Raw genomic sequence first — 111919 nt, 5'->3', positions numbered from 1 at the left:
CGCAAGCTCGATCATCACCGATCAGCTCACGCCAATCGAGCACGTTCATTGGCCCGACTTCCGATTCCAGCCATCGCGCGTCTGGGAAGAATGCTCATGGGTGGCCTTCCGCTCGTACATGACGAAGGAAGAGTTTGCTGAACGCTTTGGCGAAGAGGAAGCAGAGTACCTGTTCTCCGCTGACAAGACTACTGCGGACATCAATGCAGTAGGCAAGGCTGTTGGCGACAAGCAGTACGGGGAGCAAGGTCCACAGAACAAGATTCAAGCGACCGTTCAGGTCTGGGAAATCTGGGACAAGGACACCAAGAAGGTGTTCTTCATTTGCACAGACTGCCAAAAAGCTCTCGACATCCAAGACGATCCTTACGGGCTGCCTCACTTCTTCCCATGTCCAAAGCCACTGTTGGGAACGAATGACACGTCAAACATGGTCCCTGTGCCTGACTACGTCATTGTGCAAGACCAGTATGAAGAGCTGAACATTCTCAACGCTCGTATTGCGAACCTCACGCGCACAGTTAAGGTCTCTGGCCTCTACGACAAGACCAATGCAGGAGTCAAGAATCTCCTCTCTGATGGCGATGAGAACATCCTCATCCCTGTTGACCGTTGGGACGCGTTTGCAGAAAAGGGTGGCATCAAGGGCTCCATGGATTTCATGGAGATCGGCACTATCGCTGCAGTCATCGCGCAACTACAGGCTGCTCGTGAAATCACCAAGCAGCAAATCTATGAGCTGACTGGCATCTCCGACATCATCCGCGGTCAGTCAAACCAGTACGAGACTGCGGCAGCGCAAGGCATCAAGGCACAGTACGCATCTCTTCGCCTGCAATCCCTGCAGCATGAGTTTGCTGAGTTCATGAGTGACTTGATGAAGATCAAGGGTCACTTGATGGTCAAGTTCTACGAGTGGGACCGTCTTGTGGAGAAGGCGGGTCCTATGACTCCAGCGGACGCCGCTTACCTTCCACAAGCACGCGCACTGCTTGAGAACGAACTGCTTGCGCACACCAACATTGAGGTCAGCGTAGATTCGTTGCAGCTTGCCAACTGGAGCCAAGACAAGTCTGAGCGTGCTGAGCTAATCACCGCACTCAGCTCAATGATGCAACAGGCAGTGCCAGCAGCGCAGCAAGTGCCAGAGCTAGGACCACTGTTCTTGAACATGATCAAGTTCGGCATTAGCTCGTTCCGTGGTGCTGCACAGATGGAAGGCTTCATCGACCAAGAGCTGCAGAAGCTTCTTGCAATGCAACAGCAGCAAGAGCAGGGCGGCAACAAGAAGCCGTCCAAGGAAGAGATGGCCGCTCAAGCTAAGCAAGCTGAGATTCAACAACAAGCAGCGTTGAAGCAACAAGAGCTTCAACAAGAGGCGCAGATCGAGACGACGAAGGCCAGCGCTCAACTGGAGATGAAGCGCATGGAGACCGAGCAGAAGGCAACACAAGCCGCAATCGATGCAAAGATTGAACTACAAAAACTTCAACTTGAAGCGAAGAAGCTTCGTCTTGAAGAGCTGAGGTTCCAGGTAGATACCGGCATCGACACGACTGGCGAGCTTGACCTACCTCCAGGGGACGGCTTTGCTTCACAGCGCGTCTCACCAGACCAGTTCTACCAAGGACTGCAAGCAATGAAGGCGGAGCTTGACAGCGTGAAGGCCGAATCAGCCGCATTCCGTCAAAGCGTCCAAGACTTCATCACACGACCACAGCCACCAGTACGCGCAACGATCATCAGAGATGCCAACGGCAAGATGATTGGCGCAGAAATGGCGTAAATAAAAACAACAACAAGGGAGGCCACCAGTGGCACTAGGATTCTCAACAACTCTAAGAAATGCTCGCCTTGACGCGATCACGACGGCTGCAGGAAGCGGCGCAAAGATTGCCATCTATAACGGCACTCGCCCAGCAACTGGCGGCACCGCAACCACGAAGCTAGCCGAGTTCACCATGTCTGCTGGCCTTGCGCCAGCAGCATCGGCCGGCGTGTTGACTTGCAACTTGCCGCCTAACACAACTGGCATCACTGCTGGTACTGCTACATGGTATCGCATCACCACGTCTGGTGGCACGTTCGTCATGGATGGTAGTGCAGGTACCTCCGGCACCGACATGATCTTGAACACTGCTTCAATCAGCTCTGGCGTCACCTGCTCGATTACGGCACACACGATTACTGCTGGCAACGCTTAAGCGCTAATAGCGAGGGCTTGAGCGCATGACAACCAATGTACTGCTGCATGCTGATGGCGCCAACGGGTCAACAACGATCACGAACGCCAACGGCAGCGGACCGACGTTCACCGCATCTGGTGCTGCAGCATTAACGACCGCAGAGAAGAAGTTCGGCACTGCCGCGCTCAACTTCACATCGCCTGGGGTCATCCAAAGCGGATCGACGGTCACTTTGTCTGGCCCGTTCTGTATCACCTTTCAGTACAAGAGAACGGGCTTTACTGGTAAGCCGTGGTGTATCGGTCAAGAAGAGACCGCCAATAGCCTGATGATGGAAACGTACGTTGGTGACGTCAACGTGCAAGTCTCGAATGCGGGATCAGGAAACACGAACATCATCTCCGTCAGCGGAGATCCAATGGGCAACTCAAGCGGTCCATGGGTGCATGTGGTTGTTAACCGAGATAGTAGTAACGTAATCCGATTCATTGTTGACGGTGTCGTGCTTGGCAGCGCAACCAATTCACAGACCTTCACCGGTATTGTGACGTTTGGCGATAAGGTGGTTAACACCGGTTTGCCTGAAGGTGGAGCTGCTAACTGCTACATGGATGAAATCCTCATCAGCACTGATGACCCTGTCTACACCTCATTCCCGTTCACGCCACCAACCGCTGCATACCCCGATCCAAGTCCAGGCGTCTCTAGCACAATTTCTGCTACGGAGGCTAATGACACTGCCTCCGTCACTGCTTCGCTGTCCGCAACAGCCACCATTGCAGCCACTGAGTCCAACGACACCGCCTCAGTAGCAGGCAACGTCATTCTTGCCGCTTCGATCAATTCGATAGAAGCCGATGACACTGCATCTGTCAGCACGAGCGTAAGCGCTTCTGCGAATATCGCTTCGACGGAAGCCGACGACACCGCATCTATCGGTATGAGTGTGAGCGCTTCTGCGCTTATCGCTGCGACGGAGGACGATGACGCGGCTAGCGTGCTTGTAGATGTCGTGACTCAGGCTACTGCTGTCATCGCCGCAACCGAGGGCAACGACACAGCCTCAATAGCTGCGGTGGTAGGTAATGGATCGCGTGTCGATACGGATGGCGACTACAGCCACATCCCATACGTCATCCCGAATCAGCCAAAGCCAGAGAAGAAGACAGCCAAGAAGAAGACCGCTCCAAAGAAGCTCAAGCCACTCCCAAAAGACTTGTCCAGGGAGCAGCTTCAGGCGCTCAAGGATGCGCTCTCGCAGTCAGACACTCTCTACGCTGAACGCCTCGCACAGATCGATTCGCTGCTCGCGCTCCTCCTTGCTGAAGAAGCTCAACTTGCACAGCAAGCCCAAGAGGAAGAGGAATTCTTGATGCTGATCGAGCTGATGATGGAGTACAGAGAAGCGCAAAGACTTCCTCTGGCCTAAATATCTTCTTTCACAGGCCAACATGTCCATCATCACCGCAAATCGCTTTAATGGCTCAGGTGCCGGTCTATACGACATCCCAGGCAGTGGTGTTATTGGCATCAGCCCCGAGACACTAGCTGCCCTTGCTTTGAAGGCACCAATCAACAGCCCAACTTTTACGGGCACAGTTGGTGGCATCACAAAGGCAATGGTAGGTTTGGGCAACGCTGACAACACGTCAGACGTGAACAAGCCCGTCAGCACGGCCACTCAAACTGCACTTGACGCAAAGGCCCCAATCCTCAATGCGAACCTTGACGGTGTTACCTCGTTCACTGGCACCACTGGATTCAAGGTAAGCCGTGGAGGCGGCTTTCGCTTCTTGAACTTCAGCACGGATTGGTACTTTCGCTTCGCTGAGTCAACTGGTGACCTTAACTGGGTCTCGACCTCTGGCAGTGCAGCAACACTTACTGGTGTTGGCGATCTTTACCTAACGCGCGCCATTCGCCCAAATCCGGCCTATGGGAGCATCACGAATGGTTCTCTTGCAGACGGGTCGAACTACTACGCGCAAATGGTCCAGTCCAATCCAAACTGGGAGACCGTCGCATTCCACGGATACCACGTGCCCGGTGTTTGGGCTGGTGCTCGCCTCGTATGCGGCTCAACTAGTCCGGCGGTGTTCGAGTTCCGCAACAACGGGAACATCTACGCCAATGGCGTACTGCTGACATCGGACAAGCGACGCAAGACCGACATTGTTCGCATTGAGGGTGCGCTTGACAAGATCGAAGAGCTTGTTGGCTGCACGTTCCGACGCACCGACATTAACGATGAGTTTGGCGACCCTAACCGTCGCTACATGGGTCTCATCGCTCAAGACGTTCAGCGTGTTGCACCTGAAGTAGTCATGGATAAGGGCGACGAGGACCACACGCTTACTGTCGATTACGGCCCACTTGGGGCGCTGTTCGCAGAGGGCATTAAGGAACTGCGTGGTGAGGTTCGACAGATTAAGGATGTGCTGGGGATCGCATGAACTACTACGGTATTGAACTCACAGACCCAGCCCTCATTGCGCAGGCGTTAACCGCTGAGGTTCAGCGTGCCATGGACGATGCCGCTCGCTCATTGGGCTATGACGACATCAAGACTGCGATTACCTATCGTGGCGACCCTAATCCAAAGTTTGCTGCCGAAGCTGAAGGCTTCTTCCAGTGGAGGTCTGCAATTTGGACCACCGCCTACGAGATGCTTGCGGATTCTCAAACCAACAACACGCCTCTTCCGACCATGGAAGAAGCTCTTGCGGCGTTTCCCACATTGAACATCGAGTATCCATAGAAAGGCATCTGGGTGGATAAATAAAAACATGCTTTATCACGCCAAATGCCAGTCTTGCGACTTCGAGAATACTTTCATTGCGTCTGTCGCTAACCGTGACAACGTGGAATGTTTGCCTGTGTGTCCACACTGCGACGAAAAGATGCCACGCCAATTCACGGCTCCGATGGTTGCTGCAATGGGACTTACAAGTGGCTCTCTTCAAATGCGTTCACCAATCGACGGCGCCATGATTCATGGGGCTACCGAGTACAAGGCGCACATGAAGAAGCATGGTGTTCTTCCCGAGTCTGAACTTAAAGGTGAGGCCGCTTACCAGAAGAAAGAACGAGACAAGGCGTACAAGAAAAAGCAGAAGGAAACAGTCGCCCGCGTAGTAACGCAGATGACTTCTTAAAACCAACAAGGGAATTAAACCAAGTGACCGACATCAACAATGCCACGGAAAATCTTGAGTCTCCAGTACAAGACTTAGATCCACAAGCCACGACCGAACTTCATGATGAGGTTGTAGAAACAACCAACGATGCGCCAGAAGTGGAGGTTGAAGCCAAGCCAAAGACCACCAGAGAGGCGATTGAGGAATCAATCAAGAAGCTTGAGGAAGAGCAAAAGCCAGAACCGAAGGTTGATGTCAAGCCTGAGGACAAGCCATCCACGATAAGCGAACTGCCACGGACACCGAAGCCGCCAAAGGAATTCGACGCTGCAGCCGCAATGCCAGTTGATGTGCGCGAGCAGTTCAAAAATCTCCCACCCCAATTCAGCGCTCTTCGTGAGCACATCAACAAGCGTGAGCATGAAATTCAGCGCACGCTAACCGTGGTCGCGGATGAGCGAAAGATCGCCAGCGGCTTCATGCAGGCGGCAGCTCCATACGAGGCCCACTTCCGTTCGATGGGCGTCCATCCAATTGCCGCAGCACAAGACCTGTTCAATGCGGGCTACGTTCTCCACACTGGTACGCCGGAGCAAAAGGCCAAGCTACTTGCTCAATACATCACCACGTTCAAGCCTGACATCGACACACTGAACGGAATCCTTGAAGGCGCAGCGCCGAAGGAGTCTCCACAGGAGTCGGCCGCACTGCGTGAAATCAGAGAGCTGCGTGCTCAACTGCAGGGTCAGCAACAAGCCGGTCAAGCTCATCGTCAGCAAGAGATTGAGAGCCAAATCGACGCGTTCATGAACAACCCGAAGAATGAGTTCATTCACGACGTTGCACCTCAAGTGATCGCACTGCTGAATTCTGGGGTTGATAACCTTCAGGAAGCTTACGAGCAGGCAATCTACGCTAACCCGCACGTTCGCAAGGTAATTGAGCAGCGCAATCAAGCTGCAGCAGCTCGCAATCGTGCTGCACAGGGAAGCATTTCAAACAAGGGACCAAGAGCGCCAATGTCGACGAACCCAACACAGTTCAAGGGTAAGTCAACACGCGAAATTCTTGAATCGCTTATTCCTGAAGATGGGCAGAGACTGTAATGGCCCTCATCAATCGCGTAATCATTCCTGGCGTGCAATTTCCTACGAAGGGTCTCACTGCCGCTGAGGCGAGAGAAAAAGCGTTGGAGCGGCTTGCGAAGAAGCGTGAGTTAGAGCGAAAGCAAGCAGAGCAGAAATCGGAATCTGATACCGAATCCTGAGACGCAATATATAGATGATGAGGTGGATGGGACTCGTTAAACCCCATCCAATCAATTGCTTTTTGTCCGGCATACCCAGTTGAAAGACAGTATGCGAAACGACAAGCCGCAGTTCAAAGCAAACCAAGGAAGCCAGACTCGTTTCACTTCCCTTGCGTAAGTAGAACAGCAAACAACTTCGCGATCTTCTGCATGGTGTAGGAGGCGCATTGAACATTTGCCAACTTATTCAAGGAGAACAAGAACATGGCATTCCCAAACGTAAGTGACATCATCGCAACGACCATCGAGGCTCGCAACGGTGAATTCGCAGACAACGTCACCAACAACAACGCACTTCTGACTGTCATCAAGCAGTACGGTGGTGTTAAGTCTGTCGGTGGTGGTTCTTCCATCATGGAAGAAATCTCGTTCGCAGCTAACGGCAACGCTGGCTGGTACTCTGGTTACGACGCACTTCCAGGCGCAACGCAAGACGTTCTGTCTAGCGCTACCTTCTCCCTCAAGCAGGCTGCTGTTGCAGTCCCAATGAGCGGTCTCGAAGAGCTGCAGAACACTGGCCGTGAAGCATTCATCGACCTTCTTGACAGCCGTCTTGAAGTTGCTGATTCTTCGCTTGTCAACCTCATCAACCAAGGTGTTCTCTCCGACGGTACTGCTGCTTCTGGCAAGCAGATCGACGGTCTCAAGAAGGCTGTTGCTATCGCTCCTACGACTGGTACGTACGGTGGTATTGACCGTGCAACTTGGACCTTCTGGCGTAACAAGAAGATGAAGGGTGCTGGTGCTGAATTCGCAGGCGCTCTGACTACCGCAAACGTTGGTGAAATCTTCACCGACATGTGGACTCGCCTGATCCGTGGTAAGGACAAGCCAAACCTCATCCTCACCGATGAAGGCTACTTCAAGATCTACGTCGGCTCCCTGCAGCCACAACAGCGCTTCACTGATCCTACGCTGGCAAATCTGGGCTTCGACAACGTCAAGTTCATGTCTGCTCCAGTCGTGATGGAATCTGTTGCTTCCGGTATCTCTGCGAACACCGCGTACTTCCTGAACACCAAGTTCCTGAAGTTCCGTCCGCACAAGGACCGCAACATGGTCTCGCTGGGCAAGAACCGTCTCATCCCAACGCAAGACGCATCTATCCAGTACCTCGCATGGGCTGGTAACTTGACCTCCACTGGACCACAGTTCCAGGGCGTCATCCAAGACTAATCACGCAACGTGATTACCAATTAAGGAAGCTTCGGCTTCCTTTTTTGTTTCAGCTCTACGCACTAAATACATGGCGAGCACGGCATGTCGTCGTGCGCTTATCAATCTATCAAGGACACCTTTCATGGCCAGTCAATACAACAACTTCGATTTTTCCGGCGAAGGAGATTTTTCCACCGCACAAAACCGCCTTCCAAACGGCAGACTTCCAGAGGACGCTAGCTTGCTTATCAAGTTCCGCATGGTCCCAACTGGCTTCCAGATCAAATCACAAGAAGCCGGACGACACATCTACGAAGACGTAGAGCACATCCAAATTGGTGTGCCGGGCGCATTGGACATTCTTGATGTGCCAGTAGATGACTCATATCGTGAGCGTTTTCCAAATGAATACAAGGCGTTCAAGGAAGGCATCGACGCACCATCCAGCGGTACTCCGTTGAGCCAATGGCCGATGGTATCTGGATCGCAGGTGAGCGAATTCAAGCACTTCAATATTCGCACCGTGGAACAGCTCGCAGCAATGAGTGACACGAATGCACAGAAGTTCATGGGTGCAAGTGCATTGCGTGAGAAGGCTAAACAATGGCTGGCAGCAGCTAAGGATGGCGAAGCGTTGGCAAAGATGGATGCTGAGCTTGCAAAGCGTGACGCAGAACTTGCAGAGCTTCGCGCCATGATCGAAAGTCAAAACAAGAAGAAGGAAGTCGTAAAGGCTTAATTCGGAGAAGGGAGAAAAATGGGAAGACCCCTACTTGAACTAATTAAACAAGCAGCAGCAGAGCTTCAACTGGGGTTTTCTCCAACCGAAATCCTGTCCAGCCAAAACACGTCCATCATCCAAGCTAAGGCTCTTTTGGTGGCAGCGTGTGATGAGCTGACTGAAACCTTCAATTGGCAATATCTGCTGAAAGAAGCAACGATCACTACGGTTCCAGGCCAAAGCCTCTACGACCTACCAAGTGATTGCGCTCGGATTGTTTCGGACACCGCATGGGATCGAAGCGCAATGCTTCCACTCACTGGGGATGTTGCTCCAGCGCAGTTCCAAGAATTGCAATCTGGCTACTACAGCGTTGGTCCGTACTCACGCATTCGAGTCATTGGAAACAAGATTCAAGTGCTGCCAACACCCGGCGCAGAGACAACGTTGGTCTACAACTACATCACCGGGAATTACGTCATCGATGCCAACTTAGGCACCCTTGTTTCTGAGTTCACACATGATGCAGATAAGGTCGTATTTCCTGACCGTCTTGTTATCAACTTCCTCAAGTTGAAGTTGCTGCAGGTGTCGTCGATGGACACCACTACGGCAGTGCAAGACTTCAACTCGTCGTTGGTTGCCGCTCAAGCCTCGGACGTTCCAGCTCCAACGCTGCGCCTTGCACCATACAACAGCGATTACCTGTTGTCAGAACTGAACTTCGGACGCTCCGTCACGGGAGGTGTCTGATGTTCTTGAAGGCAAGTAAGCAGGCTGGTCCTCCACGTGTCCAGTCGTACACCACGCCAGCTCCGACGAGTGGCCTTAACGCCAGAGACCCATATTCGTTAATGGGTGAGGCCTTCGCACTGACCCTAACAAACTTCATGGTGAAGCCGCAAGGTATTGCGGCTCGCGAAGGCTACTCAGAGTGGGCTACTGGTCTGCCCGATGAAGTGCTTACGCTCATGCCATACAGCGGTACCGGCGCTGGAACAGATCGACTGTTCGCTGCCAGCGGTACAGGCTTCTACAACGTGACATCTCCTGGCGCTGTAGGTGCGGCAGTGCAGACGGGCCTTACGTCTGCCTTGTGGCAGCACACCAACTTCACCGGCGCTATCGGTCACTACCTCATCTGCTGCAACGGAGTCGATGCCGTGCGTCACTATGACGGCACAAGCTGGGTCACATGGACACAGGTGTTCGTTACCCCAACCACTCCAGGCCAAATTCAAGGCATCGATCCAACGATGCTCAAGAACGTTTGTGTTCATCAAAGCCGCCTGTGGTTCGTACAGCCAGGCACAACTAGCGCATGGTATCTACCAGTCAACAGCGTTGGCGGTGAAGCAGAGGAATTCCGCTTCAACTTCCCACGTGGCGGCAGGCTTGAACAACTCGCATCATGGTCAACGAACAATGGTGCAGGTATGTCCAACATGCTTGTTGCCATCTCGTCAGAAGGCGATGTGCAAGTTTGGGAAGGTACTGACCCATCGGATAGCAAGACTTGGTTCCGCTCAGCAACGTGGATGCTAGGTGCTCCGGTTCCTGGCTGCGCCCCAATGCAGTTCGGTGGCGACACGCTCATGCTGACGCTGGATGGGCTCATGCCTCTGTCGAAGTACATGCAGAGCACCACTACGGCGGTTGCACTCACAGACACGATTCAGAACGCCATCGCATTGGAAACGGAATCAAAGTTTGAGCTGAGCGGTTGGCAAATCCATTTTGTCCCGCATCGCAACTGCATCATTCTCAACGCACCACAGATCAACCCTGACAACAACGTCCAGTACGTCATGAACACTGACACTGGCGGTTGGAGTGTGTTCACTGGTTGGCCTGCTCGTTGCTTTGCCACGCTGAACCGTCAAACGTACTTCGGCGCAGATGGAAAGGTCTTCCTCGCATTCCGTGGCTACAAGGATGGTGCAGCAAGCAATGGCAGTGGTGGCAATCCGTACATCGCAGTAGCACAGCAAGCATTCAACTACTTCCAGAACCAGTCCACAAAGAAAAGGTTCATCAAGGCTCGTATCAACTTGCTCACGGGTTCAGGCAGCGCGCTTGTCCAGTTGAGCTGCAAAACGGACTTCGATGTCACGTCTCCATTCGGAACAGGCTCTTCCTCTGGTAGTGGTGGTGCGGCGGTATGGGGCACCAGTCACTGGAACGTTGATTCTTGGACAGGTGGCCTCATCAACTACAGCAGTTGGCAAACCGTGGGTGGCATCGGCTACTGCGCATCAATCTCAGTTGCTTTGACCGTTGAGTCTGAAACGTACTGGATGTCAACGGACTGGTTGTTTGAAGGTGGGGCTCCAGGTCCGGGATGATCGTTCACAACAGCAATCATCCCGCTCTACTTCAATGGTGTGCTGAGCACGCAAATCTACCACTCACCGCATTTGACCCGGCCACCACACGCTGCAGTGCGATGGTCGATGACAACTTCACGCCAATCGTTGTCGTGGCGTTCGATGGTTGGTCAAACGGTAGATGCGAAGCAACGATTGCTACGGACCTAACGAAGCGCTGGGCGTCACGAGAGTTCATCACGGGCACCTATCGAACCGTGTTTGAGAAGTGGGGCATGAACCGTATGTCCATGGTTACGGAGGAATCCAACACCCCTGCGCTAAATATGCACATGGCGTTGGGCCACAAACAAGAAGGCATTCACGAACATTGGTTCGGTGAAGGACGAACGGGCATCTCGTTCGGCTACACAAAGCGTCAGTGGGAAACAGGGAAGTGGAACAAGACGCGCATGGAGAAGAATAAGAATGGGTAAAAGCGCAGGATCACCGCCACCAGCACCAGACTATGCAGGTGCGGCACAGGCAACAGCGCAGGGCAATCAAGATGCTTTGTCGCTGCAAACTGAACTTAACAGAGTCAACCAAACCGGCCCTTGGGGCTCGACTACGTACTCACAGCCTGGAGCAAAGTTTGACGAAGCGGGCTACACCGCTGCATATGAACGCTATAGGCAGCAAGAGGCAGAACTTGATGCAAACCCGAACGGCTCACAGTTGCGCCAGTATCTTGCTGCGATTGGACAGACGCCGAAGGCACCAAGCCGCAGCGACTTCACGTCGGGCTCGCAGCAGTGGGAACAAACGACCACTCTTGACCCTCGTCTCCAGCAGGCGCTAGACAGTCAGTTTGCCCTTCAAAATGGTCGCAGTGAGATTGCGAACAGTATGCTGGACCGCCTGAAGGAATCCTACGCAAAGCCGTTTGAAGCTCCAGACCGTGCAAGCTACATGAATGGCATGCCGGGTGTCAACTATGGCAGCAATGACCGTGCAGGCACCTTCAGTAGCAATGCCTCGATCAACACTGACATCAATGGCGCTCTAAGTGGTGTCAATGCGGTGAACCAGAACGTAGCTCAGTACGACCCATCGAAGAGCGACTTGTATGCTCAAAAGGCGTACGAGGCGCAGATGGCGCTTCTTCGTCCAGACATGGACAAGCAAGACACTGCACTTCGCAATGGTCTCGCACTACAAGGCTTCACACCAGACAGCGAGGCATCACGCAAGTCCACGTCGAGCTACGAGCTTGCAAAGGCTGCTCAGCTCAACTCGTTGGCGGCAAACAGCTACCTCACTGGTAACCAAGTTGCGCAGAACGAATACAACACCTACCTTGGTGGTGTGAAGGCTGGCAACGATGCTCAAGGTCAAGCTTATGGTCAAGGTATCAACACCTTCACGACCGGCAACAACGCACAAGCTGCAAAGTTCTTGCAAGACCAGAGCACGTATGGCACGAACCTACAAGGTCTCACAACCAATGCGCAGCTCAATGCAGCTCAGAACCAAGCACAGCAGCAAGACTATGCACAGCGCCTGTCGAACTACGCGACCGACTGGCAGCAAGCACAGGCACTGCGCAATATGCCGCTCAATGAGGTTAACGCTCTGTTGAACGGCCAGCAAGTTCAGAACCCATCGTTCCCGAACGTCAATGGTTCCGCTGGTGCAACGACTGGTGCTGACTACTTGTCTGCGTTGCAGAACCAATCTCAGTACAACCAAGGTCTTTACAACTCGCAGGCAGCTCAAGCTGCTCAGGGTAATGCATCCGCAGTTGGTGCTGGTTCGGCTCTCGCTTCAGCAGCAATCATTGCTATGTCCGATGAACGCTTGAAGAAGAACATCGAGAAGGTTGGTGAGACTCCAGGCGGACGCAACGTTTACTCGTGGGACTGGAACAAGAAGGCCGGTGGCTACCTTGGTCCAACAGTCGGTGTGCTAGCTCAAGAGAACCCAGACGCTGCACGTCCAACGAAGAGCGGCTACCTCGCGGTGGACTACTCGAAGATCAACTAACGGATACCAGAACAAGGAAGACACACCATGACTAACGAAGAACTCCAAGCATCCTTTGAAGAAGCTGCACTTCCACTAATCAAATGGTTGGCAGCGAATGTCCACCCACATCACACGGTAGTCGTTACCTCCACCAGCGCAGAACTGCTGCAGGGTGAAATGTGCGTGGGCGTGAACACACTCGTTAAGCACGGCCTTTGGGACGAGGATATTTGACATGGACTTTCCAACAATCAATCCATCGTCGCTGCCGCAGAACAGCCAAGACTCGATGAAGCAACAGCTCTTGGCTGCGATGCTCAAGAAGAATGCACCACAAGGTGATGGTCGAAATTCAACAAATGCGTCCAATGCCTATGACGCCATCAACGCGATTGCTTCTGCGTACGCAATGCAACAGCTCAGACAGAAGCAGGCAATGGCACGTTCGGCAGCTCCTGGGGCTCAAGCTACGCCAGTGCAGGGATGGGGCAACGTGAATGCACAGAACTTGCCGATGCAAGGTGCGGCGCAGCCAATGCCGCAAGTACAAGCACCGGTTGTAGGTCCGCAAAGCACCTACATGCCGTAAGGAGAGAAGATGGCAGACAACTACGATTACATCAAACAGCAACAAGAACTTCTATACAGACAGCAGCTCGCTAAGCAAATGGCTGGTGCGAAGATGCCTGAAGGCAATATGGTGTCTGGTTGGTATGTTCAACCAAGCAAGGGAGCCTACATTGCGTCAGCACTTGAAAGAGTGATGGGCGCGTACCTTGGCAAGAAGCTTAGTGACGAACAGGGCACCCTCGATGCAGAAGATCGTCGCCGTGAAGATGCAGCCTACGACAAGATTCTCAATCCGCTTTCGGCTGACCGTCAGAAGCAGATCAGAGAGGCAAATCCGATTCCTCAAGACGGCTTCACCTACAAGAACCCTAACGATGTTGGTCCTCGTGATCCAGATGCAGCACAGAGCTTCCCTGTTGCTCAATCGACCATTCCAACGCAGAACATTCCGCCACAGCAGTTTGCTCAAGCTTTGCAACAGCGGTTGATGCCACAGCAGGCAGCACAGCCAGTCACGCCAACACCACAGCAGATCGAACGTGCGGTTGCTCCGAACACGGACACTGCTCCAGTAGGTGCGATGCTGAAGCCAATCGTGAAGCCTCAGGCACCTCTGTCGCCTGCTGTGACAAATCCAATCATCAGAACGCCAGTAGGTGCGCAGGCTCAGCCAGCTCCACAGCAGCCACCGATGATGCCGCCAGCAAGCCCAATGCCTGCTGCACCTGTTGCTGAAGCTCCTCAACAAGCACCGGCTGATCCGTATGCTGACTTCAACGTCACGCCTGCTGACCCTGCGGCAGTGCAAGCTGCTGACCTTGCCTATCGCAGAGAAATTGCCGCCGCTCGTGAAGCTCAAAGGGCTGAGGGTATGCGTGAGCTTGGAAGCACAAAGAATGGACGTGACATCGCTCGCACCATCCGTGTGACGCAGCTCACCAACGCGCTAGATGCTGGAAAGCCAAGCTATCAGACGGTCAAGCCGGGCGAGTCGCTTGTTGCGATTCGTGGTGGTACGCCGCAAGTCATCTATGACGGTGGTGGCAGAAAGAAGATCGACAAGACGGTTGATACGCCACAGGGCACGTTTGCTGTCTATGAAGACGGATCACAAGGCTACATCACTGACGCGAGCGGCAAGCCAATCGTGTCTGCATCTGCGGCTAGCGAGGCTGGCAACAGCGTTCGCAACAACGATAAGATGGCCTTCGATGCAATTGACAAGATCAACGATGCACAGTCGAACCTCAACAGCACGTTGTCCGCACAAGGCAAGGCACGTCGAGCAATCGACCTACTGACGAGCTACGCACCAACTGGTGGTCTGCTCTCCTCGGCTACTGCATCGATCGGTCGCGCCCTTGGTGTTGACAGCGCCAACGAGCTGGACATGGCTTTGAAGGATCTTGCATTCGCTGATCTGAAGTCCTCATTCGGTGGCAACCCAACTGAAGGTGAACGTAAGGCACAGCTCGAAGTCAAGGCAAGCATTGAGAAGGGTCTTGCTCCATCGGTCAACAGCTTGAACGTGATGCTCAGCGGTCTGGCACGTACCAGAAAGGCGCAGGAGGACACGCTCAATCAGTATCAAGGAATCTATAAGCAGTACCGCTCACAAGGTGACAGAGCCTCATCTGGCCCCTCGTTGGTGCCTCCAGAGCAGCAGGGACTTTACAACTCCTTGTTCAAGAGATAAGGAGGTTCGATGGCGTTTAACGACCAGATAGCACGCGTACTTGCAGCAGAGGGTGGATATTCAAACGATCCCGTTGATCGTGGCGGCGTGACGAACTTCGGAATTAGCAAGCGTGCCAATCCAGACGTTGACGTAGCGAACCTCACAAGGGAGCAGGCGACAGGCCTCTACAAGTCACGCTACTGGGACACGATTCCAGGAATTGACAACTTGCCAGCCAGCGCACAAGCCGTCGTGTTCGATGCGTCCGTGAACCATGGCCCAGGCTACGCACGTAATCTCGTTCAGCAGTACGGTACAGACGCAAACGCAATGATTGGTGCTCGTCGTGCCAAGTACGCAGACATCATCAAGAACGATCCTACGCAAGCCAAGTTTGCCAAGGGATGGGAGAACAGAATGAAGGGACTTGAAGGGCAGGGCGGGCAAGCTCAAGTTGACGACCTCGCACAGTTCGGCGGTCAGTATGACGCCATCATTGCTCAAGCACGCAGAGACGGTTTCAGCGATGCAGAGATTGCAAGTCGCTTGAAGGGCGCGCCATCGCTGCAGAAGGCTGCTCCAGACTTCAGCGTGCTTCCAGGCATGGTCACGCAAATGGTTCAGCAGAAGCTGCCAAGCGAGTACATCGTGTCAAAACTAGAGGATGGTCCATTCGGTGCGATCATCAAACAGGCAAAGGCTGACAACTTCAGCGCTGACGAAATCGTTGAGCGTCTTGGTGGAGCCAGCACGGCCACGATCAAGGACGCACGGGCTCAAGCTGCTCAGCATGGCACAGTTGACAACATCATCCACGGTGTTGGTGATGCGGTCGAAGGTGGTGTGCTTGGTGCAAAGCGCCTAGCGGCTCAAGTCACTGGCGATAAGGCGCAGCAAGAAGCTCTGGCTGCAGAGGCGGCAGCTCGTCGCAATGACCCGTACCGTCAAGCACGCATGGACACTACTGGTGCAAAGGTCGGTGCTGCTCTGCCTAACGTCGCAGCTCAAACCGGTGTTGCGCTCGCTACTGGTGGAACATCGCTTCCAGTTCAGATTGCAAGCATGGCGGCAGTTGAAGGTGCGTCGGGCTTGATTGACCCTGATGTAGAGAATGCTGATCGCCTTGAGAGTGCTGCAAAGCGTGGTGCTATTGGCGGTGTTGCTGGCGGCGCTGGCGGCTTGATTGGTCGTGCAGCTCCGACTATTGTTGACGCTGGCAAGCGTGGTGTTGCAAAGGTGCTTGTTGGTGATGTTGATGCGGCCGCAGCCAGAGCAGCAGAACAGCAGGCGATGGGCTTGCCAGCTTCGTTGAGCACTGTGTCTCCACGAGCAGCGTCCATCAAGAGTGGCATTGAACGTGTTCCAGGCTCAGGCTTGGGAGGTGCGGACAAGAGCGGTGCCTTTGATGAGGCGGTTGGTCGTATCGTCAACTCACGTGCTGGAGCTACAGGTTCCACCATTGACGTTGCTGCAGTTCGTGAAGCTCAACAGAACATCAGCACGCTCTACGATGATGCCTTGAATGGTGTTGCCGTCGATGTGCGCAACAGCTTTGGACAGCCTCTTGATGACCTTGTCACGGCCTACGAGAAGAGCACGCTGCCAAGCATGCGCAGCAACACGCCGAAGAACATCATCGAGGACTTGAGAAGCCTTGCTGCCCAAGGTCCGGTTGATGCACGTCAACTGCAGTCGATCCGCAGCACGATTGGTGCAGAGATGGCAAGCCCAAGCGCTGAAGCTTCGACCAAGCAGGCACTAGGCGGCATCTACAGACAGATCAATGAGGCGTTGGAGAACAACCTTCCAGCACAGAACCTTGCAAAGTTCCAGCAAGCCAACCAGCAGTACAAGAATCTGCAGGCCATGGAGAACATGGTTCGCAGCTCCAACGGTACTGGCAACGTCACGAATCGACAGATCATCGTTGGTGGTAAGCAGGGCAACAAGGCCGCGTTCGAGCGGGGTGATGCTCCATACCAAGATGTTGGTGATGCGCTGCTTCAACAGCGTGCAACTGGTGGTCCGCTTGAACGTGTGCTTGAGACATCCGCCGGCGTCGGCACGGTCTTCCATCCGCTCGCTGCTGCTAAGGCCGCAGTACCAGTAGGTCTTGGCGCAAACCTCGCTATGCGGTTGCTTACGGACCCGAAGTATTTGAGCCTTCTGCAGTCAATGACACCAGTTCAGCGCGCAGCTATCCAGCGTGCTGCGACCGGTGTCGCGGAGCCTGTAGCCGCACAAGCCATGCAGCCACCATCTATTGAGGCGTCAAAAGCGGACAGAGAAAAGATCGCAGATGCGTTGCGTAGAAAGATGAGACCGCAGCAAGTAACGACATAAGTAAAGAAGAGCGGCAGCGCCGCGAGGGAGTACAAAAAGATGCCGCGTAACGGTACAGGAATCTATCAACTACCTTCAGACGTCAATCCAGTCGTCGAAGGAACAGTAATCGACGTCGATTGGGCAAACCCAACGATGAACGATATTGCGTCGGCGCTGACTGGTTCGCTGCCACGCGACGGACAAGCCCCGATGACTGGAGTGCTGAAGCTCATTGACGGTACGTCATCTGCACCAAGCATTACCTTCAATGCGGACTCGGCAACGGGGCCATATCGACCAGTCTCCAACTCTTACGCGTTCTCGGTAGGTGGCGTCGAACGTGGTCGCTTCATTGGTCCAAACTTCCTCATTGGAACGACCAGCGACAACGGGGAAATGCTCAACGTCAACGGCACTTCACGTTTGCAAGGCAAGGTGCTTGTCACGACTGGTGGGATGGAGGTCAATGGCACAACGACATTCAACAGCCCGGTTGTTGGTATCGACAAGAGCGAAGTCGGACTTGGCAACGTGGACAACACGTCCGATGCGGCTAAGCCACTTAGCACCGCAGCTCAAGCTGCTATTGACGCAATCATCACTGCACGTCGTGGAACCATTAGTGGTGTCGCATACAACGCCGTTCCTACTGGTGCTTTGCTTTGTAATGGTCAAGCTGTTAGCAGAACGACTTACGCTGCGCTGTTCGCCTTGATCGGCGGTACCTATGGCTCTGGCGATGGCAGCACGACCTTCAACGTCCCTGATTATCGAGGCGTGTTCCTCCGTGGTTTGGACTCAGGTCGCGGTTTGGACTCAGGTCGTGCGTTCGGTACGTACCAAGATTCAGACATCAAGTCGCACGGACACGGTGTGAATGACCCAGCCCACGCACACGGTGTTGGCGATCCAGGCCACGCGCACTCTGTCTATGATCCAGGCCACGCGCACAGCGGATCAACAGACGTTCAAGGTGACCACGCACACAGCTACACCAACACATATGGCGCTGGTGGTGCTGACATCGGATTCTTGACGTTGCTTGGCCAAACCGGTGGCACTACGAGCACCAATGGCGCTCACGCCCACAACTTGAGCATCAATGGTGCTGGTACAAACATCTCCATCTACGCTGCCGGAACAGGCATCTACATTGGAGCTTCAGGAACAGGCATCAGCATTCAAGCAAATGGTGGCGCTGAATCACGTCCTCGCAACTACGCGTTGAACTACGTCATCTGGTACTAATACAGGGAGAACAATAATGGCTTACACAGCAATCCAAGACCTTATCAAGCGCAACGCCACCGTGAAGACGGATGCTCCGTTCCGCAACGCGGCAATCGTCACTACAAGCGATGAGACCGACCTAGCTCCGTATCCACGCGCCATCTACATTGGCGGTGCTGGCAACATCAGTGTGATTCCTGTTGATGCCGCAACTGACACGCCTGTTCTTATTTCCGGTCTGACGGTTGGCACGACGCTGCCCCTGCAAGTTCGTCGAGTGATGGCTACGAACACGACTGCTACTCTCATCGTGGCGCTGTGGTAATGGCTGAATTTGTTCTATCTTCAATGGTGAGCAAATTGGCTGCAGGCGTACTTGGGGCAATGGTGTCAATGAGCTTCATCAAAGGCACTTGGCAGCAGAAGCTTGTAATGGCAATCGGCGGCGTGATCCTGTCTTACTACGGGACGCCGTTCATCGTGTCGTTCTTCACCTTAACGTCAGCGGAAGGCTTGGTTGGATTTCTGTTGGGCTCGTTCGGGATGTCGCTTATGCAAAAGGCATTCGAGACGATCCAGGCTGTTAGAGGCAGTGAAATCGTTTCAGCCGTTGGTGGCTGGATCAAGAAGAAGCTTGGCGGGTGAAGTGACTTCGAGGCTACCGTAACGGATCGTTACCTATCAAGCTTTTAACCAATCTTGATGGCGTTGAATTCGATGTGGCAGATCGAATGGATCAGCGCCGCCCGGCCCTCGGGCGTGAAGGGCGAGCGCTTCTCCACCGCGGTGGCGGCCACGCGTAGCGGCCGTTCCGGGCGGCCGGGCACGCCGGCCTCGTCGCTTTCCGTGCGCACGGCCGTGGCGGGCGCCGGATGCGCCCGCATCCGCGCTGCCGCGGCATGCGTCGCGGCCACCTTCTGCTCGGGGTCGGTGAGGCGCAGCGCGGCCAGGGCATCGAGGCGAGGGTGCTGCATCCCTACAATTCTAGTTTTGCACCCCAGGAGACTCCGAGATGGCCCTCTACGAACTCGACGGCGTGGCACCGCAACTCGGGCAGGGCGCCTATGTCGCCGACAGTGCGACGGCCATCGGCCGCGTGATCATGGGCGACAACGCCAGCCTCTGGTTCGGCGTGGTGGCGCGCGCCGACAGCGACACCCTGACCATCGGCCGCAACAGCAACGTCCAGGACCTCTCGATGCTGCATGCCGACGCCGGCGTGCCGCTGACCATCGGCGAGAACGTGACGGTGGGCCATCACGTCGTGCTGCACGGCTGCACCGTGGGCGACAACTCGCTGATCGGCATCGGCGCGGTGGTCTTGAATAACGCGAAGATCGGCCGCAATTGCATCGTCGGCGCCGGCAGCGTCGTGACCGAGGGCAAGGAGTTTCCCGACAACTCGCTGATCATCGGGGCGCCGGCCAAGGTGGTGCGCACGCTCGACGATGCCGCCGCCGAGCGGCTTCGGAAGAACGCCGATCACTATGTTGAAAACGCCCGCCGCTTCGCGAAGGGCCTGAAGAAGATCGGCTGAGATCCGATCGGAAAGACTGCCTTGAGCGAGTTGCACAAGTTCCTGTTCGACGGCCTGCCGGTGCGCGGCATGATCGTGCGCCTGACCGATGCCTGGCACGAGATCCTGGCGCGGCGCGCCTCGAACACCGCCACCGGCCCGTACCCCGCGCCCGTGGCCGAGCTGCTCGGCGAGATGACGGCAGCCGCCACGTTGATGCAGGCCAACATCAAGTTCAACGGCGCGCTGATCCTGCAGATCTTCGGCGACGGACCGGTCAAGGTCGCGGTGGCCGAAGTCAAGCCCGACCTCAGCCTGCGCGCCACCGCCAAGGTGCTGGGCGAGCTCGATCCCGCTGCGCATCTTTCCGAGATGGTCAACGCGAACGGCAAGGGCCGCTGCGCGATCACGCTCGATCCCAAGGACAAGCTCCCCGGGCAGCAGCCCTACCAGGGCGTGGTGCCGCTGGTCGATGGCGACGGCCGCAAGCTCGAGCGGCTCAGCGAGGTGCTGCAGCACTACATGCTGCAAAGCGAGCAGCTCGACACCACGCTGGTGCTCGCCGCCGACGACAAGGTGGCGGCCGGCCTGCTGATCCAACGCCTGCCCGTCAAGGGCGCGGCCAACCTCGAGGGCAGCGGCCGCGGTGCCAACGACCCGATCGGCGTGGACCAGATCGGCCACAACGAGGACTACAACCGCATCGCCATCCTTGCCTCGAGCCTGACGCGCGACGAACTGCTCACGCTCGACGTCGAGACCATCCTGCGCCGCCTGTTCTGGGAAGAGAAGCTGCTGCGTTTCGAGCCGCAGAGCGGCATGCTGGGCCCGCACTTCGCCTGCACCTGCGGGCGCGAGCGCGTGGCGCAGATGATCCGCGGGCTCGGCCAGGAAGAGGCCGAATCCATCCTCGTGGAGCGCGGCGACATCGAGGTGGGCTGCGATTTCTGCGGCAAGCAGTACCGCTTCGACGCGGTCGACGCGGCGCAGATCTTCACCGCGCCGAGCGACCAGTTGCCGGCGAGCCCGGTGATGCAGTAGAGCGCTGCTTCAGCGCGCGCTCGTCGCGAAGCCGCCGAAGCGGATGTCCGGCGCGCTGGTGTTGTGGCGCGAGGGAATGCTCCGGCCGAAGCGAACATCGGCTGCCTGCAGCGTCTTGATCTCGGGCAACGGCTTGCGCTCCTCGGCGGCGTTCGGCGTGGCCCGCCATGCCACTTCGCTCATGTCGGCGTTGTCCGGTGCGACGTACATCGAGCGCAGCACCGCGAAGCGCGCGCCTTGCCCGCGGCCCGGTTTCATGGCCACGTCGAGCGTGGTGCGCGCCTCGCTGATCTCGCGCACGTCGACCTTCGCCTCGCCGCCGTTCACGAAGCGGAGCTTGAAGGCCAGCGGCTTGGTGTCGATTGCGATCGATGCGATGCGCGCCATCGGCCGGCCGGCCTGCTCGACCGGGCCCATCACGAAGGAGGAGCCGTACACGCCGTCGCCGAATCGCGGCGCGGGCAGGGGCTTGATGCGCCAGTAGCCGTCGGACGGGTACATGACGATCGCCTCCAGCGGCTTGGCGCCGGTCTTGGCAAAGACCTGGATCATGTGGAAGCCGCGCTCTTGCCGGCCGTCGACGCGGACCGGCACCCGTTCGGGCCGCCAGAAGGAGGGAAGGGTGATGCCCACGACCTGCCATCGCGGGCCGTCGTGCAGCACCGCGCGCCGCTCCTTGAAGCTGTAGCGCGGATCGGTCGGGTGCGCGCTGCCGTCGAAGTTGCAGCCCGAGAAATCGGGCGCCGTGCGGTCCTGCTCGATGCTCGCCAGGTAGGCGGGCGGCAGCGCCTCCACGCGGAAGCGGCGGATGCGGGCGCCGTCGAGGTTGAGGGACACGTTGTCCTCCTCGGCGCAGGCGGTCGTGTGGGTGTCGTTGCTCACGGTGGCCTGGGTTGGCGCTGCCGAAGCCGTTGCGGAAGACAGCAGGGCCCACAGCAGGGCGACCGCATGGAGTCTGAGATGCTGCATTACCTTCGGTTCCCTTGTGCTATGACGAGCGCCCGGCGACAAGATCGCTGAACAATCGGTGTTCGCAGGCCGGGTCGGAGCACTTCTCGCAGGTCCACGACCACGCGGTGGCGCCCTCCGGTGCAACAGTGCGGCCGGCATCGTCATCCGCTGCGACGTTGATTGCATTCCACGCGTTGGCCAGCTGTTCCGCGCCTTCGCCGTGCACCACCGCAAAGCTCAGCTTCGCGTCCATCAGCGCCTTGCGGAGCATGTCGTCGACCGGCGTCGGCGAGGCGGGTGCGACGAGCAGGATGAGGGCACCACGGTGCGCCTCGAGCGTGCCTGCATCGAACGAGCCTTCCAGCACGGGCTCGACCACCAGGCTGGCCGCGATGCCGCGCTGCGCCAGCCGTTGCGCGAGCGCCTCGGCGAGCCGGGCTTTGCCGCTGTCATCTGCGCCGATCAGCACGATCACGCTGCCGGCCGGCAGGGCGGGGGTCATGGAAGCCTTCAGCGCGTGATCTGCACGAACACTTCGTTGGGCTTGACCATGCCGAGCTCCTGACGTGCGCGCTCCTCCACCATCTCCAGCCCCTGCTTGAGGTCGTTGACCTCGGAGTTGAGCCTGTCGTTGGCGAGCGCCGCTTTCGCGTTGGCGTCCTTCTGCTCGGCCAGCTTGTCCTTCAGCTGCGCCACGTCGCGCACGCTGCCGCGCCCGGTCCACAGCTGCCACTGGAGGATCAGCAGCAGCAGGACCAGGATGATCGGAACGATGCGCGAACGCATGGTGCTCCGTCCCGCGGGTCAGCGCAGGTTGTAGAAGGCCGCGCGTCCGGGGTAGCTGGCGACGTCGCCGAGGTCTTCCTCGATGCGCAGCAGCTGGTTGTACTTGGCGATGCGGTCCGAGCGCGACAGCGAGCCGGTCTTGATCTGGCCGGCGTTGGTGCCCACCGCGATGTCGGCGATGGTGGAGTCCTCGGTCTCGCCCGAGCGGTGGCTGATCACGGCGGTGTAGCCGGCGCGCTTGGCCATCTCGATGGCGGCGAAGGTCTCGGTCAGCGTGCCGATCTGGTTGATCTTGATCAGGATCGAGTTGGCGATGCCCTTGTCGATGCCTTCCTGCAGGATCTTGGTGTTGGTGACGAACAGGTCGTCGCCCACCAGCTGCACGCGCTTGCCGAGGCGCTCGGTGAGCAGCTTCCAGCCGTCCCAGTCGCCTTCGTGCATGCCGTCCTCGATGCTGATGATCGGGTACTTGTCGACCCAGGTCGCCAGCATGTCGGCCCAGTTGCCTGCCGAAAGCGTGAGGTTCTCGCCGGCCAGCACGTACTGCCCGTCCTTGTAGAACTCGCTGGCGGCGCAGTCCAGGCCCAGGGCGATCTGGGTGCCGGCGGCATAGCCGGCCTTGTCGATGGCTTCCAGGATGAGCTGGATCGCGGCTTCGTGGTTCTCGACGCTGGGGGCGAAGCCGCCCTCGTCGCCCACGGCCGTGCTGATGCCGCGGTCGTGCAGGATCTTCTTGAGCGCATGGAAGACCTCGGCGCCGTAGCGCACGGCCTCGCGCAGGCTGGGCGCGCCCACCGGGATGATCATGAACTCCTGCAGGTCCAGGCTGTTGTTGGCGTGCGCGCCGCCGTTGATGACGTTCATCATCGGCACCGGCAGCTGCATGCCGCCCATCCCGCCGAAGTAGCGGTACAGCGGCAGGCCCGATTCCTCGGCCGCTGCGCGGGCCACGGCCATCGAGACGGCCAGGGTCGCGTTGGCGCCCAGGCGGCCCTTGTTGTCGGTGCCGTCGAGGTCGTTCAGCGTGCGGTCCAGGAAGGCCTGCTCGCTGGCGTCCAGGCCCAGCACGGCCTCGGAGATCTCGGTGTTGATGTTCTCGACGGCCTTGAGCACGCCCTTGCCCAGGTAGCGGTCCTTGTCGCCGTCGCGCAGCTCGATCGCCTCGCGCGAGCCGGTGGACGCGCCGGAGGGGACCGCGGCGCGGCCCATGGTGCCCGATTCGAGCAGCACGTCGCATTCGACGGTGGGGTTGCCGCGGCTGTCGAGGATCTCGCGCCCGACGATGTCAACGATTGCACTCATTCTTGCTTTGCTCCAGATATCAAAACTTGCTTGGCCTTCGTCGCGGCGGCGCTCACACGCCCTCCACGACGATCATTCGCATGATCGCAGCTCCCGCACGCGCTTCGCGTGCCTTGCCGTATTCCGGCGAGGCATAGAACTTATTCGCCGCCTCCACATTCGGGAACTTCAGCACCACCAGGCGCTGCGGATTCCAGTCGCCCTCGAGCACCTCGACCTTGCCTCCGCGCACGCAGACCTCGGCGCCATGCGCCTTCATGGCCTCGGAGGACCACTTCTTGTAGTCCTCGTACTGCGCGGGGTTGGTGACTTCGACGTTCGCGATGATGTAGGCACTGGTCATGCTTGAAAAGTGTCCTCGAGGAATGCGTTCTTCTTGGTGACGCGGTCGAGCGCGAGCAGCGTTTCGAGCAGCGCCTTCATGTGCTTGAGCGGCACGGCGTTCGGGCCGTCGCTCAGGGCGTTGGCCGGGTCGGGGTGCGTCTCCATGAAGAGGCCCGCCACGCCCACCGCCACCGCGGCGCGCGAGAGCACCGGCACCATCTCGCGCTGGCCGCCCGAGCTGGTGCCCTGGCCGCCGGGCAGTTGCACCGAGTGCGTGGCATCGAACACCACCGGCGAGCCGGTCTCGCGCATGATTGCCAGCGAGCGCATGTCCGACACCAGGTTGTTGTAGCCGAAGCTGGCGCCGCGCTCGCAGGCCATGAAGCTGTCTTCGGGCAGGCCCTTTTCCTTGGCGGCCGCGCGCGCCTTGTCGATCACGTTCTTCATGTCGTGCGGCGCGAGGAACTGGCCCTTCTTGATGTTGACCGGCTTGCCCGACTGCGCCGCGGCGCGGATGAAGTCGGTCTGCCGGCACAGGAAGGCCGGCGTCTGCAGCACGTCGACCACCAGCGCGGCGGCCGTGATGTCGTCTTCGGTGTGCACGTCGGTCAGCACCGGCAGGCCCAGCTCGCGCTTGACCTTGGCCAGGATCTCCAGGCCCTTGTCGCGGCCCGGGCCGCGGAAGCTGGTGCCCGAGGAGCGGTTGGCCTTGTCGAAGCTGCTCTTGAAGATGAAGGGGATGCCGAGCGAGGACGTGATTTCCTTCAGCGTGCCGGCGGTGTCCATCTGCAGTTGCTCGGACTCGACCACGCACGGTCCCGCGATCAGGAAGAAGGGCTTGTCCAGCCCGATGTCGAATCCGCAGAGTTTCATGCGACGACTTTCAGTGCCTGCTTGTCCGCGCCTTGATGTTCAAGCGCTGCCTTGATGAACGCGTTGAACAGCGGGTGGCCGCTCCACGGCGTGGACTTGAACTCGGGGTGGAACTGCACGCCGATGAACCAGGGGTGCACGTCCTGCGGCAGCTCGACGATCTCGGTCAGGTGCTCGCGCTGCGTCAGCGCCGAGATCACCAGGCCGGCACGGCGCAGCTCGTCGAGGTAGTTGACGTTGGCTTCGTAGCGATGGCGGTGCCGCTCGGTCACCACGTCGCCGTAGATGCTGTGAGCCAGCGTGCCGGGCGCCACGTCGGAGCTCTGCGCGCCCAGGCGCATGGTGCCGCCGAGGTCGGACTTCTCGTCGCGCAGCTTGATGGTGCCGTCGCGGTCCTTCCACTCGGTGATCAGGGCGATCACCGGGCAGCTGGTGTCGGGATCGAACTCGGTGCTGTTGGCGTTCTTGAGGCCCGCCACGTTGCGCGCGTACTCGATGGTCGCGACCTGCATGCCCAGGCAGATGCCGAGGTAGGGCACCTTGCTCTCGCGGGCAAAGCGCGCCGCCGCGATCTTGCCTTCCACGCCGCGCTGGCCGAAGCCGCCGGGCACCAGGATGGCGTCGTACTTGCCGAGCCGGGCCACGTCCTGCGGCGAGATGGTCTCGGAGTCGATGTACTCGATCTTCACCCGCGCATGGTTCTTCATGCCGGCATGGCGCAGCGCCTCGTTGAGCGACTTGTAGCTGTCGGACAGGTCGACGTACTTGCCGACCATCGCGATGGTCACTTCCTTCTGCGGATGCTCGACCTCGTAGACCAGGTCGTCCCAGCGCTTGAGCTTGGCCGGCGGGGTGTTGATGCGCAGCTTGTCGCAGATCAGGCCGTCCAGGCCCTGCTCGTGCAGCATGCGCGGGACCTTGTAGATGGTGTCCACGTCCCACATCGAGATCACGCCCCATTCGGGCACGTTGGAGAAGAGCGAGATCTTCGCGCGCTCGTCGTCGGGGATGGGCCGGTCGGCGCGGCACAGGAGGGCGTCGGCCTGGATGCCGATGGCGCGCAGCTCCTTGGCGGTGTGCTGGGTGGGCTTGGTCTTGAGCTCGCCGGCCGCCGCGATCCAGGGGACGTAGCTCAGGTGCACGAAGGCCGAGTTGTTGGGGCCCATGCGCAGGCTCATCTGGCGCACGGCCTCGAGGAAGGGCAGGGACTCGATGTCGCCCACGGTGCCGCCGATCTCGACGATGGCCACATCGACCTCGTGCGGCGTGGCGATGCCGGCGCCGCGCTTGACGTATTCCTGGATCTCGTTGGTGATGTGCGGGATGACCTGCACCGTCTTGCCGAGGTAGTCGCCGCGGCGCTCCTTCTCGAGGACGGACTTGTAGATCTGGCCGGTGGTGAAGTTGTTGGCCTTGCGCATGCGCGTCGTGATGAAGCGCTCGTAGTGGCCGAGATCGAGGTCGGTTTCGGCGCCGTCGTCGGTGACGAAGACTTCGCCGTGCTGGAAGGGCGACATCGTGCCGGGGTCGACGTTGATGTAGGGGTCCAGCTTGATGAGGGTGACTTTGAGGCCGCGGGACTCGAGGAGTGCGGCGAGCGAGGCGGAGGCGATTCCCTTGCCCAGGGAAGACACCACACCACCGGTGACGAAGACGAATTTGGTCATGCCAGTTCCGAACGTAGGTCCGGGCAGTGGGAAATGCAGATTATAGGTGCGGCCTCATGGCCTCGAAGACCCAGGGACACCCGGCGAACGCGTGCGTAGCCGGGCTGCTACATTGCCGGCTTATATGCAAGACCTCGCCGGCAAACACATCGTCCTGGGCCTCACAGGCGGCATCGCCTGCTACAAGTCGGCGGAGCTGTGCCGGCTGCTGGTCAAGGCCGGCGCCACCGTGCAGGTGGTGATGACGGAGGCCGCGACCCAGTTCATGACGCCCGTCACGATGCAGGCGCTGTCGGGGCGGCCGGTCTACACCTCGCAGTGGGACGTGCGCGAGCCCAACAACATGCCGCACATCAACCTGAGCCGGGAGGCCGACGCGATCGTGCTGGCGCCCGCCAGCGCGGACTTCATCGCGCGGCTGGTCGAGGGGCGTTCCGACGAACTGCTGAGCCTGCTGTGCCTCGCGCGGCCCGTCGAGCGCGTGCCCTTGCTGATCGCACCGGCCATGAACCGCGAGATGTGGGTTCATCCTGCGACCCAGCGCAACCTGCGCCAGGTCGACGCCGACGGCGCCCGCGTGCTGGGCGTGGGCAACGGCTGGCAGGCCTGCGGCGAGACCGGCGACGGCCGCATGCTCGAGCCCCAGCAGCTGTTCGAGGAGATCGTGGCCCAGTTCCAGCCCAAGGTGCTGGCCGGGCAGCAGGTGGTGGTCACGGCGGGGCCGACCTTCGAGGCACTCGATCCGATCCGCGGCATCACCAACCACTCCTCGGGCAAGATGGGCTTCGCGATCGCGCGCGCCGCGCGCGAGGCGGGCGCCGAGGTCACGCTGGTGGCAGGCCCGGTGCATCTGCCCACGCCGCGCGGCGTCGCGCGCATCGACGTGCAGTCGGCCCGGGAGATGCTCGAGGCCAGCCAGCAGGCCGCACAGAGCGCGTCGGTGTTCATCGCCACCGCCGCGGTGGCCGACTGGCGGCCGGCCTCGCAGAGCGAGCAGAAGATCAAGAAGGACGGCAGCGGCCAGGCGCCGGTGCTTCATTTCGTGGAGAACCCCGACATCCTGCAGAGCATCGCGCAGGGCGAGCGCGCGAGGGCCGGCAAGCTCTTCTGCGTGGGCTTCGCCGCCGAGAGCGAGAACCTGGCCGCGCACGCCAAGGCCAAGCGCGAGCGCAAGGGGATTCCGCTCCTGGTGGGCAACATCGGCCCGCTGACTTTCGGACAGGATCACAACAGCCTGCTGCTCGTCGACGCGAATGGCGTGCGCGAGCTGCCGCGCGCCCCCAAGCTGGCGCTGGCGCGCGACCTGGTGGCCGAGATCGCGGCACGGCTGCCGCCCCGGAGTCCGGGATGAATCCGCAATGGAACACGCCGCCCGACGGCGATTTCGCGCGCTACGTCGAGCGCCTCACGGCGCAGGCCGCGCAGCCGCGCGGCCCGGTACAAGAGGGCGAGCACGGGCTCGATGTCGGCATGACGCATCAGCACCAGGTGCAGCCGGCCCAACAGCCGCAGCCGGAGGCACGCCAGGCGGCCATCGGCGCCGGCCTGGGCCGCAACCTGCTCAAGGGGCTGGGCATCGCCTGGATGCTGGCCTTGCTGGTGCTGCTGGCGGCCGATGCTTCCCTGGTCCTCGTCGTCGCCCTGTTCGCGGGCGGCCTGTGGCTGGCCTACAAGCTCAAGCACCTGGTGTTCCCACCGGGCGTGGAGAACTGGAAGCAATGGCTGGAAGAAGCCGCGAAACGACAACAGCAACGACAACAGCAACTGCAACAGCAACGAAAGCGCAACTCGAAGTGAACGTCGACGTCCGAATCCTCGATCCCCGCATGCAGGACCAACTGCCTGCCTACGCCACCCCCGGCAGCGCCGGGCTGGACCTGCGCGCCTGCCTGGATGCGCCCATCACGCTGGCGCCCAACGCCTGGCAGCTGGTGGGCACCGGCATCGCGATCCACCTGGCCGACCCGGGTTATGCGGCGCTGATCCTGCCGCGCTCGGGCCTGGGCCACAAGCACGGCATCGTGTTGGGCAACCTGGTGGGCCTGATCGACAGCGACTACCAGGGCGAACTCAAGATCAGCGCCTGGAACCGCAGCGATACGGCCTTCGTGCTGCAGCCGATGGAGCGGTTGGCACAGCTGGTGATCGTGCCCGTGGTGCAGGCGCAGTTCCGGGTAGTCGCGGAGTTTCCGCCCAGCGAGCGCGGCGAAGGCGGCTACGGCTCGACCGGAAAGCATTGACCGGGGCCGTGTAGGCGCAGGCTTGCGGGGTCTGGGCTGTGTTGCTCACAGGTAAAGAACGGAACCGGCGATATGGCCCTGGCATCGAAGGTTTCAACATGTGTTCACGGTCATCGCGCAGCGGTGCGATCCGTTAGAGCCCATGGAGAGCGCATTGCGCCGACCTGTTTCGAGGAGTACACAGCATGAAAAACCCAACTCGTTTTGTTTCCGTTGCCGCCTCCGTGCTCGCGCTTGCTGCGCTGACCGCGTGCGTGGCCCCGCAGCCGGTCTACCAGACCTCGCGCTACCCCTATCAGCCAAGCTACCCGGCGGCCCAATCGGCTTACGTCGAGTACGGCCGCGTTGCCAACATCGAGGTGATCCGCAGCCAGACCTCCGGCGCCGGCACCAGCGGCGGCGGTGCCGTGGCGGGTGGCGTCCTCGGCGGCGTGGTGGGCAACCAGTTCGGCCATGGCAGCGGGCGCGCCGCGGCTACCGCACTGGGCGTTGTCGGTGGCGCCCTGCTGGGCAACAGCATCGAAGCCAATGCGAACGCGCCACGTGTCTACGAGAGCTACCGCGTCTCGATCCAGACCGACCATGGCGGCTATCGCTCCTTCGACGTGCCGAGCCCGGGCGACCTGCGCATCGGCGACCGCGTGCGCATCGATGGCGGGCAGATCTCCCGCTTCTGAGCGCGCAGCCAAAAAAAGCCGGGCAGCAACGCCCGGCATTTTTTTCGCCTGTTGATCCGGCTTTGTTGCCCGCTTAATGCAGCGTGCCGTTGCCCGGCGACATGGGCGACACCTTGAAGAAGCCGGTACCGGCCGTCCCGCGCCCGATCTCCTCCTCGGTCGCCTCGCGCACCGAACGCACCGTGAGATCCAGCCGCAGCGCGATCCCCGCCAGCGGATGATTGCCGTCCAGCACCAGGTGCTCGGGATAGATCTCGCTCACGGTGTAGATCGTGTCCTTGGGCAAGTCGGGATTCACGCCGGCCGGCAGCGCGGCGCCGTCGAAGGTCATGCCTTCCTCGATGCCTTCGGGAAAGAGCGATCGCGGCTCGAGGAAAAGCAGCTGGTCGTTGAAGTCGCCGAAGGCCTGCTCGGGCTCGAGCTGCAGTTGCACGCGGGCACCGGGCTCATGGCCGAGCAGCGCGGCCTCGATCGCGTCGAAGAGATCGTCGCCGCCGACGAGGAACTCCACCGGTTCCTCGAGCACGTCCAGCACGTCGCCGAGGGTGTCCTTCAGCGTCCAGGTCAGTCCGACCACGCATTGTTCAGAGATTTCCATACGAGAATTCTCCCATGGAGATTCAACGACCCCTGGCCCTGCTCGGCGGCCTGAGCGCCTCGCAATTCATGCGGCGCCACTGGCAGAAAAAGCCCTTGCTGGTGCGCCAGGCCATTCCCGGCATGGTGCCATCCATCGGACGCGAGGAGCTGTTCTCGCTGGCCGGCCGCGAGGAGGTGGAGTCGCGGCTGATCCGCCACGGCAAGAGCGGCTGGGCGCTCAAGCACGGCCCCTTCGCGCGCCGGGCGCTGCCTTCGCCGAAGCAACCCGCCTGGACGCTGCTGGTGCAGGGCGTGGACCTGCACCACCAGGGCGTGCATGCGCTGCTGCAGCAGTTTCGCTTCGTGCCCGATGCGCGGCTGGACGACCTGATGATCAGCTATGCGAGCGACACCGGCGGCGTCGGCGCGCACTTCGACAGCTACGACGTGTTCCTGCTGCAGGCGCACGGGCGGCGGCGCTGGTCCATCGGCAAGCAGCGCGATCTGCGGCTCGTGCCCGATGTGCCGCTCAAGATCCTCGCGCGCTTCGAGCCCGAGCAGAGTTTCGTGCTCGAGCCCGGCGACATGCTCTACCTGCCGCCGCGTTATGCGCACGATGGCGTGGCCGAGGGCGGCGATTGCATGACCTATTCCATCGGCCTGCGCGCGCCTGCCGCCGCGCCGCTGGGCGCCGACCTGTTGGCCCGCATCGCCGAGGCGCATGCCGAGCTTCTGCAGGACGCGCCAGCCGGATCTGCAGTGCACTACAAGGACCCTGCGCAGCCCGCCGTGCCCGCGCCGGCCGAGATGCCGTCCGCATTGCAGGAGTTCGCGCGCAAGGCCGTGCTGGCGGCGCTGCGCGACCCCGATGCGATCGACCGCGCGCTGGGCGAATCGATGACCGAGCCCAAGCCCACCGTGTGGTTCGAGCAGGGCGAGCCGCCGGACGCGTGGAGCGGCGTGTCGCTCGACCGCCGCACGCGCATGCTCTACGACGCGCGCCACCTCTACATCAACGGCGAAAGCTTCCGCGCCTCGGGCCGCGATGCCCGGCTCATGCGCCGCCTGGCGGACCAACGCACGCTGGGGCCGCGCGATCTCGCGACGGCGAGCGAGGACGCACGCGCATTGCTGGAAGACTGGTGCGAAGCGGGGTGGCTGCATGCCGAATGAAGCTTCCACCGGCAACCTGCTGCCCGAAGGTGCCTTCGATGGCCGCCACGCCTTCGAGGCGCATGTGCATGCCGCCCTGGCCGCCGCTGCGCGCGAGAACTGGCGCGAGATCGTGTTCGCGGATCCGGCCTTCATCGACTGGCCGCTGGGCGAACGCGCCATGGCCGAGGCCCTGCAGGCCTGGTCCGCGGCCGGCCGCAGCTTCGTGATGCTGGCGCAGCGCTTCGACGTGTTCGAGCGCGAGCACGCGCGCTTCGTGACGTGGCGGCGCATGTGGAGCCACATCGTCGATTGCCGCGCCTGCGACGGGCCGGGCCTGCCGCAGGTGCCCAGCGGCATCTGGACGCCGGGCTGGTGCCTCGCACGCATCGACGTAGAGCGCGTGCGCGGTGTCTGCAGTCGCGATCCCGAGCGCCGGCGGGCGCTGCGCGAGCGCGTCGACGAGTGCTTGCGCCATGCGAAGGCCGCATTTCCGGCGACGACACTGGGTTTGTAAGCCAATGCCGCGAATCTCGGCGCAATGGGCTTCCTGGTCAGGGGAGAGGTCTAGAATTTTTTCTTCGAGACCTTCATCCAAAGGAGCCCTGTAATGAGAAAGTCCGTCCTGTTCGCCTCGTTGGTCGCTGCGGTCGCTCTTGCCGCCTGCGGCAAGAAGGAGGAGTCCGCGCCGGCCGTCGTGACCCCGCCGCCTGCCGCCGTCACGCCGGCACCCGCTCCAGCTCCTGCACCAGCGCCTGCACCCGACACCTCGGCCACGACGACGCCGGCACCTTCGCCCGGCGCGTCTTCGGCGCTAGATGCAGCGAATGCCGCTACCGAAGCGGCCAAGAAGAAGGAAGAAGCACCCAAGCAATGACGCGCCACGGCGCCGAAGGCCGCCCGAGGGCGGCCTTTTTCATGCCTGGAGCTCGAGCCAGGCCGAGCCTTCCGCAGCGTTGGCCGTCAGCATCTCGTGCTCGCTCGCCCCGAGCGCCTCGGCCATCGCGCGGCGCACGAGCTCGGGCCGGTTGTTCTGCTCGCTGAGGTGCGCGCCCAGCACGTGATGCAGGCCGCCGTGGTGCAGCGCCCGTGCGATCGCGGCGGCAGCGGCGTTGGACAGGTGGCCGTAGTTGCCGCCCACGCGCTGCTTGAGGAAGGGCGGGTAGGCCGAGCGGGCCAGCAACTCGCTGTCGTGGTTGAACTCGAGCAGCAGGGCATCGAGTCCCGACAGCCGCGACAGCACATGCGGCGTCGCGTGCCCGAGGTCGGTCAGGATGCCGAGGTGGCGTGCGCCGTCGCTGCACCGCAGTTGCAGCGGCTCGCGCGCATCGTGCGGCACGGTGAAGGGCTGGACCAGGATGTCGCCGACCGCGATGTCGATGCCGTCCCGTGCGAGCCGCAGGCGCCCTTCGAAGTCGTGCCCGCCGGCGGCGAGCCAGGTGCCCTCGCTCATCCAGACGGGAATGCGCTCGCGCCTGGACAGCGCACGGGCGCAACCGATGTGGTCGCCGTGCTCGTGGGTGATGAAGACCGCGTCGATGTCGCTGGCCGCGACGCCGGCGCGCGCCAGGCGCGCATCGAGGTGCTTGAGCCCGAAGCCGCAGTCGATCAGCAGTCTCGAGCGGCGCCCGTCGCTGGTCGCCTCGACCAGCGTGGCATTGCCGGTGCTGCCGCTGCCCAGGCTGCGGAAGCGCAGCATGCGGGGCCCGGCTTACTTGAGATCGTCCGCGATGACCTGGACGATGCGCTGGGCATTGGCCGACGTTTCGGCCGCGCCGCTGTCGTTCTGCACCGACACCGTGCTCGTTTCGCCCGTGCCCTTGACCAGGATGCGGAACTTGAGCGGCGCCTCGGCCTTGCTCGAGCTGAACATCTTGGCGAAGAAGCCCGGCTCCTTCTTGTCCGGGTTCGGCGGCACGTAGCGCACGAAGTACACGCCGGCGGCGCGGTCGCGGTCCTCGACGGTGAAGCCGGTGCGGTCCAGCGCCAGGCCGACGCGGCGCCAGGCGCGGTCGAAGCTCTCGTTGATCTGCACCACGGGCTGGCCGCCGACATTGGAAACGCTCGCCGTCTTGGCCGGTGCGCTGGTCTGCGCGATGAGCTTCGACTGTTCCTGCGAGACGCCCAGCTTCACCATCAGGCGGCGCAGGAATTCGGTCTCGAGCTCGGGGTCGCTGGGGCGCGGTTGCCAGACGGTCTGGTCCTGGCGCGTGTTGGTGTAGACCTCCTGCATGCCGCGATGGCTCACGAAGATCTCGGTGGAGCCGTTGACGCCGCGCTCGATGCGGGTGCGGAAGCGGTCGAGCTCGCCGGTGGAGTAGATCGCGTCGACCAGCTTGCCCAGCGTGCCGCGGATCACGTCCTGCGGCAGCTTGGCGCGGTTCTCGGCCCAGTCGGTTTCCATGATGCCGAGGTTGCGCTGCTCGGTGGTCAGCAAGAAGCCGCTCTCCTGCCAGAAGTCCTTGATCGGATCCCAGAGCTGCTCGGGCGAGCGATTGACCACGATCCAGCGCTGCGTGCCCGTGCGCTCCATGCGCACGTCGCCGAGATTGGCAACCGCCGTCGGAATGCCGGGCGCGTTTGCCACGCCGGCCTGGTAGGCATTGGCCGAGACCGCGTTGCCCGGCACCGCGTAGCGGTTCTCGCGCGACAGCTGCGTGAGGTCGGGCGGCACCTCCAGCGTCGGGGCCTTGCCGGCGCTCTTGTAGTCGATCTTGTCGCTCTCGAGGACCGAGCAGGCGGCGAGGCTGGCGATCAGGGCCAGCAGTGCGAATCGCGAAAGGGTTTTCACTCGTCTTCTTCCTAGTGTGGAATGTTTAGCGCTGTGTGAGAGCGCCGGCCCCGCAAAAAGGTTGCCGGGCTTCGTGTACGGCAGGTAAAGATGGAATCAGTTCTTGAGAAGGCCGCTGGCGTGCAGCGCGGATTCGACCACCGGCCGGCTGGCTTCGCCGAGCTCGGTGAGCGGCAGCCGGAGCGCGCCGCCGCACAGGCCGAGCCGTGCCATCGCCCACTTGACGGGAATGGGATTCGGCTCGACGAACAGATGGCGGTGCAGCGGCATGAGCTCGAACTGGATCTGCATGGCGCGCCGGGCGTCGCCGGCGATGGCTGCCACGCACAGCTCGTGCATCTTGCGCGGCGCCACGTTGGCCGTGACGCTGATGTTGCCCTGGCCGCCGCACAGCATCAGCGCGACGGCGGTCGGGTCGTCGCCCGAGTACACGGCGAAGTGCTTGGGGACTTCCTTGATCAGCCACTGGGCGCGCTCGATGTTGCCCGTAGCTTCCTTGATGCCGACGATGCCCGGCACCTGCGCCAGGCGCAGCACGGTGTCGTGCGCCATATCGGCGACCGTGCGGCCGGGCACGTTGTAGAGCACGATGGGCAGGTCGCCCACGGCCTCGGCGATGGCCTTGAAGTGCCGGTACTGGCCTTCCTGCGTCGGCTTGTTGTAGTAGGGCACCACCTGCAGCTGCGAGTCGGCGCCCACGCCCTTGGCGAATTTCGCGAGCTCGATCGCCTCTTGCGTCGAATTGGCGCCGCAGCCGGCCATCACGGGCACGCGGCCCCGGGCCTGCTCGACCGAGACCCGGATGATCTCGCAATGCTCCTCGACGTTCACCGTCGGCGACTCGCCGGTGGTGCCGACCACGCCCAGGCAATCGGTGCCTTCGTCGATGTGCCAGTCGATCAGCCGGCGCAAGGCGGGATAGTCGACGCTGCCGTCGTCATGCATCGGCGTGACGAGCGCGACGATGCTGCCTGTCAATTGCTCCAAGGGGGTCTCTTTGTCGGTTGCGGAAAGGCAGCCATTCTACTGACTGGCCCGGAAGGCCCCTCAGAGGGGGTAGCGCATTGGTTTTCCGGCCGAGAGGTTGCGTGGCTCCCGGACGGCTGCGATCCGCTGCACGAAGCGCTCCGGCTCAGCCAGGAATCCGTCCTCGTAGGCCACCACCCGAAGCCCGGCGCAGGCGGCCAGCAGCTCGCCCGGCTGCAGCAGGAAGTCGGGGCGCGAGGGCTTGCCGATGGTCTCGTTGCCGGCGGCGAAGGTTTCGTAGAGCAGCACGCCGCCCGGCGCGACGGCCGCCACGATGTCGGGCAGGCGCGCGCGCCACAGGTAGTTGGTCACCACCACCGCGCCGAAGACCTGGCCGGCGAAGGGCCATGGGCCGTCCTCGATGTCGGCCAACAAGGCCCGGCCGAAGCGCGCCGATGAGGCGATCGCCTCGGGCGCGCGGTCCACCCCTGTCACCGGGTGCCCGCGCTGCGCGAACCAGCCCATGTGCCGGCCTGCGCCGCAGGCCACGTCCAGCACAGTGGCGCCGGGAGCGAGCAGGTGCGACCAGCGCACGACCCAGGGGGAGGGCGAGAGATCGTGGCTCAGAAGCAGGCCCAGATCTGGTCGACCAGCGCCACCAGGAACGCGGGGCGCGTGTAGAGGCCGAACACGCCCAGCAGCACCAGCCCCGCTGCGGCCAGCCAGCCGGCGTGGACGAGGCGATGGCGGATGCCCGGGCGCATGGCGGTTCAGGCCGGCTGAGGGGCCGGCTGGCGCACGATCGCGCCTTCCTTGACCGGCAGGTTGACCAGCGCCGCGAACACGCCCAGCGCGATCGCGAGGTACCAGACGATGCTGTAGCTGCCGGTGCTGTCGTAGAGATAGCCGCCGAGCCAGACGCCGAGGAAGGAGCCGACCTGGTGGCTCAGGAACACGAAGCCGCCCAGCATCGAGAGATGCGCCACGCCGAAGATCTGGGCCACGATGCCGCTGGTGAGCGGCACGGTCGACAGCCACAGGAAGCCCATCACGCTCGCGAAGACGTACACCGACAGCGGCGTGATCGGCGCCGCCAGGAAGATCGCGATGGTTGCCGCGCGGCTGAAGTAGATCGCGGCCAGCAGCTTGCGCTTGGCCAGCCGTGCCCCGAGCGAGCCCGCGACATAGGTGCCGAACACATTGAACAGGCCGACCAGCGCCAGCGCATAGCTCGCCACTTCGGGCGAGAGCCCCTTGTCGCGCAGGTAGCTCGGCATGTGCACGCCGATGAAGGCCAACTGGAAGCCGCAGACGAAATAGCCCGCCATCAACAGCACGAAGCTGGGGTACTTGAAGGCCTCGCCCACGGCCTGAAGGATGGTCTGGTCGCGGTGGGCGACGGCGGCGTGGCCGACACGGGGCTCGCGCAGGCCGAAGGCGAGCGGCACGATCAGCAGCACCATGAGCGCCAGCAGCAGCAGGGCCGTATGCCAGCCGAAGCCCGCGATCAGGTGGCCCTCCACCGGCACCATCAGGAACTGCCCGAAGGAGCCGGCCGCGGCGGCCACGCCCATGGCCCACGATCGCCGCTCCACCGGGATCTGCCGCCCGATCACGCCGTAGATCACCGCGTAGGTGGTGCCAGCCTGGGCCGCGCCGATCAGCACGCCGGCCGTCAGCGCGAACATGAGCGGGGTGGGCGACAGCGCCATGCCTGCCAGGCCGATCGCGTAGAGCACGGCGCCCGCCACCAGAACGCGGAAGGCGCCCAGCTTGTCGGCCAGCATGCCGGCGAAGACGCCGATCACGCCCCAGGAGAGGTTCTGGATGGCGATTGCCAGCGAGAAGCTCTGGCGCGACCAGCCCTGTTCCTGCGTGATGGGCTGCAGCCACAGCCCGAAGCCGTGGCGGATCCCCATCGAGAGGGTGACGATCATCGCGCCGCAGAACAGGACCTGCTTGAGCGACAGCGGCTGGGATTGAGCGTGCATCCGGCGACTGTAGCCAAAAGCGAAAGGCCGCACGCGCCACGGCCGCGACACGCATTGTTGATATTTTCAAGCGGCGTTGATGCGGGCTGCGCATCAGCGCCGCTCTGTATGTCCATCCAGTTTTTCGGCAGGCCCACGCATACAATCCGCCCCCATGGCGACCCTCAGCAAGACTCCCCCGGCCTATTCGGAAGGCTCGATCCGCGTCCTCAAGGGCCTGGAGCCCGTCAAGCAGCGTCCGGGCATGTACACCCGCACCGACAACCCGCTGCACATCATCCAGGAAGTGCTGGACAACGCCGCCGACGAGGCGCTGGCCGGCTACGGCAAGAAGATCAAGGTCACGCTTCACACCGACGCCTCGGTCAGCGTCGAGGACGATGGCCGCGGCATTCCCTTCGGCCTGCATCCCGAGGAGAAGGCCCCGGTGGTCGAGCTGGTCTTCACCCGCCTGCACGCGGGCGGCAAGTTCGACAAGGGCTCGGGCGGCGCTTACAGCTTCTCGGGCGGCCTGCACGGCGTGGGCGTGTCGGTGACCAATGCGCTGTCGAAGCGGCTCGAGGTCCAGTCCTTCCGCGACGGTTCGGCCGCGTGCATCGCGTTCGCGGGCGGCGATGTGGCCGAGCCGCTCCGGGTCCGTTCGATCGAGAGCGGCGAGCGCCGGCAGGGCACCACGGTGCGCGCCTGGCCCGACCCCAAGTACTTCGAGTCCGGCGTGCTGCCGGTCAACGAGCTGACGCACCTGCTGCGCAGCAAGGCGGTGCTGATGCCCGGCGTGACCGTCACGCTGGTGGTCGAGAAGACCAAGGAGACCCAGCAGTGGCTCTACAAGGGCGGCCTGCGCGACTACCTCATGCAGACGCTCAACGCCGACCCGGTGATCCCGCTGTTCGAAGGCGCCGGCCATGCCGACAAGAACGCCGACAACTTCGCCGAAGGCGAGGGCGCCGAGTGGTGCGTGGCCTTCACCGAAGAGGGCCAGCCGGTGCGCGAGAGCTACGTCAACCTGATTCCCACCAGCGCCGGCGGCACGCATGAAAGTGGCCTGCGCGACGGCTTGTTCAACGCGGTCAAGAGCTTCGTCGAGCTGCATTCGCTCTTGCCCAAGGGCGTGAAGCTCTTGCCCGAGGACGTGTTCGCGCGCGCCTCCTACGTGCTCTCGGCCAAGGTGCTGGACCCGCAGTTCCAGGGCCAGATCAAGGAGCGCCTCAATTCGCGCGACGCGGTGCGGCTGGTCTCCAGCTTCGTGCGCCCGGCGCTGGAGCTGTGGCTCAACCAGCACGTGGACTATGGCCGCAAGCTGGCCGAGCTGGCCATCAAGGCCGCGCAGACGCGCCAGCGCGCCGGCCAGAAGGTCGAGAAGCGCAAGGGCTCCGGCGTGGCCGTGCTGCCCGGCAAGCTGACCGACTGCGAGAGCAAGGACACGGCCCACAACGAGGTCTTCCTGGTCGAGGGCGATTCGGCCGGCGGCAGCGCCAAGATGGGCCGCGACAAGGAAAGCCAGGCCATCCTGCCGCTGCGCGGCAAGGTGCTCAACACCTGGGAGGTGGAGCGCGACCGGCTGTTCGCCAACAACGAGATCCACGACATCTCGGTCGCCATCGGCGTCGACCCGCACGGGCCGGAGGACACGCCCGACCTCTCGGGCCTGCGCTACGGCAAGATCTGCATCCTGTCGGATGCCGACGTGGACGGCTCGCACATCCAGGTGCTGCTGCTCACGCTCTTCTTCCGCCACTTCCCCAAGCTCATCGATGCGGGCAACGTGTACGTGGCCAAGCCGCCGCTGTTTCGCGTCGATGCGCCGGCGCGCGGCAAGAAGCCGGCTTCCAAGGTGTATGCGCTCGACGAGGGCGAGCTCACCGCCATCCTCGACAAGCTGCGCAAGGACGGCGTGCGCGAGGGCGCCTGGACCATCAGCCGCTTCAAGGGGCTGGGCGAGATGAGCGCCGAGCAGCTGTGGGAGACCACGCTCAACCCCGATACGCGCCGCCTGCTGCAGGTGCGCCTGGGCCGCTTCGACCTTCAGGGCACGCAGGGCGAGATCACCAAGCTGATGGGCAAGGGCGAGGCCGCCGCGCGGCGCGAGCTGATGGAGCTGCGCGCGGACGACGTCGAAGTCGACGTCTGAGAACGCGCCGGGTTCCTCAGGACACGAAGGCCCCGGGCACTGGGGCCTCCCCGAGCGCCTGGCGCAGCACCGCCCAGTGCATCGCCTCGTCGCCGAGGATGCTGGCCGCAGCCTTGGACAGCGCGCGGTCGTCGAACAGCGGCACCGCGCCCAGGTAGGCGCTGACCGCGCCTTGCTCCAGCTTGGCGGCAAAGTGCAGAACATCCGCTTGCGACTTCAGCTGCGCCGTGGGGAAGTCGTACTTGCTCTTGGCGCTCACGGCCTTGCCGCCGACCTTTCCAGGGCGTCCTGGCCCGCCAGCAGCGCGATCGCCGTGCCCGAGAGCAGGAGGCCCGAACGGCCGAGGAAGAGGCGTCGCGCGGCGACGGGCGTGGGCATCCGAAGGAAGGACATGGAAGTCTCCTTGACAAGGGTGGGTGGGTGGAAAGGATCAGACGGGCCGGCCCGGCGGCGCCCCGTCGATGACGGCCATCACGCGCGCGACGATGCGGTCGCAGCGTGCGCCGGCGAAGGAGAAGGCATCGCCGATCGCGACATCGATCTCGCGCGACAGGGCTTCGCGCAGCAGGCCGCGCGCGCGGAAGAAGCGGGTGCGCACGGTGGTCTCGGGAATGTCCAGCGCGGCAGCCACTTCCTCGATGCTCATGTCCTCGACCGCGCGAAGCACGAAGACCGTGCGAAACACCTCGGGCAGCGCGTCGATGCCGGCCTCGATCAGCTTGCGCGTCTCGCCGCGCATCGCATGGCCCTCCGGTTGCTCTGCAGGCTCCGTGTGCATCGACGTTCCCTCCTGGGCACTGACCGTTTCGGCAGCCATATCGAAAGCGATGACCTGCGCGCTTGCACGCCGCCGCAGCCGCCCCAGGGCTTCGTTGGCCACGATGCGCACCAGCCAGGTCGACAGCCGCGCCTCGGCACGAAAGGTGGCGAGCGAGCGCCAGGCTCGCAGATAGGCCTCCTGCAAGGCGTCCTGCGCCTCGTCATCGTCCTTCAGGATGCTGCGCCCGGTGCGGAACAGCAGCCGGTTGTGGCGCCGCATGATCTGCTGGAACGCGAGGGCGTTGCCTTGCGCTGCCCGCGCCGCGAGTTCGGTGTCGCTCAACTGCGTGAGTCCGTCCGTCCCGTGGAGTTCTTCGAGCGTCTGCATGGTTCGTCCTGTTGCCCATTGGATGGATGGGGCTGTCATCCTGTTCCCGCATGGAAATCGGCGGGCATCGACGACAATGCGCCCGGCGATGAATTCCCGACACGCTTGCGGCCGCTGGTGGCGGCTCCCGCTCCTGCTGCTGGCCCTGTGCGCATGGCTGCCGCTTGCGCACGCCTCCGACATCTTTGGTTACGTCGACGACAAGGGCGTAGCCCACTTCGCCTCCGAGAAGATCGACGAACGCTACCAGCTCTTCTTCCGCGGCGGCCAGGCCTTCGATACCGCCCAGGGCGTCGGCCCGCTGGCCCGCGGTCGCGCGGGCCGCATCGATGGCCAGGTGCCCCGCGCATCGCAGTCGTTGCTCGCACTGTTCGAGGCATCCCCCAGCTACAGGCCCGCGCAGAAGGCGCTGCGCGAAGCAGCCCTGCGCCACGACATCGACTACGAACTGCTGCAGGCCCTGGTCGCGACCGAGTCGGGCTTCGATGCGCAGGCCGTCTCGCCCAAGGGCGCGATGGGCCTGATGCAACTGATGCCTGCGACCGCGCAGCGCTACGGCGTCGGGGCCGACAAGCGCGGCTCGATCGAGAAGAAGCTCTTCGACCCGCACATCAACATCGCCGCCGGCGCGCGCTACCTGCGCGACCTGATCGCGATGTTCCCCGGCGACATCGAGCTCGCGCTCGCGGCCTACAACGCGGGCGAGGGCGCGGTACAGCGCGCGGGCAACAAGATCCCGAACTACCGCGAGACGCAGAACTACGTGAAGACCGTGCTGCAGCTCTATGCCTACCTCAAGCCCTCGGTGGCCGCGGGCCGGGGCAACGCGCCGGGCCGTGTGCGCATGGAGCTGGCGGCACCGCGCGGCGGCGCGCTGGGGCGTGGGAACATGCCTTCGCCATCGGGTGCGATGCCCGTGTTGCCGGAGTCGGCCGAGGCACCGCAGGTGGCCGAAGCGGATGCGAACACTGCGCCGCTGAAGCTGTCGGATCGAATCTCGAAAAAGCCATAGGGCACCCGCCATGCAGCGCCGACGACTGATCCTCGCGAGCGCGGCCTTCACGCTGGCTTGAGACGCTGGCCTGAACGAGGCCCTCAGGCACCGCCTGAGGCCGGGTTTGCGACTTCCGCATTTCCCGCGGCCGTGTCTTTGGTGAGACTGGGCGCATGCCCAAGTCCTCTTTTTCCCCTGTCAGATTCTTGCGTTGCTGCCGGAGGCACGCATGAGCGCGCTGTCCCCGGAAAGCGCCGCCATCTGGGCGGCCATCGCTGCCGTCTTCATCCTCGCCGGCATGGTCAAGGGCGTCATCGGGCTCGGCCTCCCCACGCTGTCGATGGCGCTGCTGGCCGTGTGGATGTCGCCGGCCGCGGCCGCGGCACTGCTGATCGTTCCCTCGCTGGTGACCAATGTGTGGCAGCTGCAGCCCTGGCGCGGCCTGGGCCGCCTGGCCCGCCGCCTCGGCGGCATGCAGTTGGGCATCGTCGCCGGCACCCTGCTCGGCGCCTGGCTCTTCGGCGCGCCGGACGGCGCAGGGGCGAGGGTGGCGCTCGGCATCGCGCTGGTCGCGTATGCCGCGTGGCTGCTGCTGGCGCCCCCACTCGCGCTCGATGCGCGGCACGAGCCGTGGCTGGGCCCGCTGGTGGGCGCGGTCACTGGCGGCATCACGGCGATGACCGGCGTGTTCGTGATCCCTGCCGTCGTCTACCTGCAGGCCTTGTCGCTGCCGCGTGACGCGCTGATCCAGGCGATGGGGCTCTCGTTCACGACCTCGACCCTCGCGCTCGCCCTGGCGCTGGCCGGGCGCGGCAGCTATTCCACGCCGCTGCTCGGCGCCTCGCTGGCGATGCTGCTGCCGGCGTTGGCGGGCGTGGCCTTCGGCCAGTGGATGCGCGTGCGCATGCCGCTGCCGGTGTTCAGGCGGTGCTTCCTGGCAGGGCTGGCGCTGCTGGGCGTGTACATGGTCGCGCGGGAGCTGATGCGTTGAGAGGGCGGGCGGCACGGCCACTACACTTGCCGCTCTCACAAAGTCTCTCCCCATGGATTCCCAACCGACCCTCGATTTCCAGAACCCCGAAGAGGACGGGGCCCTCACGCTGGCCGATTACGCACAGACCGCCTACCTCGAATACGCGCTTTCGGTCGTCAAGGGCCGTGCGCTGCCGGATGTCAGCGACGGCCAGAAGCCGGTGCAGCGGCGCATCCTCTATTCGATGTCGCGCATGGGCCTGGGCTTCGGCGGCGCCAACGGCACCGTGGGCGCCAAGCCCGTCAAGAGCGCGCGGGTGGTCGGCGACGTGCTGGGCCGCTTCCATCCGCATGGCGACCAGGCGGCCTACGACGCGCTGGTACGCATGGCGCAGGACTTCTCGCAGCGCTACCCGCTGGTCGATGGCCAGGGCAACTTCGGCAGCCGCGACGGCGACGGCGCCGCGGCCATGCGCTACACGGAGGCGCGGCTGTCGCGCATCACCAGCCTCTTGCTCGACGAGATCGACGAGGGCACCGTCGACTTCATTCCCAACTACGACGGCTCCACCGAAGAGCCGCGCCTCTTGCCCGCGCGGCTGCCCTTCACGCTGCTCAACGGCGCCAGCGGCATCGCGGTCGGCCTGGCCACCGAGATCCCCAGCCACAACCTGCGCGAGGTGGCCGACGCCTGCGTGGCGCTGATCAAGTCCAACGGCAAGCTCTCCGACGAGGAGCTGTTCGCGCTGGTGCCCGGCCCCGACTACCCCGGCGGCGCGCAGATCATCAGCGGGCCGGCCGATATCGCCGAGGCCTACCGCACCGGCCGCGGCTCGCTGAAGGTGCGCGCGCGCTGGAAGATCGAAGACCTCGCGCGCGGCCAGTGGCAGCTGGTGGTCAACGAGCTGCCCCCGGGCGTCAGCACGCAGAAGGTGCTGGAGGAGATCGAGGAGCTCACCAACCCCAAGGTCCGCGCCGGCAAGAAGGCGCTGACGGCCGAGCAGACCCAGCTCAAGGCGGCCGTGCTCGCGGTGCTCGACGTGGTGCGCGACGAGTCCAGCAAGGACGCGCCGGTGCGCCTGGTGTTCGAGCCCAAGACCTCGCGCATCAGCCAGGAGGAGTTCATCACCACGCTGCTGGCGCAGACCTCGCTCGAAAGCTCCGCGCCCATCAACCTCACGATGGTGGGCATCGACGGCAAGCCGACGCAGAAGTCGCTGCGGCAGATGCTCAGCGAGTGGATCGCCTTCCGCGAGATCACCGTCGAGCGGCGCTCGCGCCACCGGCTCGGCAAGGTGCAGGACCGCATCCACATCCTCGAGGGCCGGCAGCTGGTGCTGCTCAACATCGACGAGGTGATTGCGATCATCCGCGCCGCCGAGGACCCGAAGGCCGCGCTGATCGCGCGCTTCAACCTCAGCGATCGCCAGGCCGAGGACATCCTCGAGATCCGGCTGCGCCAGCTGGCACGGCTGGAGGCCATCAAGATCGAGCAGGAGCTCAAGAACCTGCGGGAGGAACAGAAGAAGCTCGAAGACATCCTGGCGACCCCGGCCGCGCTGCGCCGCCTGCTGGTCAAGGAGATCGAGGCCGACGCCAAGAGCTTCGAGGACCCGCGCCGCACGCTGATCCAGGCCGAGAAGCGCGCCGTGGCCGAGGTGCGCGTGGTCGACGAGCCGGTGACGGTGATCGTCTCGCAGAAGGGCTGGGTGCGCACGCAGAAGGGCTGGGCCAGCGAGCGCGCCGCCGGCGCCGCCGCAGCCGAGTACAGCTTCAAGTCCGGCGACGCGCTCTATGGCGCCTTCGAGTGCCGCTCGGTCGACACGCTGCTGGTCTTCGGCACCGCCAAGGACAAGAGCGTGCGGGTCTACAGCGTGGCCGTGGCCTCGCTGCCGGGCGGCCGTGGCGACGGCCAGCCGATCACCACGCTGATCGACCTGGAGAGCGGCACGCATCCTGCGCACTACTTCGCAGGCCCGAGCGGGGCCGCGCTGCTGCTGGCCAACACGGGCGGCTACGGCTTCATCGCCTCGGTCGAGAACATGGTGTCGCGGCAGCGCGGCGGCAAGGCTTTCGTCGACGTGGGCGAGGGCGAGCAGCTGTGCCGGCCCTCGCTGGTCGGCGGCGCGAGCGGCGCCGAGCCGATGCCGCCTGCCACCCACGTGGCCTGCGCCTCGGCGGGCGGACGCATCCTGACCTTCGAGATCCTCGAGATGAAGGCGCTGCCCAAGGGTGGCCGCGGGCTCACGCTGATCGACCTCGATGCCAAGGACACCCTGGCCGGCGCCGCTGCCTACACGCGCAGCGTGCGGATCGAGGGCATCGGCCGCGGCGGCAAGGAACGCGAGGAGACGCTGGAGATCCGCACGCTCAACAACGCGCGCGGCAGCCGTGCGCGCAAGGGCAAGGCGGCCGACCTGGGCTTCAAGCCGAGCAGCGTCGTGCGCGTGCTCTGAGGACGCCTTCGCATGATGGATTTCGGGCCGATCGGCATCTTCGTCCTGATCGTGACCAGCGCCGCGAGCTTCCTGCTCGCGCGCTGGCTGTCCAAGCGTGTGCGCGACAAGCGCCGCGAGCGGGAGCGGCGGGCCGCGGAGGCCTCGCAGAGCCGGCAGGTGCGGCGGGCGCGCGAGCGCAGGAAGTGAATCGGCATTGATGATTGAGCCCATGAGAGCGGGGTCCTCGGGCTCGCCGCTGCAACCCCATATCGAGAGCCGCATCTTGGCGCTGCGCGAGCAGCGCGTGATGCTCGATGCCGATCTGGCCGTGCTCTACGACGTACAGACCAAGGTGTTGGTGCAGGCGGTCAAGCGCAATGCCGAACGCTTTCCAGTCGATTTCATGTTCCAGCTCTCTCCAGAGGAGTGGACGGCTTTGAGGTCACAAACTGTGACCTCAAACACCGGTCGCGGCGGCCGGCGTACCGCGCCCTATGTGTTCACCGAGCAGGGTGTGGCCATGCTGTCCTCGGTGTTGAACAGTGCACGCGCCATCGCGGTCAACATCGAGATCATGCGGACTTTCGTGCGGGTGCGGGCGCTGGCCAGCACGCACCAGGACCTGGCCAAGCGCCTGAGCGAGTTGGAGGAGAAGACCGAGCTGCTGGACATGCGGCATGACTCTTTCAGCCGCAACATGCGCAACCAGCTGCGCCAGGTGTTCGATGCGATCAAGGCACTGACGACACCGCCCGACTCGCCCAAGCGACCCATTGGGTTCGTGACGCACGAGGAGAAGAAGAACAAGGCTCCGGGCGGGACGTAGCCTGGGGCCAGCGCCCCTTGTTTCAGAGCCTGTGAGACGCCCGATGGTCTGAGACCACCGCAGGCTCGAAGGGCAATCCACCGCATCCTCTCCCGCCGCTGCGCTGCTCGGCGGCGCCTCAACGGCCGGCCCAGGGCATGCCGCACGCCTCCTTGAATAGGCCTGGTGCCGTGGATAGGCTCGGTGTCCCCACCCCAACCCTCCCCCGAAGGGGCCGCCGCAGTGGGGTCGACTGGCCCGCACCGCTTGCCGGGCGTGCATCCAACGACGGTCTTCGTGCTTCTCGGGCTATTCCTGCAATTCCAGCGCCTTACTTCAGGCCTTCCCACCACAGCGCATTGCTCCTCGGCCGCCCGATCGTCAGCACCTCCCCGATCACCGGCGTCGCCAGCTCGATCTTCTTCGCCTGCGCCAGCTTCGCGATGCGCTCCAGCGGGTCGTGCCAGGTGTGGAAAGCGAGGTCGAAGGTGCTGTTGTGCACCACGTACAGCACCTTGCCGCGCAGGTCCTCGAAGGCGCGCACGCTCTCCTCGGGCGTCATGTGCACCGAGGGCCAGTAGGCGTCGTAGGCGCCGTTCTCGATCAGTGCCAGGTCGAAGCTGCCGAATCGCTCGCCGATCTGCCGGAAGCCGGCGAAATAGCCCGAGTCGCCGCTGTAGAAGATGCGCTCGCGCCCGCTCTCGACGATCCAGGAGGCCCACAACGTCTTGTTGCGGTCGTTCAGCGTGCGGCCCGAGAAATGCTGCGCCGGCGCGGCTGTGAGCCGCACGTCGTCGTGCTCGGCGGCCTGCCACCAGTCGAACTCGGCCACGCGCTCGGCCGGCACGCCCATCTCCACCAGGCGGGCGCGCACGCCCAGCGGCACGAAGTAGCGCTTCACGCGCTGCCCCAGGTACTCGATGGTCGGCACGTCGAGGTGGTCGTAGTGATCGTGCGAAAGGATCAGCCCCTCGATGGGCGGCAGCTGCTCCAGCGCGATCGGCGGCTTGTGGAAGCGCTTCGGCCCGATGAACGAGAAAGGCGAGGCGCGCTCGCCGAACACCGGGTCGATCAGCCAGTATTTGCCGCGCAGCTTGAGCAGGTGCGACGAATGGCCGAGGCGGATCACGTGGTTGGCGTCGCGGTCCAGCGCCTCGAGCTGCGCCCCGTCCAGCGTGCGCACGGGAATCGGGTCGACCGGCACCGTGTCGGTCTTGCTGCCCACGATGAAGCGCGACCAGATCTTCCACGGGCTGGCGGAGGGCAGTGCCTGCGGATTGGGCGGGTTCTCGAACAGGCAGTTCTTGAACTGCGGCGAGCCCGCGTAGGGCGTTTCGCAGGCGCTGCTGGCGGTGGCAGCGCACCCGGCCACGAGGGCGCAGAGCAGGGCCAGCACCATGCTGCGGCCCAGCAGGCGCGCGCAGAAGGAGGCGCAAGGATCGACGTGCGGCGTGTCGGAGTGCATGGCGTGGTTTCCCGAAGCGGGCCGGAGGGGCCCGGGTCGGCGCGAGCTTAACCGCTGGGCCCAGCGTTCCGGCATAGACCGTTCGCGGCATTGCCGCCCCTCGCGAGGCATGAAATATTCCACGCCGAACAGCGTCCACTGAACCAGGAGCCGCATGGACGAGACCATCCAGAAGCTGGTGACCGCACGGCGCCAGGCGCTCGCGGGCGTCGACGATGGCCACAGGCCCTGGGGCCTGGCATTGTCGGGCGGGGGCATCCGCAGCGCGACCTTCTGCCTCGGCCTGCTCAAGTCGCTGGCCGCGCGCCGGCAACTGCTCAGGTTCGACCTTATCTCCACCGTCTCGGGCGGCGGCTACGTCGGCGCCACCCTGGGACGCCTGTGCACCAACGCCAAGTCGGCCGAGGAGGTGCGCGAGATCGAGCGCGCCTTCGGCGACGTCGACCGCGCGCGCTTCGGCTGGTGGCTGCGCGGCAACGGCCGCTACCTGATCCCCGGCGGCCTGCGCGATACGCTGTTCGCCGGCGCGCTCTACCTGCGCAACCTGCTGGGCACGCACATCGAGATCGCGATCGCCGCCAGCCTGATCGGCATGGTGCTGGCCGCCGTCAACCTGCTGCTGTGGGACTCGGTGTTCCGCGCGGTCGACCTCAACAGCGTGCCGCCCGATTCGGTGGTCGGCGTGAGCGACCTGGCCAGCGTGCATTCGCTGCGCCTGCTGGTGCAGTGGGCCACCCAATGGCCCACGCTGTGGTTCACGCTGGTGGGGCCCTTCATCGCCTCGGTGGTGCTGGCCTGCGGCTACTGGTCGGTGCGCGACAGGAAATCCACGGCCTCCATGCTGCTGCAGGTGGCGATGTGGTGCGTGCTCGCTGCCGCCGCCTGCTGGGTCGGCCCGCAGCTGGTGCGCCACTACAGCGGGCCGCTGTGGCTCGCGCCGGCCTTCGTCGGCTTCGCGATGTGCTGGGTGGTGGCGCTGCTGTGGGTGCTGTGGCGCAGCCGGAAGCGCTCGCCCGCCCAGCTGCGCAACGACCTGACCGACGGCCTCGCCTCGGTGATCAACACCGCGCTGCTGATCGCGATGCTGGGCCTGCTCGATCGCGCCGCCTGGTGGATCGCGGCCGAGAGCCAGGACCTGCGCGCCTTCTACGGCGCCACCTTGCTCGTGGTGGCGGCGGCGCTGCGCGGCGTGCTGCCGATGCTGCTGTCGCAGAAGCAGCAGGCGCCCGGCATCGGCAAGACGATGGTGCTCAGCCTGGCGAGCCTGCTGGGGCTGCTGCTGGCCTTCTGCCTCGCAGCCTGGTGGGTGGGGGTGGTGTACGCGGCGACGCTGCTGCCGGTCTTCACGCAGGGCGGGCTGGACTTCTCGCGCGGCTGGGTCTGGCTGGGCACCATCTTCGTCATCGTCTTCACCTATGCGCTGGTGACGGGGCGCAACTTCGGCTTCCTCAACGTCTCCTCGCTGCACATGTTCTACAAGGCGCGCATCGTGCGCGGCTACCTCGGCGCGGCCAATGCGCGGCGCCTGGGCGCGAGCCCGACCGACCAGGTGTCGGGGCTGGAGCCGCCGCAGGTGCCGGTGGGCGAGGTCGACGCGCATGACGACATCTCCCAGCTGCACTACGCGCCACACCTGCACGGCGGGCCGGTCCACCTGGCCAACGTCTGCATCAACCAGACGCACGACACCAAGCAGAAGCTCTTCAACCGCGACCGCCGCAGCCTGCCGCTCACCATCGGTCCGCAGGGCTGGATGCAGGCCGGCGGTGCCGGCTGGGCGCAGGCGCATGGCGACGGGGCGCTCTCGCTGGGCGCGTGGACCGCGATCTCGGGCGCCGCCTTCGCGCCCGGCCTGGGCCGCCTGACCAAGCGCGGCATCGCGGCGCTGTCGGTGTTCGCGGGCCTGCGCCTGGGCTACTGGTGGAACAGCGCGGAGGCCGGCATCGTGCAGACCGGCGCTGCGGTGCATGGCAGCCCGCTGTTGATGAAGACGCGCTTCATGCTGCTCGAATGCTTCGGCGTCTTTCCCGGCAGCAGCTCTGCCAACTGGTACCTGAGCGATGGCGGCCACTTCGAGAACACCGGCGCCTATGCGCTGCTGCGCCAGCAGGCTGCGCTGATCGTGATCGCCGATTGCGGCGCCGACCCGGACTACCGCTTCTGCGACCTCGAAATCCTGATCCGCCGCGCGCGCATCGACCTCAACGCCGAAATCACCTTCATGAAGCCGCGGCCCGGCGCCGACTGGGCGCACCTGGGCGCCTTCGGCTCGCTCAACGACCTGGCCTCTTCCAACAGCCAGGCCTGCCTGGCGCTGGCGCAGGTGCGCTATGCGAGCGGCGCGACCGGGCAGATCGTGCTGGTCAAGCCCAATGTCTCGGCCGCGCTGCCGGTGGACCTGGTGAACTTCAAGGCCGCCAATCCGCTGTTCCCGCAGCAGCCCACCACCGACCAGTTCTTCGACGAGGCGCAGTGGGAGAGCTACTTCCGCCTCGGCGCCGAGATCGGCGCGCGCCTGGAAGGCGAGATGCTGGAGCAGGTGGCGCAGGGTGCGCCCGGCATGTTCGTGCCCGACGACGGCCAGCCGCAGGCGGTCGTGAAGGCAGGCGCCGCGCAGGAGGGCGGCGAGGCGCAGGACAAGGACAGCGCCACCGCCGCCGCCGTGGGCTCGATGAGCCGGCTGCAGGCGCGCGTGATGCGCGCCGGCGCGGTCACCGCCTCGGTGGGCATCGGCACTGCCGCCACCTTCGGCGTCGCGGCCTGGCAGGGCATCGACAGCTGGCGCGCGCAGCGCGCCGAGACGGAGAAGGCCGAAAACAGCTCCTTCAAGGAGCTGACCGAGCGCTGGGCCCGGCTGCAGGCGAGCGCCCCGAGCGGCGATGCGTCCGCGCAGCTCGCGGCCGAGCTGCTGCGCACCGGCGACCTGCTGTGCCGCGACGGCCGCGACAACTTCATGGCCAAGTTCCGGCTCTCGGTGCGCATCGTGGACGATGCCAAGCAAGCCTGCGCCAAGGAGCCGCCGGAGGCGCGCGCGCCGGCCTGCGCGCGCCTGCTCGATGCCGGCAATGGCATCGACTGCCTGCAGCCGGCGCAGGCGCCGCCCTGCGCGCCGCGCTACTGGGCGCGCGACTACACCGGCCAGGTGGGCTCCAAGCAGAACTGCAGCGGCATCCTGCCCACGCCGTTTCCGGCGGTGGTGTGGCTGCATGATCGCTTCCTCGACCTGATGCCGGCCCGGCCGCAGGTCGCGTCGGTGGAGGTGCCCATGACGAGGCCTGTGCCGCGTCCCTACCCGGTGCCGGCGCCGGGGCCGGGCGTCGAGCCGTCGAACGGCGTCGAGGCGCCGCCACCACCACCACCGCCCGCGTCCGATGTCTGCGAGGGCACAGTGGTCTACATCCAGATCTACGGCCCCGCGCTGCGCGACCGGGTGCGCAGCTGGCGCGGGCCCTGGCGCTCGCTGGGCGCCTCGGTGCCGCCCATCGAGGACGTGCTGAGCACTTCGCGCCGGGCCGGACGCTCGCCGCCGGTGGGCCATCCGGAGCCCACCGTGATCATCCGTGACGAGAAGACGCGCCCCTGCGCCCAGGCCCTGATCCAGACCGCCGCCTCGCCCACCGGGCAGCCCTGGGCCATCAAGCTGCGTCCGCAGGGCGGCGCAGAGACGAAGAGCAACATCGAGGTGTGGCTGCCGCGCACCGGCGGGCCGCTGGCGAACTGAAGGCATCGCACAAGGAGCAAAACCATGGCAACCAACGGCAGGCCCGTCGTGATCGTGCGGCCGGAGCAGCTCGGCTTCGGCAACAACAGCGTGAGCCCCTCGGACTTCGGCCGGCACATGCTGGCAGAGGGCGACTCGTGGTTCTCCTTCGGCTCGCTCTTGGGCAACAACCTGCTCAACCGGCTGGTCCTCACGCGCAGCACGCTGGTGACCAGCACCGCGCGCCCCAGCGACACGCTGGCCCACATGGTCGACTGGTGGCGCGACCCGGCCTTCGCGACGCTGCTCGCGGACGGCCCGCGCAGCTGGCACTTCGATGCCATCCTGCTGAGCGGCGGCGGCAACGACCTGATCGATGCGGTCAGCGATCGCCTGGTCGGCCAGCAGCTGCTGCGCCTGCTGCCGCCGGGCAGCGACCCGGCTTCACCCCAGGACTGCATCCGTCCCGAGGCCTGGACGGCGTTCGAGACTTATCTGCGCGCCAACTTCGCGATGGTGTCGCAGCTGGCCGCCGGCAGTCCGCACAACGCCGCCACGCCGATCTTCGTCCACACCTACGACTACCCAACGCCCAACGATCTGCCCGCGGCGCCGGGCCGCGGGCCCTGGCTGCTGCCGGCCCTGAAGGCACACGGAATTCCCGAGCCCATGCACCAGCCCCTGACCGATCACCTGATCGAGCGGCTGGCCGGCGTGGTGCGCACGCTGGGCCTTGCGAACGTCCACGTGATCGACACCCTCGGCACCTTGACCCGCGCGGTCTCCGGCGCCACCGGCGACAGCAACGACTGGCTCAACGAGATCCACCCCAATCCGCAGGGCTACGGCAAGCTGGCCTTGGTGTGGCGCGCCGCGATCGAGGCAGTGGTCGCGCCCTGAACCCCCGCGCGGACCAGGCGCAGCGCGTGGCGCGCGATCACGGCCTCCTCGTCGGTCGCGATCACCCAGGCGCTGGCCGGCGAGCCGGGGGCCGAGATCACGCGGTCGCCGCGTCCCTCGGGCTGCGCATCGGGGTCGAACTCGATGCCGAGCCAGTCCAGCCCGCTCAGCACCGCGGCGCGCACCCGCGCCGAGTTTTCGCCGATGCCGCCGGTGAAGACCAGGGCATCGATGCCGCCGAGCGATGCCGCGAGCGCACCGGCTTCGCGCCGGATGCAGGCGCAGAAATACGCGATCGCCTCGCTCGCGTGCGGGTCCTCCGAGGCCTCCAGCTCGCGCATGTCGTGCGAGATGCCCGACAGGCCCTTGAGGCCCGACTCCTTGTAGAGCAGGTCGGACAGGCGCGCCGCGTCGTAGCCGTGCGTTTCCAGCAGGTGCAGCAGCACGCCGGGGTCGATGGCCCCGCAGCGCGTGCCCATCGGCAGGCCGTCGAGCGCGCTGAAGCCCATCGTCGTGTCGATCGAGCGCCCGCCGCGCAGCGCACACATCGAGGCGCCGTTGCCGAGGTGGGCGACGATCACCCGTCCTGCGGCCTCGCGCGGCGCGAGCTCGGCCAGGCGCCCGGCGACGTACTCGTAGGACAGGCCGTGGAAGCCGTAGCGCCGGATGCCGGCCTCGAAGTAGTCGCGCGGCAGCGCGTAGGCCTCGCTCAGGAAGCCGCCGCCGCGGTGGAAGGCGGTGTCGAAACAGGCGACCTGCGGCACGCCGGGGAAAGCGCGGCGGGTGGCCTCGATGCCGACGATGTTGTTCGGCAGGTGCAGCGGCGCCAGGGGCACCAGGGTGCGCAGCGACGCCAGCACCGCATCGTCAATCACCGTCGAGGCGCTGAGGCGCGCGGCGCCATGCACGACGCGGTGGCCGATGGCGGCGAAGCGCAGCTGCGGGAACTCGGCCTGCATCAGCGCGAGGATTGCGGCCAGTGCGTCGCCATGGCCGACCCGATCGCCCTCGGGCAGCTCCGCGTCGTGCAGCACGCGGCCGTCTGCGGCCTTCGCCTCGAGATGCGCGCCGGCACCCAGCCCATCGACCTGGCCTGCGGCCGCGCGACGCAAGAGGCCGTCGGCATCGATCGAGAACAGCGCGAACTTGATCGAGGACGAGCCGGCGTTGAAGGTGATGATGTGTTCGGACATGAGGCTTGCCTGGTCGATCGGCCCTCGCGGTTTCAGTCCGACCCGGGCCGCCACACCTGCGCCAGCACCGCGAGCCGGCTCTTGAAGCTGTGGCGCTCGTCCGACAGCGCGTCGATGAAGTCCGAGAGCCGCTTGGACTTGATCATGGTGTAGAAGGTCAGCCAGGTGGTGAGGGCGCCCACCACGCCGAACCACAGCAGCTTCTGCCACAGCGGCGAATCGGCTTCGGCCAGCAGGTTCATGCCGAGGAAGCCGGTGGTGACGGTGCCGATCAGGCCGAAGAGCGTGACCACCGTGAGCCGCACCACCGTGTTGGCCTGGCGGCGCAGGCTGTCGGCGTCGAGATAGGTGTTCATGTCGGCGATGCGCTCCTTGACCTCCTCGTAGAGCGGGTCCGTGTCCAGGTGCGTGGCGCACAGGTGCCACAGCGCGCGCACCTGCGCCTGCTCCGAGATCTCGTGGAACCAATAGCGGTGCGTGAAGCGCAGGAAGCCCTCGAAGCTCGAGCGGATCGCGCGCTTGAAGTTCTTGACGCTCACGACATCGTGCACGTCGAGCCGGCGCAGCGCCTCGACCAGACGGTCGGAGAACATCAAGAGCGCCGCCTTCTGGAAGTGCGCGATCAGGAACAGCAGGAAGTGCTGGTGCCGGAACTGCGCCAGCACGCCGCGGTCGCGGCAGCAGAAGAACTCGGAGTCCGCGGTGCCGATCACGACCAGCGAGCGGCCGCTGCACAAATAGCGCGTGTTCGGCGCGCTGCCGGCGTCGACCCAGAAGCGGTCGTAGCAATAGCGCTGCTCGAAGTCCGCCAGGTGCTCCTTCGCGAAGGGCAGGGGGCCGCTGCCGCCGACCGCGGGTTCGGCGGCGCCGGTGACGAGGGCCAGCCGGATGAAGTCGTTGCGCGAGAGCCGGCGCGGATCGTCCAGCGCGAGGTAGGCCATCAGCGGCATGCGGTAGTACTCGAGCTGGCGAAAGCGCAGCGCGCCCGGCTCCCCCGAATGGTCGCTCACCAGGGGCAGCATCAGCCAGGCCCAGTGCGCGGCGATGCGCGGTGCGCGGTGCTCCGCCACATGCTCGAGGAAGAGGTCGCGCTGCTGCGCATCGGAGCTCGCGAGCACGCGCCCTTCGGCGTCCAGCCACTCGACGCTGGCCATGCAATGCAGCGCCGCGCCCTGGGCGTCCCAGCCGCCGGGGTAGGCGCGGCCGAAGCGGTAGAGGATCTCCTGCGCCTGCGGCAGGCTCAGGTCGTCGACGCCGACTTCCATGTTGAGCATCACCACGTCGACGTCGAAGAAGAAGTAGAGATCGGTGTGCACCACCTGCAGCGTGACGGGCGTGTCGCCCAGGCGCGCCACCACGCGGACGGCGGCGATGTCGCGCCGGCGGAACACACGCATCGGCGACTCGCCGCCCGTGCCTCCGGCCTCGCGGCCGCGGCGGCCGCGGCGGCCTTCGCCGTAGAGGAAGCGCTGGACATAGGGCAGGAAGCTGACGAACTCGTTGTAGTGACGCTCGTGGAAGCCTTCGCTGCTGCCCGTGTATTCGTCGACCTCCTCGCGCCAGGGCGAGGCATCGCCCATCTCCTTCAGCACTTGCCATGGACTGCGCCTGTGCCCCTGCGTCGGCATCAGGCGCAGCGGCCACAGCAGGGTCGCGCGCAGGTGGCGCACGGCGGGCGCCGTGCCCGCGTTCGCCGGCTGCGCCGCAGCTTCTAAGGTTGGAGTGATCTGCTGCATGCCGCGAGTGTAGGCATGCGCATGCCGACGGGAAACGGACAGGGGTGTCTAGGGAAATCCCTGATTGGTGCTGAAACCGGTTTCAGTACACTGACTCGACGCCTCGGAAGGCCCTTTTTCGGTGCCATCGCAACCGCGCATGCACCAGTCCCGAACCCTTCATCCCCCCGTGAACTACCAATTCCAGTTCGACGCCGTCCTTGCCGCCTGGCCGCTGCTGCTGAAGGGCACCTGGATCACCATCCAGCTCTCGCTCGTCGCCACGCTGCTCGGCCTGGTGGTGGCCATCTTCTGCGCCTGGGGCAAGACCTCGGGGCCGGGCTGGCTGCGCTTCATCGTCAACGCCTACATCGAGGTGATCCGCAACACGCCGTTCCTGGTGCAGCTGTTCTTCTTTTTCTTCGCGCTGCCGGCCATCGGGCTGCGCTGGTCGCCCTACACCGCGGCGCTCACCGCGATGGTGGTGAATCTCGGCGCGTATGCCACCGAGATCATCCGCGCCGGCATCGAATCCATTCCCAAGGGCCAGATCGAGGCGGGCAGGGCGCTCAACCTCAAGCCCTGGGAGATCTTCCGCTTCGTGATCATCAAGCCGGCGCTGAAGGCCATCTACCCCGCGCTCACCAGCCAGTTCATCCTGCTGATGCTGAGCTCTGCGGTGGTGTCGGTGATCTCGGCCGACGACCTGACCTCGGTCGCGGCCAACCTGCAGTCGCAGACCTTCCGCAGTTTCGAGATCTACATCGTCGTGGCCGGCATCTACCTGGCGCTGGCGCTGGCGTTCTCGGCGCTGTTCAAGCTGATCTACCGGCGCACGCTCAACTACCCGGATCGCCGCTGAGGCACTGTCAAACATGCGTACCTTCGGCTTTCCCGACTTCCTCTTCATCCTCGAAGCGGCCAGGTGGACCTTGGCGCTGTCGCTGATCGCCTTCATCGGCGGCGCGATCCTGGGGCTGGTCATCGCGCTGGCGCGCACGTCCGAGAGCAAGGCGGCGCGCGTGCTCGCCACCGGCTTCATCCAGATCTTCCAGGGCACGCCCTTGCTGCTGCAGCTGTTCCTGATCTTCTTCGGCGCGCCGGTGATCGGCTTCGACATCAACCCGTGGATCGCGGCCGGCGTGGCGCTGGTGCTCAACAGCGCGGCTTTCCTCGGCGAGATCTGGCGCGGCTGCATCGAGGCCATCCCGCGCGGCCAGACCGAGGCCGCACACGCGCTCAACCTTGGCTATGCGAGCCGCATGCGCGACGTGGTGCTGCCGCAGGCCTTCAAGATCGCACTGGCGCCGACCGTAGGCTACGTGGTGCAGATCATCAAGGGCACTTCGCTCGCCGCGATCATCGGCTTCACCGAGGTCACCCGGGCCGGCCAGATCATCAACAACGCGACCTTCCAGCCGCTGTACGTGTTCACGACGGTGGCGGCAATCTACTTCGCCATCTGCTGGCCGCTGTCGCTGATGGCAGCGCGCATGGAGCGCCGCCGCGCACGGGCGCTCGCTCGCTGATCACGCCTTTCCTTCCTCTTCACGTCCTCAATCACGGAGACCTCCACATGACTCTCTTCACCACCCGCCGCGCCGCCATCGCCGCCCTCGGCCTCGGCGCTGCGCTGACCGCCTTCGCACCGCTCGCCTCGGCCCAGACCGTGGCCGACATCAAGAAGAAGGGCGAGGTCACCATCGGCATGCTGGTCGACTTCCCGCCCTACGGCACCACCAACGCGCAGAACCAGCCTGACGGCTACGACGCCGACGTCGCCAAGCTGCTGGCCAAGGACTGGGGCGTCAAGGCCACCATCGTGCCGGTCACCGGCCCCAACCGCATTCCCTTCCTGCTGACCAACAAGGTCGACCTGCTGGTGGCCTCGCTGGCGGTAACGCCCGAGCGTGCCAAGCAGGTGCAGTTCTCGCAACCCTACGCGGCCGCGACCATCGTTCTCTACGGCAAGACCGGCAGCAACATCAAGGGCGCGGCCGACCTGAAGGGCGTGCGCGTGGGTGTGGCCCGTGCCAGCACGCAGGACGTGGCCGTGACCAAGGCCGCGCCCGAGGGCACCGAGATCCGCCGCTTCGACGACGACGCCTCGGCCATGCAGGCGCTGATCTCGGGGCAGGTCGACGCCATCGGCTGCTCGGTGACCGTCGCCGCCCAGATCGCCAAGCGCGTGCCGGCCAACACCTTCGAGAACAAGTTCACCCTGGTGCAGCAGGCCATGGCGATCGCCATGCGCCCGGGCCAGGACGAGCTCTTGAAGAACGTCAACGAGTTCGTGTCGAAGAACGCGGCGAACGGCGAGCTCAACAAGCTCTACAACAAGTGGCTGCAGACGGATCTGCCGAAACTCAACTGAGCGCCTCCATGAACCACGCAGTCGCTACCCACGCCGGTGCCGAATCGATCATCCGCATGGAAGCGGTGAACAAGTGGTACGGCACCTTCCAGGTGCTGACCGGCATCGACCTGTCGGTGCGCACCGGCGAGCGCATCGTGATCTGCGGGCCCTCGGGCTCCGGCAAGTCGACGCTGATCCGCTGCATCAACCGGCTCGAGACGGTGCAGAAGGGCAAGATCGTGGTCGACGGCATCGAGCTCACGGCCGGCGGCAAGAACGTCGACGCGGTGCGCGCCGAGGTCGGCATGGTGTTCCAGCAGTTCAACCTGTTCCCGCACCTCACCATCCTGCAGAACTGCACGCTGGCGCCGATGCGCTCGCGCGGCATGTCGAAGGAGCAGGCCGAGGAGGTGGCGATGAAGTACCTCACGCGCGTGCGCATCCCGGAGCAGGCCCACAAGTACCCGAGCCAGCTCTCGGGCGGGCAGCAGCAGCGCGTGGCGATCGCGCGGGCGCTGTGCATGTCGCCCAAGATCATGCTGTTCGACGAGCCCACCTCGGCGCTGGACCCCGAGATGGTCAAGGAAGTGCTCGACACCATGATCGGCCTGGCCGAGGACGGCATGACCATGCTGTGCGTGACGCACGAGATGGGCTTCGCGCGCAGCGTGGCGGACCGCGTGATCTTCATGGCCGACGGCAAGATCGTCGAGCAGGCGCCGCCGGGGGAATTCTTCGGCAGCCCGAAGCACGAGAAGACGAAGCAGTTTCTCGGGCAGATCCTCAGCTCGCATCAAGCGCACTGAAGAAGCCTAAATGAATGTATTGATTTCCTTGTCGTCCTTTGGTGCGGCCGAGGTGGGGCGGCATGGGCAGCTGTGGTGTACGCGGCTGGCGCTGGAGGCGGGGGCGGATGGCGTGGAGGTACGTGGGGAACTGCTGCGCGATGCGGCGGGCGAGTTGCCTGCGTTGGCCGGCCTGGCGGCCGTCTACTCGAGCCCCGAGGGGCTGTGGGCGCATGACGGCACTTTGGATGAAGGCGCGCTCGCACGAGGCCTGGCTGCGGCCAACACGCTGCGCGCGCACCGGCTCAAGATGTCGATCGGTGGTTTCGGCGCAACTTCGCATGCTTCCCTGTCGCGGCTCAAGTCGCTGCTCGATGCCCAGGCGGTGGAGTTGTTGATCGAGAACGACCAGACCGTCAGTGCCGGCACGCTTCCCGCGCTGCAGGCCTTCTTCGGTGCGGCCGACGCCGCCGGGCTCGACCTGGGCATGACCTTCGACATGGCCAACTGGCACTGGCTGGGCGAATGCCCGGTCGCGGCGGGCGAGGCGCTGGCGCCGCGCGTGCGCTACGTGCATTGCAAGGGCGTGCAGCGCTTGCCGGCCAAGTGGGTGGCGGTGCCGCTGGCCGACTCGCTCGCGCCCTGGCGCGCCGTGCTGCGGGTTTTGCCTGCGGATGTGCCGCACGCCATCGAATACCCTCTGGTCGGCGACGACCTGCTTGCCGTCACGCGCGAGCAGGTCGCGCAGATCCGTTCGCTGAAGGCCATTCCATGACAAGTTCCGAATTCGATGTCGCGCTGTTCGGCGAAGCCATGATGCTGCTGGTGGCCGACCAGCCCGGTCCCATCGAGAACGCCACCGGCTTCCACAAGCGCACCGCCGGCGCCGAGACCAACGTCGCGATCGGCCTCTCGCGCCTGGGCCTGAAGGTCGGTTGGGCCAGCCGGCTCGGCACCGACTCGATGGGCCGCTCGCTGCTGGCGACCATGCAGGCCGAGGGCCTCGACTGCTCGCATGTGATCAGCGACCCGGCGCAGCGCACCGGCTTCCAGTTCAAGGGCCGCGTGACCGACGGCAGCGACCCGCCGGTCGAGTACCACCGCAAGGGTTCGGCCGCGAGCCACATGGGGCCGGCCGACGTGGACGAGGCCTGGCTGCGCTCGGCGCGGCACCTGCATGCGACCGGCGTGTTCGCCGCCATCTCCGACACCAGCCTGCAGGCCTCCCTGAAGAGCATGGAGGTGATGCGCGCGGCGGGCCGCACCATCTCCTTCGATCCCAACCTGCGGCCCACGCTGTGGTCCTCGACCGAAACCATGCGGCACTGGATCAACGAGCTGGCCGCGCGCGCCGACTGGGTGCTGCCCGGCATGGAAGAGGGCCTGCTGCTCACCGGCCAGAGCACGCCCGAGGGCGTGGCACGCTTCTACCGCGAGCGCGGCGCAAAGCTGGTGGTGGTCAAGCTCGGCGCGGAGGGCGCCTACTACGACAGCGATGCGGCGGGCACCGGCCGCGTCGACGGCTTTCCGGTGGCCAAGGTGATCGACACCGTGGGCGCCGGCGACGGCTTCGCGGTGGGCGTGATCAGCGCGCTGCTCGAGGGCAAGACCTTGCCCGAGGCAGTGCGCCGCGCCGCCTGGATCGGCGCCCGCGCGGTGCAGGTGCTGGGCGACACGGAAGGCCTGCCGACGCGGGCGCAACTGGACGAGGCGCGGCTGTGACGCGCAAGAAGGTCCTGGTCTTTCGAGAGCTGCCCGAAGACCAGCGGGGCCGTCTGCAGGCGGCGCATGAGGTCACGGTGGCCAACCCGCGCATCGCGGAACAGCGCAGCGCCTTCGAGGCCGCGCTGTCCGAGGCCCAGGGGCTGATCGGCTCCAGCTTCCCGGTCGACGAAGCATTGCTCGCGCGCGCACGGAAGCTGGAAGTGATCTCCAGCGTCTCGGTAGGCGTGGACAACTACGCGCTGGCGGCGCTGCACGCGCGCGGCATCTTGCTGTGCCACACGCCGGGCGTGCTCGACGAGACGGTGGCCGATACCGTCTTCGCGCTGCTGATGGCGACCAGCCGTCGCGTGGTCGAGCTTTCCAGCCTGGTGCGCGAAGGCCGCTGGACGAAGAACATCGGCGAGGATCTGTTCGGCCACGACGTGCACGGCAAGACCCTGGGCCTGCTGGGCTTCGGCCGCATCGGCCAGGCCATCGCCCGGCGCGCGGCCCTGGGCTTCGGCATGCCGGTGCTCTACCACGCGCGGCGCGCCGTCGACCTGGCGGCGCAGGCGCCCGAGCTGCGGGGGCGGGCGACGCACACGGCGCTGGATGAACTGCTGTCACGTGCCGACATCGTGGTCGCCATGCTGCCGCTGTCGGACAGCACGCGCGGCATGATCGATGCGCGCGTGTTCGGCTGCATGAAGCCGGGCGCCATCTTCATCAACGGCGGGCGCGGCGCCACGGTGCAGGAGCCCGCACTGCTGGCCGCGCTCGACCAGGGCACGCTGCGCGCCGCCGGGCTCGACGTCTTCGCGACCGAGCCGTTGCCCCTGGATTCGCCGCTGCGCACCCACCCGCGCGTGACGCCGCTGCCGCACATCGGCTCGGCCACCCACGAGACGCGGCATGCGATGGCCGAGCTGGCCGTCACCAACCTGCTGAAGGCGCTCGCCGGCGAGCGGCCTTTGGCGGTCTACGACACGGCGTTTGCATGAGCCGCCGGGCCGCTCCCAAGGCGAATAGCACCGTAGCCGAAGGCGAAGGTGCTCCAGTGAGCCGCCGGGCCGCTCCCAAGGCGAATAGCACCGTAGCCGAAGGCGAAGGTACGCCGATAGGCCCGAGGAAGCCTGGCCGAGCGACCATCGGCGACGTGGCGAAGGAAGCCGGCGTCTCCAAGGCCACCGTCTCGCGCTTCCTCAATCACCGCGATCGCCTGCTGAGCGCCGACATCGCCGCGCGCGTCGAGGCCGCGGTCGCCAGGCTGGCCTACACGCCGAGTCCGATGGCCCAGGCCCTGAGCCATGGACGCTCGCGCCTGATCGGCCTGATCGTGGCCGACATCACCAACCCCTATTCGGTGGCCGTGCTGCGCGGCGCCGAAAAGGCCTGCCAGGAGGCCGGCTACCTGGTGATGCTGTTCAACCTCGGCAACGACATCGACCGCGAGCGCGAGGCCATCGATGCGCTCGCGGGCTACCAGGTGGACGGCTTCATCCTCAATACGCTGGGCCGCGGCGCCGGGCTGGTCGATGCCGACGCGCTGCACGGCAGGCCCGCGGTGCTGGTGGACCGCCGGCATGACGGCATGCACACCGACTTCGTCTCACTGGACAACCCGGCCGCGATGAAGGCCGCCTGCGGCCACCTGGTCGAGGGCGGATACCGCGAGCTGCTCTACATCACCGAGCCGCTGCAGGGCGTGAGCTCCCGGCGCGAGCGGACGGCGGCCTTCGGCGACTGCATCGCGGCGCACCAGCCGCGCGTTGCCGGCGAGGTGTTCGAAAGCACCGGCGAGGACAGCGATGCGCTCGACGCCGCCTTGCGCGCGCTGCGCAAGCGCGCCAGGAGCGGGCGCCGCGCCGCCGTGCTGTCCGGCAATGCGATCGTGACCCTGCGCGTTGCCTCGGCGATGGCGCGCCTGGGTTGGCATTTCGGCGTCGAGCTCGGCTTCGTGGGCTTCGACGATCCCGAATGGGCGCCGCTGATCGGCCCCGGCCTCAGCGCCGTCGCCCAGCCCACCGACGCCATCGGCCGCACCGCCGCAACCTGCCTGATCGAACGCCTGCGAGGACTCGAAGGGCCGCCGCGGCAACTGCTGCTTCCGGGAGAACTGGTGGTGCGCGGCTCTTCGGGCGCGGCATGACTCCCTCTCCCCCTGGGAGAGGGTTGGGGTGAGGGCACCGGACCGTTGATCCGGGCGCTCGCGCCTTGGTCGCTTCGCGCATAAGCATCCTCGACCCGCATTGTTAGCGATCGGGAAACGCACAACTTCCCCGCGCTGTCTTTGAGAAGCAGTGGTGCCCCCTCAGACTCGGCCTTCATTGCAACAAGCCCGGGCCATCCCCAAGGCCCAGGCTTTTCTTTTTGAAGTCCTTGCCCATGAATGCTCCCTGCACCACCTGCGACGATGCCGTGCTCGCGCCCGCGTACATGCAAGAGCCCACGCGTTCCACCTGGCTCGCGGTCGGCTCCATCGCCGTCGGCACCTTCGCCATGGTCACGACCGAATTCCTGCCCATCGGCCTCTTGACCGATATCGCGGCCGGCCTCGGCGTCTCCGACGGCACGGCCGGCCTGATGGTCACCATGCCCGGCGTGCTGGCCGCCTTCGCCGGCCCGGCCCTGATCGTGGCCTCGGGCCGGCTCGACCGGCGCACCGTGATGATCGCGCTCAGCGCGCTGCTGGTGGCCTCGAACTTCCTGGCCGCGCTGGCGCCCAATTTCGCCACCATGCTGCTCGCGCGCCTGCTGCTGGGCTTGTGCATCGGCGGCTTCTGGACCTTCGCGCCGGGCGCGGGCACCCAGCTGGTGCCGGACGCTTCGAAGGCGCGTGCCATGGCCATCGTGCTGGCCGGCATCTCGGGCGCCACCGTCTTCGGCGTGCCCATCACCGCCTTCCTCGGCAACCTGGCCGGCTGGCGCGCCGCCTTCGGGGCGACCGGCGTGCTCGCGGCCGTGGTGCTGCTGATGCAGATCTGGTTGCTGCCTTCGATGCCGCCGGCGCGCGCCATCCGGCCGCGCGACCTGCTGACGCCGCTCACCCGCCGCATGGCGCAGGTCGGGCTGCTGGCGGTGCTGTTCCTCATCGCCGGCCATTTCGCGGCCTACACCTACCTCAAGCCGCTGCTGCAGCAGAGCTTCGGCCTCGGGCCCGATGCGGTGACGACCTTGCTGCTGGTCTACGGCGCGACCGGCTTCGTCGGCACCTTCTTCGGCGGCAGCCTGGTGGCGCGCAGCGTTCGCGTGGCTGCACTGACGGCGGCGCTGCTGCTGGCTGCGGCGCTGGTGCTGGCGACCCTGGTCGGCAGCGGAATGTTGGCCGGCGCGCTCGTGGTCGTGGTCTGGGGCGTGGCCTTCGGCCTGATCCCGGTGGCGCTGACCGGATGGATGATGCAGGCCGTGCCCGATGCGCCCGAGGCCGGGCAGGCGCTGCTGGTGAGCGGTTTCCAGGTCGCCATCGCCAGCGGTGCGCTGGCCGGCGGGCTGGTGGTGGACGGCTACGGCATCGCGAACACCATGCTGATGAGTGCCGCGCTGGTTCTGGTGGCGGCAGCCGTCATCGGCACGCTGGGCCGGGCGCCGCGTCCGCTGGCCCTGAATGCCTCGGCCGAGCGGTCTTAGCAGGCTAGGAAAACATTCGATCGTCGAAGGTGAAAGGGTTGCGCTCGACGGTGACCGCGACGGATGCGAATGACGGATGGTTCGGGTTGAGAACGATGTTGTTCTCGCCGGGCTCGACCGCCGAGGGCACCCACAGTCCGAGCGCGTGGTTCGTTCTTCGCCATGCAATGCCGATCGACTGCGTCAGCGATTCCCGGTCGATCCAGTTGGAAGGCAGGTCCGTCAGGGCGCGCACGTCTTCGAGGATCGCGCCATCGGGAAGATCGAGACGCAACAAGGCCTGGTTCAGCGGCCTGATTCCGTTGCAATGGACGCGTTTCTCGAGTTGGCAGAGCGCCCGGCTGCCACCTGCGTAGACAACGGGGCGGCCGGCAGGAGGCGGCTGGTGCCAGCGGCCTGGGGTCAATGTCGACCCCAGGTCGAGTTGTTCGAATCGCAGCGCCCTGGTCGTTCCGATGCGCCAGACCGCCAGGCTCAAACAACGCCTCCGTGCTCGATCGCGTTGAGCATTGAGCGAACCTTCTCGCCGCCGAATTCGTTGGTGGCGAACTCAGCAGGTGCCTTGCCGTCCAGGAGAGGGTGGGGCGTTGCCATCCAGGTCGGGCCGTCTTCGCCGAACACCTCCGTGGCGCGTACCAGCAGGTCCGCCTGCCTGAACATGCGTTCCGTCACGACCGGCTCCAGCGGCTTTTCCGTGTGAGCGCGGGACAGCATGGAGGCGTTCAGGCACAGGGCCAGCTGAAGGTCCTTCTTGCGCGGCAACCGGGAGGCCTTGAACCATTCATCCACCGCACCGGCACGCATGCTCGAGGAAGCGTAGTGAGAGGCCTTGTCCCGATCGAGCCGACAGGAATTGGCGGAGCGATCGAAGAAGTGATCGCCGGAGCGAAGCCTGCGGTCAGGGGAGTCGAGGAACACCACGAAGACGCGCTCGAACTCCCGCGCCATCTTGCAGGCGGCCGATGAGGTTTCGTTCTTTGGCATTGCGCCACCTTAGCACAGTTGCAAATGCAACGTCTATATATTGCATTTGCACTGTTCAAAGGAAGCTCCCCTGCCTTGGGGGCGGGTCCGGCCTTACTCGACTTCAGCGATAAGCTCGATCTCGACGCAGGCCCCAAAGGGGATCTGCGCCACGCCGAAGGCACTGCGCGCATGCGCGCCCTTCTCGGGGCCGAAGACCTCGGCGAAGAACTCGCTGGCGCCGTTGGTCACCAGGTGCTGCTCGGTGAAGGTGGCCGTCGAGTTGACCAGGCTCATCACCTTGACGATGCGCTTGACCTTGTTCAGGTCGCCGATGGCCGCCTTGAGCGTGCCCAGCAGGTCGATCGCGATGGCACGCGCGGCCTGCTTGCCTTCCTCGGTGCCGAGGCCGGCGCCGAGCTGGCCGACCCAGGGCTTGCCGTCCTTCTTGGCGATATGGCCGGAGAGGAAGACCAGCTTGCCGGTCTGCACGAAGGGGACGTAGGCGGCGGCGGGGATGGCGACCGGCGGGAGGGTGATGCCGAGGCTTTTCAGTTTGTCGTCGATGCTCATGAGGGTTCCTTGTCTGGGTCTTGGAAGGGCGATTGTGTCTGGGTCTGGGTCTGGGTCTGGGTCTGGCTCTGGCTCTGCGACTGCACCTGCTGCGCCGCCTTCGCGGCCTCGGCCCGCAACTCCTCCAGCGGCCGCACCGTGACGCCGACGGACAGGGTGTGGCGCGCGCCCCCGTGCAGCACGCCGCGCATCGGCGAGACATCGGAGTAGTCGCGGCCGATGGCCAGCGCGACATAGTCCTCGCCGGGCTGGCGGCCGTTGGTGGGGTCGAATTCGGCCCAGTCGCCAGGCCCATCGGCGCCGGGAATGTAGACCGAGACCCAGGCATGCGAGGCATCGGCGCCGAGCAGCCGCGGCCGGCCCGGCGGCGGCTGCGTCAGCAGGTAGCCGCTGACGTAGCGCGCCGCCAGGCCCAGGGTGCGCAGGCAGGCGATCATGATGTGCGCGAAGTCCTGGCACACGCCGTGGCGCTGGGCCAGGGCCTCGATCGCCGGGGTGCTGATCTCGGTGCTGCCGCTGTCGTAGACGAAGTCGGTGTGCATGCGCAGCGCCAGGTCCATGGCGGCGTCGAAGAGCGGGCGGCCCGGCGTGAAGCTGGGCCGCGCATAGGCGGCGAAGTCGTCGTGCCGCGGCACGTAGTGCGAGGGGAAGACGAATTCGGCGGCGGCATCGAAGCGCGTTTCCTTGGCGTAGCGGAAGCGCTCGCGCACCTCCTCCCAAGGCAGTTCGCGCGCGGCGGCGGGCGAGAGCAGGGGCGTGGAGGTCTCGACCACGCTCTCGGCCGTGACCACCAGCTCCTCGTGGGTCGAGTCCAGCGCGAAGAAGGCGCGCGCGTTGCCGTAGACGTCAGGCGACTCGCTGCGTTGCGCAGGCTCGGGGCTGACCGTGAGCGCGTGGCTCACCAGGCGCTGCGACGGCGTGGCCCGCGGCTTGAGGTGCGCCAGGTGCTGGGCGGTTTCGACGGGGGGCGAATACGCGTAGCGCGTTTCGTGAGTGACGTGCAGGAGCATGGCTAGGCCCTCTAGGCCCCGACGGAATGGAGCGATTCCAAGGTCAGGGTGAAATAGCGGATGCCGATCGCATCCGACACATGGTAGGCCGCGGTCTCGCAGGTCTCGAGCAGCTGCGCCAGCGCGGCGTAGTCCGCGCGGGGCCCGGGCTCGCACAGGTGCTCCAGGGTCCAGGTGGCCGGGTCGGGCAGCTCGTGCGACAGCGCCGTGAGCTTGCCCGGCGCGCTGCCCGCGAGCCGCGCGATGCGCCCGCGCAGCGTCTGCGTGACCCAGGCCAGCGAGCGCGGGTTGTCGCCGTCCAGCACCAGCAGGTCGACCAGGGTGGCGACGTCGCGGCGCTGCTGGTAGCGCGCGTGGAAGGTGATGGTGCTGTCGAACAGCGCGACCATCGCCTCGAAGCCGCTCACGTCGTGTACCGAGCCGAGCTCGAAGCCGGCCGCCAGCGAGCTGGAGAGGAAGGCCAGGCGCTCGATGTGGCGGCCGATGGAGAGCAGGCGCCAGGCGTCGTCGCGCGTCATGCGGTCGGTCTGGGCGCCGGTCATGGCGGACAGCGCGGCGCTGGCGGACTCGAGCATGCGCAGCGCGGCGGCGCTGGCATAGCCGCCTTCGCCGCGCTCGCCGGCCTGCTCGGCGCTGCGGCGCATGAACTCGGCCTCGGCGCGCACGATCTGGTTCCAGTGGTCCGGCGACAGCCGCTCGCGCACCGCGGCCGCGGCCTGGCGCACGCAGCGCAGGCTGTAGCCCACGCTGCCGCCCTCGTCGATGTCGCCCAGCTCGGCGATCAGCGCGCGCTCGAAGACGCGCCGCGAGCGCGGCAGCCTGGGCACGTCGCGCGGCACCAGTGCGTTGCGCCGCGCCATGTCGTGCAGCCAGGTCAGCAGGCTGGGCGACGAAGGATCTTCGCCGCTGAGGAGGTCCAGCGTGAGCCGCGCCAGGCGCACGGCGTTCTCGGCGCGTTCGGTATAGCGGCCCAGCCAGAACATGTTCTCGGCCGCGCGGCTGGTGACCGGCGCGCGGTGGCGCGCCAGCGAGGCCGGCGTGCTGTGGGCCTGCAGCAGGGTGGTGCGGTCGACTTCGCCGTGCGTCTGCACCCACACGTCGGCACTGCTGCCGCCACGCTGCATCGAGGCGATCTGCGCGTCGGCCGCCGCCAGCCGTGCCAGCCCGCCAGGCAGCACGCGCCAGGACTGCGGGCCGACGCAGACCGCGAAGACGCGCAGCAGCACCGCGCGTGGCGCGATGCGGCCCTCGCCCAGGTCCTGGCTCCAGGTCGGCATCTGCGCGATCGGCAGGTAGTTCTGCACCGTGTATTCCTCGCCCTCGCGCACGATGCGGCCGGCCCATTCGTCGAGCTCGCGCCGGCTCAGGCGGCTGCCGAGCATGGTCTCGAAGCCGGCATGCCCGTCCTCGCCGGCGTAGGTGGGCTTGATGGTGCAGCCGGCCAGCTGCGGCAGCACGGCCTCCATCGCGGCGCGCTCGCCGCACCACCAGGTGGGCAGGGCCGGCAGCAGCAGCTTCTCGCCCAGCAGCCGGCGCGACAGCGCGGGCAGGAAGCCGAGCAGCGCGGGCGATTCGAGGAAGGCCGAGCCGGGCGTGTTGGCCACCAGCACGTTGCCGGCACGCACCGCCTGCAGCAGGCCGGGCACGCCGAGGGTGGAATCGGCGCGCAGCTCCAGCGGGTCGAGGAACTGGTCGTCCAGGCGCTTGATCAGCCCGTGGACCGGCCGCAGCCCCTGCAAGGTCTTGAGGTAGAGCCGCTGGTCGCGCACCGTGAGGTCGTTGCCCTCGACCAGCGTGATGCCCAGGTAGCGCGCGATGTAGGCGTGTTCGAAGTAGGTCTCGTTGTAGGGCCCGGGCGTCAGCAGCACGATGTGCGGCGGCTGGCCGGCGGGGCACATGTGCTGCAGGCCCTCCATCATCGCGTTGTAGGTGGCGGCCAGGCGCTGCACGTGCAGCGCCTCGAAGGCTTGCGGGAACTGCCGCGCGATGGCCAGGCGGTTCTCCAGCAGATAGCCCAGGCCCGAGGGTGCCTGCGTGCGCTGCGACACCACCCACCAGTTGCCGTCGGGGCCGCGCGCGAGGTCCAGGGCGGCAATGCGCAGCCAGGTGTCGCCCGGCGGGCGCACGCCGTGCATCGCTCGCAGGTAGCCCGGGTTGCCATGCACCAGGGCGGGCGGCAGCAGGCCTTCGGCCAGCAGCTTCTGCGGGCCGTAGACGTCGGCCAGGACGCGATCGAGCAGGCGCACGCGCTGCAGCGTGCCGGCCTCGATCGTGGCCCAGCTCTCGGGCGGAACGATCAGCGGGAAGAGATCGAGCGACCAGGGCCGCTGCGGGCTGTCGGTGTCGGCATACACGTTGTAGGTGACGCCGTTGTCGCGGATCTGGCGCTCCAGGCTGACGGCGCGGCGGGGGAGGTCGCTGAAACCCTCGGTGCCGAGTTGCTCGAAGAAGCCGGCCCAATGCGGCGCCAGCGGGGCGCGTTCATCGGCCGGGGCCTCGGCCGGCGTGGCCGGGGGCGGGGAGGATGCGTCGTGCAGCGGCGCCGGCTGCGAGGGCACGCCGAGCCGCGGCACGCTGGCCGGCGTGGCGAGGCCGCGCAGCTCGTCGAAATGCCCCGGCGCGGCCGGCGGCGCGAGCGACGACGCCAGGACGGCCGGCGATTCCAGCGCCTGGGCGTCGAAGAGGGATTCGTTCAAGGGGTCCACGGTGCGTTGATTGTCACACCCTCGCCACAAGACCCAGGCTCGCGCGTCAAGCTTTGCGCAAATCCAGCGTGAACGGGAATTCCCGGCTGCCCGCGATCTCGATGCTCGCCGGCGGGGTGCGAAGCAGTCCCGGCGAATGGCCCATGCGCGAGAAGCGCGACAGGCGCCGGCTCTCGGCCTCGTAGGCATTGACGGGGAAGGTGTCGTAGCTGCGTCCGCCCGGATGCGAGACGAAGTACTGGCAGCCGCCGAGCGAACGCTTCATCCAGGTGTCGACGATGTCGAAGGTCAGCGGCGCATGCACGCCGATGCTGGGGTGCAGCGCCGAGGGCGGATTCCAGGCCTTGTAGCGCACGCCGGCCACGAACTCGCCGGCCGTGCCGGTGGGCTGCAGCGGCAGCACCTGGCCATTGACGGTGATGACGTAGCGGCTCTCGTTGAGGCCGGTCACGCGCACCTCGACGCGCTCCAGCGACGAGTCGACATAGCGCACCGTGCCGCCGGCCGAGCCTTCCTCGCCCATCACGTGCCAGGGCTCGAGCGCGTTGCGCAGCGAGAGCTCCACGCCCATGGCCTGCACCTGGCCGACCAGCGGGAAGCGGAACTCGAAATGCGGCGCGAACCAGACCGGGTCGAAGGCGAAGCCGGCCTGGCGCATCTCGCTGATGACGTCCTCGAAGTCCATCTTGACGAAGGTGGACAGCAAGAAGCGGTCGTGCAGCTCGGTGCCCCAGCGCGTGACGGGGGCGCGGTAGGGCGCGTCCCAGAAGCGCGCCACCATGGCGCGCAGCAGCAGCTGCTGCGCGATGCTCATGCGCGCATGCGGCGGCATCTCGAAGGCGCGCAGCTCCAGCAGGCCGAGGCGGCCGGTGGTGGCGTCGGGCGAGTAGAGCTTGTCGATGCAGAACTCGCTGCGGTGCGTGTTGCCGGTGACGTCGACGAGGATGTTGCGCAGCGTGCGGTCGACCAGCCAGGGCGGCATGTCCTCGCCATGCACCTCGCGGCTGCGCGCGATCTGGGCCAGAGCGATCTCCAGCTCGTAGACCTGGTCGTTGCGCGCCTCGTCCACGCGCGGCGCCTGGCTGGTGGGGCCGATGAAGAGGCCCGAGAACAAATAGCTGAGCGAGGGGTGGTTGTGCCAGTAGAGCAGCAGGCTCGCGAGCAGCTCGGGCCGGCGCAGGAAGGGGCTGTCGGCGGGCGTGGCGCCGCCCAGCACGAAGTGGTTGCCGCCGCCGGTGCCGGTGTGGCGGCCGTCGGTCATGAACTTCTCGGCCGACAGCCGGGTCTCGAAGGCCGCGCCGTAGAGAAACTCGGTGTGCTCCACCAGCTCGCGCCAGTTGTGGGCCGGATGGATGTTGACCTCGATCACGCCCGGATCGGGCGTGACCTGCAGCAGCTTGAGGCGCGGATCGCGCGGCGGCGGATAGCCTTCGATCACCACCCGCAGGTCGAGCTCCCCGGCGGTGGCCTCGACCGCGGCGAGCAGGTCGAGGTAATCCTCCAGCCGCGCCAGCGGCGGCATGAAGACGTAGAGCACGCCCGAGGCGCTGCCGAGCTTCTCGGCTGCGGGCCCGTTGGCGCGGCGCGGGTCGCGCACTTCCACGCACAGCGCGGAGCGCGTGATCCAGTGGGCCGACTCGCCGCGCCGCGGAGGGCGCACCGTGGTCGGCTCCGCCGCGGCCTGCGCGCGCGCCGCCGCGGCATTGCCGTGCGCGGCCTGGAAGCGCACGGCGGTTGGCGACTGCTGCGGCGTGCCGAAGTCGTAGGGCACTTCGACGAGGTCGGGCGCGCTGCCCGGCGTGCCCTCGTAGCGCGCCCGGAACAGGGCCGAGGCCGGCAGGGGCGCGCGTGGCGCGGTGGGGTCGCGCTCGACCAGGTAGGGGTAGTCGCCCTTGCTGGCCCAGGGCTGCGAATCCAGCGGCAGGCGCAAGCCCATCGGCGAATCGCCTGGGATCAGGTAGAGGCGGTCGTCGCGCAGGAACCAGGGGCCGGTCTTCCAGCCCGGGCCGGCGAGCGCGGGCGCATCGGTGTCGGCGTTGGCGGCCTCGATGGGCAGCACGTAGCCGATGACGGCATCGAGCTTCTGCGTGAACACGCGGCGCAGGCGCACGCGCTCCATCTCGTCGTCGAGCTTCGAGTCGAAGGGGTCGACGTTCACCGGCAGCCGGCGCTCGCGCCAGAGGTAGTAGTAGACGTCCTCGTAGCCGGGCTGCACGAAGCGGTCGGTCAGGCCCAGCCGGTGCGCCAGGGCGCGGGTGAAGCGCTGCGCGTCTTCGCTGGTGTAGTGGGTGGGATGGCGCTCGTCGGCGAAGAGCTCGGGGCGGTGCCACACGGGCTGGCCGTCGGCGCGCCAGAAGATCGACAGCGCCCAGCGCGGCAGCTGCTCGCCCGGGTACCACTTGCCCTGCCCGAAATGCAGGAAGCCGCCCTGGCCGTACTCGTCGCGCAGCCGGTGCACCAGCTCGGTCGCGTAGCCGCGCTTGGTGGGGCCCAGCGCATCGGTGTTCCATTCGGCGGCGTCGCGGTCGGTGGTGGCAACGAAGGTGGGCTCGCCGCCCATGGTGAGGCGCACGTCGCCGGCCGCCAGGCGCGCATCGACGGCATCGCCCAGGGCCAGCACCTCGGCCCACTGGTCCTCGGTGTAGGGCTTGGTCACGCGCGGCGACTCGTGGATGCGCGTGACCTTCATTTCGTGGCCGAAGTCCACCTCGGCCTCGTCGACTCCGCCTTCGATCGGCGCCGCGCTGGAGGGCGTGGGCGTGCAAGCCAGCGGGATATGGCCTTCGCCGGCCATCAGGCCCGAGGTGGCGTCGAGGCCGACCCAGCCGGCGCCCGGCAGGTAGACCTCGCACCAGGCGTGCAGGTCGGTGAAGTCGACGTTGGTGCCGCTGGGACCGTCGAGCGCCTTCACGTCGGGCGTGAGCTGGATCAGGTAGCCCGAGACGAAGCGCGCCGCCAATCCTACGTTTCGCAGCAGCTGCACCAGCAGCCAGGCCGAGTCGCGGCAGGAGCCCGAGGCATTGCCCAGCGTCTGCTCCGGCGTCTGCACGCCGGGTTCCATGCGGATCAGGTAGTTGACGTCCTGCTGCACCTGCTGGTTGATGCCGACCAGGAAGTCGATGGTGCGCTGCGTCTTGCGGTCGATCTTCTCGAGGTAGGCGGCCACCAGCGGCGTGGCGGGATCGGCCACCAGGTAGGGCGCCAGCTCCTGCGCCTGCGATTCGGTGTACTTGAAGGGAAAGTTCTCGGCCTGCGGCTCGAGGAAGAAGTCGAAGGGGTTGTAGACCGCCATCTCGACCACCAGGTCGACCGTGACCTTGAACTCGCGCGCCTTCTCGGGGAACACCAGCCGCGCGAGGTAGTTCGCGAAGGGGTCCTGCTGCCAGTTGACGAAGTGCTGCTCGGGCTCGACCCGCAGCGAGTACGAGATCACCTTGCTGCGGCAATGCGGCGCGGGACGCAGGCGTACCACCTGGGGGCCCAGTTGCACCGGACGGTCGTACTTGTAGTGGGTGACGTGGTGGAGTGCGGCGTGGATGGACATTTTTTTCTAAAGCGTCGAGGGAGCCTCTGAACGAGGACGCATACTAGCCCACAGGCATAGCAATTAGCGCGCCACAGAGCGCAGCTGAGGGAGTGATTGCAGCATGGCATCGGTGAGTGTTTCGTGACGGCCGGCGAGCAGGGCCGCGGCTTGGGCTTCTTTGCCTTGATGGCCGGCTCGGTGCTGGGCGCGGCCTTGCAGCTGCAGCAGGCCGCGCTGTGGGGCGCCGCCGTCTACGTCGCCATGCTGGCGGCCGCGGCGGCATGCCTGCCGTTGCTGCGCGGGCGGGGGCCATCCGCGCGCGTCCTGCTGCCTGCCCTGCTGATCGCCGGGGCGATGGCCGGCGGCGGCCTCGCGGGCTGGCGTGCCTGCGCCTATGCGGGCGAAGCGTTGCATCCCTCCCTCGAAGGCCGCGACCTGCAGGTGGAGGGCGTGGTCTCGCAGATGCCGCAGCACGGCGATGGGGCCGTGCGCTTTCTCTTCGATGTCGAGAGCGCCCGCTGGGCCGGCGATGCCGACAGCAGGCTGCCGCGCACACCCTCACGCATCGCGCTGGGCTGGTACGCGGACAACACCGGCTTCTGGGGGCGCGCGCCTGAGCAGGCCTCGCGCGCCGAGCCCGCTGCCGCGCCGGGCGCCGTGCACGCGGGCGAGCGCTGGCGCATGACGGTGCGCCTGAAGGCGCCGCACGGCAATCTCAACCCGCATGGCTTCGACCAGGAGCTGCGGTTGTGGGAGCAGGGCGTGCAGGCCAGCGGCTACGTGCGCACGGGCACGCGGGATGCGCCGCCGCAGCCGCTCGGGCAGACCTGGCGCCACCCCGTCGAGCGGGCGCGCGAAGCGGTGCGCGACGCCGTCTTCGAGCGCGTGCCCGAGCGCCGGCCGGCCGGCGTGATCGCGGCCCTGGTCACCGGCGATCAGAACGCGATCGAGCGTGCCGACTGGGACGTGTTCCGCGCCACCGGCGTGGCGCACCTGATGTCGATCTCAGGCCTGCACATCACGATGTTCGCCTGGCTGGCCGCATGGGCGGTGGGCGCGGCCTGGCGGCGCAGCAGCCGCCTCACGCTGTGGCTGCCCGCGCCACATGCGGCCCTGGTGGGCGGCGTGCTGCTGGCGACGCTGTATGCCCTCTTCAGCGGCTGGGGCCTGCCCTCGCAGCGCACGGTCTGGATGCTGGCCACGGTCGCGCTGCTGCGGCTCACCGGCCGGCAGTGGCCCTGGCCCTTCGTCTGGCTGGGCGCATGCGCGGTGGTCGTGGCTGTCGATCCCTGGGCACTGATGCAGGCGGGCTTCTGGCTCAGCTTCGTCGCCGTCGGCGTGCTGTTCGCCAGCGGGTCGGCGGACGCCGGCGGTGCGGGCGCCGCGGCGCGCCTGGCGCGCATGGCGCGCGAGCAATGGGCGGTGACGCTGGCGCTGACGCCGCTGAGCCTGCTGCTGTTCCATCAGGTCTCGAGCGTCGGGCTGCTGGCCAATGCCATCGCCATTCCCTGGGTCACGCTGGTTCTGACGCCGCTCGCCATGCTCGGCGTGCTGATGCCGCCCCTGTGGGACCTGGCCGCCCGGGCGGTGCAACTGCTGGCCTTCGTGCTGCAGTGGCTGGCCGAGCTGCCGCTGGCCACGCTCTCGGCGCCGGCGCCTGCGCTCTGGGCCAGCGTCGCCGGCGTGGCCGGCGGGGTGCTGCTGGCCATGCGCCTGCCCTGGGCACTGCGCCTGCAGGGGCTGCCGCTGCTGCTGCCGGCACTGCTCTGGCAGGCGCCGCGGCCGCCGGCGGGCGAGTTCGAGCTGCTGGCGGCCGACATCGGCCAGGGCAATGCGGTGCTCGTGCGCACCGCGACCCACAGCCTGCTCTACGACGCCGGTCCGCGCTACAGCCTGGAAAGCGATGCCGGCCACCGGGTCCTGGTGCCGCTGCTTCGGGCGCTGGGCGAGCGGCTGGACACCGTCGTCCTGAGCCACCGCGACAGCGACCACACCGGCGGCGCGCCCGCGGTGCTGGCGACGCAGGCCGAGGCCGAGCTGCGCAGCTCGGTCGAGGCTGGGCACCCGCTGCAGCAGCTGCGGCCGGTCCAGCGCTGCCTGACCGGCCAGCAGTGGACCTGGGACGGCGTGCGCTTCGAGATCCTCCACCCCCAGGAGGCCGACTACGCCGGCTTCACCAAGCCGAACGCGGTCTCCTGCGTGCTGCGCGTCGGCAACGGGCGTGCCGCCGTGCTGCTGGCCGGCGACATCGAGCGGGTGCAGGAAGCCGCGCTGGCAGCGCGCACGCCGGCGCTGCAGGCCGACCTGCTGCTGGTCCCCCACCATGGCAGCAAGACCTCCTCGACCCCCGCGCTGCTCGACGCCGTGCAGCCGCGCATCGCGCTGGTCCAGGCCGGCTACCGCAACCGCTTCGGCCACCCCGCCGGTGAGGTGGTGGCGCGCTATGCGGAGCGCGGCATCGCCCTGGTCGATTCGGCGCATTGCGGCGCCGCCCGCTGGTCCAGCGCCCATCCCGGGAGCGTTCGCTGCGAACGGCAGGAAGGCCGGCGCTACTGGCATCACCAGCCGCCCTGAATGTCGCGTTGGGGTTAGCGTGAGCAGAGCGTCTGGCCTTGAACTTGCTAAGCTACGGCCAAGGAGATTGGTCGTCCCATGCACAAATTCGACGAGATGTACGAGCAGCTGCCCTACCCAGGCGCGGCGATCCGGAATCACTACAAGCGCTACGACCAGTGGCTCGCGAAGCAACCGCCCGAGGTGATGCGTTCGCGGCGCGAGGAGGCGGAGATGATCTTCCGCCGGGTCGGTATCACCTTCGCCGTCTACGGCGCGAAGGACGAGGACGGTTCGGGCACCGAGCGCCTGATCCCCTTCGACCTGCTGCCGCGCATCATCCCCGCCCATGAATGGGAGAGCATGGAGAAGGGCCTGGTGCAGCGCGTGACGGCGCTCAACCGCTTCATCCACGACGTCTACCACGGGCAGGAGATCGTCAAGGCCGGCGTGGTGCCCTCCGAGCAGATCTTCAACAACGCGCAGTACCGGCCCGAGATGGTGGGCGTGAAGGTGCCCAACGACGTCTACTCGCACATCGCCGGGATCGACATCGTGCGCGCGCCCGACGCCAGCGGCAACGGCGAGTACTACGTGCTCGAAGACAACCTGCGCGTGCCCAGCGGCGTGAGCTACATGCTGGAGAACCGCAAGATGATGATGCGGCTCTTCCCCGACCTCTTCAGCCAGAACCGCGTCGCCCCGGTGGCGCACTATCCCGACCTGCTGCTCGAAACCCTGCGCGCGTCCGCCCCGCCGGCCACTGCCGAGCCCACGGTGGTGGTGCTCACGCCCGGCATGTACAACAGCGCCTACTTCGAGCACGCCTTCCTCGCCCAGCAGATGGGCGTGGAGCTGGTCGAGGGGCAGGACCTCTTCGTCAAGGACGACTTCGTCTACATGCGCACCACCCGCGGACCGCGGCGCGTGGACGTCATCTACCGCCGCGTGGACGACGACTTCCTCGACCCCGAGGTGTTCCGCCCGACGTCCACACTGGGCTGCGCCGGCCTGATGCGCGCCTACCGCGAGGGCAACGTCGTGATCTGCAATGCCGTGGGCACCGGCGTGGCCGACGACAAGTCGATCTACCCCTACGTGCCGAAGATGATCGAGTTCTACCTGGGCGAGCAGCCGATCCTCAAGAACGTGCCGACCTGGATGTGCCGCAACAAGGAAGACCTCGACTACACCCTGGCCCACATGAAGGACCTGGTGGTCAAGGAGGTGCATGGCGCCGGCGGCTACGGCATGCTGATCGGCCCGGCCGCGACGCAGGCCGAGATCGAGGACTTCAAGAAGGCCGTGCTGGCCAAGCCCGACGGCTACATCGCGCAGCCCACGCTGAGCCTGTCGACCTCGCCCACCTTCGTCGAGTCGGGCATCGCGCCGCGCCACATCGACCTGCGGCCCTTCGTGCTTTCGGGCAAGGAAGTGCAGATGGTGCCGGGCGGGCTCACGCGCGTCGCGCTCAAGGAGGGCTCGCTGGTGGTCAACTCCTCGCAGGGCGGGGGCACCAAGGACACCTGGATCCTCGAGGGCGACCGGCGAACCAAGCCGCGCAACGGCGCGCCGGAACAGACGCAGAGCCAGACCCAGACGCAGTCGAGCTGATCCGAGGAGAAGAACACCATGCTTTCGCGCACTGCCGATCACCTCTACTGGATGTCGCGCTACACCGAACGGGCGGGCGATATGCCGAAGGCATTCGCGGGGGCGACTGACAATTGCGCGAAGCGCTTGTCATGTCGCCACCAAAACACGCCAAAGCGCGACAGCGCTTTCGGGGTTTGAGGCCATTACAGGGAACCGCCACATGCTCTCACGCACCGCCGATCACCTTTACTGGATGTCGCGCTACACCGAACGGGCCGAAAACACCGCCCGCATGCTCGACGTCAACTACCAGACCTCGCTCTTGCCGCAATCGGCCGAGGTCGCCAAATACGGCTGGCAGGGCCTGCTGTCGATCAGCGAGCTGCTGCCGGCCTTCAACGACAAGTACGACCAGATCACGCCCGACCGCGTGATGGAGTTCATGGTCAAGGACGAGGCCAATCCTTCGTCCATCGTGTCCTGCCTGCGTGCCGCGCGCGAGAACGCGCGGGCCGTGCGGGGCGCGCTCACCACCGAATCGTGGGAGACGCAGAACACCACCTGGCTCGAGGTCAACCGCATGCTGCGCGCCGGCGACTTCGAGCGCGACCCAGGGCAGTTCTTCGAGTGGGTCAAGTTCCGCTCGCACCTGTCGCGCGGCGTGACGGTGGGCACCATGCTGCAAGACGAGGCCTTCCACTTCTCGCGCCTGGGCACCTTCATCGAGCGCGCCGACAACACGGCGCGCCTGGTCGACGTGAAGTTCCATGCGCTCAACAGCGAGTTCTTCGGCACCGCCACCGAGGAGGACCAGGAGTACGACTTCTATCACTGGAGCGCCATCTTGCGCAGCGTCTCGGCCTTCGAGGTCTACCGCAAGGTGTACCGCGACGTGATCAAGCCTGAGCGCGTGGCCGAGCTGCTGATCCTGCGCGCGGACATGCCACGCTCGCTGCACGCCAGCCTGGTCGAGGTGGTGAACGACCTCGAGAAGGTGCAGAACGACCAGAGCGCCGAGACCCAGCGGCGCGCCGGCAAGCTGCTGGCCGATCTGCAGTACGCGCGCGTCGACGAGATCCTCGCGACCGGGCTGCACGCGTACCTCACGCAGTTCCTCGACCGGGTGAACGAGCTCGGATGGCGGATCAGCCAGGACTTCCTGGTGCCGGGACACTGAAGGGATTAATCCCAAGTCCGCGGAAAGTGTGCGTGCGGTAAGGCGTAAGTCTTATCGATTTCAAGTATCGACTTTTGGAGGGGTGCGGCCCCTCCGGGCTTCGGCTATCTTCCCTCGCCACACACCAAAGGCTCAGGGAGTAGGCGATGCAGGGAGTACAGGGGGCCGCGATAGCGGCGGGTTCGCGCGCAGGCTTGGAAGAGGGCGCGCGAACCGCAGACCCCGCGCTGCATGCCTTGTGTGCTCTGCCGCGCACGCACCGCATCGCAGCCGATCCGGCCACGCTGGCCCGCGACCTTGGCTGCAGCCTGGTGAGGGCGCCGACATCGATCTGTTCTTGCGTGCGGCCCGGCATCTGGCCGTGCGGCAGCGGGCCGAGATCAAGCCGAAAACCTTTCCGTTCATGCGCTACGGCACCGTTGGCGCCGCCGCCGTGCGCACCGTCACGGCCGATTCGGTGAGCTACGAGAAGCGCGGGGTGGTCTTTCCGGTGACGCTGGTGATGGAGCGCTGAGGGCGCAAGCCGCAAGAGAAAAGGGAAAGGAAAAGCACAGCATGGATTCGAGTGAGATCCCCACCATCGTCTGGCTCAGCATGGCGACTGTGATCCTGGCCTTGGCATGGTTTCTCGGCTGGGACGCGACCAGCGAGAGGCGATACCGGCAGCTCGTGCGTCTGGAAAAAATCCTGCTACGAGCTGCTGCATATGCGTTGGTGCTGGGCGGACTGGCGTCGGTGGGCTTTGTTCTGTGGTGGTGGTTGGCGTGAATCCACGCAAGGCGTTGCGTGATATCCACGGGAATCAAATCTGACCAATTCTCGCTTGGGGAATATTCACATTGAACGCGACGTCGCGGGTCGTTAACGTGCCGGACTTGATTTCGCTGTCGCACAAGTCACCAACTAATTAACCAGGGAAGAAAGACATGGCAACTACGCCACTGCCGTTGGCCGCCTGCCTCAAGTACGCCGAACTACAAAGGCAGCAGAGGCATCTTTAGTCAATGAGAGCAACGCATGGAAGCGTGGTACCAAAGCCTCAAGGATCGGCGGCTACTGCAGTCTGGCCAACGACCTGTCCCCAGAACAGCCTGGCGCCCCTCCTGGCCGCCGACTGGCGCTGAAGTGCAGCGATCGATCGAAAGGCGCGTTGCCCGGCGCGCCTGCCGATCTCAGCGCCGGGACAGTGGCTTCTAAACCCGCACCGGCCGCGGCCGGCGCTCATTGCCGTAACAATGGGCGCCAAAAGGAGAGATGCCATGGCCGGATTCGAAGTCAATGAGATCGTTGCTGCGCTGCGCGGGGCGCGCGAGGAGTGGCGCGATGCCCAGAAGCGCTCGCGGGAGCCGGGAAGCCGCGAGTTCCCTTCGCGCGATGCGCTGGCCGCGATCGTCGAATCGCTGAAGGGCGCGCTGTTCCCGATGCGGCTGGGCCCGCCCGAGCTGCGCCACGAGAGCGAGGACTTCTACGTCGGCCACACGCTCGATTCGGCGCTGCAGTCGTTGCTGGCGCAGGGCCGGCTGGAGCTGCGCTACAACGCACGCCACCAGCCGCGCGATCCGGCCGAGATCGATGCCGAGGCGGAGCAGGCCGTGCGCGCCTTCGCCGCGGCGCTGCCGTCGATTCGCCGCCTGCTGGACGGCGACGTGCTCGCCGCGTACCAGGGCGACCCGGCCGCGAACAGCGTCGACGAAGTGCTGCTGTGCTACCCCGGCATCCTGGCGATGATCCATCACCGCCTCGCGCACCAGCTCTACGGGCTGGGCCTGCCGCTGCTGGCGCGCATCGTGGCCGAGCTCGCGCATGCGCAGACCGGCATCGACATCCATCCCGGCGCGCGCATCGACGCTGGCTTTTTCATCGACCATGGCACTGGCGTCGTGATCGGCGAGACCACGGTGATCGGCAAGCGCGTGCGCCTCTACCAGCATGTGACCCTGGGCGCCAAGCGCTTCCCCATCGACCCCGAAGGCAACCTGCAGAAGGGCCTGCCGCGGCATCCGATCGTGGAGGACGACGTGGTGATCTATGCCGGCGCCACCATCCTCGGCCGCGTGACGCTGGGCAAGGGCGCGGTGATCGGCGGCAACACCTGGATCACCGACGATGTGCCGGCCGGCGCGAACATCACGCAGGCCAGCCTCCAGAAGGCGGGCTGCGATTGAGCTTGTCTGGAAAAGGTCAAAGGCGCTTCGCATAATTTGCCGCACCCCAACACAAAGGAGCTTTTATGAGCCAGACCCGAATTGCCGTCATCGTCGGCAGCCTGCGCAAGGATTCCTTCAACCGCAAGCTTGCGCTCGCGCTCGCGCATCTGATGCCTGCGGACTTCACGCTCGAGCATCTGCGCATCGACGACCTGCCGCTCTACAACCAGGACGACGACGGCAACCAGGCACCCTCGGTGAAGCGGCTCAAGTCCGAGATCGCCGCCGCGCAAGGCTTGATCTTCGTGACGCCGGAATACAACCGCGCGTTGCCCGGCGTGCTGAAGAACGCAATCGACCACGCATCGCGGCCTTACGGGCAGAGCGCCTGGGCCGGCAAGCCGGCCGGCGTGATCGGCATCTCGGTCGGCGCCATCGGAACCGCCGTCGCGCAGCAGCAGTTGCGCACCGTGCTGGCTTATCTGGACGTGCCCACGCTCGGCCAGCCCGAAGCCTTCATCCAGAACAAGGAAAGCCTGTTCGATGACAAGGGCCATATTGCCGAGGGGAGTACCAAGAAGTTCCTGCAGGGGTGGGTCGACAAGTACGTGGACTGGATCAAGCGCCACGCCACCGCCTGAGGCACATCGTGTGCGGGGCGGCTGAAACGCCGCCGGGCCGCATGGCGGCCCTTCGAGGCGCGTGAGGCCTGAGCCTCACGCTGCACAACTTTCTGGAATCAGGCCGCGATGGACGCGACGTCCTGGTTGGCGGCTTCGCCCGCCACCACGCCGATGTCGGCGCGTGCGGCACCGAGTGCTGCCGCCTTCGGCGCATCGCCCATGGCCAGGCCTTCGGCGCGCACAAAGCGCACGTCCGTGATGCCCACGAAGCCCAGCACCACCTTGAGGTAGCTCTCCTGGTGCTCCATCGCCTGGCCGCCTTCGGTCGTCGAGTAGATGCCGCCGCGGGTGATGGCGACGATCACGGTCTTGCCGCCGGCCAGGCCCACGGGGCCCTTGTCGGTGTACGTGAAGGTGCGGCCGACCTGCGCGATGCGGTCGATCCAGGCCTTCAACTGGCTCGGAATCGAGAAGTTGTAGAACGGGGCGCCGATCACGATCACGTCGGCGGCCAGGAACTGGCTCACCAGCTTTTCCGAAACCGCGTTCTCGGCGCGCTGGCGCTCGGTGAACTCGGTGCCGGCCGGTGCGCGGAAGCCCAGCGAATGGCTGTCGAGGTGGCTGGGTGCGGAAACGGCCAGGTCGAGGTACTCGACTTCCGTGCCGGGGTGGTTGTTGCGCCAGGTGGCGACCGCTTCGGCCGTCAGCTGGCGCGAAACGGAGTTGTCACCCAGGACGCTGGAATCGATGTGCAGCAGCTTCATGATCAATCGCTTTCTTTCGATGTGGCGCCGGCACAGGAATCGGTCGGCATGGGTGATAGTCTATTTTTGAGTCGAGTGATTGATAAGCCGGCAAATTTCACACAGTTCGTCCTATTGATGGAACAATGCCGGCCATGCAAGACCTCAACGACATGGTTTTTTTCGCCGAGGTGGCCGAGCGCGGCGGCTTTGCGGCAGCCGGCCGGGCGCTGGGCATCCCGAAGTCGAGGCTGTCGCGCCGCGTGGCTGAACTGGAAGGGCGGCTGGGCGTGCAGCTGTTGCAGCGCAGCACCCGGCAACTGTCGCTGACGCCGGCCGGCGAGCTCTATCTGCGCCACAGCGTCGCGATGCGCGACGCGGCCCAGGCCGCGGCCGAGGCCATCGCCCAGGTGCAGACCGAGCCGCGCGGCGTGGTGCGCATCAGCTGCCCCATCACGCTGGCGCAGAGCGGCGTCGGAGTGCTGGTGTCGCAGTTCATGCTGCGCTACCCCGCGGTGCAGATCGAGATGCGCATCCTGAACCGGGCCGTCGACCCGATCGAAGAGGGCATCGACCTGGCGCTGCGCGTGCGGCCGGTCATCGAAGACAGCACGACGCTGGTGGCCAAGCAGTTCGCCACCTCCCGGGGCGTGCTGGTGGCCAGCCCGGACCAGCTCCGGCGCCAGGGCCCGGTGCGGACGGTGGATGAGCTCGGGCGCCTGGACACCGTGTCCCAGTCGGCCGCGGACGGGCGTGCCAGCTGGTGCCTGGAAGGCCCAGGCGGTGCCAGGCACACGTTCCAGCACCAGCCGCGCTACTTGGCGGACGACCTGCTGACACTGAAATTCGCGGTGGTGGAGGGCGTCGGCGCCAGCATGCTGCCCGAGTACATGTGCAAGGACGACCTCGAAGCGAAGCGCCTGGTCCAGGTGCTACCGGGCTGGGGCCCGCCGCCGGGCATCCTGCATGCGGTCTTTCCCTCACGGCGGGCACTGGTGCCGGCGATCCGGAAACTGATCGATTTCCTGGCCGAGCACACCGGCGCGGGCGGTTTCGTGCTCACGGTATGACGAAAGTCTGAGGCTGTCCTTATTCGCTTTATGCCATATTCAAACAAGCAGATATTCGTTTGGCTTTGAAGCAATGCTTCGCAGAATCGGCGCTCTCTCCATCGAGCAAGAAGAAAGAGCGACCATGGCAACCCTGCGACTCGGCGACACCGCCCCGAATTTCACCCAGGACTCCAGCGAAGGCCCCATCGACTTCTACCAGTGGGCCGGCGACGCCTGGGTCGTGCTGTTCTCGCACCCGGCCGATTTCACGCCCGTCTGCACCACCGAGCTGGGCAAGACCGCGGCGCTGGCCACCGAATTCGCCCGGCGCGGCGTCAAGCCGATCGCGATCAGCGTCGACCCGGTGGACAAGCACAAGGAGTGGATCGCCGACATCGACGACACGCAGAACACCACCGTCAACTTCCCGATCCTGGCCGATGCCGATCGCAAGGTGGCCGACCTCTACGACCTGATCCACCCGAACGCCTCGACCACCGCCACCGTGCGCAGCGTGTTCATCATCGATCCGAAGAAGGTGGTCCGCACCACCATCACCTACCCGGCGAGCACGGGCCGCAACTTCGACGAGATCCTGCGCGTGATCGACTCGCTGCAGCTGACCGACAGCCACAAGGTGGCGACGCCCGCCAACTGGCGCGACGGCGACGAGGTGGTGATCGTCCCCAGCCTGCAGGACCCGGACGAGATCGCCCAGCGCTTTCCCAAGGGCTACAAGGCCGTGCGGCCCTACCTGCGCCTGACGCCGCAGCCCAACCGCTGAGCGAGCAAGCGAGCGAACTCGTGAGCGCAGCGACCCTCGTCATCGTCCCCGGCTGGCGCGATTCCGGTCCGGGCCACTGGCAAAGCCTGTGGGCCGAGCGCATGCAGGGCGCCGTGCGCGTGGTGCAGGACGACTGGATCACGCCCAAGCGCGAGGCCTGGGTGGCGGCGCTCGAAACGCTGGTGCTGCAAAGCCCCGGCCCGGTCGTGATCGTCGCCCACAGCCTGGGCTGCATCGCGACCGCGCACCTGTCCGAGGCCGCCGCGGCCCGCATCCGCGGCGCGCTGCTGGTGGCGCCGGCCGACCCGGAACGGCGCGCCGCGCTCGCGGACTTCGCGCCCGTGCCTTATGCGAAGCTGCCGTACCGCAGCATCGTGGTGGCCAGCAGCAACGACCCCTATTGCCCGGTGCGCCTGGCCGGCGCCTATGCCCGCGCCTGGGGCAGCGAATTCGTTCGCATGCAGAATGCCGGCCATATCAACGTCGATTCGGGGCATGGCGACTGGCCTTTGGGCCTGGCGCTGCTCCAGTCGCTGACGGACGACCCCCATGCCCCGACGGGCGTCCGTCCCCCCTTCGAACCACTGGCAACCCTATGACTTTCAAGACGACGAAGACGAAGGCGATCATCGCCGCCCTGGCGCTGGCTGCCGCCGCAGGCACCGCCTCGGCCCAGACCCTGCTGAACGTGTCCTACGACGTGGCGCGCGAGTTCTACAAGGACTACAACGCGGCCTTCGTGGCCCACTACAAGAAGACCGCGGGCAAGGACGTCAAGATCGACCAGTCGCATGCCGGCTCCAGCGCGCAGGCGCGCGCCGTGGCCGACGGCCTGGAGGCCGACGTGGTGACCATGAACACCACCACCGACATCGACTTCCTCGCCAATGCCGGCGTGGTCGCCAAGGACTGGGCCAAGCGCTTCCCGCAGAACGCGGCGCCCACCACCTCGACCATGCTGTTCCTCACGCGCAACGGCAACCCCAAGGGCATCAAGGACTGGGACGACCTCGTCAAGCCCGGCGTGCAGGTCGTGATCGTCAACCCCAAGACCGGCGGCAACGGCCGCTATGCCTACCTCGCCGCCTGGGGCTACGTGAAGAAGAAGGGCGGCAGCGACGCGCAGGCCGCCGAGTTCGTGGGCAAGCTCTTCAAGAACGTGCCGGTGCTGGCGCGCGGCGGCCGCGACGCCACCACCGCCTTCCTGCAGCGCAACATCGGCGACGTGCTGATCACCTTCGAATCCGAAGTGGTCTCCATCGACCGCGAATTCGGCGCCGGCAAGGTCGATGCGGTCTATCCCTCGATCAGCATCCTGGCCGAGAACCCGGTGGCCGTGGTCGAGCGCACGGTGGCCAAGAAGGGCACCGGCGAGCTCGCCAAGGCCTACCTCGACTACCTGTACTCCGACGAGGCGCAGGAGATCGCGGCCAAGCATGCGCTGCGCCCGCGCTCGGAAGCCGTGCTCAAGAGGCACGCCGCGACCTTCAAGCCCTTGCAGCTCTTCACTGTGCAGGAACTGTTCGGCAGCCTCGGCGAAGCGCAGAAGGTCCACTTCAATGACGGTGGTCAGTTCGACAAGCTCTACACGCCCGGCGCCAAGTAAAAAATGAGCGGTGCTCTCTCTTCGGCGCTGCCGGCACCGGCAGCGCCGTCCGCACGTCCGGGACGCCCAGGCGTCTCGCGCCGCGTGCTGCCCGGCTTTCATCTCACGCTGGGCTTTTCGCTCTTCTATCTCTGCCTGATCGTGCTGATCCCGCTGTCGGCGCTGGTCTTCAAGACCTCGGCGCTCAGCTGGGAGCAGTTCTGGACCGCGGTGACCGCGCCGCGCGTGATGGCTTCGTACCGCCTGACCTTCGGCGCCTCGCTGATCGCGGCACTGGTCAACCTGGTCTTCGGGCTGCTGGTGGCCTGGGTGCTGGTGCGCTACAAGTTCCCGGGCAAGCGCATCGTCGACGCGCTGGTCGACCTGCCTTTCGCGCTGCCCACCGCCGTGGCCGGCATCTCGCTCACGGCGCTGCTCGCGGGCAACGGCTGGATCGGCCAGTACCTCGAGCCCATGGGCATCAAGCTGGCCTTCACGCCGGCCGGCATTGTGATCGCGCTGATCTTCATCGGCCTGCCCTTCGTGGTGCGCACCGTGCAGCCCGTGCTCGAGGACACCGAGAAGGAACTGGAAGAGGCCGCCACCAGCCTCGGCGCGACGCGGCTGCAGACCTTCACCAAGGTGATCCTGCCCTCCATCACGCCGGCGCTGCTGACCGGCTTCGCGATGGCCTTCGCCCGCGCGATCGGCGAGTACGGCTCGGTGATCTTCATCGCCGGCAACATGCCGATGATCTCGGAGATCACGCCGCTGATCATCATCGGCAAGCTGGAGCAGTATGACTTTGCGGGCGCCACCGCGGTCGCGCTGGTGATGCTGGTGATCTCCTTCGCGCTGCTGCTGGTCATCAATGCGCTGCAGGCCTGGCAGCGGCGGCGTGGAGCCTCGGCATGAGCAGTACGCGCACCGTTCGCCGCGCCAAGGCCGGCACCACCGAGGCGGCCTGGGTGCGCTACACCTTGATCGGCGTGGCGCTGGCCTTCATGTTCCTGTTCCTCGTGCTGCCGCTCGCCGCCGTGGCGACCGAGGCCCTGCGCAAGGGCGCCGGCGCCTACCTCGAAGCGCTGAAAGAGCCCGATGCCTGGAGCGCGATCCGCCTGACGCTGATCACCGCCGCCATCACGGTGCCGATGAACCTCGTCTTCGGCGTCGCCGCCGCCTGGGCCATCGCCAAGTTCGAGTTCCGCGGCAAGGCACTGCTGACCACGCTGGTCGATCTTCCCTTTGCCGTGTCGCCCGTGGTGGCGGGCCTGATCTACGTGTTGGTCTTCGGCGCGCAGGGCTGGTTCGGCCCCTGGCTGGCGGCGCACGACATCAAGATCATCTTCGCCGTGCCGGGCATCGTGCTGGCCACCATCTTCGTGACCTTCCCCTTCATCGCGCGCGAGCTGATCCCGCTGATGCAGGCCCAGGGCACCGAAGAAGAGCAGGCCGCCATCGTGCTCGGCGCGACCGGCTGGCAGACCTTCCGCCGCGTGACCCTGCCCAACATCAAGTGGGGGCTGCTGTACGGCGTGATCCTCTGCAACGCGCGCGCCATGGGCGAGTTCGGCGCGGTGTCGGTGGTCTCGGGCCACATCCGCGGCCAGACCAACACCATGCCGCTGCACGTCGAAGTGCTCTACAACGAATACCAGTCCGTGGCCGCTTTCGCGGTGGCCTCGCTGCTGGCCATCCTGGCGCTGGTCACGCTGGTCATCAAGTCGGTCATCGAATGGCGCCACGAGCGCGAGATGAAGGCCCTGGCCGAGCTGCCGCCCGAGCGGCCGCTCTCGGCAGCGCAAGCCTGAGGAGAACAAGACATGAGCATTGAAATCCGCAACGTCAGCAAGCAGTTCGGCGACTTCCACGCGCTGCGCGACGTCAGCCTCGACGTCGATTCGGGCGAGCTGGTCGCGCTGCTGGGCCCCTCGGGCTGCGGCAAGACCACCTTGCTGCGCATCATCGCGGGCCTGGAAACGGCCGACGCCGGCAGCATTCTCTTCGCCGGCGAGGACACCACCGACGTGCATGTGCGCGAGCGCCAGGTCGGCTTCGTGTTCCAGCACTACGCGCTGTTCCGCCACATGACCGTGTTCGAGAACGTGGCCTTCGGCTTGCGCGTCAAGCCGCGCGGCCTGCGGCCCGGCGAGGCGCAGATCAAGGCCAAGGTGCACGAGCTGCTCAAGCTCGTGCAGCTCGACTGGCTGGCCGACCGCTACCCGGCCCAGCTCTCGGGCGGCCAGCGCCAGCGCATCGCCCTGGCCCGCGCGCTCGCGGTCGAGCCCAAGGTGCTGCTGCTCGACGAGCCTTTCGGCGCGCTCGACGCCAAGGTCCGCAAGGAGCTGCGCCGCTGGCTGCGCCGGCTGCACGACGAGCTGCACGTCACCAGCATCTTCGTCACCCACGACCAGGAGGAGGCGCTGGAAGTCGCCGACCGCGTGGTGCTGATGAACGGCGGCCGCATCGAGCAGGTCGGCTCGCCGCAGGACGTGTGGGACCACCCGGCCAGCCCCTTCGTCTACGGCTTCCTCGGCGACGTGAACCTGTTTCACGGCCGCGCGCACGAGGGCGAGGTACATCTGGAGGGCGTTCGCATCGATTCGCCCGAGCACCGCGACCTGCGCAACGGCAAGGCCCTGGCCTATGTGCGGCCGCACGACCTCGACGTCGAGCGCTATGTGCCCGGCGCCAGCGGCATCGTCGCCACCTTGAGCCGGGCTATCGTGGTCGGACCGATCGCGCGCCTGGAACTCGAACCGGTCGAATCGAATCCAGACAATCCTGGTTCCGGAACCATCATCGAGGCGCAACTCCCTGCGCAACAGTTCCGGGACCTGGGCTTGCGCGAAGGCGAGACGGTGGTTGCCACGCCGCGCCGGGCCCGCGTCTTCGTAGAGGGGCATTGATTTGTTGGACTGGTATTTCGGAGCGCCGCGCCGCGCGCTCGCGCTGATCTGCGCGGCCTGCGTGGCCATGCTGGCCTTCGGGCTTTATCTGCAGCATGTGGTGGGGCTCGAGCCGTGCCCGATGTGCATCGTGCAGCGCTATGCGCTGGTGCTGGTGGCGGTCTTCACCGGCCTGGCGGCGCTGAGCAAGGGCCGTGGCCTGCAGCTCACAGGCGCGACGCTGGCGTTGGTGATGGCGGTGGGCGGTGCCTATACGGCCGCGCGCCAGAGCTGGCTGCAGTGGTATCCGCCGGAGGTCGTGTCCTGCGGGCGCGACCTCTACGGGATGATCGAGACCTTTCCGCTGAAGCGGGCGCTGCCGATGATCTTTCGGGGTGGCGGGGACTGCACGCAGATCGACTGGACCTTTTTGGGGTTGTCGATTGCGAACTGGTCCTTCATTTCGTTCGTGGTGTTCGGCCTGCTGTTGCTGGGGCTGTTGTTCTGGCGGCGCGGCCCGCGCGCCGGTGTTCAGAGCGGTAGCGTGTCGAAGGCCGCTTAGGTTGTGCCTTCATCGACCATCTAGGTTGTCCTTGCTGAGCGTGGGATAGCGCTCAGATCACCATATGGGCAAGTGTTGCCCGTGTGCTGGCATGAGGTGACGCGCTCAGACATCCAGTCGGCCAGAGAACTCAGCCGTGATCCCATTGGGAATTGAGAGCTCTAGCCGATGTTCGCGAGCGGCGTCCCCATCGATGATGAAATCAGCCTTCCAATGAATACCGATGACCTGGTTCTTGGCCAGCGGCAGCCAGTCCTGGCCTTCGTTGGCAACCGCATAAGTTTGCCAATCGATCGAGATTTTGAAATTGTTATTTTCATGAGAAAGCTCCCACTTGCAGGCACCCATGCCGAGTGGGTCGAGTTGGTTGGCGGCGAGGTCCTCAGGCGCCAGAAGAGAACTGAAAACTTCGTTTGCTACCGAATCGGGCCCGTGCGCCGAGCCCGTCGTCCCGTTCGATGCTCCAGCGAGGGGCGTCGGCTTCCTGGACGATGCTTTCGATGCGCGGTGTGCGTTTGCCCCACTCCACGACGAGTTGGGCTACCTGGCCTGAATCAATGGTCATAGATACGTACCTGCTTGCACGTGGCTAGCCGACCCCTGTAGGACGTGCTTCTTCGCCACGACGTGGAACCCCCTGTGAAGCTCGGAAACCTTTGTGACCCGGTTTGCTCATCGGATCAGTAACCTGCTGCAAACGAAGGTTCCACCGTCAGGAAGCCCAGGCGGTTGAACTTTTCTGACCCGTTGAGAAGAAAGGGCAAGGAACAGGTTTCACTCGGAAACAGGGCGCGAATGGGCAATATTTCTCCCATCTTCGGCAGCGGTTGGAACGCGCTTTGCTTGCAGCAGTACGGAAATAAAGCAAACAAAAGTACTGACTACAAAGAAGCCAGCTTCGACCTACCTGTTCACCATCGAGAAAAACGGCCCAAAGTTCCCCAGCAGCCAGTTCTGGCTGAAGTCCAACGCCGCTCTCCGGGACTTCTCGTCGGCCTGCGCAGGCAGCAGGTCCAAGCGCGCGACCACCTTCGACAGCTCGCGGTCGACGACCAGGTTGCACCCGCGCTTGCTGATCTCGGGCCAGCAGCAGCGGCTGGCAATCCGGCCGCCCGGTCTTCAATCGATCAGCTAGAGCGAGATCTCGACGTGGCGCGCCTGTTCTCCGCGTTCACGTCGTTTCTGGGCCGGGTCTCGAAGACGAGGCGGATCGCCTCGCCCATGCCTCCCGCCGCGAAGGCGGGAGCCGCGCTCAGAGCGGCAGCGTGTCGAAGGCGGCGTAAGAAGTCGCGAGCCAGCTCTTCACGCGCTGGCGCTCCAGTAGCCCGAGCGCGCTGGCGCCTTCGCGGTCGTTGACCGCCTTCCAGAAGCTGGTGTTCCGCGCATCGATTTTGCGCATGCTGGCGTCGTGCAGGCGGGGCAGGGCGATCACGCGGGCCCCGTGCGCGGCCGCCTTGCTGAGCGACTGCGAGCCGAGCAGCAGGCCGAAGTCGTTGCCGCGGCCGTAGTTCTGCACCACGATGTAGTTGGGCCGATTGCCGAAGGTGTCGACCAGCGTGCCGAGCAGGTCGCTCGAGTCCTTGCCGTCGTCCAGCACGTGCCAGAAGTTGACCGTCACGCCGAGCTCGGCGAAGACGTCGAAGAGATCCGAATCCTTGATCCAGCGCGCCAGCGGCGCCAGCGTCTGCGCTGCGAGGTCGACGATCACGCTCTGCTGCGGACGCGTCTCGAAGCCGTTGACCACCGTGTCCAGGCCCTCATAACTGTCGACCACCACCGGCGAGGCGAAGCCTTCGTAGAAGCGGGTGAAGGAGCTGTGCGATCGATCGGTGTCGAAGCCCACGAAAGGCTTGCTGTGATCGATGAAGTACTGCGCCAGGACCCGGGCGGTGACGGACTTGCCGACACCGCCTTTTTCGCCGCCGATGAAGTTGAGGGAGCTCATAAGGGTGTTGGTGCGGTGGTAGAGAAGGGTCAGGCATTCTAGGTGCCAAGTACCGTGATGACGCCCGACACCTTTTTGCCGTGGACCGCAGCGCAACGCACCGAAAAGACGGGCAGCCGCCAATCTTCGTTCAGTTCAGATCGAGGCGTCCCGAGAACGTCACCTGAATCCCCTCCAGACCGCCAACAGTCGACATTTCCATACGGCCTTGGGTGGCTGCCTCTCCGCTGATCATAAATTCCGCTTGGAAGCGGATACCAATGACCTCGTTTTCGGCCAAGGGCAGAAGGGATCTCGCATTTGGTTTTGCCTCGGCATAAGCTTGCCAGTCGAACAGCAGCCTAAAGTCATTGCCGTCGCGCAATATTTTTAGCTTGGCGCTTCCCATGCCTTCGTGGGGGCCAATTATTTGCCGCGTACCATCAGGTTGAACCAGTTCAACCTGCCGTCCGACAGTATTCCTTGACGTGATCATGCGCAAGTGGCTCATGGGCCTTCCATCGACGCTTATCAGTCCTTTCCAGAAAGCTGTTGCGAACCCTTGAGTAAGGACCGACGAGATGACAGTCCTTGCCGCGGGGAAAGTCGCGAGGTCGATAAAAGCAAGAGCGACGGCTTCCTTGTGTAAATTTTCCCCTTTGATTTTGTGCTCTTGGCTACGAAATATCGTTCCCTCGTGAACAAACTCGACCTCACCTCGATGCAAATCGAGAAATGCCTGATCTGTTACGAGTACCTGTTGCCTCTCTTCGAGTTCTGGGCCGACGAACTTTGTTGCGCGTTTTATCTCTTCATTCAGGGCTTGATTGAAATAGGACTCGTAATACAAGTCATTTTTCCCGGGAAACTCATCAACCCCGTCACCTTGGTAAGTTGGAGTTTTGGTCAACGAATAGGTGCCCTTCAAATTCCCGTGGCCATCCAAATTTATGCCTTTGGGAATTTTGTTGCGAACAGGGCTCAGCTTGGCGCTCACCTTTTTCTTGAAATCCGGCACGTTCTGAGATCTCAGAGAGTCTGAGGCGTACTTGTGCCTCCTTACTTCGTGAGCGATGATTGGTGGCAACTCAGACCAGGCCGCATTCCACATCAATGGTAGTTCGATCAGATTGTTGTGTCTTTTCAGACGCGACGATTCCGGGCCGTTGGGCGAAAACGCAGTTTGCCGAGATGGTATGTTTGGTTCTTTGTCGATCTCATCCGGATCGAGGGATTTAACGTTGTTCAGTAACGCCTTCATGTCCTTCAGAGCTTTGTCGGACTCTGAACTGCTCGATACTTCTTCTTTGGCATCCGCCAATGATTCAGAAGCCGTTTTCACCAAAATATCACGCTCGCCAAGTTCATTGTTTAAAATGCCGGTCTCCTTGATTGGACTGACGGGTGTGGCGTTGAAAAAAACGGCATTTGCATCGAAATTCGACCCTCGAAGATTAACCTCGGCTGGTCGATCGTTTGCAATTTTGCTTTCGCGCCTAGACCCGATTCTCTGAGATATGACTGAGGGGGTTGAGGCTTTTCTTCTTTCAAACAAGGTTGAAAGAATTTTCTTTTGCCGAGCATCTTCCGTTTTGCCCTGCTTGTCTGTGCTTGAATCGAGCGGGATCGGTGACGGGGATATTTTGTTTACGTTCATGATTTGATTTTGCCAAGTGATTTTCAATGACGCCGGCATTGTTAGTCAAGCCAGTGTTGCGGTAAATACTGCGCCGAGGCTCTTGGATATGATGCCGCTGATAATTTGCCGAGCTCTTTCGGTCTCACCCTTGGAAGCACCGCGGCATCTCAGCGGGCTCATTGCTCTTCACGAGCGGCCGTCACGCAAATATCCTGAAACTTTGTGTGGTCCATCAAGAAGACACTTGGTTGGTTGGAGAATGAGTTGCTCGGTACGCGAAGTTGTTCTCAGGCGAGAAGCGCAGAACTGAAAACCTCATTTGCTACCGCATCGGGCTGTGCTCCTCGCGCGACGATTTCCCTCCATTGCTGTGCTTGGTCGACGAAGGAGAGAAGGCCCGATTGCAGATCAGCTGAATAGGCGTGCGGCACCGTGACGCGGCCACAGAGCTGGAATTCGCCATTCGGCTCGCTGAGCGCCATCGCCCAATCGTTGGCGGCGTGCTCGAGGGACGTGAGCATCATCAAAGCCTCGCAGGTCGCGAGCCGGTGCTCCTCGGGCGGTCGGCCTAGGTCAGTTTCGAGGCTGAGCCTGCCGCGTTCTTCATCGAGTTCCGCAAGAACAATGTGGCCGTCTTCCAACTCGATGGCCCAGCGAGGCGCGTCGGCCTCCTGGACGATGCTTTCGATGCGCGGTGTGCGTTCGCCCAGCTCCACGAGGAGTTGGGCTACCTGGTCTGGATGAATGGTCATAGACACATGCCTGCATGCACGTGGCCAGCCGCCCCTGCGGACGTGCTTCTTCGCCACGACGTTGAACCCCCTGTGAAGCTCGGAAACCTTGTTGACCCGGTTTGCTCATCAGATCAGTAACCCGCTGCAAACGAAGGTTCCATGGCCAGGGAGGCCCGGCGGTTGATCTTTTCTGACCCCTTCAGAAGAAAGGGGAAGGAATCGCCTTCACTCGGAAATCCAGCGCAGATGGGCAATATTTCCCCCATCTTCAGCAGCCGTTGGCGCACGCTTTGCTTGCAGCAGTACGGAAATACCGCAAACAAAAGTACTGGCTACAAAGAAGCCAGCTTCGACCTACCTGTTCACCATCGCGAAAAACGGCCCGAAGTTCCCCAGCAGCCAGTTCTGGCTGAAGTCCAACGCCGCTCTCCGGTACTTCTCGTCCGCCTGCGCAGCCAGCAGGTCCAGCCGCGCCACCACCTTCGACAGCTCGCGGTCGACCACCAGGTTGCGCCCGCGCTCGCTGATCTCGGTGGCCAGCAGGAGCGGCTGGCCATCCGGCCCGGTCTTCGATCCGATCAGCCACAGCGAGATCTCGACGTTGCGCGCCGCGCGGTAGCTGTTTTCCGCGTTCACCCCGTCGAGCATGGTCTGCTCCCAGGTGCCGCCGTTGGCCTGCTTGAGCATGGAAGCCCAGCCCACCACCAGCGCCGCCACGCGGTCCCCCTCGTAGGGCCTGGGCTGGGTCTCGAAGGCGAGGCGGATGGCGTCGATGCCGGTGGCGCCGCGCAGCTGCGCCAGCGGGGTGTCCTGCGAAACGGCGTCCCAGGTGCGCTGGGTCGCGTCTTCCGCGCTCGACGCCCACTTGCGCCATTCCCGCGGATTGCGCCGGTACAGCGAGAGCTGCACGCGCCGTATCGATTGCAGGTTGTCGCGCAGCGCCAGGTTCGCGATGCGGTTGGCGCCGGACTGCAGCCACTCGTTGCTGCCATAAGGCTCCGCGCGCTCGGTGCTGGCGCAGCCCGACAGGCCGAGGAGGGTTGCGGCCAGGCCGCCCATGAGCACGGCGCGGCGGCGCGCGGGAGGGGAAGAACGGAGGGATTCGCGCATGGCCCGCACGTTATCATCGCCGCCTCGGGCAGCAGCCGGTCCCGGAGGGTGAGGCCGGCGAATATTCCCTTACAAATCAATACCTTGGCAATCTAAGCCAGACCAGCCGTGCGTCTCAACTCGATCAAGCTCTCCGGCTTCAAGTCCTTCGCGGAACCCACCAATTTCCTTTTGCCCGGCCAACTGGTGGGCGTGGTGGGCCCCAACGGCTGCGGCAAGTCGAACATCATGGATGCGGTGCGCTGGGTGCTCGGCGAATCGCGCGCTTCCGAACTGCGTGGCGAGTCCATGCAGGACGTGATCTTCAACGGCACGACCACGCGCAAGCAGGCCAGCCGTTCGAGCGTGGAGCTGGTGTTCGACAACTCCGACCACCGCGCCGGCGGCCAGTGGTCGCAGTTTGCCGAGATCGCGGTCAAGCGGGTGCTGACGCGCGACGGCAATTCGAGCTACTTCATCAACAACCAGCCGGTGCGCCGGCGCGACGTGCAGGACGTGTTCCTGGGCACCGGCCTCGGCCCGCGCGCCTACGCGATCATCGGGCAGGGGACGATCAGCCGGATCATCGAGTCCAAGCCCGAGGAGCTGCGTCTCTTCCTCGAAGAAGCCGCCGGCGTCTCCAAGTACAAGGAGCGCCGCCGCGAGACGGAGAACCGGCTCGGCGACACCCGCGAGAACCTCACCCGCGTCGAAGACATCCTGCGCGAGCTCGGCAGCAACCTGGAGCGGCTGGAGAAGCAGGCCGAGGTCGCGACCCGCTACAACACGCTGCAGGCCGACGCCACGCGCAAGCAGCACCAGCTGTGGTTCCTCAAGCGCAGCGAGAGCGAGGGCGACCAGTCCAAGGTCAAGGCCGATGGCGAGAAGGCGATCAACGACCTCGAATCGCGCACGGCCGATCTGCGCCATGTCGAATCCGAGCTCGAGACCGTGCGCCAGGCGCACTACGCGGCCGGCGACCAGGTCAACCAGGCGCAGGGCAAGCTTTACGAGGCGAGTGCCGAGGTCGGCCGGCTGGAAGGCGAAATCCGCTTCGTGGTCGAGGGCCGCCAGCGCGTGGAGCAGCGCCTGGTGCAGCTCGGCGAGCAGATCGCGCAATGGAACACGCGCCGCGAAGATGCCGAGGCCGAGATCGAGACGCTCGCCGGCCAGGGCGTGAATGCCGAGGAGCAGGCCGAGTTGCTGGCCGCGCAGCTCGAGGAGCATGACGCGCGGATTCCCAGCCTCGAAGAAGCGCAGCAGCGCGCGCAGGACGAGGCCAACGCCCAGCGCGCCAGCGTCGCGCAGGTGCAGCAGCAGATCCAGGTGCTGGCCGCCGACCAGCGCAACATCGAGGACCAGACCCGCCAGCTGACGCAGCGCGCCGAGCGCCTGCGCAGCGATCAGAACGCGCTCGCGGCGCCCGACGAAGCGCGGCTGCGCGACCTGCAGGAGCAACTGGCCGCCGCGCAGGAAGCCGCCAGCGAAGCCGATGCGCGCCTGCACGAGCTGCAGGAAGCCGTGCCGCAACTCGACGAGGACCGCCGCGGCAAGCAGCAGGCCGTCAACACCGAGGGGGCGCGCCATGCCGAGCTGTCGGCCCGGCTCGAAGCGCTCAAGGCACTGCAGGAGAAGGTCAAGACCGACGGCAAGCTCGCCCCCTGGCTGTCCAAGCACGGCCTCGAAGGCCTGCAGGGCCTGTGGAGCCGCATCCACATCGAGCAGGGCTGGGAGAACGCGCTCGAAGCCGCGCTGCGCGAGCGCCTGGGCGCGCTCGAAGTCAGCCGCCTCGACATGGTCCGCGCCTTCGGCGGCGATGCGCCGCCGGCCAAGCTGGCCTTCTACAGCCCGCCCACGGCCGCGGCGCCACAGGCCCAGGGCGAGCTGCCGCGCCTCGCGGATCTGCTGCGCCTGGGCGATGCGGGCCAGCAGGCGCTGCTGTCCGACTGGCTGCACGGCTGCTTCACCGCGACTACGCTCGAAGAAGCACTGGCCCAGCGCGACAAGCTGCAGCCGGGCGAGGCGATCTTCGTCCAGAGCGGCCATGCGGTCACGGCCCACAGCGTGAGCTTCTACGCACAGGATTCCGAGCAGGCCGGCCTGCTGGCCCGCCAGCAGGAGATGGAGAACCTGGAGCGCCAGCTGCGCGCCCAGGCGCTGATCAGCGAAGAGGCCCGCACGGCGCTGGCCCGTGCCGAGTCCGCCTACGGCGATGCGGCGCAGCGCCTGGTCGCGGCGCGGCGCGAAGCGGCCGACACGCAGTCGCGCGCGCACGAGCTGCAGGTCGAGACGCTGCGCCTCACGCAGTTGGCCGAGCAGGCGCGCGTGCGCAGCGAGCAGCTGACCACCGACCTCGGCGAGGTCGAGGCGCAGCTGGAAGAGCTGCAGGAAAAGCGCGTCGCCGCCGAGGGCCGCTTCGAGGAGCTGGACATGCAGCTGGCCGACAGCCAGGAGCGCCATGCCCAGCTCGACGAGCGGGTGATCGAGGCCGGCCGTGCCCTGTCCGCCAGCCGCGAGCAGCACCGCAGCCTGGAGCGCCAGGCGCAGGAGGCGGTGTTCGCGCAGCGCACGCTCGAAGCACGCCGCGCCGAACTCAACCGCGCGATCGAGACGGCGACCCAGCAGGTGGTTTCGCTTGCTGAAGAAGACGAGCGCGCCCGAGCGGAGCTCGGCCGCCTGTCCGACGCCGCGGCCCAGGCCGGGCTGCAGGACGCGCTGTCCCTCAAGCTCGAACGCGAGACGGCGCTGGGCGCCACGCGCAGCCAGTACGACGACCTCACGCTCAAGCTGCGCGCCAGCGACGAGCGCCGCCTGCAGCTCGAGCGCGAGCTCGACCCGCTGCGCCAGCGCATCACCGAGCTGCAGCTGAAGGAGCAGGCCGCTCGCCTGGGCTTCGAGCAGTACCAGCAGCTGCTGACCGATGCCCAGGCCGACCTCGAGGCGGTCGCGCGCTCGATCGAGGAGGACAAGGTTCGGCTCACCGGCCTGCAGTCCGAGATCGACCGCCTCAACCGCGAGGTGGCCGCGCTGGGTGCCGTCAACCTTGCCGCCCTCGACGAGCTGACGGTCGCGCGCGAGCGCAAGACCTTCCTCGATGCGCAGTCGGCCGACCTCAACGAGGCCATCAACACGCTGGAGGATGCGATCCGCAAGATCGACGGCGAGACGCGCGAGCTGCTCGGCGGCACCTTCAAGATCGTCAACGAGCATTTCAGCCGGATGTTCCCGGAGCTCTTCGGCGGCGGCAACGCGAGGCTCATGATGACCGGCGACGAAATCCTCGACTCCGGCGTGCAGGTGATGGCGCAGCCGCCCGGCAAGAAGAACCAGACCATCCACCTGCTGTCGGGCGGCGAAAAGGCGCTGACCGCGATCGCGCTGGTGTTCGCAATCTTCCAGCTGAACCCTGCGCCCTTCTGCCTGCTGGACGAAGTGGATGCGCCGCTGGACGACGCCAACACCGAGCGCTACGCCAAGCTGGTGACGGCGATGAGCCGCGAAACCCAGTTCCTCTTCATCAGCCACAACAAAATCGCGATGGAGATGGCCGAGCAACTGATCGGCGTGACCATGCAGGAGCAGGGCGTCTCGCGCATCGTGGCGGTGGACATGGAATCTGCCGTATCGATGGCCGAGGCAGCATGAGCAACCTGACCGTCGCGCTGGCCATCCTCGGCGGCCTCGTGCTCGCCACGGTGGTCGGCTACAACGCCTGGATGTCGCGCCGCAACGCGCCGCGCCAACCCGATGCGCCGGACGGCGGTGCGCGCGAAACGGCGCCGGCGCCCATGAGCCGCGAGGAGGAGCCGGTGCTGCACGTGACGGGGCATCCGGTCGCCGGCGCCGAGCGGCACGAGCCGCTGTTCGACCCCGACCTGCCCGCGCCCAGCGCGCTGCCGATCCCGACGGCCGACCGCCGCGGCGGGCTCGACCCGCTGATCGACGTGATCGCGCCCATCACGCTGGAGGGCCTGGCCTCCGGCGACGCCGCCATCGCGGCCATGCCGGCCACGCGCCGCGCCGGCAGCAAGCCGGTGGCGATCGAGGGCCTCAACGAGCACACCGGCGAATGGGAACCGGCCGCGCCCGGCCAGCGCTACGGCGCCTTCCAGGCCGGCGTGCAGCTGGCCAACCGCACCGGCGCGCTCAACGAGATCGAGTACTCCGAGTTCGTGGTCAAGGCCCAGGCCTTCGCGGATGCGATCAACGGGGCGCCCGAGTTTCCCGAGATGCTCGACGAGGTGGCGCGGGCGCGCGAGCTCGACCAGTTCGCCAGTGCGCACGACGCCCAGCTGGGCTTCGTGCTGCGCGCGCTGCACGCCGCGTGGAGCCCCGGCTACGTGCAGCAGAATGCCGCGCGGCTGGGCTTCGTGGCCGGGATCATTCCGGGCCGCATGGTGCTGCCGGCGAGCGAGCTCGGCCTGCCGCCGATCCTGGGCCTGTCCTTCGACACCCAGGCTGCGCTGGCCGACGACCCGGCCCAGTCGGCCATCCGCGAGCTCACGCTGAGCCTGGACGTGCCCCAGGTCGACCGCAGCGAGCGCCCCTTCGCGCGCATGCGCGAAACGGCCGCGACGCTGGCGCGCGAGATGGACGGCGTCGTGACCGACAGCGACGGCCAGCTGCTGCGCGAGGAGACGATGGACGCGATCGGGGCCGATCTCGAGCAGCTCTACGACACCCTCGATTCGCGCGAGCTGTCGGCGGGTTCCCCGCTGGCCCGGCGCCTCTTCAGCTAAAAACGGGCTCTGATCCCGGAGATTCTCATGACAACACGCGAGGACGCGGCTCGCGAAGCCGCCGCGCTGGGCGAGCAACTGCGCCGCCACGCCCATCTGTACTACGTGCTCGACGCACCCGAGCTGCCCGACGCCGAGTACGACCGCCTGTTCCAGCGCCTGCAGGCGCTGGAAGCCGAACACCCCGAGCTGCGCACGCCCGACTCGCCGACGCAGCGCGTCGGCGGCAAGGCGCTGGAAGCCTTCGCCAAGGTGCGCCACAAGGTGCCGATGCTCTCCATCCGCACCGAGACCGACATCACGCCCGGCGGCGCCAGCGCCTTCGATGCGCGGGTGCGCCGCGAGCTGGGCCTGGCGGAGGATGCGCCGCAAATCGAGTACGTGTGCGAGCTGAAGTTCGACGGCCTGGCCCTCAACCTGCGCTACGAGCAGGGCGTGCTGGTGCAGGCCGCCACCCGCGGCGACGGCGAGATCGGCGAGGACGTCACGCAGAGCATCCGCACGGTGCAGCAGATCCCGCTGCGCCTGCACGGCCAGGGCGCGGAGATCCCGCCGGTGGTGGAGGTGCGCGGCGAGGTCTACATGCGCCGCGACGACTTCGAGACGCTGAACGAACGCCAGCGCGAGAAGATCGCCGCCGGGCAGAAGAACGAGAAGGTGTTCGTGAACCCGCGCAACGCGGCGGCCGGCGCGGTGCGCCAGCTCGATCCGGCGATCGCCGCGGCCCGGCCGCTGAGCTTTTTCGCCTACGGCCTCGGCGAGGTCACGCCGCCGGAGCAGGGCGGGCCCGCGCATGCCACGCAGTTCGACTGGCTGCAGCAGTTCCATGCCTGGGGCTTTCCGATCGGCACGCAGACGCAACGCGCCCGCGGCGCGATCGAGCTGATCGCCTTCCACGAGACCATCGCGCGCCAGCGCGACGCGCTGCCCTACGACATCGACGGCGTGGTCTACAAGGTCGACAGCCTGGAGCTGCAGCGGCAGCTCGGCTTCGTCTCGCGCGAGCCGCGCTGGGCGGTGGCCCACAAGTACCCGGCGCAGGAGCAGCTGACCGAGGTGCTGGGCATCGAGGTGCAGGTGGGCCGCACCGGCAAGCTCACGCCGGTGGCCAAGCTGGCGCCCGTCTTCGTGGGCGGCGTCACGGTGACCAACGCCACGCTGCACAACGAGGACGAGGCCCGGCGCAAGGACGTGCGGGTGGGCGACACGGTGATCGTGCGGCGCGCCGGCGACGTGATCCCCGAGGTGGTGGGCGTCGTGCCCGAGAGCGCGGCGCGGCCGGCGGAGCAGCGCGGCCCGGTCTTCACCATGCCGCACAAGTGTCCCGTCTGCGGCTCCGACGCGCTGCGCGAGGAGGGCGAGGTCGACTACCGCTGCACCGGCGGCCTGTTCTGCGGCGCACAGCGCAAGGAGGCCATCCTGCACTTCGCGGCGCGGCGCGCCCTGGACATCGAAGGCCTGGGCGACAAGCTGGTCGAGCAGCTGGTGGACGGCCAACTGATCCGCACGTTGCCCGATCTCTACAAGCTGGGCCTCACGACCCTGGCCGGGCTGGACCGCATGGCCGACAAGTCGGCGAAGAACCTGGTCGACGCACTGGAAGCGTCGAAGAAGACCACGCTGCCGCGCTTCCTCTTCGGGCTGGGCATCCGGCACATCGGCGAAAGCACCGCCAAGGATCTGGCCAAGCACTTCGGCAAGCTCGACGCGATCATGGACGCAAGCGAGGAGCAATTGCTCGAGGTCAACGACGTCGGTCCGGTGGTCGCGCAGAGCCTGCGCGCCTTCTTCGACCAGGCACACAACCGCGAGGTGGTCGAGCAACTGCGCGCCTGCGGCGTGAGCTGGGAAGAGGGCGAGCCGGCGGCGCGCGCGCCCAAGCCCCTCGCGGGCAAGACCTTCGTCATCACCGGCACCCTTCCTACGCTCAGCCGCGACGAAGCGAAGGACAAACTGGAAGCAGCGGGCGCCAAGGTCGCCGGGTCGGTCAGCAAGAAGACCGATTTCCTGGTGGCGGGCGCCGAGGCCGGCAGCAAGCTCGACAAGGCGACCGGGCTGGGGGTGGCCGTGATCGACGAGGCGCAGATGCTCGAGATCCTTGCCAACGGCCTTTGAGGTCTCCGCCGAGCTTTACCGTGCGTTACGCAGCTTCATGCGATAGAAGTCAACAAGGTCTACAAGAGGACGTTGAACACATCAGTACCGACCAGGAGTCCATCATGATCAAGAATCGCCGTCTATGGGGTGTTTGTGCCGTGCTCGGAGGCGCAGCGCTGCTCGGCGGCTGCGTGGCCGTGCCGGGAGGCTCCTACGGGTATTCCGAGCCCTATTACGCGGATCCGGGACCGGTCGTGGTCCAGCCGAACGTGTACATCGACGGCAGCTATGGCGGCGGCTATTACTCCCGCCCGCGCTACCCCTATCCGTACTACGGGGGGCGCCCCGGCTATTACCCGCATCCGGGCTATCCGCGCGCCGGCTGGGGAGGGCGCCCGAGTGCGGCGGTTCCCCCGCCGGCACACCTCGGTCCGCGCAGCGGCGGTGGTGCCGGCGTCACGGTGCCGGTCCCGCCGGGCCGCAGCCCGCGCGAGATCAACCGCATCCTGAACTCGCCGGACTCGCGCAACCAGACGCCGCCCTGAGCCCCGGCGCGCGGACCGCGGTGGCGATAATGTCCGCATGACGGTACGCGAGATCCTCAAGATGGGCGACCCCCGGCTGCTGCGCATCGCGCAGCCGGTCGCCGCCTTCGACACCAACGAGCTGCACCTGCTGGTGCGGGACATGTTCGAGACCATGCATGCGGTGAACGGTGCCGGCCTCGCCGCGCCGCAGATCGGCGTCGACCAGCAGCTCGTGATCTTCGGCACCGACACCGTCAATCCGCGTTATCCGGATGCGCCCGCCGTGCCGCGCACAGTGCTCATCAATCCCGTCGTCACGCCCATCGGCGACGAGGAAGAAGAGGGCTGGGAAGGCTGCCTATCGGTGCCCGGGCTGCGCGGCGTGGTGCCGCGCTTCGCCCATGTTCGCTACACCGGCTTCGACCCCTACGGCGATCCCATCGACCGCACCGTCAGCGGCTTTCATGCGCGGGTGGTGCAGCACGAGGTCGATCACCTGCTGGGCAAGCTCTATCCGATGCGGGTGCGCGATTTCTCGCGCTTCGGCTACACCGAGATCCTCTTCCCGGGTCTCGATGCGGCCGAAGACGAGTAGCCCGGACGATCAGTTGTAGCGGCCGCCCGTGCCGCCGACGCTGAAGCGGCCGGCGCCCAGGAAGGCCACGGCCAGCGCGCTGAAGAGGAACAGGCCCTGCAGCTCCAGCTCCCAGCCGCCCTGCTTGTTGAGCATGCCGATCTGCTTCATGTGCACCAGCCAGATCGCGACCAGCATGTTGATGACCACGATCCATGCTGCCGGCCGCGTGTAGAGGCCGATGATCAGCAGCACCGGCGCGACGATCTCGCCCACATAGACCAGGTAGGCCAGGGCGGTCGGCAGGCCATGCGAAGCCAGCATGCTGGCCGCGAAGCCCACGCCGCCGTTGATCTTGGCGATGCCATGCAGCAGCATCAGGATGCCCAGGGCCAAGCGGAGGATGAGTTTGCCGGTGTCGTCGGAACGGATCATGTTCGAAAGCCTTTCTGTTGTTAAAAAAACAGGGGCGATTGTGGTCGATTCCGTTCACGCCTTCCTGACCGTCCTCTGACGGCCTGGGGAGACTCCCAGGCCGCTCAGGCTGCCAGCGCTTCGAGCAGCTCGGTCTCGATCGCCGCCTGCGTGCGCTGGCCCTGCAGCTCGGGTCCGCTGATCAGGAAGGTGTCTTCCACGCGCTCGCCCAGGGTCGTGATCTTGGCGAGCTGCAGGTTCAGGTGATGGCGCGCGAGCACGCGCGCCACCGAGTACAGCAGGCCCACGCGGTCGCTGGCCGAGATGTTGAGCAGCCAGCGCTGCGCCTTGTCGTCGGGCAGCAGGCTGACCCGCGGCTTGATCGGGAAGCTGCGCACCCGGCGCGACACCCGGCCCTTGCTGGGCGAGGGCAGGGGGCCGGCCTCGTCCAGCGTCTTGGTTAGGCCGGCCTCGACCATGCTGATCAGGTCGCGGTAGTGCTCGGGGATGAAGGTGGTGACGACCTGGAAGGTGTCCAGCGCATAGCCGTTGGTGGTGGTGTGCACCTTGGCGTCGAGGATGCTGAAGGAGGATTGGTCGAAGTAGCCGCAGATGCGCGCGAACAGGTCGGGCTGGTCGGGCGTGTAGACCACCACCTGCAGTCCTTCGCCCACCGGCGAGAGCCGGGCACGCACCATCGCCGGTGCATGCGGGTCGATCGGCACGTTCCTCGGCGGCACGTGCCGCGACAGCTGCTTGGTGTGCCAGGCGATCTCGGAGGCGTCGTGGCGCATGAAGTAGCCGACGTCGAGCGTCTCCCACAGCGCCTTGTGGGCCTCGAAGGGCTGCGCATGCAGCGCCAGCTGCACCAGCGCCTCGCGCTTGCGCGCCTCCACCTCGGCGCCCGGGTCGGGCATGCGGCCGCCCAGGGCGCGCAGCGTCGAGCGGTAGAGGTCTTCGAGCAGCTTGCCCTTCCAGGCGTTCCACACGCGCGGGGAGGTTCCGCGGATGTCGGCGATGGTGAGCAGGTAGAGCGCCGTCAGGTAGCGCTCGTTGCCCACGCGCTGCGCGAAACGGGCGATCACCTCCGGGTCGCTCAGGTCCTGCTTCTGCGCGACCTGGCTCATCACCAGGTGCTCGGACACCAGGAACTCGATCAGCCGCGCGTCCTCGCGCGGGATCTCGTGCTGGCGGCAGAAGCGCCGCACGTCGCGCGAGCCCAGCTCCGAATGGTCGCCGCCGCGGCCCTTGGCGATGTCGTGGAACAGCGCCGCGACGTAGAGGATCCAGGGCTTGTCCCAGCCGCCCGCGAGCTGCGAGCAGAAGGGATATTCGTGCGCATGCTCGACGATGAAGAAGCGCCGTACGTTGCGCAGCACCATCAGGATGTGCTGGTCGACCGTGTAGACGTGGAACAGGTCGTGCTGCATCTGGCCGACGATGCTGCGGAACACCCGCAGGTAGCGGCCCAGCACCGAGGTCTGGTTCATCAGCCTGAAGGCGTGCGTGATGCCGCGCGGCTCCAGCACGATGCGCATGAAGGTCGCGTGGTTCACGCGGTCGTTGCGGAACTTGCTGTCCATCACGTGGCGGGCGTTGTAGAGCGCGCGCAGCGTGCGCGCCGACAGGCCGTTGACGCCGATGGTCTTCTGGAAGAGCAAAAAGGTTTCGAGGATGGCGTGCGGGTCCTTGAGGTACAGGTCGTCGCTCGCGACCTCAATCAGGCCGCCCTTCTCGAAGAAGCGGTCGTTGATGCGGGTGGCCTGCTCCTCCTGCGGATTGAGCCGGTCGGCGATGTTGAGCAGCAGGATCTGGTTGAGCTGCGTCACCGCCTTGGCCGCCCAGTAGTAGCGGCGCATCAGCGCCTCGCTCGACTTTCGCTGCGACTCGCCGACATAGCCGAAGGTGGCCGCCACGGCCGTCTGCAGGTCGAACACCAGGCGGTCCTCGCGGCGGTTGGCGATCAGGTGCAGGCGGGCGCGGATCAGGCTGAGCAAGGCCTCGTTGCGCTTGATCTGCTGCACCTCGAAGGCGGTGGCCAGGCCGTTCTTCGCCAGGTCGTCCCAGCGCCTGCCGAAGCCCCCCGCCTTGGCCACCCAGAGGATGATCTGCAGGTCGCGCAGCCCGCCGGGCGATTCCTTGCAGTTGGGCTCCAGCGCGTAGGGCGTGTTCTCGTACTTCTGGTGCCGGTGCCGCATCTCCTGCGTCTTGGCGGCGAAGAAGGCATGCGGGTCGATGTCGGCGAGGAAGCTTTTGCGGAAGGCGGCGTAGAGCTTCTTGTCGCCGGCGACGAGGCGGGCCTCGAGCAGCGAGGTCTGGACGGTGACGTCCTTGGCGGCTTCGGCCAGGCATTCGTCCACGGTGCGCACGCTGGAGCCGATTTCGAGGCCCACGTCCCAGCAATGGCCGATGAAGGCCTCGATGCGCGACGGATCGACGTCGGTCGCGTGGTCCTGCGGCAGCAGCAGCAGCACGTCGACGTCGGAAAAGGGGAACAGCTCGCCGCGCCCGAAGCCGCCGACCGCGACCAGCGCCAGCCGGTTGCCGAAGCCGGCGTCGGCCCACAGCGCGTTGAGCGCCTCGTCGGCCAGGGCGGCGAGCTGGCGCAGCACGGTGTGGACGCTGCGCGTGGGCGCGCGTGCACTGCGCGCCTGGTCGTACAGCGCCTGCTTGTGCGTGCGGTAGGCGTCGCGCAGCGAAGGGATGTCCACCATGGCAGCCTCTCGAAGGCCGGCGGGCGGCATCAAGCCGAGGTACTGGCGAAGGCGGGCGGCGGCGGGCTGCCGGCGGAGAGCGTGAGCACCTCGTAGCCGGTCTCGGTCACCAGCACCGTGTGCTCCCACTGGGCCGACAGCGAGTGGTCGCGCGTGACGATGGTCCAGCCGTCGTACTGGCCGCCGCGGGCGTCTTCCTTGATGTCGCGCTTGCCGGCGTTGATCATCGGCTCGATGGTGAAGGTCATGCCGGGCTTGAGCTCGTCCAGCGTGCCGGGCTTGCCGTAGTGCAGCACCTGCGGTTCCTCGTGGAAGCCGCGGCCGATGCCGTGGCCGCAGAACTCGCGCACCACCGAAAAACCGTTGCCCTCGGCGAAGCGCTGGATGGCGAAGCCGATGTCGCCCAGATGCACGCCCGGCTTCACCTTGACGATGCCGTGCCACATGGCCTCGTAGGTGAAGGCGCACAGGCGCTTGGCCGCGATCGAGGCGTCGCCCACGATGAACATGCGGCTGGTGTCGCCGTGCCAGCCGTCCTTGATGACCGTGACGTCGAGGTTGACGATGTCGCCCTTCTTGAGCGGCTTGTCGTTCGGGATGCCATGGCACACCACGTGGTTGACCGAGGTGCAGATGGACTTGGGGTAGGGCACGCTGGAGGCGCCCATGTAGTTGAGGGGGGCGGGGATCGCGCCTTGCACCTGCGTGATGTAGTCGTGCGCGAGCTTGTCGATCTCGTTGGTGGTCACGCCGGGCTTGACGTGCGGGGTCAGGTAGTCCAGCACCTCGGAAGCGAGGCGGCATGCAATGCGCATGCCGGCCACGCCCTCGGCGTCTTTGTAGGTGATGCTCATGGGCCCGAATTATCCCATTCGGCCCGTTAAAATTGCGGGCTTGGCGCGGATGGCCCCAGTCAGCGGCCGCCGCCTACATTCCCCTGGTTTCCAACGCGGCCTGCCCGCCGACCCCGATCGTGACCTTGCCCCTGAATGCGCCTTCCCATCCCGTCGCCCCCGTGGTGACCTTCTTCGAGGGCGGCAGCGCGCTCAGCGGGTTCCGGGCCCGGCAGCTGCTGCCCCGGCTGCAGGCCATCGAGCCGCGCATCGAAGGCCTCTCGGCCCGCTTCGTGCACCTGGTCGCAACCGACCACGCGCTGGAAGGCGCCGAGCACGAGCGCTTCGCCGCCCTGCTGGGCTACGGCGAGCCCTTCGAGGCGCCCGCCAAGGCCGGGCCCACGCTGGTCGTCACGCCGCGCCTGGGCACGGTCTCGCCCTGGGCGTCCAAGGCCACGGACATCGCCCACAACTGCGGGTTGGCGCTGCGCCGCGTCGAGCGCGTCACGCAGTACCACCTGGTGCTGAAGGCGCCGCTGCTGGGCAAGGCGCCGGTGCTCGATACCGACCGGCTGGCCGCCCTGGGCGCGCTGCTGCACGACCGCATGACCGAATCGGTGCTGCCTGGCTTGGAGCAGGCGGCGGCGCTGCTCGCAGAGCTGCCGGGCCAGCCGATGGCGCAGGTCGACGTGCTGGCCGGCGGGCGTGCCGCGCTGGTCGAGGCCAACACGCGCTTCGGCCTGGCGCTGGCGCAGGACGAGATCGACTACCTGGTCGACGCCTTCACCCGCCTCGGCCGCAACCCCAGCGACGTCGAGCTGATGATGTTCGCGCAGGCCAACAGCGAGCACTGCCGCCACAAGATCTTCAACGCCGACTTCGTGATCGACGGCGAGGCGCAGCCGCAGAGCCTGTTCTCGATGATCCGGCACACCGAGCGCCAGAACCCGCAGCACACGGTGGTGGCCTACGCCGACAACGCCTCGATCATGGAGGGCTCGCAGGTCGAGCGCTTCGTCGCCGCCTCGGCCGCCGGCCGCTACGACAAGCAGGACGCACTGAACCACGTGCTGATGAAGGTCGAGACCCACAACCACCCGACCGCGATCTCGCCCTTCCCGGGCGCTTCGACCGGCGCCGGCGGCGAGATCCGCGACGAAGGCGCCACCGGCCGCGGCTCCAAGCCCAAGGCGGGGTTGACCGGCTTCACGGTGTCGAAACTCTGGCCTGCGCAAGGCAGCTACGGCAAGCCCGAGCACATCGCCAGTCCGCTGCAGATCATGACCGAGGGCCCGCTGGGCGGCGCCGCCTTCAACAACGAGTTCGGCCGGCCCAACCTGCTGGGCTACTTCCGCGAGTACGAGCAGGCGATTTCCAGCGACCGCGACACGCTGCAGCGCGGCTACCACAAGCCCATCATGATCGCGGGCGGCCTGGGCAGCATCGATGCGGGGCAGACGAAGAAGATCCGATTCCCGGCGGGCTCGCTCTTGATCCAGCTGGGCGGCCCCGGCATGCGCATCGGCATGGGCGGCAGCGCGGCGAGCTCCATGGCCACCGGCGCCAATGCGGCCGAGCTCGACTTCGACTCGGTGCAGCGCGGCAACCCCGAGATCGAGCGGCGCGCGCAGGAGGTCATCAACCACTGCTGGCAGCAGGGCGAGGCCAACCCGATCCTGGCGATCCACGATGTCGGCGCGGGCGGCTTGAGCAATGCCTTCCCCGAGCTCAGCAACGACGCCGGCCGCGGCGCGCGCTTCGACCTGCGCGCCGTGCCGCTGGAGGAGTCGGGCCTGGCGCCCAAGGAGATCTGGTGCAACGAGAGCCAGGAGCGCTATGTGCTGGCGATCGCGCCGGAGTCGCTCGAACTGTTCAAGGCTTTCTGCGAGCGGGAGCGGTGTCCGTTTGCGGTGGTGGGGGTGGCGACGGAAGAGCGGCAGTTGGTCGTGGCTGACGGGCTTACCCCGCCCGTCGACATGCCCATGGACGTCCTTCTGGGCAAGCCCCCGAAGATGCTGCGCGACGTGCAGTCCATTGCCCGCACGTTCAAGCCCCTCGACCTCACCGGTGTCGACCTGCAAAAAGCAGCCATCGACGTCCTCTCCCACCCCACCGTCGCCTCCAAGCGCTTCCTCGTCACCATCGGCGACCGCACCGTCGGCGGCCTGAGCCATCGCGACCAGATGGTCGGCCCCTGGCAAGTACCCGTGGCCGACTGCGCCGTCACCCTGGCCGACTACACCGGCTTCGCCGGCGAGGCCATGAGCATGGGCGAGCGCACCCCGCTCGCCGCCCTCGACGCCCCGGCCTCCGGCCGCATGGCGGTGGCGGAGGCCATCACCAACCTGCTGGCCGCACCCATCGAGCTCTCGCGCGTCAAGCTGTCGGCCAACTGGATGGCGGCCTGCGGCGAGCCGGGCGAGGACGCCGCGCTGTACGAGACCGTGAAGGCCGTGGGCCTGGAGCTCTGCCCGGCGCTCGGCATCTCGATTCCCGTCGGCAAGGATTCGCTGTCCATGCGCACCCAGTGGCAGGACCAGGGCGAGCAGAAAAAGGTCAGCTCGCCCGTGAGCCTGATCGTCAGCGCCTTTGCCACCCTGGCCGATGTACGCGGCACGCTCACGCCGCAGCTGGATGCGAGCGAGCCCGACAGCATGCTGGTCCTGATCGACCTGGGCCGCGGCAAGCAGCGCATGGCCGGCAGCATCCTGGCCCAGACCCTGGGGCAGAGCGGCGACGTGGTGCCGGACCTCGACGACCCGCAGGACCTGGTCAAGCTGGTCGCCGCCGTCAATGCCTTGCGCGCCGACGGCAAGATCCTCGCGATGCACGACCGCAGCGACGGCGGCCTGTTCGCCGCAGCCTGCGAGATGGCCTTTGCCGGCCACGTGGGCATCGCCCTCAACGTCGACCTGCTGGTGACCGAGGGCGACGGCATCAGCGACAGCCGCGCCGAGTATGGCGACGCCAAGAACTGGGCCGGCCAGGTCAGCGCCCGGCGCGAGGAGCTCACGCTGAAGGCGCTCTTCAACGAAGAGCTGGGCCTGCTGCTGCAGGTGCGCACTGCCGAGCGCAACGAGGTGATGCAGACGCTGCGTGCGCACGGTCTCAGCGCCCACAGCCATTTCGTCGGCAAGACCCGGCCCGGCGTCTCGGCCATCGACGCCGGCAAGGGCAAGGTGGAGGTCTGGCGCGATGCCAAGGCGGTCTTCAGCGCCGGCCTGCACGACCTGCACCAGGTCTGGGACGCCGTGAGCTGGAAGATCTGCCGCGAGCGCGACAACCCCGACTGCGCCGACGCCGAGCACGCCGCCGCCGGCGAGCCGCAGGACCCGGGCCGCCACGTGCTGCTGGCGCCGGGCGCCTCGGAGGACGTGGCTGCGCCTTTCCTCAACCTCGCACGGCCCAAGGTCGCGATCCTGCGCGAGCAGGGCGTGAACTCGCACGTCGAGATGGCCTATGCCTTCCACGAGGCCGGGTTCGAGTCCTTCGACGTCCACATGACCGACCTGCAGACGGGCCGTGCGGACCTGGCCGCCTTCAAGGGCGTGGTGGCCTGCGGCGGCTTCAGCTACGGCGACACCCTGGGCGCCGGCATCGGCTGGGCGCGCAGCATCACCTTCAACCCGAAGTTGAGCGAGCAGTTCAAGGCCTTCTTCGGCCGCGCCGACACCTTCGGCCTGGGCGTGTGCAACGGCTGCCAGATGTTCGCCGAGCTGGCCGACATCATTCCCGGCGCCGAGGCCTGGCCCCGCTTCACCACCAACCAGAGCGAGCGCTTCGAGGCGCGGCTGTCGATGGTGGAGGTGCTCGATTCGCCCAGCCTGTTCTTCGCCGGCATGGCCGGCAGCCGGCTGCCCATCGCGGTGGCGCATGGCGAGGGCTATGCGAACTTCAAGCACCGCGGCGACCCGGCCAAGGCCATCGCCGCGATGCGCTTTGTCGACAACCACGGCCAGGCGACCGAGCGCTATCCCTTCAACCCCAACGGCAGTGCCGGTGGCCTGACCTCGGTGACGACGGCCGACGGGCGCTTCACCGCGCTGATGCCGCATCCGGAGCGCGTGTTCCGCAATATCCAGATGAGCTGGACCTCGGGGGACAAGAGTGCGCTCAGCCCGTGGATGCGGATCTGGCGCAACGCGCGGAAGTGGGTGGGGTAGGCACCAGCAACGCCTCGCGCGCCATGCGGATCAATTTTCCGATCGACCGCAAGCTGATGAGCGCCGCCATGCGTGCGACCGGTTTCGGTTCGGAGCTCTCCCGGAGGGAGAGGGAACAAGACGGGGGACGCTCCCTCCCTCATCGCACGCACGGGCGGTCTTAGCCCGCGGGCCGAACCGCAGTCGCACAAAACAAAAACGCGGCCCATTGGCCGCGTTTCTCATGCACGTTCGATGCGCGGGTCTATTCGACCTTTGCCTTTGCCCGCAGTTCTTCCTGATACTTCTGCAGCCGCTGCTGCTGCAGCTGCTGCACGATCTGCGGCTTGACCTCGTCCAGCTTGGGCAGCTGGGCCTGGCGGATGTCGTCCACGCGGATGATGTGGTAGCCGAACTGCGACTTGACCGGGGCGGGGGTGGTCTCGCCCTTCTTGAGCTTGATCATCGCTTCCGAGAACTCGGGCACGAAGCTGGCAGGCGCAGCCCAGTCGAGGTCGCCGCCGTTGGCGCCGGAGCCCGGGTCCTTGCTCTGCTTCTTGGCGAGGTCCTCGAACTTGGCGCCCTTCTTGAGGTCGGCCAGGATTTTCTGGGCCTGGTCTTCCTTCTCGACCAGGATGTGGCGGGCCTTGTATTCCTTGCCGCCGTTGGCCGCGACGAACTTGTCGTACTCGGCCTGCGCGTCGGCGTCGGACACCGCGTTGGACTTGCGGTAGTTGTCGAACAGCTGGCGGATCAGGATGGCCTGGCGCGCGAGCTCCAACTGGTTCTTGTAGTCGTCGGTGGCGTCCAGGCCCTGCTTCTGGGCTTCCTGCATGAAGATCTCGCGGGCGACCACTTCTTCACGCAGCTGGCCCTGCATCTCCGGCGTGACCGGCCGGCCGGCGGCCGCCAGTTGCTGGGCCAGCACGTCCATGCGCGCCTTGGGCACCGGCTTGCCGTTGACGATGGCCGCGTTCTGCGCGAAGGCGGGGAGGGCAGCAAGAAGGGCGACGGCGGCTGCGGCCTGCAGGAGTTGTTTCTTCATAAGGGGAGGGTACTTTTGCCGCCCGGAGAGGCGGGAAACAAAGCGCTTCAAAGCGTCTCGATAGCGATGGCGTGAAGGCCCTGTGCGATGAAAAGTTGCAGCGCATCATACACAAGCCGATGGCGCGCCACGCGCGGCTTTCCCTCGAAGAGAGGAGAGGCAATGCGCACCCGGAAATGGGTGCCGTAGCCCTCGGGATTGGCGCCCGCATGGCCGGCATGCGCCGCGCTCTCGTCGATCACCTCGAGCACAGTCGGTTGCAGCGTCGCCCGCAGGCGCGCTTCCAGGTCGGCAGCAGTCGGAAGGCTCATGCGGCAGGCTTGTCCGACTTGAGATGCGGCGAGATGTACAGCCCCTGCGCCACCAAAAACACGATCGGGAACGCATAGCCCCAGAGCTTGAAGTTCACCCAGGCCTCGGTGCTGAAGTAGGCCGCCACGTAGCCGTTGATCGCGGCCATGAACACGCAGTAGGCGATCCACGCGACGTTGAGCCGCCCCCAGATCTGCGCCGGCAGTTCCAGCTGCGCGCCCAGCAGCATCTTCAGGAAGTTCTTCTTGAAGCCCCACAGCGCCACGGCCAGCGCCAGCGCCATCGCGCCGTAGAGCACCGTCGGCTTCCACTTGATGAAGCGGTCGTCGTGCAGCAGCAGCGTGAGCGAGCCGAACAGCAGAATCAGCACCAGGGTGGCCTTCTGCATCGGCGCCAGCCGGCGCTCGTTGAACCAGGCGATGCCCATCTGCAGCACGGTGGCCGCCATCAGCACGCCGGTGGCGGTGTAGATGTCGTAGAGCTTGAAGGCGCCGAAGAACAGCAGGATCGGGAAGAAGTCGAGCAGCAACTTCATGTTCAGCGCTTCTGGAAATCGAGCGAGGCCGAGTTCATGCAGTAGCGCAGGCCGGTTTCGGTCGGGCCGTCGGGGAACACGTGGCCCAGGTGGGCGCCGCAGTTGGCGCAGACGTTCTCGGTGCGCACCATCCCGTGCGAGCGGTCGACGATGTTCTTGATGGCGCCGGGCACCGCCTCCTGCGAGAAGCTGGGCCAGCCGCAGCCGGCGTCGAACTTGGTGGCCGATTCGAAGAGCTTGGCGCCGCAGCAGATGCAGTGGTAGCTGCCGTCTTCCCAGTGGGCTTCGTACTTGCCGGTGTAGGGGCGCTCGGTGGCGGCGTGGCGCGTGACTTCGAAGGCGGCGGGCTCGGCGCCTTTCTCGGCCAGGACGGCCTTCCATTCGGCATCGGTTTTCTGGACGGGTGCGGTCATGATGAGCAGCTGATTTCGATGGTGGAAGCCCAGTCGGGCGGGAAGCCGGCATAGGCCTCGTGGCCGGCATGGTCTTCAAATGGGGTTTCGAGCAGCTTCAGCAAGGTGGCCAGGCCCGAGAAGTCTTTTTTCTGCGCCGATTCGATCGCCTGCTGGCCCAGGTGGTTCCGCAGGACGAATTTCGGATTGGCGCCGCGCATCGATTGTGCCGCCTGCGCCGCCGTCACCTGTGCGTGGCGCTGCGCGAAGGCCTCGAGCCAGCCGT

108 protein-coding genes and 1 pseudogene (2 of these 109 only partly in view) are annotated in these 111919 nt (G+C 65.7%); 68 read left to right on the top strand and 41 right to left on the bottom strand.

Features of this window, described 5'->3' with window-relative positions:
- The 20 genes from AC3A6X_RS16015 to AC3A6X_RS15920 form a co-directional block, all read left to right on the top strand.
- Nucleotides 1–1786, top strand: partial view of a hypothetical protein gene (locus AC3A6X_RS16015; RefSeq protein WP_487843113.1) — the 3' portion only. 467 nt of this gene lie to the left of the window's left edge; only the last 1786 of its 2253 coding nucleotides appear in the window; its start codon lies off the left edge, out of view; its stop codon occupies nt 1784–1786.
- Between the two features lie 443 nt (nt 1787–2229).
- Nucleotides 2230–3615: a hypothetical protein gene (locus tag AC3A6X_RS16010; protein ID WP_487843112.1), complete on the top strand. Its 1386-nt coding sequence runs from the start codon at nt 2230–2232 to the stop codon at nt 3613–3615.
- Between the two features lie 22 nt (nt 3616–3637).
- Nucleotides 3638–4639, top strand: coding sequence for a tail fiber domain-containing protein (locus tag AC3A6X_RS16005; protein ID WP_487843111.1), 1002 nt, complete (start codon nt 3638–3640; stop codon nt 4637–4639).
- On the top strand, nt 4636–4944 hold the full coding sequence (locus AC3A6X_RS16000; RefSeq protein WP_487843110.1) for a hypothetical protein: 309 nt from the start codon (nt 4636–4638) through the stop codon (nt 4942–4944). The genes AC3A6X_RS16005 and AC3A6X_RS16000 overlap by 4 nt, the downstream gene beginning before the upstream one ends.
- A gap of 28 nt (nt 4945–4972) precedes the next feature.
- Nucleotides 4973–5341, top strand: a complete 369-nt coding sequence (locus tag AC3A6X_RS15995) for a hypothetical protein (protein WP_487843109.1) — start codon at nt 4973–4975, stop codon at nt 5339–5341.
- 23 nt (nt 5342–5364) lie between these two features.
- Nucleotides 5365–6429 (top strand): hypothetical protein, encoded by a 1065-nt coding sequence (locus tag AC3A6X_RS15990; RefSeq protein ID WP_487843108.1) that lies wholly within the window; start codon nt 5365–5367, stop codon nt 6427–6429.
- Nucleotides 6429–6590: a hypothetical protein gene (locus AC3A6X_RS15985; protein WP_487843107.1), complete on the top strand. Its 162-nt coding sequence runs from the start codon at nt 6429–6431 to the stop codon at nt 6588–6590. Before AC3A6X_RS15990 ends, AC3A6X_RS15985 begins: the two co-directional genes overlap by 1 nt.
- Nucleotides 6591–6836: 246 nt before the next feature.
- Nucleotides 6837–7808 (top strand): phage major capsid protein, encoded by a 972-nt coding sequence (locus tag AC3A6X_RS15980; RefSeq protein ID WP_487843106.1) that lies wholly within the window; start codon nt 6837–6839, stop codon nt 7806–7808.
- Between the two features lie 124 nt (nt 7809–7932).
- Nucleotides 7933–8529: a hypothetical protein gene (locus tag AC3A6X_RS15975; protein WP_487843105.1), complete on the top strand. Its 597-nt coding sequence runs from the start codon at nt 7933–7935 to the stop codon at nt 8527–8529.
- Nucleotides 8530–8547: 18 nt separating this feature from the next.
- Entirely contained in the window at nt 8548–9264 is a 717-nt protein-coding gene (locus AC3A6X_RS15970) for a phage adaptor protein (protein WP_487843104.1), read from the top strand.
- Nucleotides 9265–9401: 137 nt separating this feature from the next.
- On the top strand, nt 9402–10856 hold the full coding sequence (locus tag AC3A6X_RS15965; RefSeq protein ID WP_487843103.1) for a hypothetical protein: 1455 nt from the start codon (nt 9402–9404) through the stop codon (nt 10854–10856).
- Nucleotides 10853–11314 (top strand): hypothetical protein, encoded by a 462-nt coding sequence (locus AC3A6X_RS15960; protein ID WP_487843102.1) that lies wholly within the window; start codon nt 10853–10855, stop codon nt 11312–11314. The genes AC3A6X_RS15965 and AC3A6X_RS15960 overlap by 4 nt, the downstream gene beginning before the upstream one ends.
- The gene (locus AC3A6X_RS15955; RefSeq protein WP_487843101.1) at nt 11307–12863 is read left to right on the top strand and encodes a tail fiber domain-containing protein; all 1557 of its coding nucleotides are present in this window, start codon (nt 11307–11309) and stop codon (nt 12861–12863) included. The genes AC3A6X_RS15960 and AC3A6X_RS15955 overlap by 8 nt, the downstream gene beginning before the upstream one ends.
- A 27-nt stretch (nt 12864–12890) precedes the next feature.
- On the top strand, nt 12891–13079 hold the full coding sequence (locus AC3A6X_RS15950; protein WP_487843100.1) for a hypothetical protein: 189 nt from the start codon (nt 12891–12893) through the stop codon (nt 13077–13079).
- A 1-nt stretch (nt 13080) separates the two neighbouring features.
- Entirely contained in the window at nt 13081–13434 is a 354-nt protein-coding gene (locus AC3A6X_RS15945) for a hypothetical protein (protein ID WP_487843099.1), read from the top strand.
- Nucleotides 13435–13443: 9 nt separating this feature from the next.
- Entirely contained in the window at nt 13444–15111 is a 1668-nt protein-coding gene (locus tag AC3A6X_RS15940; protein ID WP_487843098.1) for a hypothetical protein, read from the top strand.
- A gap of 9 nt (nt 15112–15120) precedes the next feature.
- Nucleotides 15121–17436: a glycoside hydrolase family 108 protein gene (locus tag AC3A6X_RS15935; RefSeq protein WP_487843097.1), complete on the top strand. Its 2316-nt coding sequence runs from the start codon at nt 15121–15123 to the stop codon at nt 17434–17436.
- A gap of 39 nt (nt 17437–17475) precedes the next feature.
- Entirely contained in the window at nt 17476–18666 is a 1191-nt protein-coding gene (locus tag AC3A6X_RS15930; RefSeq protein WP_487843096.1) for a tail fiber protein, read from the top strand.
- 16 nt (nt 18667–18682) lie between these two features.
- Nucleotides 18683–18973 carry a spike base protein, RCAP_Rcc01079 family gene (locus tag AC3A6X_RS15925; protein WP_487843095.1) on the top strand — a complete coding sequence of 97 codons (291 nt, stop codon included), beginning with the start codon at nt 18683–18685 and terminating at the stop codon, nt 18971–18973.
- Nucleotides 18973–19293, top strand: coding sequence for a hypothetical protein (locus AC3A6X_RS15920; protein WP_487843094.1), 321 nt, complete (start codon nt 18973–18975; stop codon nt 19291–19293). Before AC3A6X_RS15925 ends, AC3A6X_RS15920 begins: the two co-directional genes overlap by 1 nt.
- A gap of 44 nt (nt 19294–19337) precedes the next feature.
- Here the strand turns inward: AC3A6X_RS15920 and AC3A6X_RS15915 are convergent, their stop codons facing one another.
- Nucleotides 19338–19622, bottom strand: coding sequence for a DUF455 family protein (locus AC3A6X_RS15915; protein ID WP_487843093.1), 285 nt, complete (start codon nt 19620–19622; stop codon nt 19338–19340).
- Between the two features lie 38 nt (nt 19623–19660).
- Between AC3A6X_RS15915 and AC3A6X_RS15910 the strand changes: the two genes are divergently transcribed.
- Together AC3A6X_RS15910 and hslO are read left to right on the top strand one after the other, a co-directional pair.
- Nucleotides 19661–20185, top strand: coding sequence for a gamma carbonic anhydrase family protein (locus AC3A6X_RS15910; RefSeq protein WP_487843092.1), 525 nt, complete (start codon nt 19661–19663; stop codon nt 20183–20185).
- 21 nt (nt 20186–20206) lie between these two features.
- On the top strand, nt 20207–21205 hold the full coding sequence (gene hslO / locus AC3A6X_RS15905) for an Hsp33 family molecular chaperone HslO (protein WP_487843091.1): 999 nt from the start codon (nt 20207–20209) through the stop codon (nt 21203–21205).
- A 9-nt stretch (nt 21206–21214) separates the two neighbouring features.
- On the opposite strand, the gene AC3A6X_RS15900 is transcribed toward hslO, so the two are convergent.
- Genes AC3A6X_RS15900 through pyrG form a run of 7 tightly spaced genes read right to left on the bottom strand, consistent with a single transcriptional unit; the run spans nt 21215 to nt 27108 of the window.
- Entirely contained in the window at nt 21215–22174 is a 960-nt protein-coding gene (locus tag AC3A6X_RS15900; RefSeq protein WP_487843090.1) for a hypothetical protein, read from the bottom strand.
- Nucleotides 22175–22193: 19 nt separating this feature from the next.
- The gene (locus tag AC3A6X_RS15895) at nt 22194–22658 is read right to left on the bottom strand and encodes a hypothetical protein (protein WP_487843089.1); all 465 of its coding nucleotides are present in this window, start codon (nt 22656–22658) and stop codon (nt 22194–22196) included.
- 8 nt (nt 22659–22666) lie between these two features.
- On the bottom strand, nt 22667–22942 hold the full coding sequence (gene ftsB / locus AC3A6X_RS15890) for a cell division protein FtsB (protein WP_106554300.1): 276 nt from the start codon (nt 22940–22942) through the stop codon (nt 22667–22669).
- Between the two features lie 18 nt (nt 22943–22960).
- The gene (eno, locus tag AC3A6X_RS15885; protein WP_106554301.1) at nt 22961–24244 is read right to left on the bottom strand and encodes a phosphopyruvate hydratase; all 1284 of its coding nucleotides are present in this window, start codon (nt 24242–24244) and stop codon (nt 22961–22963) included.
- Nucleotides 24245–24296: 52 nt separating this feature from the next.
- The gene (locus AC3A6X_RS15880) at nt 24297–24587 is read right to left on the bottom strand and encodes a DUF1330 domain-containing protein (protein ID WP_487843088.1); all 291 of its coding nucleotides are present in this window, start codon (nt 24585–24587) and stop codon (nt 24297–24299) included.
- Nucleotides 24584–25441 (bottom strand): 3-deoxy-8-phosphooctulonate synthase, encoded by an 858-nt coding sequence (gene kdsA / locus AC3A6X_RS15875; protein WP_487843087.1) that lies wholly within the window; start codon nt 25439–25441, stop codon nt 24584–24586. Before kdsA ends, AC3A6X_RS15880 begins: the two co-directional genes overlap by 4 nt.
- Nucleotides 25438–27108 (bottom strand): CTP synthase, encoded by a 1671-nt coding sequence (gene pyrG, locus AC3A6X_RS15870; RefSeq protein ID WP_487843086.1) that lies wholly within the window; start codon nt 27106–27108, stop codon nt 25438–25440. Before pyrG ends, kdsA begins: the two co-directional genes overlap by 4 nt.
- Before the next feature lie 124 nt (nt 27109–27232).
- On the opposite strand from pyrG, the gene coaBC reads away from it, so the two are divergent.
- From coaBC to AC3A6X_RS15850, 4 genes are all read left to right on the top strand, one after another.
- Nucleotides 27233–28459, top strand: coding sequence for a bifunctional phosphopantothenoylcysteine decarboxylase/phosphopantothenate--cysteine ligase CoaBC (coaBC, locus tag AC3A6X_RS15865; protein WP_487843085.1), 1227 nt, complete (start codon nt 27233–27235; stop codon nt 28457–28459).
- On the top strand, nt 28456–28905 hold the full coding sequence (locus AC3A6X_RS15860; protein ID WP_487843084.1) for a hypothetical protein: 450 nt from the start codon (nt 28456–28458) through the stop codon (nt 28903–28905). The genes coaBC and AC3A6X_RS15860 overlap by 4 nt, the downstream gene beginning before the upstream one ends.
- A complete protein-coding gene (gene dut / locus AC3A6X_RS15855) occupies nt 28902–29348 on the top strand; it encodes a dUTP diphosphatase (RefSeq protein WP_106554307.1) in 447 nt (148 codons plus the stop codon). The genes AC3A6X_RS15860 and dut overlap by 4 nt, the downstream gene beginning before the upstream one ends.
- A gap of 185 nt (nt 29349–29533) precedes the next feature.
- Nucleotides 29534–30025, top strand: a complete 492-nt coding sequence (locus tag AC3A6X_RS15850; RefSeq protein WP_487843083.1) for a glycine zipper 2TM domain-containing protein — start codon at nt 29534–29536, stop codon at nt 30023–30025.
- Between the two features lie 73 nt (nt 30026–30098).
- On the opposite strand, the gene AC3A6X_RS15845 is transcribed toward AC3A6X_RS15850, so the two are convergent.
- A complete protein-coding gene (locus AC3A6X_RS15845; RefSeq protein WP_487843082.1) occupies nt 30099–30623 on the bottom strand; it encodes an FKBP-type peptidyl-prolyl cis-trans isomerase in 525 nt (174 codons plus the stop codon).
- Nucleotides 30624–30637: 14 nt separating this feature from the next.
- On the opposite strand from AC3A6X_RS15845, the gene AC3A6X_RS15840 reads away from it, so the two are divergent.
- The 3 genes from AC3A6X_RS15840 (at nt 30638) to AC3A6X_RS15830 (ending at nt 32633) form a co-directional block, all read left to right on the top strand.
- The gene (locus AC3A6X_RS15840; RefSeq protein ID WP_487843081.1) at nt 30638–31777 is read left to right on the top strand and encodes a JmjC domain-containing protein; all 1140 of its coding nucleotides are present in this window, start codon (nt 30638–30640) and stop codon (nt 31775–31777) included.
- A complete protein-coding gene (locus AC3A6X_RS15835; RefSeq protein WP_487843080.1) occupies nt 31767–32273 on the top strand; it encodes a hypothetical protein in 507 nt (168 codons plus the stop codon). Before AC3A6X_RS15840 ends, AC3A6X_RS15835 begins: the two co-directional genes overlap by 11 nt.
- Before the next feature lie 93 nt (nt 32274–32366).
- Nucleotides 32367–32633: a hypothetical protein gene (locus AC3A6X_RS15830; RefSeq protein WP_487843079.1), complete on the top strand. Its 267-nt coding sequence runs from the start codon at nt 32367–32369 to the stop codon at nt 32631–32633.
- 39 nt (nt 32634–32672) lie between these two features.
- Here the strand turns inward: AC3A6X_RS15830 and AC3A6X_RS15825 are convergent, their stop codons facing one another.
- The 6 genes from AC3A6X_RS15825 to AC3A6X_RS15800 form a co-directional block, all read right to left on the bottom strand.
- Nucleotides 32673–33455, bottom strand: coding sequence for an MBL fold metallo-hydrolase (locus AC3A6X_RS15825; RefSeq protein ID WP_487843078.1), 783 nt, complete (start codon nt 33453–33455; stop codon nt 32673–32675).
- Nucleotides 33456–33467: 12 nt separating this feature from the next.
- Nucleotides 33468–34547 carry an NlpB/DapX family lipoprotein gene (gene bamC / locus AC3A6X_RS15820; protein ID WP_487843077.1) on the bottom strand — a complete coding sequence of 360 codons (1080 nt, stop codon included), beginning with the start codon at nt 34545–34547 and terminating at the stop codon, nt 33468–33470.
- 96 nt (nt 34548–34643) lie between these two features.
- Nucleotides 34644–35534 (bottom strand): 4-hydroxy-tetrahydrodipicolinate synthase, encoded by an 891-nt coding sequence (gene dapA / locus AC3A6X_RS15815; protein WP_487843076.1) that lies wholly within the window; start codon nt 35532–35534, stop codon nt 34644–34646.
- 60 nt (nt 35535–35594) lie between these two features.
- On the bottom strand, nt 35595–36107 hold the full coding sequence (locus AC3A6X_RS15810; protein ID WP_487843075.1) for a class I SAM-dependent methyltransferase: 513 nt from the start codon (nt 36105–36107) through the stop codon (nt 35595–35597).
- 29 nt (nt 36108–36136) lie between these two features.
- Nucleotides 36137–36277: a hypothetical protein gene (locus AC3A6X_RS15805; protein ID WP_487843074.1), complete on the bottom strand. Its 141-nt coding sequence runs from the start codon at nt 36275–36277 to the stop codon at nt 36137–36139.
- 6 nt (nt 36278–36283) lie between these two features.
- Complete coding sequence (locus tag AC3A6X_RS15800; protein WP_487843073.1) at nt 36284–37504, bottom strand: MFS transporter; 1221 nt, start codon at nt 37502–37504, stop codon at nt 36284–36286.
- A gap of 154 nt (nt 37505–37658) precedes the next feature.
- Here AC3A6X_RS15800 and AC3A6X_RS15795 point away from each other — a divergent pair, with 154 nt between their 5' ends.
- Complete coding sequence (locus tag AC3A6X_RS15795) at nt 37659–39635, top strand: DNA topoisomerase IV subunit B (RefSeq protein ID WP_487843072.1); 1977 nt, start codon at nt 37659–37661, stop codon at nt 39633–39635.
- A 16-nt stretch (nt 39636–39651) separates the two neighbouring features.
- Here the strand turns inward: AC3A6X_RS15795 and AC3A6X_RS15790 are convergent.
- A pseudogene (locus AC3A6X_RS15790) lies at nt 39652–40028 on the bottom strand (ferritin-like domain-containing protein).
- Nucleotides 40029–40065: 37 nt separating this feature from the next.
- Entirely contained in the window at nt 40066–40782 is a 717-nt protein-coding gene (locus AC3A6X_RS15785) for an RNA polymerase sigma factor (RefSeq protein ID WP_487843071.1), read from the bottom strand.
- Between the two features lie 88 nt (nt 40783–40870).
- Between AC3A6X_RS15785 and AC3A6X_RS15780 the strand changes: the two genes are divergently transcribed.
- The 5 genes from AC3A6X_RS15780 to AC3A6X_RS15760 all read left to right on the top strand — a co-directional run bounded on the left by AC3A6X_RS15780 (nt 40871) and on the right by AC3A6X_RS15760 (nt 46012).
- On the top strand, nt 40871–41794 hold the full coding sequence (locus AC3A6X_RS15780; protein WP_487843070.1) for a lytic transglycosylase domain-containing protein: 924 nt from the start codon (nt 40871–40873) through the stop codon (nt 41792–41794).
- 211 nt (nt 41795–42005) lie between these two features.
- Nucleotides 42006–42767, top strand: a complete 762-nt coding sequence (locus AC3A6X_RS15775) for a sulfite exporter TauE/SafE family protein (protein WP_487843069.1) — start codon at nt 42006–42008, stop codon at nt 42765–42767.
- Between the two features lie 52 nt (nt 42768–42819).
- Nucleotides 42820–45204 (top strand): DNA topoisomerase IV subunit A, encoded by a 2385-nt coding sequence (gene parC, locus AC3A6X_RS15770; protein ID WP_487843068.1) that lies wholly within the window; start codon nt 42820–42822, stop codon nt 45202–45204.
- Nucleotides 45205–45216: 12 nt separating this feature from the next.
- Nucleotides 45217–45393: a hypothetical protein gene (locus tag AC3A6X_RS15765; RefSeq protein ID WP_309964474.1), complete on the top strand. Its 177-nt coding sequence runs from the start codon at nt 45217–45219 to the stop codon at nt 45391–45393.
- A gap of 76 nt (nt 45394–45469) precedes the next feature.
- Entirely contained in the window at nt 45470–46012 is a 543-nt protein-coding gene (locus AC3A6X_RS15760; RefSeq protein WP_487843067.1) for an ORF6N domain-containing protein, read from the top strand.
- 310 nt (nt 46013–46322) lie between these two features.
- Here the strand turns inward: AC3A6X_RS15760 and AC3A6X_RS15755 are convergent, their stop codons facing one another.
- Nucleotides 46323–47390: an MBL fold metallo-hydrolase gene (locus tag AC3A6X_RS15755; protein WP_487843296.1), complete on the bottom strand. Its 1068-nt coding sequence runs from the start codon at nt 47388–47390 to the stop codon at nt 46323–46325.
- Between the two features lie 220 nt (nt 47391–47610).
- Here AC3A6X_RS15755 and AC3A6X_RS15750 point away from each other — a divergent pair, with 220 nt between their 5' ends.
- Complete coding sequence (locus AC3A6X_RS15750; protein ID WP_487843066.1) at nt 47611–51177, top strand: patatin-like phospholipase family protein; 3567 nt, start codon at nt 47611–47613, stop codon at nt 51175–51177.
- A 24-nt stretch (nt 51178–51201) separates the two neighbouring features.
- Nucleotides 51202–52056, top strand: a complete 855-nt coding sequence (locus AC3A6X_RS15745) for a hypothetical protein (protein ID WP_487843065.1) — start codon at nt 51202–51204, stop codon at nt 52054–52056.
- On the opposite strand, the gene AC3A6X_RS15740 is transcribed toward AC3A6X_RS15745, so the two are convergent.
- Both AC3A6X_RS15740 and AC3A6X_RS15735 read right to left on the bottom strand, forming a co-directional pair.
- The gene (locus AC3A6X_RS15740) at nt 51999–53249 is read right to left on the bottom strand and encodes an acetate/propionate family kinase (RefSeq protein WP_487843064.1); all 1251 of its coding nucleotides are present in this window, start codon (nt 53247–53249) and stop codon (nt 51999–52001) included. The genes AC3A6X_RS15745 and AC3A6X_RS15740 overlap by 58 nt on opposite strands.
- 32 nt (nt 53250–53281) lie before the next feature.
- On the bottom strand, nt 53282–54985 hold the full coding sequence (locus tag AC3A6X_RS15735) for a hypothetical protein (protein ID WP_487843063.1): 1704 nt from the start codon (nt 54983–54985) through the stop codon (nt 53282–53284).
- A gap of 169 nt (nt 54986–55154) precedes the next feature.
- Between AC3A6X_RS15735 and AC3A6X_RS15730 the strand changes: the two genes are divergently transcribed.
- The 9 genes from AC3A6X_RS15730 (at nt 55155) to AC3A6X_RS15690 (ending at nt 63436) form a co-directional block, all read left to right on the top strand.
- Complete coding sequence (locus AC3A6X_RS15730; RefSeq protein WP_487843062.1) at nt 55155–55826, top strand: amino acid ABC transporter permease; 672 nt, start codon at nt 55155–55157, stop codon at nt 55824–55826.
- 13 nt (nt 55827–55839) lie between these two features.
- The gene (locus AC3A6X_RS15725) at nt 55840–56493 is read left to right on the top strand and encodes an amino acid ABC transporter permease (RefSeq protein WP_487843061.1); all 654 of its coding nucleotides are present in this window, start codon (nt 55840–55842) and stop codon (nt 56491–56493) included.
- 47 nt (nt 56494–56540) lie between these two features.
- Nucleotides 56541–57338, top strand: a complete 798-nt coding sequence (locus tag AC3A6X_RS15720) for a transporter substrate-binding domain-containing protein (RefSeq protein WP_487843060.1) — start codon at nt 56541–56543, stop codon at nt 57336–57338.
- 8 nt (nt 57339–57346) lie between these two features.
- On the top strand, nt 57347–58126 hold the full coding sequence (locus tag AC3A6X_RS15715; RefSeq protein ID WP_309964491.1) for an amino acid ABC transporter ATP-binding protein: 780 nt from the start codon (nt 57347–57349) through the stop codon (nt 58124–58126).
- 10 nt (nt 58127–58136) lie between these two features.
- A complete protein-coding gene (locus AC3A6X_RS15710) occupies nt 58137–58880 on the top strand; it encodes a glutamine ABC transporter ATP-binding protein (RefSeq protein WP_487843059.1) in 744 nt (247 codons plus the stop codon).
- A complete protein-coding gene (locus AC3A6X_RS15705) occupies nt 58877–59827 on the top strand; it encodes a sugar kinase (RefSeq protein ID WP_487843058.1) in 951 nt (316 codons plus the stop codon). The genes AC3A6X_RS15710 and AC3A6X_RS15705 overlap by 4 nt, the downstream gene beginning before the upstream one ends.
- Nucleotides 59824–60810, top strand: a complete 987-nt coding sequence (locus tag AC3A6X_RS15700) for a 2-hydroxyacid dehydrogenase (protein WP_487843057.1) — start codon at nt 59824–59826, stop codon at nt 60808–60810. The genes AC3A6X_RS15705 and AC3A6X_RS15700 overlap by 4 nt, the downstream gene beginning before the upstream one ends.
- 155 nt (nt 60811–60965) lie before the next feature.
- Nucleotides 60966–61958 (top strand): LacI family DNA-binding transcriptional regulator, encoded by a 993-nt coding sequence (locus tag AC3A6X_RS15695; RefSeq protein WP_487843056.1) that lies wholly within the window; start codon nt 60966–60968, stop codon nt 61956–61958.
- Between the two features lie 236 nt (nt 61959–62194).
- Nucleotides 62195–63436 (top strand): MFS transporter, encoded by a 1242-nt coding sequence (locus AC3A6X_RS15690; RefSeq protein WP_487843055.1) that lies wholly within the window; start codon nt 62195–62197, stop codon nt 63434–63436.
- 4 nt (nt 63437–63440) lie between these two features.
- Here the strand turns inward: AC3A6X_RS15690 and AC3A6X_RS15685 are convergent, their stop codons facing one another.
- The 6 genes from AC3A6X_RS15685 to AC3A6X_RS15660 all read right to left on the bottom strand — a co-directional run bounded on the left by AC3A6X_RS15685 (nt 63441) and on the right by AC3A6X_RS15660 (nt 72231).
- On the bottom strand, nt 63441–63914 hold the full coding sequence (locus AC3A6X_RS15685; RefSeq protein ID WP_487843054.1) for an RES family NAD+ phosphorylase: 474 nt from the start codon (nt 63912–63914) through the stop codon (nt 63441–63443).
- A complete protein-coding gene (locus tag AC3A6X_RS15680) occupies nt 63911–64420 on the bottom strand; it encodes an antitoxin Xre/MbcA/ParS toxin-binding domain-containing protein (RefSeq protein WP_487843053.1) in 510 nt (169 codons plus the stop codon). The genes AC3A6X_RS15685 and AC3A6X_RS15680 overlap by 4 nt, the downstream gene beginning before the upstream one ends.
- Before the next feature lie 93 nt (nt 64421–64513).
- Nucleotides 64514–64972: a RidA family protein gene (locus AC3A6X_RS15675; RefSeq protein ID WP_487843052.1), complete on the bottom strand. Its 459-nt coding sequence runs from the start codon at nt 64970–64972 to the stop codon at nt 64514–64516.
- Nucleotides 64969–65982: a transglutaminase family protein gene (locus tag AC3A6X_RS15670; protein WP_487843051.1), complete on the bottom strand. Its 1014-nt coding sequence runs from the start codon at nt 65980–65982 to the stop codon at nt 64969–64971. The genes AC3A6X_RS15675 and AC3A6X_RS15670 overlap by 4 nt, the downstream gene beginning before the upstream one ends.
- 11 nt (nt 65983–65993) lie before the next feature.
- Nucleotides 65994–68687 (bottom strand): circularly permuted type 2 ATP-grasp protein, encoded by a 2694-nt coding sequence (locus tag AC3A6X_RS15665; RefSeq protein WP_487843050.1) that lies wholly within the window; start codon nt 68685–68687, stop codon nt 65994–65996.
- Between the two features lie 46 nt (nt 68688–68733).
- Nucleotides 68734–72231 (bottom strand): transglutaminase family protein, encoded by a 3498-nt coding sequence (locus AC3A6X_RS15660; protein ID WP_487843049.1) that lies wholly within the window; start codon nt 72229–72231, stop codon nt 68734–68736.
- Nucleotides 72232–72399: 168 nt separating this feature from the next.
- Between AC3A6X_RS15660 and AC3A6X_RS15655 the strand changes: the two genes are divergently transcribed.
- From AC3A6X_RS15655 to AC3A6X_RS15620, 8 genes are all read left to right on the top strand, one after another.
- Nucleotides 72400–74787 (top strand): DNA internalization-related competence protein ComEC/Rec2, encoded by a 2388-nt coding sequence (locus tag AC3A6X_RS15655; protein ID WP_487843295.1) that lies wholly within the window; start codon nt 72400–72402, stop codon nt 74785–74787.
- A 78-nt stretch (nt 74788–74865) separates the two neighbouring features.
- Entirely contained in the window at nt 74866–76380 is a 1515-nt protein-coding gene (locus AC3A6X_RS15650) for a circularly permuted type 2 ATP-grasp protein (RefSeq protein ID WP_487843048.1), read from the top strand.
- Nucleotides 76381–76398: 18 nt separating this feature from the next.
- A complete protein-coding gene (locus AC3A6X_RS15645; protein ID WP_162574461.1) occupies nt 76399–76560 on the top strand; it encodes an alpha-E domain-containing protein in 162 nt (53 codons plus the stop codon).
- A gap of 22 nt (nt 76561–76582) precedes the next feature.
- Nucleotides 76583–77539, top strand: coding sequence for an alpha-E domain-containing protein (locus AC3A6X_RS15640; RefSeq protein ID WP_487843047.1), 957 nt, complete (start codon nt 76583–76585; stop codon nt 77537–77539).
- Nucleotides 77540–77876: 337 nt separating this feature from the next.
- On the top strand, nt 77877–78053 hold the full coding sequence (locus AC3A6X_RS15635) for a hypothetical protein (protein WP_487843046.1): 177 nt from the start codon (nt 77877–77879) through the stop codon (nt 78051–78053).
- A gap of 41 nt (nt 78054–78094) precedes the next feature.
- Complete coding sequence (locus AC3A6X_RS15630; protein ID WP_487843045.1) at nt 78095–78307, top strand: hypothetical protein; 213 nt, start codon at nt 78095–78097, stop codon at nt 78305–78307.
- 491 nt (nt 78308–78798) lie between these two features.
- Nucleotides 78799–79704 (top strand): serine O-acetyltransferase EpsC, encoded by a 906-nt coding sequence (gene epsC / locus AC3A6X_RS15625; RefSeq protein ID WP_487843044.1) that lies wholly within the window; start codon nt 78799–78801, stop codon nt 79702–79704.
- Nucleotides 79705–79769: 65 nt separating this feature from the next.
- Nucleotides 79770–80327 (top strand): NADPH-dependent FMN reductase, encoded by a 558-nt coding sequence (locus tag AC3A6X_RS15620; RefSeq protein ID WP_487843043.1) that lies wholly within the window; start codon nt 79770–79772, stop codon nt 80325–80327.
- 98 nt (nt 80328–80425) lie between these two features.
- Here the strand turns inward: AC3A6X_RS15620 and AC3A6X_RS15615 are convergent, their stop codons facing one another.
- Nucleotides 80426–81073, bottom strand: coding sequence for an FMN-dependent NADH-azoreductase (locus AC3A6X_RS15615; protein WP_487843042.1), 648 nt, complete (start codon nt 81071–81073; stop codon nt 80426–80428).
- Between the two features lie 134 nt (nt 81074–81207).
- Between AC3A6X_RS15615 and AC3A6X_RS15610 the strand changes: the two genes are divergently transcribed.
- The 8 genes from AC3A6X_RS15610 to AC3A6X_RS15575 all read left to right on the top strand — a co-directional run bounded on the left by AC3A6X_RS15610 (nt 81208) and on the right by AC3A6X_RS15575 (nt 87923).
- Nucleotides 81208–82122 (top strand): LysR family transcriptional regulator, encoded by a 915-nt coding sequence (locus tag AC3A6X_RS15610; RefSeq protein WP_487843041.1) that lies wholly within the window; start codon nt 81208–81210, stop codon nt 82120–82122.
- Nucleotides 82123–82246: 124 nt separating this feature from the next.
- Entirely contained in the window at nt 82247–82888 is a 642-nt protein-coding gene (locus tag AC3A6X_RS15605) for a peroxiredoxin (protein WP_487843040.1), read from the top strand.
- A gap of 20 nt (nt 82889–82908) precedes the next feature.
- The gene (locus AC3A6X_RS15600; RefSeq protein ID WP_487843039.1) at nt 82909–83487 is read left to right on the top strand and encodes an RBBP9/YdeN family alpha/beta hydrolase; all 579 of its coding nucleotides are present in this window, start codon (nt 82909–82911) and stop codon (nt 83485–83487) included.
- Nucleotides 83484–84494, top strand: a complete 1011-nt coding sequence (locus AC3A6X_RS15595) for a sulfate ABC transporter substrate-binding protein (protein WP_487843038.1) — start codon at nt 83484–83486, stop codon at nt 84492–84494. The genes AC3A6X_RS15600 and AC3A6X_RS15595 overlap by 4 nt, the downstream gene beginning before the upstream one ends.
- A gap of 3 nt (nt 84495–84497) precedes the next feature.
- Nucleotides 84498–85388 carry a sulfate ABC transporter permease subunit CysT gene (gene cysT / locus AC3A6X_RS15590; RefSeq protein ID WP_309962276.1) on the top strand — a complete coding sequence of 297 codons (891 nt, stop codon included), beginning with the start codon at nt 84498–84500 and terminating at the stop codon, nt 85386–85388.
- Nucleotides 85385–86284: a sulfate ABC transporter permease subunit CysW gene (gene cysW, locus AC3A6X_RS15585; RefSeq protein WP_309962278.1), complete on the top strand. Its 900-nt coding sequence runs from the start codon at nt 85385–85387 to the stop codon at nt 86282–86284. The genes cysT and cysW overlap by 4 nt, the downstream gene beginning before the upstream one ends.
- A gap of 12 nt (nt 86285–86296) precedes the next feature.
- Entirely contained in the window at nt 86297–87382 is a 1086-nt protein-coding gene (locus AC3A6X_RS15580) for a sulfate/molybdate ABC transporter ATP-binding protein (RefSeq protein WP_487843037.1), read from the top strand.
- 1 nt (nt 87383) lies between these two features.
- Nucleotides 87384–87923: a disulfide bond formation protein B gene (locus tag AC3A6X_RS15575; protein ID WP_487843036.1), complete on the top strand. Its 540-nt coding sequence runs from the start codon at nt 87384–87386 to the stop codon at nt 87921–87923.
- Nucleotides 87924–88028: 105 nt separating this feature from the next.
- On the opposite strand, the gene AC3A6X_RS15570 is transcribed toward AC3A6X_RS15575, so the two are convergent.
- The 6 genes from AC3A6X_RS15570 to AC3A6X_RS15545 form a co-directional block, all read right to left on the bottom strand.
- Complete coding sequence (locus tag AC3A6X_RS15570) at nt 88029–88271, bottom strand: hypothetical protein (protein ID WP_487843035.1); 243 nt, start codon at nt 88269–88271, stop codon at nt 88029–88031.
- A 34-nt stretch (nt 88272–88305) separates the two neighbouring features.
- Nucleotides 88306–88488 (bottom strand): hypothetical protein, encoded by a 183-nt coding sequence (locus tag AC3A6X_RS15565; protein WP_487843034.1) that lies wholly within the window; start codon nt 88486–88488, stop codon nt 88306–88308.
- 687 nt (nt 88489–89175) lie between these two features.
- On the bottom strand, nt 89176–89868 hold the full coding sequence (locus tag AC3A6X_RS15560; RefSeq protein ID WP_487843033.1) for a P-loop NTPase family protein: 693 nt from the start codon (nt 89866–89868) through the stop codon (nt 89176–89178).
- A gap of 130 nt (nt 89869–89998) precedes the next feature.
- Complete coding sequence (locus tag AC3A6X_RS15555; RefSeq protein ID WP_487843032.1) at nt 89999–91504, bottom strand: hypothetical protein; 1506 nt, start codon at nt 91502–91504, stop codon at nt 89999–90001.
- Between the two features lie 269 nt (nt 91505–91773).
- Nucleotides 91774–92238: a type III secretion system chaperone gene (locus AC3A6X_RS15550; protein ID WP_487843031.1), complete on the bottom strand. Its 465-nt coding sequence runs from the start codon at nt 92236–92238 to the stop codon at nt 91774–91776.
- A gap of 336 nt (nt 92239–92574) precedes the next feature.
- On the bottom strand, nt 92575–93330 hold the full coding sequence (locus tag AC3A6X_RS15545; RefSeq protein WP_487843030.1) for a hypothetical protein: 756 nt from the start codon (nt 93328–93330) through the stop codon (nt 92575–92577).
- A 108-nt stretch (nt 93331–93438) separates the two neighbouring features.
- Between AC3A6X_RS15545 and smc the strand changes: the two genes are divergently transcribed.
- From smc to def, 5 genes are all read left to right on the top strand, one after another.
- Nucleotides 93439–96954 (top strand): chromosome segregation protein SMC, encoded by a 3516-nt coding sequence (gene smc, locus AC3A6X_RS15540; RefSeq protein ID WP_487843029.1) that lies wholly within the window; start codon nt 93439–93441, stop codon nt 96952–96954.
- Nucleotides 96951–98048, top strand: a complete 1098-nt coding sequence (locus tag AC3A6X_RS15535) for a cell division protein ZipA C-terminal FtsZ-binding domain-containing protein (protein ID WP_487843028.1) — start codon at nt 96951–96953, stop codon at nt 98046–98048. Before smc ends, AC3A6X_RS15535 begins: the two co-directional genes overlap by 4 nt.
- Nucleotides 98049–98075: 27 nt before the next feature.
- On the top strand, nt 98076–100163 hold the full coding sequence (gene ligA, locus AC3A6X_RS15530) for an NAD-dependent DNA ligase LigA (protein ID WP_487843027.1): 2088 nt from the start codon (nt 98076–98078) through the stop codon (nt 100161–100163).
- A gap of 104 nt (nt 100164–100267) precedes the next feature.
- A complete protein-coding gene (locus tag AC3A6X_RS15525; RefSeq protein ID WP_487843026.1) occupies nt 100268–100690 on the top strand; it encodes a hypothetical protein in 423 nt (140 codons plus the stop codon).
- Nucleotides 100691–100727: 37 nt separating this feature from the next.
- On the top strand, nt 100728–101267 hold the full coding sequence (gene def, locus AC3A6X_RS15520; protein ID WP_487843025.1) for a peptide deformylase: 540 nt from the start codon (nt 100728–100730) through the stop codon (nt 101265–101267).
- Nucleotides 101268–101276: 9 nt separating this feature from the next.
- On the opposite strand, the gene AC3A6X_RS15515 is transcribed toward def, so the two are convergent.
- The 3 genes from AC3A6X_RS15515 to map all read right to left on the bottom strand — a co-directional run bounded on the left by AC3A6X_RS15515 (nt 101277) and on the right by map (nt 105228).
- Nucleotides 101277–101681: a DoxX family protein gene (locus tag AC3A6X_RS15515; protein ID WP_487843024.1), complete on the bottom strand. Its 405-nt coding sequence runs from the start codon at nt 101679–101681 to the stop codon at nt 101277–101279.
- A 104-nt stretch (nt 101682–101785) separates the two neighbouring features.
- On the bottom strand, nt 101786–104374 hold the full coding sequence (locus AC3A6X_RS15510; RefSeq protein ID WP_487843023.1) for a [protein-PII] uridylyltransferase: 2589 nt from the start codon (nt 104372–104374) through the stop codon (nt 101786–101788).
- Nucleotides 104375–104403: 29 nt separating this feature from the next.
- On the bottom strand, nt 104404–105228 hold the full coding sequence (map, locus tag AC3A6X_RS15505; RefSeq protein ID WP_487843022.1) for a type I methionyl aminopeptidase: 825 nt from the start codon (nt 105226–105228) through the stop codon (nt 104404–104406).
- A 119-nt stretch (nt 105229–105347) separates the two neighbouring features.
- Between map and purL the strand changes: the two genes are divergently transcribed.
- Nucleotides 105348–109370, top strand: coding sequence for a phosphoribosylformylglycinamidine synthase (purL, locus tag AC3A6X_RS15500; protein ID WP_487843021.1), 4023 nt, complete (start codon nt 105348–105350; stop codon nt 109368–109370).
- A gap of 244 nt (nt 109371–109614) precedes the next feature.
- On the opposite strand, the gene AC3A6X_RS15495 is transcribed toward purL, so the two are convergent.
- The 5 genes in view from AC3A6X_RS15495 to AC3A6X_RS15475 are tightly spaced (at most 47 nt apart) and all read right to left on the bottom strand, a layout consistent with a single transcriptional unit that may run on beyond the window.
- Nucleotides 109615–110394, bottom strand: coding sequence for a peptidylprolyl isomerase (locus AC3A6X_RS15495; RefSeq protein WP_487843020.1), 780 nt, complete (start codon nt 110392–110394; stop codon nt 109615–109617).
- Between the two features lie 47 nt (nt 110395–110441).
- Nucleotides 110442–110705 carry a BolA family protein gene (locus tag AC3A6X_RS15490; RefSeq protein ID WP_487843019.1) on the bottom strand — a complete coding sequence of 88 codons (264 nt, stop codon included), beginning with the start codon at nt 110703–110705 and terminating at the stop codon, nt 110442–110444.
- Nucleotides 110702–111241 carry a septation protein A gene (locus tag AC3A6X_RS15485; protein ID WP_106558126.1) on the bottom strand — a complete coding sequence of 180 codons (540 nt, stop codon included), beginning with the start codon at nt 111239–111241 and terminating at the stop codon, nt 110702–110704. The genes AC3A6X_RS15490 and AC3A6X_RS15485 overlap by 4 nt, the downstream gene beginning before the upstream one ends.
- Before the next feature lie 2 nt (nt 111242–111243).
- A complete protein-coding gene (gene msrB / locus AC3A6X_RS15480) occupies nt 111244–111654 on the bottom strand; it encodes a peptide-methionine (R)-S-oxide reductase MsrB (protein ID WP_487843018.1) in 411 nt (136 codons plus the stop codon).
- Nucleotides 111651–111919, bottom strand: partial view of a protein adenylyltransferase SelO gene (locus tag AC3A6X_RS15475; RefSeq protein WP_487843017.1) — the 3' portion only. The gene runs 1222 nt beyond the window's last position; the window shows 269 of its 1491 coding nt (coding positions 1223–1491); its start codon lies beyond the right edge, outside the window; its stop codon occupies nt 111651–111653. The genes msrB and AC3A6X_RS15475 overlap by 4 nt, the downstream gene beginning before the upstream one ends.

The sequence above is a fragment of the Variovorax sp. Soil_C_12 genome (genome assembly GCF_057657375.1).
Note: the sequence above shows the minus strand (reverse complement) of the source record. Positions and strands in the feature narration are given on the sequence as shown.

Excerpts from the sequence above, each read along its gene's own strand:
- AC3A6X_RS15690 (WP_487843055.1), top strand. The coding sequence starts at position 62,195 with ATGAATGCTCCCTGCACCACCTGCGACGATGCCGTGCTCGCGCCCGCG.
- pyrG (WP_487843086.1), bottom strand. The coding sequence starts at position 27,108 with ATGACCAAATTCGTCTTCGTCACCGGTGGTGTGGTGTCTTCCCTGGGC.
- AC3A6X_RS15930 (WP_487843096.1), top strand. The coding sequence starts at position 17,476 with ATGCCGCGTAACGGTACAGGAATCTATCAACTACCTTCAGACGTCAAT.
- AC3A6X_RS15900 (WP_487843090.1), bottom strand. The coding sequence starts at position 22,174 with ATGCAGCATCTCAGACTCCATGCGGTCGCCCTGCTGTGGGCCCTGCTG.
- AC3A6X_RS15985 (WP_487843107.1), top strand. The coding sequence starts at position 6,429 with ATGGCCCTCATCAATCGCGTAATCATTCCTGGCGTGCAATTTCCTACG.
- cysW (WP_309962278.1), top strand. The coding sequence starts at position 85,385 with ATGAGCAGTACGCGCACCGTTCGCCGCGCCAAGGCCGGCACCACCGAG.
- AC3A6X_RS15630 (WP_487843045.1), top strand. The coding sequence starts at position 78,095 with ATGGATTCGAGTGAGATCCCCACCATCGTCTGGCTCAGCATGGCGACT.
- AC3A6X_RS15715 (WP_309964491.1), top strand. The coding sequence starts at position 57,347 with ATGAACCACGCAGTCGCTACCCACGCCGGTGCCGAATCGATCATCCGC.
- AC3A6X_RS15800 (WP_487843073.1), bottom strand. The coding sequence starts at position 37,504 with ATGCACGCTCAATCCCAGCCGCTGTCGCTCAAGCAGGTCCTGTTCTGC.
- map (WP_487843022.1), bottom strand. The coding sequence starts at position 105,228 with ATGAGCATCACCTACAAAGACGCCGAGGGCGTGGCCGGCATGCGCATT.
- AC3A6X_RS15610 (WP_487843041.1), top strand. The coding sequence starts at position 81,208 with ATGCAAGACCTCAACGACATGGTTTTTTTCGCCGAGGTGGCCGAGCGC.
- AC3A6X_RS15645 (WP_162574461.1), top strand. The coding sequence starts at position 76,399 with ATGCTTTCGCGCACTGCCGATCACCTCTACTGGATGTCGCGCTACACC.
- cysT (WP_309962276.1), top strand. The coding sequence starts at position 84,498 with ATGAGCGGTGCTCTCTCTTCGGCGCTGCCGGCACCGGCAGCGCCGTCC.
- AC3A6X_RS15710 (WP_487843059.1), top strand. The coding sequence starts at position 58,137 with ATGAATGTATTGATTTCCTTGTCGTCCTTTGGTGCGGCCGAGGTGGGG.
- AC3A6X_RS15740 (WP_487843064.1), bottom strand. The coding sequence starts at position 53,249 with ATGTCCGAACACATCATCACCTTCAACGCCGGCTCGTCCTCGATCAAG.
- AC3A6X_RS15555 (WP_487843032.1), bottom strand. The coding sequence starts at position 91,504 with ATGAACGTAAACAAAATATCCCCGTCACCGATCCCGCTCGATTCAAGC.
- AC3A6X_RS15920 (WP_487843094.1), top strand. The coding sequence starts at position 18,973 with ATGGCTGAATTTGTTCTATCTTCAATGGTGAGCAAATTGGCTGCAGGC.
- AC3A6X_RS15845 (WP_487843082.1), bottom strand. The coding sequence starts at position 30,623 with ATGGAAATCTCTGAACAATGCGTGGTCGGACTGACCTGGACGCTGAAG.
- AC3A6X_RS16000 (WP_487843110.1), top strand. The coding sequence starts at position 4,636 with ATGAACTACTACGGTATTGAACTCACAGACCCAGCCCTCATTGCGCAG.
- AC3A6X_RS15535 (WP_487843028.1), top strand. The coding sequence starts at position 96,951 with ATGAGCAACCTGACCGTCGCGCTGGCCATCCTCGGCGGCCTCGTGCTC.
- AC3A6X_RS15830 (WP_487843079.1), top strand. The coding sequence starts at position 32,367 with ATGAGAAAGTCCGTCCTGTTCGCCTCGTTGGTCGCTGCGGTCGCTCTT.
- AC3A6X_RS15940 (WP_487843098.1), top strand. The coding sequence starts at position 13,444 with ATGGCAGACAACTACGATTACATCAAACAGCAACAAGAACTTCTATAC.
- AC3A6X_RS15545 (WP_487843030.1), bottom strand. The coding sequence starts at position 93,330 with ATGCGCGAATCCCTCCGTTCTTCCCCTCCCGCGCGCCGCCGCGCCGTG.
- kdsA (WP_487843087.1), bottom strand. The coding sequence starts at position 25,441 with ATGAAACTCTGCGGATTCGACATCGGGCTGGACAAGCCCTTCTTCCTG.
- AC3A6X_RS15655 (WP_487843295.1), top strand. The coding sequence starts at position 72,400 with ATGGCCGGCTCGGTGCTGGGCGCGGCCTTGCAGCTGCAGCAGGCCGCG.
- AC3A6X_RS15745 (WP_487843065.1), top strand. The coding sequence starts at position 51,202 with ATGGCAACCAACGGCAGGCCCGTCGTGATCGTGCGGCCGGAGCAGCTC.
- AC3A6X_RS15650 (WP_487843048.1), top strand. The coding sequence starts at position 74,866 with ATGCACAAATTCGACGAGATGTACGAGCAGCTGCCCTACCCAGGCGCG.
- ligA (WP_487843027.1), top strand. The coding sequence starts at position 98,076 with ATGACAACACGCGAGGACGCGGCTCGCGAAGCCGCCGCGCTGGGCGAG.
- def (WP_487843025.1), top strand. The coding sequence starts at position 100,728 with ATGACGGTACGCGAGATCCTCAAGATGGGCGACCCCCGGCTGCTGCGC.
- AC3A6X_RS15995 (WP_487843109.1), top strand. The coding sequence starts at position 4,973 with ATGCTTTATCACGCCAAATGCCAGTCTTGCGACTTCGAGAATACTTTC.
- AC3A6X_RS15605 (WP_487843040.1), top strand. The coding sequence starts at position 82,247 with ATGGCAACCCTGCGACTCGGCGACACCGCCCCGAATTTCACCCAGGAC.
- AC3A6X_RS15560 (WP_487843033.1), bottom strand. The coding sequence starts at position 89,868 with ATGAGCTCCCTCAACTTCATCGGCGGCGAAAAAGGCGGTGTCGGCAAG.
- AC3A6X_RS15755 (WP_487843296.1), bottom strand. The coding sequence starts at position 47,390 with ATGGTGCTGGCCCTGCTCTGCGCCCTCGTGGCCGGGTGCGCTGCCACC.
- AC3A6X_RS15750 (WP_487843066.1), top strand. The coding sequence starts at position 47,611 with ATGGACGAGACCATCCAGAAGCTGGTGACCGCACGGCGCCAGGCGCTC.
- ftsB (WP_106554300.1), bottom strand. The coding sequence starts at position 22,942 with ATGCGTTCGCGCATCGTTCCGATCATCCTGGTCCTGCTGCTGCTGATC.
- AC3A6X_RS15945 (WP_487843099.1), top strand. The coding sequence starts at position 13,081 with ATGGACTTTCCAACAATCAATCCATCGTCGCTGCCGCAGAACAGCCAA.
- AC3A6X_RS15935 (WP_487843097.1), top strand. The coding sequence starts at position 15,121 with ATGGCGTTTAACGACCAGATAGCACGCGTACTTGCAGCAGAGGGTGGA.
- AC3A6X_RS15850 (WP_487843083.1), top strand. The coding sequence starts at position 29,534 with ATGAAAAACCCAACTCGTTTTGTTTCCGTTGCCGCCTCCGTGCTCGCG.
- AC3A6X_RS15795 (WP_487843072.1), top strand. The coding sequence starts at position 37,659 with ATGGCGACCCTCAGCAAGACTCCCCCGGCCTATTCGGAAGGCTCGATC.
- AC3A6X_RS15615 (WP_487843042.1), bottom strand. The coding sequence starts at position 81,073 with ATGAAGCTGCTGCACATCGATTCCAGCGTCCTGGGTGACAACTCCGTT.
- AC3A6X_RS15860 (WP_487843084.1), top strand. The coding sequence starts at position 28,456 with ATGAATCCGCAATGGAACACGCCGCCCGACGGCGATTTCGCGCGCTAC.
- AC3A6X_RS15725 (WP_487843061.1), top strand. The coding sequence starts at position 55,840 with ATGCGTACCTTCGGCTTTCCCGACTTCCTCTTCATCCTCGAAGCGGCC.
- AC3A6X_RS15705 (WP_487843058.1), top strand. The coding sequence starts at position 58,877 with ATGACAAGTTCCGAATTCGATGTCGCGCTGTTCGGCGAAGCCATGATG.
- AC3A6X_RS15925 (WP_487843095.1), top strand. The coding sequence starts at position 18,683 with ATGGCTTACACAGCAATCCAAGACCTTATCAAGCGCAACGCCACCGTG.
- AC3A6X_RS15640 (WP_487843047.1), top strand. The coding sequence starts at position 76,583 with ATGCTCTCACGCACCGCCGATCACCTTTACTGGATGTCGCGCTACACC.
- AC3A6X_RS15960 (WP_487843102.1), top strand. The coding sequence starts at position 10,853 with ATGATCGTTCACAACAGCAATCATCCCGCTCTACTTCAATGGTGTGCT.
- msrB (WP_487843018.1), bottom strand. The coding sequence starts at position 111,654 with ATGACCGCACCCGTCCAGAAAACCGATGCCGAATGGAAGGCCGTCCTG.
- AC3A6X_RS15780 (WP_487843070.1), top strand. The coding sequence starts at position 40,871 with ATGAATTCCCGACACGCTTGCGGCCGCTGGTGGCGGCTCCCGCTCCTG.
- coaBC (WP_487843085.1), top strand. The coding sequence starts at position 27,233 with ATGCAAGACCTCGCCGGCAAACACATCGTCCTGGGCCTCACAGGCGGC.
- AC3A6X_RS15660 (WP_487843049.1), bottom strand. The coding sequence starts at position 72,231 with ATGTCCATCCACGCCGCACTCCACCACGTCACCCACTACAAGTACGAC.
- AC3A6X_RS15840 (WP_487843081.1), top strand. The coding sequence starts at position 30,638 with ATGGAGATTCAACGACCCCTGGCCCTGCTCGGCGGCCTGAGCGCCTCG.
- AC3A6X_RS15965 (WP_487843103.1), top strand. The coding sequence starts at position 9,402 with ATGGTGAAGCCGCAAGGTATTGCGGCTCGCGAAGGCTACTCAGAGTGG.
- AC3A6X_RS15825 (WP_487843078.1), bottom strand. The coding sequence starts at position 33,455 with ATGCTGCGCTTCCGCAGCCTGGGCAGCGGCAGCACCGGCAATGCCACG.
- AC3A6X_RS15680 (WP_487843053.1), bottom strand. The coding sequence starts at position 64,420 with ATGCCAAAGAACGAAACCTCATCGGCCGCCTGCAAGATGGCGCGGGAG.
- AC3A6X_RS15675 (WP_487843052.1), bottom strand. The coding sequence starts at position 64,972 with ATGAGCATCGACGACAAACTGAAAAGCCTCGGCATCACCCTCCCGCCG.
- AC3A6X_RS15550 (WP_487843031.1), bottom strand. The coding sequence starts at position 92,238 with ATGACCATTCATCCAGACCAGGTAGCCCAACTCCTCGTGGAGCTGGGC.
- AC3A6X_RS15595 (WP_487843038.1), top strand. The coding sequence starts at position 83,484 with ATGACTTTCAAGACGACGAAGACGAAGGCGATCATCGCCGCCCTGGCG.
- AC3A6X_RS15765 (WP_309964474.1), top strand. The coding sequence starts at position 45,217 with ATGATGGATTTCGGGCCGATCGGCATCTTCGTCCTGATCGTGACCAGC.
- AC3A6X_RS15975 (WP_487843105.1), top strand. The coding sequence starts at position 7,933 with ATGGCCAGTCAATACAACAACTTCGATTTTTCCGGCGAAGGAGATTTT.
- AC3A6X_RS15785 (WP_487843071.1), bottom strand. The coding sequence starts at position 40,782 with ATGCAGACGCTCGAAGAACTCCACGGGACGGACGGACTCACGCAGTTG.
- AC3A6X_RS15510 (WP_487843023.1), bottom strand. The coding sequence starts at position 104,374 with ATGGTGGACATCCCTTCGCTGCGCGACGCCTACCGCACGCACAAGCAG.
- AC3A6X_RS16005 (WP_487843111.1), top strand. The coding sequence starts at position 3,638 with ATGTCCATCATCACCGCAAATCGCTTTAATGGCTCAGGTGCCGGTCTA.
- AC3A6X_RS15970 (WP_487843104.1), top strand. The coding sequence starts at position 8,548 with ATGGGAAGACCCCTACTTGAACTAATTAAACAAGCAGCAGCAGAGCTT.
- AC3A6X_RS15895 (WP_487843089.1), bottom strand. The coding sequence starts at position 22,658 with ATGACCCCCGCCCTGCCGGCCGGCAGCGTGATCGTGCTGATCGGCGCA.
- AC3A6X_RS15980 (WP_487843106.1), top strand. The coding sequence starts at position 6,837 with ATGGCATTCCCAAACGTAAGTGACATCATCGCAACGACCATCGAGGCT.
- AC3A6X_RS15735 (WP_487843063.1), bottom strand. The coding sequence starts at position 54,985 with ATGCAGCAGATCACTCCAACCTTAGAAGCTGCGGCGCAGCCGGCGAAC.
- AC3A6X_RS16010 (WP_487843112.1), top strand. The coding sequence starts at position 2,230 with ATGACAACCAATGTACTGCTGCATGCTGATGGCGCCAACGGGTCAACA.
- AC3A6X_RS15515 (WP_487843024.1), bottom strand. The coding sequence starts at position 101,681 with ATGATCCGTTCCGACGACACCGGCAAACTCATCCTCCGCTTGGCCCTG.
- AC3A6X_RS15485 (WP_106558126.1), bottom strand. The coding sequence starts at position 111,241 with ATGAAGTTGCTGCTCGACTTCTTCCCGATCCTGCTGTTCTTCGGCGCC.
- AC3A6X_RS15775 (WP_487843069.1), top strand. The coding sequence starts at position 42,006 with ATGAGCGCGCTGTCCCCGGAAAGCGCCGCCATCTGGGCGGCCATCGCT.
- AC3A6X_RS15835 (WP_487843080.1), top strand. The coding sequence starts at position 31,767 with ATGCCGAATGAAGCTTCCACCGGCAACCTGCTGCCCGAAGGTGCCTTC.
- AC3A6X_RS15805 (WP_487843074.1), bottom strand. The coding sequence starts at position 36,277 with ATGCGCCCGGGCATCCGCCATCGCCTCGTCCACGCCGGCTGGCTGGCC.
- AC3A6X_RS15910 (WP_487843092.1), top strand. The coding sequence starts at position 19,661 with ATGGCCCTCTACGAACTCGACGGCGTGGCACCGCAACTCGGGCAGGGC.
- AC3A6X_RS15955 (WP_487843101.1), top strand. The coding sequence starts at position 11,307 with ATGGGTAAAAGCGCAGGATCACCGCCACCAGCACCAGACTATGCAGGT.
- AC3A6X_RS15880 (WP_487843088.1), bottom strand. The coding sequence starts at position 24,587 with ATGACCAGTGCCTACATCATCGCGAACGTCGAAGTCACCAACCCCGCG.
- eno (WP_106554301.1), bottom strand. The coding sequence starts at position 24,244 with ATGAGTGCAATCGTTGACATCGTCGGGCGCGAGATCCTCGACAGCCGC.
- parC (WP_487843068.1), top strand. The coding sequence starts at position 42,820 with ATGGATTCCCAACCGACCCTCGATTTCCAGAACCCCGAAGAGGACGGG.
- AC3A6X_RS15565 (WP_487843034.1), bottom strand. The coding sequence starts at position 88,488 with ATGACCATTGATTCAGGCCAGGTAGCCCAACTCGTCGTGGAGTGGGGC.
- AC3A6X_RS15670 (WP_487843051.1), bottom strand. The coding sequence starts at position 65,982 with ATGCTCCTGCACGTCACTCACGAAACGCGCTACGCGTATTCGCCCCCC.
- AC3A6X_RS15570 (WP_487843035.1), bottom strand. The coding sequence starts at position 88,271 with ATGGGTGCCTGCAAGTGGGAGCTTTCTCATGAAAATAACAATTTCAAA.
- epsC (WP_487843044.1), top strand. The coding sequence starts at position 78,799 with ATGGCCGGATTCGAAGTCAATGAGATCGTTGCTGCGCTGCGCGGGGCG.
- AC3A6X_RS15495 (WP_487843020.1), bottom strand. The coding sequence starts at position 110,394 with ATGAAGAAACAACTCCTGCAGGCCGCAGCCGCCGTCGCCCTTCTTGCT.
- AC3A6X_RS15915 (WP_487843093.1), bottom strand. The coding sequence starts at position 19,622 with ATGCAGCACCCTCGCCTCGATGCCCTGGCCGCGCTGCGCCTCACCGAC.
- AC3A6X_RS15525 (WP_487843026.1), top strand. The coding sequence starts at position 100,268 with ATGATCAAGAATCGCCGTCTATGGGGTGTTTGTGCCGTGCTCGGAGGC.
- AC3A6X_RS15950 (WP_487843100.1), top strand. The coding sequence starts at position 12,891 with ATGACTAACGAAGAACTCCAAGCATCCTTTGAAGAAGCTGCACTTCCA.
- AC3A6X_RS15620 (WP_487843043.1), top strand. The coding sequence starts at position 79,770 with ATGAGCCAGACCCGAATTGCCGTCATCGTCGGCAGCCTGCGCAAGGAT.
- AC3A6X_RS15720 (WP_487843060.1), top strand. The coding sequence starts at position 56,541 with ATGACTCTCTTCACCACCCGCCGCGCCGCCATCGCCGCCCTCGGCCTC.
- AC3A6X_RS15490 (WP_487843019.1), bottom strand. The coding sequence starts at position 110,705 with ATGAGCCTTCCGACTGCTGCCGACCTGGAAGCGCGCCTGCGGGCGACG.
- AC3A6X_RS15580 (WP_487843037.1), top strand. The coding sequence starts at position 86,297 with ATGAGCATTGAAATCCGCAACGTCAGCAAGCAGTTCGGCGACTTCCAC.